This window comes from Candidatus Nitrotoga sp. M5 (assembly GCF_927904885.1).
In the GTDB taxonomy this organism is placed as follows: Bacteria; Pseudomonadota; Gammaproteobacteria; order Burkholderiales; family Gallionellaceae; genus Nitrotoga.
In genome coordinates this window covers 1-107,675 of the sequence record NZ_CAKMNW010000010.1, presented here as the reverse complement: position 1 = coordinate 107,675, position 107,675 = coordinate 1, and the positions used below count along the sequence as shown (strand labels likewise).

Sequence of the window (107,675 nt, the reverse complement as noted above, 5' to 3'; positions counted from 1 at the left end):
GTAACCCCACCCTTTGGCAAGACTTTACTGTCAGATTAAGTCTGAACTACTACACTTGAATTCACCTGTAACTGCACATTAAATTTACTCTGACCCCCGTTGCTTTCTCATCACCTTGCTAGCTTCTATTCCTCTCTAATACTTAATGTCATGGTGTCATTGGACTGTATAACATCAACTCTACGCAAAAAATTCTGGCCAAGCAATGCCATTTTGCTATGAATACCGACACTTACACTTAACCCATTAATGGCTAGTCCACCTGCTTCAACAATTTGGTCAGAAATAATTTCCCCCTGAACAATGCCGCCTGCTGTAGAAAAACTTGCCGGGATCCCGCTCGGCAGATTAGCGGAGTTTGCAAATTTTTTGCTGACAGAAACAATGCTCGCACCAGTATCAACCATAAAATCAACGAGATGACCATTAATTGAGCCTCGGACATAATAATGCCCATCCTTAGATCTTGGTATGACAATCTGACTAGAAGGTAAATTTTTAATAGCTACGACAACTTTAGGTTCCTGATGAACATCAAAATACATATATACCGCGCTAAATATAACGATCCACACTATCAATGCAGTAATATGTCCAATAGGAATACGGTTGCTCATTAGTAATTAGCTCTCGTTCATTAACGTAACTCAATGAATTAATATTTAGAATTCAGCGATAAAGAGTAAAAATTCCAGCGGAAGGGGTAAGAAGAACTTGGGGGCAGTCCTAAAATTACCAAATTTTATCGGTCTTCCTCAAACTTCCGTTCTGCGCGACTTACCGTCGTGTAATGTACCCTGAAATGGTCCCCCGATTTCTGCCATCGTATAAGCACCAGATAAGCAAACCCTGGGCTATCACCTGACCTCTAATTAGGGTGTGGCGCATCCGGAGAAGAGAAGCACGGGATGTATTAGTGCATCTGACAAATCGTGGAATAACGAATAAATTAGTCGTGATACACAGTCTCAAACAAAAACTCCCGCCGAACGCGGGAGTTTTCTCGATATTGAGGATTTGTTTAATTCAACAACAATGATTTTTGTATAGCCACTGCACACACTGTTATCAATGTGCCGGGCATAATACCTAAGGCCAATACCGCCAGTCCGTTAATAGAAATCAGCAGTCCGCTGTCAGGCTGGATAGCAATTGGGACATGGGATTCTGGAGCATCAAAGTACATGAGCTTGACGATACGCAGGTAATAAAATGCACCTATCAACGAAAATATTACAGCCATTACAGCAAGCGGAATGTGGCCGGCATTCACTACTGCTTGTAAAACAGAAAATTTTGCATAGAAGCCGGCCGTTGGTGGCACTCCTGCCATTGAAAACATTAATATGAGCATCATGAATGCGAGCCACGGGCTGCGTTGATTGAGCCCCTTAAAGTCATCGAGTTTGTCAGCCTCGAAACCTTCACGCGATAGCAGCATGATCATGCCGAAACCACCCAAGGTCATTAATACATAAATTACAACATAGAACATTGCTGAACTATAACCATCAATGCCGCCACTCAATATGCCGAGCAATAAAAATCCCACATGCGCAATAGTTGAGTAAGCCAGCATGCGCTTAAGATTAGTCTGCGCAATAGCGGTAATATTGCCAACAGCCATAGATAATATAGCGAGAATCACCAGCATACCGGACCAGTGCATCACCAGTGGCTGCAGGCCTTCCACTAAAATTCTCATAACGAAGGCGAATGCAGCTAACTTGGGTGCGGAGCCTATCAGCATGGTTACAGCGGTTGGTGCGCCATGGTATACGTCTGGCACCCACATGTGAAATGGAACTGCACCCAGCTTGAAAGCTAGCCCCGCTACCACAAATACCAAGCCGAATACCAGTAGCGCCTTATTCTCTACGCCTTGTGTGATGGCATCGGAAATTGCTGCAACTTCAAGCGTGCCAGTAGCGCCATATAACATGGACATACCATATAACAGTAAACCGGAAGCAAGTGCGCCTAGAATAAAGTATTTCATTGCTGCTTCAGTGGCAGTGGCGGAATCGCGTTGCAGCGCAACCATTGCGTAAAGGCTGAGTGACAGCAATTCCAGTCCCATATAGAGAGTAAGGAAGTGAGTGGCAGAAATCATCACCATCATGCCGAGCAGGGCAAACAATGTCAGCACCATGAACTCACCTGTGAAGAGTCCGCGCAATATCAAATAGCTGCGCGAATACACTAAGACCATGGATATGGTCAGGTAACTGAATAGTTTGAGTACATCGGACATTAAGTCGTCCACGAACATGTTGTTGAACAGGTGAACAACAACTGGTTCATGGGTCATCACGGTAATCAACGCGCAACCTAGAAGCGTCAGTTGTACCAATATGTAGGTCAGTGTCTTGTTCGGGCTAGTAACAAACAGATCCACGATCAGGATCGAACTCGCCATCACCAGCAGAAAAATTTCTGCGTAGGCGGAGGATAAGGTGGACAAGTAACTCATAAATTCCTCGGTTGATGATAGCTTATAACTTTGAGCGGGCAATATGTACCAGCAAGTCGTTCACGGATGTGTGCATAATTTCGGTGAATGGAAGTGGATATAGGCCCATAAACAGCACAGCTAGCGCTAATATAAAAAATATCAATTTCTCACGCAAAGTAATGTCGGTTAATTGCTCTACATGGTGGTTGATAACTGCGCCGAAGATCACGCGTTTAACCATCCACAATGTGTAGGCCGCACCTAATATCAGTATGCTAGCGGCAGCGAAGGCGTACCAGAAATTGACTTTGACAGCACCCATTATCACCATGAATTCACCGACAAAACCGCTGGTGCCGGGTAATCCGACATTTGCCATGGCAAACAGTATAAAGAATGCTGCGAACACTGGCATTTTGTTGGCCACGCCGCCATAGTCGGCAATATTGCGTGTATGCATACGGTCGTACAAAACACCGATACAGAGAAATAGCGCACCTGATATAAAGCCATGCGAAATCATCTGTACTAGCGCGCCCTCCATACCGTAAGCATTAAAAATAAAGAAACCCATCGTAACAAAACCCATGTGCGAAATAGAGGAATACGCAACAAGTTTTTTCATGTCGGTTTGGGCTAATGCAACCAAGCTAATATATACCACTGCGATTAGCGATAATGCAATCATCATTCCAGCTAGATAGTGACTGGCATCCGGCGTGATAGGCATGGAGAAGCGAATAAAGCCATACGCTCCAACTTTCAGCATGATCGCGGCCAACACCACAGAGCCGCCAGTAGGTGCTTCTACGTGTGCATCAGGCAGCCAGGTGTGAACCGGGAACATTGGTACCTTTACAGCGAATGCCATAAAGAAAGCTATAAATACCAGTATTTGTGCCGTCATTGGGATAGGCATCTGGTGGTAATCGAGTATCGAGAAGCTGCCACCGGACTGGTTGTACAGATATAGCAGTGCAATCAGCATCAGCACCGAACCTAAAAAGGTGTACAGAAAAAACTTGACCGCCGCATAAACGCGATTAGCGCCACCCCATATGCCAATAATGATGAACATCGGGATCAGCATAGCTTCCCAGAATACATAGAACAGTATCGCGTCGAGCGAGGCGAACACGCCATTGATTAAACCGGACATTATGAGGAATGCAGCCAGATATTGCGCTACGCGCTTCTCGATTACCTTCCAGCCAGCGATCACAACTAGTGGAGTAAAGAAACTATTAAGAATGATGAACAACACCGAAATGCCGTCTACACCGAGGTGATAGCGTATGTTGAAGTGGGTAATCCAGTCTCGTAGTTCAACGAACTGCATGGCACTGGTCATCTTGTCGAAGCCAACATACAGCGGGATAGTAACCAGGAAGCCAAGGATTGATCCAATAAGCGCGATGACCCGCGCTAACGATGCATTGCGATCGTTGCCAGTGGCTAGAACCAGTAGGCCGAAAATAATGGGCAGCCAGATAGCAACGCTTAATAGGGGAAATCCAAAAATCATGCTTATTCCTTCAGTTTCTCTCTGTGCGTATTATTCGAACCACGTGCGTATCGAAAGCAGCAGAAATACTCCGATAATCATGTAAAACGCATAGTGGTAAATGTAACCGGTCTGAATACGGCGTAACACGTTGGAGAACATGCCGACCAAGCGCGATGTTCCGTTTACCATTAGGCCATCAATCAACTTTATATCGCCAAATTTCCATAAACAGCGGCTTGCCATACGTGCACCGGACGCAAAGAACCAATCATTGAAACGATCGAAATAGTATTTGTTGTCAAGCACTGTATAGATGAAACTAAATTTACGCTTGATCATCTCAGGAATGCTAGGCATTTTCAGGTAAAAAATCCACGCCGTCACTACACCGGCTACTGCAAGCCAGAATGGTAAAGCAGTGAGGCCATGCATAGTCATGGCCCAAGCACCGTGAAACTCGTGCTTCAGTTCTTCCATGGAAGTATGTAACTCATGGTTGATATAAATTGCACCTTTGAAATAGTCGCCAAACAACATAGGTTCGACAGTAAGGTAACCAATGACCATAGATGGGATCGCCAGTAACACCAATGGCATCCAGACTACCCATGATGTTTCGCGAGGCTTTTGACCCGGAGCTAATCCATGATGGTGATCATCCTGAGCGTCATGAGTGTCAGCATGCTCGTCTTGAGGTGTGTTTTTAGAGCCATGTGCAGCTGCATGAGCTTTACCGAAATGCTCTTCGCCATGAAACACCAGGAAATACAAGCGGAACGAATAGAAGGCCGTAACGAAAACACCTGCCATCACTGCAAAATAGGCAAAGCCAGATCCGGGAAGATGCGACAACTCTACGGCTTCGATGATGCTGTCCTTGGAATAGAAACCGGATAGGAGTGGCGTACCAATTAACGCCAGTGAACCGATAAGAAAGGTGAGCCAAGTGATCGGCATATACTTTCGCAAGCCTCCCATCTGGCGGATGTCCTGAACATGATGCATGGCGATAATCACTGAACCAGCGGCGAGGAAAAGCAACGCCTTGAAAAATGCGTGGGTCATTAGATGGAAAATTGCCACTGAATAAGCAGAAGCCCCAAGTGCTACTGTCATATAGCCTAATTGTGAAAGCGTGGAATAGGCAACCACTCTCTTGATATCGTTCTGGATAATGCCGAGGAAGCCCATGAATAGCGCAGTAATAGCGCCTATCACCATAACAAAGGATAAGGCTGCATCGGATAGTTCAAACAGCGGCGACATGCGCGCCACCATAAATATGCCGGCGGTTACCATAGTCGCAGCGTGGATTAGTGCGGAAATCGGGGTTGGACCCTCCATCGAGTCAGGTAGCCAAACGTGCAGGGGGAACTGCGCCGATTTACCCATTGCGCCAATGAACAACAGGATGCAGATAGCGGTAATTACATTCCATGACACACCGGGGATTGGGGCTATGTCGTTGACGAAGAGGTGCGAACTGGCAAACACTGCAGCATAATCTAATGTGCCAAACACCATCAGCACTAATCCAATACCGAGTAAAAAACCGAAATCCCCAACACGGTTAACTAAGAAAGCTTTAAGGTTTGCGTATGTCGCAGTAGGGCGCGTGTACCAAAAGCCAATCAACAAATAGGATACCAAGCCCACCGCTTCCCAGCCAAAAAACAGCTGGAGGAAATTGTTGGCCATCACCAGCATCAGCATGGAGAAAGTAAATAACGATATATAACTGAAGAAGCGTTGATAACCAGCGTCTTCTGACATGTAACCTATAGTATAGATATGTACCATCAGAGACACGAAAGTCACGACCAGCATCATCATCACGCTCAGACGGTCAATCAGAAAACCAATTTCGAATCGAGTATCACCCGAGGTCATCCATTGATAAACTGTTCCGTTGAATGTATGACCGGCCATGACATCTTGAAAAATTACCAGTGAGGCAACGAAAGATGTAGCCACCAGCAGGATGGTAGTGCGATGCGTCCATGTTCGACCCAGTAGCTTGCCAAACAATCCGGCAATTATCGCGCCAACCAGAGGAGCCATAGGAACCAGCAAATACAGATTTTCCATAGTACTCATTTGCGTTGTTAACCTTTCAAGCTGCCGAGATCATCCACGTTAATGGTACGCAGATTACGAAATAACACTATCAGAATCGCTAGACCGATAGCCGATTCAGCGGCAGCCACTGTGAGGATAAAGAACACGAATATTTGCCCGGATATATCATTCAGATAATGTGAAAAGGCGATAAAATTTGTGTTTACCGCAAGCAGCATCAATTCAATGGACATCAATAGAACAATTATATTCTTGCGGTTCAGAAAAATGCCCACCACGCCAATGGCAAACAAGATCGCTCCAAACACTAAATAATGTGACAAATTCAAGTTCAACATATGCTTTCCTTATTGAAGCTTCATGTAAGCATGGCAGATGCCGTACACGGACTATCAGGCATCCAAGGCGGTTAAATTCAACACAACCCTTTGTAAAAAAAAGACTCATGCCTCTGCAGCGATTATGCAGAGGTCTATTTCTCCCACTACTGTGCGCTATCCTCTTTACCTTCTCCCTCAACCGATATAATGCGAAGTCGGTCTGCTTTTTTCACCAGTACCTGCTTATTCGGTTCCTGTGATTTAGAATCTTTACGACGACGTAACGTCAGCGCGATGGCAGCTACAATCGCCACCAACAGAAGCACCGCGGCCAGTTCAAATGGGTAAACATAGTCAGTGTAAATCAAACGTCCCAGTTCTTTGGTGTTGCTGTAATCGGCAGCGTGTTGGATTACTGGTGCACCAGTTTCAGACGTCTGCCGGCTGCCCAGAACCCATATCATTTGAAAAACCATGATGGCAGCCAGTGCCGCGCCAAATGGGAACCAGCTCCAGAAACCTACGCGTAACCGTTCTAAATTGATATCCAGCATCATTACAACAAACAAAAAAAGCACCATAACCGCGCCGACATATACCAGAACAAGGGTAATTGCCAAGAACTCTGCTTCGAGTAATATCCAGATGCCAGCCGAGCTACAAAAAGCCAATACTAAGAACAGTACCGCATGTACCGGGTTGCATGCAGTAATGACGCGCAACGCGGCAAACACGGTAATCGCGGCAAACATATAAAAAACTAATGTATCAAAACTCATCAACATATTCTCAAACCTTTAACTGTGTTTGGTACCATGAAGGTCACCTATATTAAGTCAACGAAATAAGTATTCCTGCTGACGACAAACAAATTCGACGCAGGCTTCAGCAGTATTTTTAAATAACGAGCTGGATACACATCCCACAGAAACGACAGATATTTATAGGTGCTCTTAACGGTATTTTGCGTCTGATGCTCTATCCTTGGCGATTTGCGCTTCATGTTTCTCGCCCACTGCCAGCAGCATTGGCTTGGTGTAGTACAAATCGCTGCGCTTCTCACCGTGGTACTCCAGAATTCGCGTTTCTACAATAGCATCCACGGGGCAAGATTCTTCGCATAGTCCGCAAAAAATACACTTGACCAAATCGATGTCATAACGTGTAGTCCGGCGTGTACCATCAGCGCGCTCTTCGGTTTCAATATGGATAGCCAGCGCCGGACATACTGCTTCGCATAATTTGCAGCCAATACAGCGTTCTTCACCATTAGCATAGCGACGTTGCGCATGCAGGCCACGAAAACGAAAGCCTTGCGGCGTTTTTTCTTCAGGAAATTGCACAGTTATCTTACGCGCGAAAAAATGCCGTCCGGTCAAGGCCATGCCTTTCAGTAACTCCACAAGCAAGAATGTTTTAAAGAAATTTGTAATTTTTTCCATTGATTTATATCCTTGGCTGTTACCACACCCAATAGGGAGTTTGCATCCAACCACCAATGATCACTACCCAGACCAGCGTGAGAGGAATAAAGACCTTCCAACCTAAACGCATCAACTGGTCATAGCGATATCGTGGGAAAGTGGCACGGAACCATAAAAACAGAAACAGAATAAAGGACGTTTTGGCAAGGAGCCAGAATATTCCCGGTAGTAAATTAAATGGTGCAATGTCAAATGGAGGCAGCCAACCGCCAAGGAACATAATTGAGGTAAGTATGGCAATTAAAATCATGTTGGCGTATTCAGCCAAGAAAAAGAGCGCAAACGTCATACCGGAATACTCTACGTGGAAACCGGCCACAATTTCAGACTCACCTTCAGCCATGTCAAAGGGCGCACGATTGGTTTCCGCTACACCTGAAATAAAATACACCACGAACATCGGGAACAAGGGAATGAAATACCAGCCGAATAGCCCCGTACTGCTTTGTTGACCGAGTACAATGTCGCCCAAATTCATGCTCTGCGAAACCATTAGCACGCATACCAAAGCAAAACCCATAGGTAGTTCGTAGGACACGGTCTGTGCTGCTGAGCGCAATGCACCGATAAAGGCATATTTAGAGTTAGACGCCCATCCCGCGATGATTATGCCGTAGACGCCAAGTGATGTCATGGCCAGGATATAGAGCAGACCAGCATTGATGTCCGTCAACACTATGCCTTCGGAGAAGGGAATCACTGCCCAAGCCGCCAAAGCAGGTATCAGTGCAAGGACGGGCGCGATTACGAACAGAAATTTGTTCGATTTAGACGGAATGATGATTTCTTTGAATAGGAGCTTTAGACCATCAGCAAGCGGTTGCAGCAGTCCAAAATAACCGACCCGGTTAGGACCGATTCTCACCTGCATGTAGCCGATCACCTTGCGTTCTGCCAGGGTCAGGTATGCTACTGTCAGCATGATGGGTACGACGATAACCAGAATTTTGACCAACGTCCAGATTGGCAGCCAAGCCACTCCAAGCAGATTCTCTAAGTATTGCAGCAGTTCCGTCATGCGCGCTCCACCATAATAGATCCGAACATTGCGCCCAGTTCAGCCGTGACAACATGGCCCGCAGCCACGCGCACAACACCATGCGGTAGACTATTATCAGCGGTTATAGATAGCCGCGCACTACCATTCCCTTGTGTTAATTTGACTGTTTCACCAGATTGCAGGTTGAGCTTCTGTAGCTCCACGCTATGCATCAGCGCACATGGAGTGACGGCATCTCGAGTCTTTTGTAGCGAAGTGGCGCGACGGACAATGGCGTCACTGGAATAAATCGGCACATCGCTAACGCGCTGTAAACCAGCGACATCCCCAGATGCAGCTTGCGCTGACACGCCATGCAAGATATTGCTAAGTTTGGCAGGCAGGTCTGTGCCGACCAGCATTTCATCTCGAACAGCTTCACTGTTGTTGTAATCAAAACCTGGTATATCAAGCATGTTTCCCAAGACGCGGAGTACTTTCCATGCTGGCCTTGCTTCGCCTAAGGGCTGAACTGTGCCTTTGAAGCTCTGCGCACGTCCTTCAGAGCTGACAAAAGTGCCTGATGTTTCAGTAAATGGGGTTATTGGTAAATACACATCGGCGTATTTGATAGCATGGTGTTTATAAGCACTCATCGCCACAACCATATCTGCGGCACCCATCGCAGCTAATGCTTGCTGCGGGTTCTGCATATCTAGTTCCGCTTCGACATTCAGCAGAATATAAGCCTTGCGCTGCTCGTCAAGCATTGCGGAAGCATTCATACCCTGCACTTCAGCACCGGAGAATGGAACTGCTTGTGCCAAATATCCGCCCACGCTGTTGGCTGCTTCGCCGAAGAAACCAAATTTTCCTCCACAGAGCGCGGCAATGTGCTGCGCCAACAGTTGCAGTTGTGATGCTTGAGGATGCTGCTGTGCGAAGTTGCCGAGCAGAACAGCAACATGCTCACCGCTGGCAAGACTGTCAGCCATAGCCTGTGCGGTAGCTGACGGTGTTACTGATTGCACAATCTGTTGCACGCTAATGTCCAGAGTAGCTTGCTTGGCTGTAGCTAAGGCCTTTAACACTTGCGCCAAGACTGTGCTCATCTCAGTCGGTAGGACAATCTCCTTGTTCGCTATTGGCATCAGCAGATCATCATCGGCAGCATGTACCAGATTTACCTGCGCCCCGTCCTTTGTAGCCTGACGCACACGTGATGCCATTAGCGGATGGTCTTTGCGCAAAAAACTGCCCACTAGTAGGAAACGGTCAACATGATTGATATCCGCCACTGCCATACCTAGCCAAGGTGCGCCAGACTGCTTGCTGTCGGCACTAAAATCAGATTGCCGCAGACGGAAATCAACGTTATGACTGCCCAAGCCGCGCGTCAGCTTCTGCAATAAATAAAGCTCTTCAAGAGTGGAGTTGGGTGTGGCTAACGCACCTATGTATTCTGCTCCAGCTTCTTGAGTTATTTGACGCAGACCGTTAGCTACATATTCAAGAGCGACTTGCCATTCTACTTCCAGCCATTTTCCGCCCTGCTTGATCATCGGTTTAGTCAGTCGTTCAGCTGAGTTCAATCCTTCGTAGCTAAAACGATCCTTATCAGACAGCCAGCATTCATTGATTTCTTCATTCTCTAGTGGCAAAACACGCATCACACGGTTGTTTTTAACCTGTACCGCCAAGTTGGAACCCAGACTGTCATGCGGACTAATAGATTTACGACGCGATAGTTCCCATGTTCGGGCACTATAGCGGAATGGTTTGCTGGTGAGCGCGCCGACTGGACAGAGATCTATCATATTTCCAGACAATTCAGAATCTACTGTCTCGGACATGAAAGCCATAATTTCCGCGTGTTCACCTCGAAAAGCTTGTCCCAGCTCTGTAGCGCCACCAATTTCGATGCCGAAACGCACACAACGGGTACAGTTAATGCAGCGGCTCATCTCTTCTGCAGCCACTAATGGGCCGATATCTTTTTGCAATACGACGCGTTTCTTTTCGTTGTAACGTGAGGCACTACCACCATAGCCAACCGCTAAATCCTGTAGCTCGCATTCCCCGCCTTGATCACATATGGGGCAATCCAGCGGATGATTGATCAGCAAGAATTCCATTACGCCTTTTTGCGCTTTTACAGCTTGTTCGGATGCAGTAAAAACTTTCATACCTTCGGCTGCTGGTGTTGCGCAAGCGGGCAGCGGCTTAGGCGCCTTTTCTATCTGCACCAAACACATGCGGCAATTAGCCGCGATGGATAATTTCTTATGGTAACAAAAATGGGGGATATCAATTCCCAACCGATGCGCCGCTTCTATTACAGAGCATCCGTTTTCCACATTGATGTGCTTGCCGTCAATTTCAATGTTGATCATTGCTTACCTCACCGTCAGTCGTGCACCAAGCAACGCTTGTGCTCGATGTGATATTCAAACTCGCTACGGAAATGCTTAAGAAAGCCCTGCACTGGCCATGCGGCTGCTTCACCAAGTGCACAAATTGTGCGACCGGCAATGTTCTCGCATAGGTCAAGCAATAAATCCAAGTCCTCCGGACGCCCTTCCCCTTTTTCGATACGGTGAATGATTCGGTATAACCAGCCAGTGCCTTCACGACACGGCGTGCATTGGCCACATGACTCTTCAAAATAAAAATAGGACAAACGTTCCAGTGCGCGCACCATGCAGGTATTGTCATCCATGATGATAATTGCACCGGTACCCAGCATAGAACCTGCTTTAGCGATGGAATCATAGTCCATATCAAGGTCCATCATAATCTCGCCAGGTAAAACTGGCATGGAAGATCCACCGGGTATGCAGGCTTTTAGTTTGCGGCCGCCGCGCATACCACCGGCCATTTCCAACAATGTTTTGAACGGCGTTCCAAGAGGAACTTCAAAGTTTCCAGGTTTGTTGACGTGGCCGGAAATGGAAAATAATTTAATTCCACCATTATTTGGTCTGCCCAGTTCCAGGAAGTTTTGCCCGCCGTTATTAATTATGTAAGGAATGCTGGCGAAGGTCTCGGTGTTATTAATGTTAGTTGGTTTGCCATATAAACCAAAACTTGCGGGAAATGGTGGCTTGAAACGCGGCTGACCTTTTTTTCCTTCGATTGATTCCAGCAATGCAGTTTCTTCGCCACAAATGTAGGCACCATAGCCCAGATGATTATGCAGCTCGAAATTGAAGTCGCTGCCGAGTATATTGTTACCCATATAGCCCATTGCACGCGCTTCCTCACCAGCCGCTTCCATGCGTTCATAGGCCTCAAAAATCTCGCCATGCACATAGTTGTAACCTACCTTAATTCCCATAGCATAGGCAGCGATAGCCATGCCTTCTATGAGAATGTGCGGGTTGAAACGCATAATATCTCTGTCCTTGAAGGTGCCCGGTTCACCTTCATCAGAATTGCACACCAGATATTTATCTCCCTGGTAGTTGCGCGGCATAAAGCTCCATTTCAGGCCAGTAGGGAAACCGGCGCCTCCGCGACCGCGCAAGCCGGAACTCTTGACTTCGGCGATGATAGCCTCGGACGTCATCTTTTCCGTCAATATTTTGCGCAGCGCTTGATAGCCACCCACTTTGAGGTAATTTTCCAGAGTCCATGGCTGGTCGAAATGCATAGTACCAAGAAGAATGGAAGTGCTCATTCTTTATCCAATTCCGCCAAGATTTGATCGATTTTTTCTTTGGTGAGATTTCCGCATGTCTTTTTGTTGTTGATCATAAATAGTGGCGCCTCATCACAGACGTTCTGACATTCGCCTTCGAGCAGACCAAATTTACCGTCAGCTGTTACTTCGCCAACTTCGATATCGAGCTTACTCTTAATATAATTCAATGTTTCAGTAGCTCCCACCAATTGGCAAGACAGATTGGTACATACCGTAAGCGTGTGCCGCCCCATAGGCTTGAGGTTATACATGTTATAAAAAGTCGCTACCTCGTATACACTTATCTGTGGCATGCAGAGATAGGATGCAACATCGGCCATATCCTCGGTGCTGATCCAACCCTTTTCATCTTGAACGAAACGTAACGCAGCCATTACGGCAGACTGCTTCCGATCGGGCGGATATTTCTTCAGCTCATGGTCTGTTTTTGCTCGAACTTGCTCGGATAACATCAAGAAACCTCTAAAAATGCCGTTGTCGCAAAAGCGAGAACTTTGCTTTTTGATGGGGCGTTCACAGGAAAGGAAAAATTAAAATAATTAGTGGTATTCATCAGCGGTCGACCTCACCAAAAACTATATCCTGCGTACCAATAATAGCCACTACATCAGCAATCATATGGCCACGTGCCATTTCATCCAGCGCAGCGATATGTGCAAAACCGGGAGCTCGAATTTTCAAACGATATGGCTTGTTCGCCCCATCGGAAATAATGTATATACCGAATTCACCTTTAGGATGCTCTACTGCCGCATAAGCCTCGCCGGATGGAATATGCATACCTTCAGTAAACAGCTTGAAATGGTGGATGAGCTCTTCCATATTTTGCTTCATCGACTCGCGATTTGGAGGTGCGACCTTGAAATTATTTACGATTACTGGACCGGGGTTCTGACGCAACCAGCTAATACATTGCTTGATAATACGATTTGACTGGCGCATCTCCTCTACACGCACTAGATATCGATCATAACAATCACCTTCGACTCCCACAGGAATATCGAAATCTAAACGGTTATATACTTCGTAAGGTTGTTTTTTTCGCAAATCCCAAGCAATACCGGAACCGCGTAGCATGGCGCCGCTGAAGCCCAGCGCTAGCGCGCGTTCCGGGGTGACCACACCGATTCCGACGGTACGTTGTTTCCAGATTCGGTTGTCGGTCAGTAAAGTCTCGTATTCATCCACACAGGTTGGAAAGCGAGTTATAAAATCTTCCATAAAGTCAAGTAATGAGCCTTCGCGGTTCTCATTCATTTTCTTTACAGCTTTGGCATTATGAACCTTGGATGCCTGATACATAGGCATAGAATCAGGTAAATCTCGATACACTCCGCCTGGCCGGTAATACGCTGCATGCAACCGCGCACCCGATACTGCCTCGTAAACATCCATCAAATCTTCGCGTTCACGGAAAGCATATAAAAACACGGTCATTGCGCCAATATCCAGCGCATGCGCTCCAAGCCACAGCAGATGATTCATAATTCGGGTGATTTCATCGAACATTACCCGAATATACTGAGCTCTCAGTGGAACTTCGAGAGCAAGCAGTTTTTCGATGGCCATGACGTAGGCATGCTCGTTGCACATCATCGACACGTAGTCGAGACGATCCATATAAGGTAGCGATTGCAGATACGTCTTATGCTCAGCCAGTTTCTCTGTACCGCGATGAAGCAAGCCAATATGTGGATCAGCGCGCTCAATTACTTCACCGTCTAGCTCCAGAACCAAGCGCAACACGCCATGTGCGGATGGGTGCTGCGGCCCAAAGTTCATGGTGTAATTTTTTATTTCAGCCATGGTAAAAGCCTTCGCCCATGTTGCCCAAGAAAGCAGAGGTCTGCATAATTCTTGGTAATGTGGTTATTGGTGTGCCCAAGTCGCTGTTGTTCAAGGCTCTGACTTTCATTTCACCCCCCCGTAATTGTTTTCACGAATGATACGGGGAACAAGTTCACGCGGTTCAATCACCACCGGTTGATAAATCACGCGCTGTTGTTCTGGGTCATAGCGCATTTCAACGTGACCTGACAATGGAAAATCTTTGCGGAAAGGGTTGCCAACAAATCCGTAATCGGTGAGAAGGCGACGTAAATCTGGATGACCTGTAAACACAATGCCATACAAATCGAATGCCTCGCGCTCATACCAGTTGGCACATGGCCAGATATTCACCACTGATCCCAGTATAGGCAGGTCATTGTCTGTAGCAAATACGCGCACACGTAAGCGGACGTTATGAGTTATCGATAACAGATGATAAACCACGGCAAATCGAGACGGATACGCTTCTGGAACAAAATCGGATTTTAGATACGCGCCGCCTTCGCAGACGTCACTTCCATAAGTAAAGTAATCCACCCCGCACAAATCCATCATTTGTTCGAAACATAAATCAGGATCGTCTCGCAAGCGCGTCAAAATTTCCAACATGTCAATGGCATTAATGACTAAGGTTAGCTCGCTCAGCGTATTTTCCAGACTAACTATTTGGTTAGTGAAAATCGAATTCAATTTATCAGTCAAGACGTTTAAATTAGCAGCCATGTTTTACACCAGTGTTGTGTGCATCAAATTAACGATGGTGTTTTGAGTTCGCGAATATCTAAAGCATGAACTGTCCGCACACTCCATAATGACAAACAGACTCTCATTTGAACGGGAACCAATAGCATCGTGACTTTTATCATATCTATTACACATAAGCTTAACGTGCAATTGTGTTAGTTCGTTTGATTTTGTTTTGCAATTGGATGATGCCATACAACAGTGCTTCAGCTGTCGGAGGGCAACCTGGTACGTATATATCTACAGGCACAATACGGTCGCAGCCTCGGACAACCGAATAGGAGTAATGGTAGTAGCCACCGCCATTAGCGCATGACCCCATAGAGATTACCCAACGTGGTTCTGCCATCTGGTCGTACACCTTGCGAAGCGCTGGCGCCATTTTATTGCACAGTGTACCTGCCACTATCATTACGTCAGACTGGCGCGGGCTGGGGCGGAACGTTATACCAAAGCGATCCAGATCATAACGCGAAGCGCCTGCCTGCATCATTTCTACCGCGCAGCATGCCAAGCCGAAAGTCATTGGCCACAAAGAACCAGTGCGTGCGTAATTGATTAGGACATCCAATGACGTGGTAACGATGCCCTTTTCCAGAACTCCTTCTATTCCCATTCCAAAGCGCCCTTTTTCCACTCGTAAATAAATCCGACTACGAGGATAGCCAAGAAAACTAACATAGAAACGTAACCAAACATGCCGATTTCCTTCAGTACCACTGCCCAAGGAAACATGAACGCGATCTCTAGATCGAACAAGATAAACAGGATAGCAACGAGATAATAACGCACGTCGAATTTCATTCGCGCGTCTTCAAATGCCCCAAAGCCACACTCGTAAGGCGCGAGCTTTGCGTTGTCTGGACGATTAGGCGCAGCTAGCCAGCCTAACAGCAAAGGCGCTACACCCATCGCAAGCGCAACGAGTATGAATAACAAGATCGGAAAATAGTTTTCCAACATCTGAGCCTCTCCCCCATACATTTGACGTCATACAAATTTGACGCACGGAATGCATTTCTAGCTTAGTTAACCAGAGCTCAGAAATGAGTATTTGGTGCCGATGAGCAGACTCGAACTGCTACAGCTTTCGCCACTAGCCCCTCAAGCTAGCGTGTCTACCAATTTCACCACATCGGCATAATTTTATTATTTTGGTATTTCTTGCGACTTCGTACCAGTTGTGTCTTCAGGTTTTAAAGCGGGCGTAGCTAGCGGCTGCACCGACTCTGACACCTCATGCTTATCCATTACGCCTTGAGATTGCGTTGGATTAGCGTAGATATATGTTAACGACATGCTGGTAATAAAAAATATCCCCGCAGCTACCCCCGTACTACGACTAAGGAAATTGGCTGAACCGCTTGAACCAAAAACACTTCCAGCTGAACCTGTGCCAAAGGCAGCGCCCATGTCCGCCCCTTTGCCATGCTGCACCAGTACAAGACCAACCAGTACTATCGCAGCTAAAACATGTACAGCCCAAACAAAACTTTCCACGTACTACTCCAAAATATCGAAATTTATTTTTGCCCAGCGTTGCAAATAGCCAGGAAATCTTCAGCAACTAGTGATGCACCACCAATTAACCCGCCATCAATATCTGGCATGCTGAACAGTTCGGCTGCGTTGGTGGGATTAACACTACCACCGTAAAGTATACACAATGCTTGACCAAACTCCTCATCAAAACCAGCAATATTTTTGCGTATGAAAGCATGTACCTCTTGTGCCTGTTCTGGTGTGGCAGTCTTACCCGTACCTATAGCCCAGACGGGCTCATAGGCAATGACCGAAGTACGGAACGACTGCTCACCTAGCAGCTTGCTAACTTCAGCCAGCTGTTCCGTCACTACTGCCTCTGTGATCCCGGTTTCACGCTGCTCCAACGTTTCACCAACACAGATGATGGGCAGCAACCCTGCCTTTTGAACTGAAGCGAATTTTTCCGCTACCAGCTGGCTACTTTCACCAAACAAATTTCGTCGCTCGGAATGTCCAACGATCACGTAATCGCAGTTAAAGTCACTCAACATGGAAACCGACACCTCACCAGTGTAGGCTCCTTTATTAGCTTGGTGCACATTCTGCGCACCTAATTTTATGGACGTGCCATGTAGCAGTGACTGCGTTTGTGCCAAGTACGGGAAAGGCACACATACTGCGCAATCTACCCCCGGCATTTTTGCTACGCCATTTGCCACTTCTTTCAACAAAGTCTCATTGTTGGCCAGCGCCCCATTCATCTTCCAATTTCCGACAATGAATTTGCGTTGCATTTTAACTGAGCCTTTCAAAACAACGAAAGGCGGCTATGCTACCCGTGAAAATACAAACGGTCAATCGCACTCCCGACGCGTCATTTGTGCTGCATTAAATTTCTTTGGGCTATCAGCCATAAACTGTTTTGTTGTCAATCTGTTATAAGAATGGAGGATTCCGCCTATTGTTTGTGCTGATTGACACAGGGAGCAGAGGTGTATTTTTTTCGCAAATGTTACGGAGACTCTCTTTCAACTGGCTTGCACAAGTCTTATCGAGTAATACATCTTGTCAGCCAAGCTAATCCTGGGTGCTAATAATGCAGAATCAGTGAATGCATCTGTTCAGACAGCCGTATTTGACATGCTCCAACCTCATGGGGGCCATGACGCATAGTTCTGATTCGACTCCGACTCGCACCTTTTATTTTGGTCAAAATTCATATGATATGATTCTCGACACAAAAGCTATTGTTGATACATTTATTTACCCGATCAAGTGCGCTACGGCGATTATTTCCACGATAGCAGTTCGAGTTGTCTGTGATGTTGGCGTAAAAATGTGCCTATCATTTGTATCAAGGTCGATGTGCACGACGCTCACGAAGCCAGCTGTTCGCACCCCGCCTGATTTGTGATACCGTGCCCGCCACGAGCACTCCGAACTACAGTCTACCGCAGGACAACGGTGCTTGAACGCACTGCAGTTAGCTAAAAACTTTTGGAAATTTTGCCACGTTGTTCGCGACTACTGCGCGCTAATTACATAATTATAAAAACTGATTTTTTGTGAAAGTTTAACGATGGATTATGTCTCTATCCACTTTATCGTCACGCCGGTATCGTATATGTTAAGTCCTCTGCAATGTTGGGTTTTTATTTCATTCGGCCCGGCTGGATTTTAGTTAACCATGCCGCCTTGTCTAGTGTGCGCAACGCGCGTGCGATTACGATTTGATCGCATTGCGCGCTGCCGCTTATGGCTTCTACCACCAACTCCGCACTAAGGCACAGCCGCAGTGCACTGATCGGCACGCCGTCCAATATGCCGCAGGCAACTGGCTGACCTAACTGGCAGCGCAGCATGGCGATATCCGCAGGAATATCCACTGTGACATCATCCCTTAACAGTGCCTTATGCACGGCTTGTGTTTCATCACGGTGCAAAGGTTGCCGAAGATTGGTGGCAGTGTGATACAGCAAAAAAGGAAAAATGGTCGGGATTTCGTCCCAGCTGCCGCTTGGTACCAATGGCTGGCGGTCAAGTTTAGGCGTCGGTAACGCTTCAAACGCGGGATCGGTTCTCAAACGCTGTTGCACGGCAGCACAAAATGCCTGAAGGAAGTTACGTACTGCTGTCGAGGGTAGCTGATGAAATGTGCGCATGGTTTCTAACGCGGCTTCCCAGCGTAGCAGCAATCCCAAGGGGGGTGTTGCTTCGATGTTCAGTGCTAATAGTGGTGTTGCGGCAGGTGTACACAACACCGCAGAGAATGCTGGTCCGCCCATGAATTTTGATCCGGTCAGTGCTACGAAACAGCCTTGTTGCAGGTAAGCGCACAGGGTTTTCGAGCTTAACCGAAACTGGCAGGCATCCACCAGTACCTGAAGTTGAGGAAAGTTTTGACGCATGTCGAGTAGTGCTGCCGTACTCGGTGCAATCAGCCCGGTTTTGCTTTGGTCTACAGCCACCAGTAGTGCCGGTAATTTTTTTGCTTGCGTTGCGATTACGTAAGCCAGCATTTCAGCGTCTATTTGGACGTTTGTTTTTGCCTTGCCCGATAAGTCGCGCAACGGTACCTCGACTACGTCAACATTGGTAACTCTGCTGAGTGCAGCTTGCACACCTCTACCGGTTTCTGAGGCTTCAACAGATATCACCAGCAGTTTCTGCCCATTTTGTGCAACTATCCGCGCGGCGATCAGTGCATGCAAATCTGTCCCAGAAGCAGCGAATTCCAGATGCACACTGGGTTGTTTTTTCAGTCCGTATAAGGTGATTATCTCATTGCGCAAGCGCTGCCATTCTTGTATTAAAGTGTCTGGCGCTTCTGCCAGCCGGTTGCGCAAGCGTTCGGCCGCGGCTAAACTCGCCAGCGAAATCACCGATGCAGTGGAAGAGCCAAATGCTGCTATCGCTGGGTCTGGATTCAGGCCGCAGCCATAGCGGTTGACGCCCGATATCGGGTCGAGCGCAATTCGAGCGTCACCATCAGCAACCAACAGTTGTTCGGTGCTGGGTAGAAGTGCTGATGTTGCCACGCTTTCAGCCCACCCGATGATCCTTAGCCGCATGTCGTTCTAGCATCTGGCGGAAAGCCGCAAATACTTTCTGCATCTGTGGTTTTTTGTAGGGGTATAAATCTATCGGATCCATGTCATGCACCACCATGCCCACGTCCACCTCAAACGCCAGTAATTTTCCATTCGGTGTTTCAGCGCAATCAATTCCGAAATAAGCCAGCCCGACTTGGTCGGCCAGTGCCTGGAATGTCTCGGCATGGCGGCGCGCAAATCCTTCGTCAAAATCAGCCATAAAACTGGCTTCTTCGGCGCGTTTTTGTGCGCTGTCCTCCATGCCAGCATTCAGATAATGGATCATCCAGTCGTCTGAGATGGCTAGATGGCAGGCATAAGGCTTTCCGTCTACTAACATGATACGGTATTTGCGGTATTGCCCGTCAGCACTGCGGTAATCCACAAAAGGCGCTAGATAGAACATCGCCTCTGTTTGTGTATTCAAATAAGTAATGATGTCCGCGGCTGACTCACATTTGACCAGCGAATGCCCAGCATGAGAGTCCACTGGGCGCAGAATAATGGGGAAAATAGCGCTTTCCAGCAGGCAATTTAGTGAAGTTTCGCCACGCGCTAATTGCTCCAGCCCTGTCCGCTCAATCCGCACGGTTTGCGGCATGATCAGGCCGGGCAAAGATTTCAGCCATGCCCAAGCACCATCGCGCGACATGCGGCGAATGGCAGCGGGGGCGTTAACCACAGGGCGCGGCCACTCGACAAGTATTTTTTCCATGTGTTGCAGTAGAGGATCATTGTATTCCGACTGGTTGACAGCGCAAAACAGTAAGTCATGTTCTGGAATCCATTTCGGCGAAGCCAAGCCAAGGCTAATGTAAAGAATGTAAACATCCACATCGGACCCTTCCAGCAGGCAATCCAGAGGCGCATTTGCCATCAGGTTACCCGGCCCCATAATGACCAGTATTCGCAAACCCGATGCTTCGCACGAGGTAGGTAAATGGTACAGCTGCTGCATTTGCAAAGCCTGCGCTTGTACACCCATTGCCAAGTCGTGCTGCATCATCAGTTGCAGTACAATGGACAAATCCAGCATGGAATTGGCGTCATCAGCATGGGCCGTGGCGCGCGCTATCAACTCTTTTTTTAGAGGCATCAAATCGGCACCGGATAACGCCATTCGCATTAGTGGCGCTAGCCCCAGCAATGGCGGATGCGGGGGTGATGTACCAAAAGGCAACGAGATTTTCTGGGTCATAATGTATGTAGTTCAAGTAAAGGTTTTGCCAAAATCCAATGTGGCTGTCACCAGTGCATCGATATCCTTAGCTTGAGTTCGGTGGTTGACAATTGCAGCGCGAATCGCAACCACGCCGCGCACCGTGGTGGTCGAAGGCGCTACGATACCAGATTCCTGCAATGCCACCACGATGTCTGCGTTAACCCGATCGGCGTTTTTACAGCGATAGCGAAAACAAACAATATTCAGCGTCACTGGCGCCAGCAGCTCCAACTCCGCTTCTCTTTTGATATGCTGCTCAAGCTGGCGGGCTAGTGTACAAGTATGGGAAATTACCGTACCCAAATGTGCCGCGCCATATACCTTGAGTGCAAACCATACCTTAAGTGCACGAAAGCCGCGCGACAAATCAGTACCAAAGTCGCACGGCCAGGGCGAACCAGCCGCCATGCCGCGTGTAGCGCGCTTGAGATAGGCCGCTGGAGCGGAAAAAGTTGCCTCATGTCGCACGCCATCGCGTACCAGAATAAACCCCGCATCGTAAGGTGCCTGCCCCCATTTGTGAAAATCGAACGCGATCGAATCAGCCTGCTCAATGCCTGCCAGCAGCGGGGCAATGTCCGGCGCCAGCATGGCCAGCGCGGCATACGCGCCATCCACATGCAGCCAAAGCCTTTCGCGACGGGCAACCTCAGCCAATGCGATCAATGGGTCAATTGCGCCCACATCTACCGTGCCCGCCGAAGCTGCGATAAAAAATGGTGTATATCCCTGCTGCCGATCTGCGGCAATGGCGTACTCCAGCGCTTTCACATCCATGCGGTGTAAATCATCCACGTCAATCATGCGCAACGCCGCTGTGCCCAACCCGGCAACATCCATGGCTTGGGCAATGGAACAGTGCGCGCCGGTTGAAGTGTATGCCACCAATCGTCGTCTATCGCTTGTTAGTCCGTTACGGCGCATCTCGATGCCCAGCGCAGTCGCGCGCGCCACCAGCACACCGATCAGATTGGCCTGCGAAGTGCCGGTAACAAACAATCCGCTTGCCCCAAGCGGAAAACCAAACAAATCGCGCACCCATGCCGTCACTTGGCGTTCCACTTCAAGCGGAATCTGGTCACGACCGCCCAGATTGGCATTCAACCCAGCCGCCAGCATTTCTGCCAGCATTCCCACCGGGTTGCCGCCTCCATGCACCCACCCCATAAAACCGGGATGTGTGTTGCCCACGGTATAAGGCAACACTTGTTGCATGAATAGTTCATGTACCTCTGGCAACGACATCGGTGTTGTTAACAATGGCGTATTAAACGCGGCACGTACCTCATCTGGAATCGGCTGCCATACTGGACGTTCGCGCGTTTTTTCCAGATAATCCAGCATGTCGTCGAGCATACGATGTGCATCTGCCCGAAAAGCTTTCCAGTCAGCGGGATCCAGTGTGTTGTCTTGGGTATTTATGGGGAGCCTCTATCGGGTTTATCGAGATAAGTTTGGTTACAGCCCGGGATCACATATGATCGCTAAACATCTGACCATTCGCTTAATATACCAAGGGATGAAAGCAACAGATAGTGTTGCCCTGTTCGATGACGGTAGCAGACACAGAGAAAGTTGGTGCGGGTGAACCTTTGATCCGAAGACAACGCAGTTGGGCTGAATTAAATGGAGCCGCATCACAGGTTTGAGGTGTACAGTTGCGTTAGCAACATGCTGATGCAGAGTGGGACGCATAAGGCTGGGTTCTCGTTGCGACTGAAGAAATAAGCATATTCGTGCCTGCCGCCAGGCCAAATGTGTGTGAGGTGTTAAGATTTGTTTTATGCAGTTCTACTGGGCTTCTTTCGGGAGGCAAACAAACGTTATAAATCAGCTTTTTCGGCTGTCCCGCTCTAATGCAGGTTGCGGGACAATCTGACCGAAGCTGTATATTGCCTGAAATATATAAACTTCATTGAGACTCAATATGATTGACTTTATAGTCTTGAGAGAAAAATCTGGATATCAACACTTGCCCTTTTTGATTTATGTGATTTATTCAACAATGCGCATTTCCATGCGCTCACCTTTCACTTAGTTGTTAAGTTCACTCGGGAGCAAAGCAAACAGCAGTTATCTTATGGCCATCAGGATCACGCAGATAAGATGCATAAGCATTTGGAGCAAAGCTACGTGGACCAGGCGCACCTTCATCAATGCCGCCGTTGGCCAAACCGGCTTCATGGAACTTATGTACCGCATCCCGGCTAGCTGCTGCAAATCCAACAGTTCCACCATTTGCACTAGAGGCAGACTCACCATTTGATGGTGTGAGGATCACAAGTTCAAAAGATTCTTTACCGTACATCGTGGCTGTATCGTGAAGTTTGCCAAGATTGTTGATACCTAGTGTGCCTAATACAGCATCGTAAAAATTAACCGCTGCATCATAATTATTAGTACCTAATGTAACGTGAGTAAAAATTGTCATTTCAGCTTTCTAAATTAAAATTAATTTTTAAGTGAGTTAATTACAGGAAATTGTTAGCTACCCGAAGAATGCTTTGTTTGACCGATTTAAAGCTCCGAAACGCAATTGGTTCAGAGGTCAATTTAGATCAGATCGGGCTACCTGACCGTCTATAATTGCTAAGCAATGCATCAATCGTCCTTGTCCAGTTCTGCATCCCATCCCATGCTACGTGCGGTCGTGATGGCGTGCGCATACAAGCTCGCATGTTTCTCACGCAGATTTTCTGGTAGTCGGCTGGGCAGGTGTGCGTAGGGGTCCCAGGCGGCATAAACTTGTTCGTATAAATTTTGCATTCTTGCAGAATCCCAGCCTGCACAGGTTTCTGTTTCGGGCAAAATACCGAATACCCAGGCATCACGCACAATGCGTCCTAAATGGGTCAATCCGCCCTGTGCGTCATTGTCAACGCCGACATAAAGTTGTAGTGTCATCTTGTAAGTCCTGCATAAAGTGCGGGTAATTTTTCCGGAAGCCGTTCTACATGGTCTAACACGATGTAATTTTTGGCTCCAAAAATCCGGGAAACGTATTGATCTGCTTTGGGGTCGAGTGAAATGCAGAAAGTGGTCACGCCGGAACGAGCCGCTTCCTCCACGGCTTTTTTGGCATCGAAACGTAAGTACTGTGGATCACGCACATCTATGTCTGCCGGCTCGCCGTCGGTAATCAAAAGCAATAATTTTTTGGTAGATTTCTGCAATTTCAGATAATGCCCAGCATGGCGTATGGCGGCTCCCATGCGCGTGGAAAACTGCCCCTTCATACCCGCCAAACGTGATTTCGGGATGTCATTATAAGTTTGATCGAAATCTTTGAAGCGAGAATACTCCACTTTGTGGCGCCCGTCCGAGAAAAAACCGTGAATCGCGAATGGGTCACCAATTTTGTTGATCGCGTCTGCGAGCAACACGGTGGCCTGTCGTTGCAAATCAAGAATGCTGTATTCTTGCCCAGCCACTTTCTCGTTGGTCGACTCGGATAAGTCCAGCAAAACCATCACCGAAATGTCGCGCACCTTACGCACTGAGCGCATCATGATGCGTTGATCAGGTTGCTGCCCCATGCGAATATCGATCATAGCCCGAATAGCGGCATTTACATCAAGCTCGTCACCATCTTCCAGCTTGCGAATACGAGTAACACCCTGCGGTTGCAGCGCATCCAGCAGAAACTTCAAGCGGTTTGTAGTCCTCTTGTGTTGCAAGGTGATGTCGTCAATCAACTGCAAGTCGCCAGCCTTCGGCCGCTTTTCCTGCAGGGTAACCCAGGAAGGACGTTCAAGCTGTATCTGGTAGTCCCATTCTGAGTAATGATAAGGCTCGGACAGAGGCGCTTTGCCTTCCAGTTCGTTGAAAGATTTACCCATGTCTTCGTAGGGGAATAGCTCCGTGTCCAGAACCCAAATTTCTTCCGCATCGTCACCGGCGTTTTCGACTTCGACTTCATTGGCAAGCTCAACTGCGCTGACATATTTGCGAACCTGCTTGGTAGTATTATATCCAGCCGCCATTGCCTTATCGAGATCAAACTCCTCGAATTCCCATATATAACGATTGTCGTCACGGTAAGGCGTAGTGAGTATATCGCTGCGGGGAGCAAAGCCAATATGTCTGGCCATGAACTCATGCGCTAGTTGTATCCCTATATCCCATGAGATCAGGTTTGTGTTGAGGCGCTCTGTAGCCATTTTGAATAATATACGCCCTTGGATTATCCAGGGATCATTGTCAGAATAACTATCGTCAAGCAGAGCGCGTGCCAGACGATTAAGCAAATCTCCTGCAGTGCTGCCCTGATCGGCAGTAATAATGTGGAATTTCGCCCACAAATGCTTGAGACCGGGGAACTTGCGCACAGCCAGTGTTTCAACACGTGCGTCCTCAATCACGCTGATAACCGCCATCTGCCAGGAATTAAGCGACTCGGTTGAAATTGGTTCGTTGGTATAGACAATGTGAGCAGCACAATGAGCAGCGGCAGCGCGATAAACTTCCAAGCCAGGTAATTTAGTTTCGCCCACGACGAAATCATCATAAGCATCCGGTATATGCAGAAGATAGCCCTCGATAAAAGGCCGGTAGCCTTCCCTTGACTCGAAGTCTCCGGAAGTGGGTCTCATGAAGAAGTCGCGTGCCCACAATGCGCGTAGATACATGTTGATGCGACGTTGAACATCAATAAACAGCGTACCCTTTCGTTCCTTTTGCAGCATGGCCAGGGATTCTTTAGACGCCAAACTGAAATAGCTAGCCTGCTCTGGATAATTGGTGCGGTAAGCATGTGCGCCCCACAGTGCCCAGCGACGTAAACCGCCCAAAGTAAGCTGACTAAACAGCATTTCCAGGTTTTCGAGCATCGGCCGCATACTGCGCGGTGCTTGAGACACCAAAGTATTAAGGAATTGCAGGTAGGAACGGAACAAGGCTTCATCGCCGAGACGGTTGGCCGCTGTAGGTGCCGTGCTGAGAACCAGCTCGATTACTCCGCCAGAGGTTTTGGAGGCCATCGCCAGCGCATTTTGCACTAGATCCGGTATGGTATCCTCGCCGATCTCCTTGGCTACCAGCGGCGCATGGTCGATCCAGGTGGCAATCAGGTTGTCGCCTTTGCCCAGGCTCTTCAGAGCGGAAGCACCCTTGAGGTAATTATCCAGACCACGTGCGCTAAAAACCTTGGTGGCTTCGTGCCACGAAGAGTGCAGGTTCTCCAGCAATTGAGGAGAGAGTGAGTCAAGCAATTCCTGATAGTCTTTAAGTCTGATTGACATGGTTACTCCACCAGTAAAGACATTAATATGTAACTCGCGAAGCGATTCGTATGCTTCCTCACCCACTGGGAAAAGGTAGATGTGAGGGAAACAGCGGGCACACCGAGTTTTATCATCGGGGGCGGTATCTTTGCCATGCCCGTTAGAGTCGGAGCGGAATCAAAAGAATGTAGTCACCGCAGCATCCAGCGCATCGCGCATGTCGGGATCATCGGTGATTGGTCTTACCAGCGCTACACGGCAAGCCTTGACAGGATCGACGCCAGTGGCGATAAGGCTGCCTGCATAAATCAACATACGAGTCGAGATCCCTTCGTCCAGCCCGTGCCCTTTCAGATTGCGTGCGCGCTCGGCGATAGAAACCAGCTTGCCGGCAACTTCGGAAGTAACGCTTGTTTCATGAGAAACTATCTCGGTTTCAATGTTGTGGTCGGGATAGTTGAAGTCGAGGCCACCGAAACGTTGCTTGGTTGATTGCTTCAGATCCTTCATCAAACTTTGATAGCCAGGATTGTAGGAAATTACCAACTGGAAATCAGAGTGAGCATGCAACAGTTCACCTTTTTTTTCTAGCGGCAGAACGCGGCGATTGTCGGTCAACGGGTGGATTACTACTGTTGTATCCTGACGCGCCTCAACTACTTCGTCGAGATAGCAAATTGCACCATGGCGTGAGGCGATGGCTAGAGGGCCATCTTGCCAGTGGGTGCCGTTTGCATCGAGTAGAAAGCGTCCAACCAGATCAGATGCGGTCATATCTTCATTGCAGGCTACCGTGATCAGGGGCTTACCCAGTTTCCATGCCATGTGTTCAACAAAGCGAGTTTTGCCGCAGCCGGTAGGGCCTTTCAGCATCATTGGCATGCGCACTGAATATGCAGCCTCATACAGCTCTATCTCGTCAGAGACGGGACGATAGTAAGGCACTTGTTTAATCCTGTATTGCTCGATGATGTCGCTCATTTCAGTTCCCGTCTTTTTAATCGTTTTTAACCCAGGGGAGCAAATGCCCGCTTATGGGCAGTCACTTGCGTCCATGTGCTAAATGGCACTTCTAAAAATCAAACTTTTGTCACAATACTGCGTTACTCGAAAAAAATTATCGTTTACAAATAAACCATATGCTGCGCTCAAATTTTTTACTCGCGCCTTGTCTTGCCTAGAAAGTTGAATTTTTAAAAACGCTTTAAATAGTAATTTTGGCGAGGCAAAAAAATTTCCTGCCGTCTGCAAAATAGCAAGCAGGCGGCAGGAAAAATATTATTTTATACAGTTTTGCCGCGGAAAATTACCATGGCTGCACCTTGTGACTGGTTGAGGTTGTTGTAACCAACCAGACGCACGTGGTTATTGGGGTTTGCTTTGCGGCAAGCTTCGGCTTCAGCCAGCACCTTGGACACATCGGTTTCACCAAACATTGGTAATTTCCACATATACCAATAATAGTCCATTAAAAATTCTGGCTCGGTATGCTCTATCGCAGGGTTCCACCCTTTGGAAATCAGGTACTGCACCTGTTTTTTGATTTCATCTTCAGTCATAGCAGGCAAGTAGGAGAATGTTTCGAACTTGCGACTAGCCGGATCGCTTAGACGCGATTTGTAATCCATTACTTCACTCATGATTTACTCCTTATTATTTAGTTATAGGGCAGACCGCAGCCCGCCACTATTAGTAGTTAGATTACTTATGAGCCACGTCCAGCTTATCAACGGTGTCGAACTCAAATTTGATTTCTTTCCAAGTTTCCATGGCGATCTTCAGTTCCGGGCTGCTTGCTGCGGCCTTTGTCAAGATAGCTTTACCTTCCTTCTCGACATCAGTACCCTCGTTACGCGCTGCTACGCAAGCTTCCAGAGCTACGCGATTGGCTGCGGCACCTGCAGCGTTACCCCATGGGTGCCCCAGCGTTCCACCACCAAACTGTAGTACGGAATCATCTCCGAAGATGCCAACCAGTGCTGGCATGTGCCAGACATGGATACCGCCAGAGGCAACTGGGAGCACGCCCGGCATGGAACCCCAGTCTTGATCGAAGAACAGGCCGCGACTGCGGTCTTCCTTGATAAATTCGTCGCGCATGGTATCGATCCAGCCGAGTGTGGCGTCACGATCGCCTTCCAGCTTTCCTACAACGGTACCGGAGTGCAGGTGGTCACCACCGGAAAGACGCAGAACCTTGGTCAGCACGCGGAAGTGAATACCATGGTGCGGGTTACGGTCGAGAACGGCGTGCATGGCACGATGGATATGCAACAGCATGCCATTCTTGCGACACCAGTTGGCCAAGCCTGTGTTAGCCGTCAGGCCGCCGGTAAGGTAGTCGTGCATAATGATCGGTGCGCCGATTTCCTTGGCGAACTCAGCACGCTCGTACATCATTTCGGGCGTAGGAGCCGTTACATTCAAGTAGTGTCCTTTACGCTCTCCAGTCTCGCGTTCAGCTTTCAATGTCGCGTTTTGAACAAACTCAAAACGATCGCGCCAACGCATGAATGGCTGGCTATTAACGTTTTCGTCATCCTTGGTGAAGTCCAGGCCACCGCGCAAGCATTCGTAAACGGCACGACCGTAATTCTTGGCAGACAGACCCAGCTTGGGTTTAATAGTGCAACCCAGCAATGGACGGCCATATTTGTTCATCTTGTCGCGCTCGACTTGAATACCTTGAGGCGGGCCTCCGCAGGTTTTTACATAAGCTATCGGGAAGCGAACATCTTCCAGACGCAGGGCACGCAGTGCTTTAAATCCAAACACGTTTCCTACCAAGGAAGTCAGCACGTTGACCACAGAGCCTTCTTCGAACAGATCAATCGGATAGGCCACAAAAGCAAAGAAACAGGTATCATCACCAGGAACGTCTTCAATGCGATAAGCGCGACCTTTGTAGTAATCCAGATCAGTCAGCAGATCGGTCCATACTGTGGTCCAGGTTCCAGTGGAAGACTCGGCGGCAACAGCAGCGGCCAATTCTTCACGGGGCACCCCGGGTTGCGGAGTGATTTTAAAGCAGGCCAGGAGGTCGGTATCCAGAGGGGTGTATTCTGGCGTCCAGTATGTTTGCCTATATTCTTTCACACCGGCGTTGTAGGTCTTGACTGCCATTGTAGGCTCCTTGATTTCAAGTTAAACGTATACCGATCCTTTTGGAACGGCTTCTAGCTCATTTGAGCGTAGTAGAACTATAACGTGAGCTCGATCATAAATAACAATTGTAATTTTTAATATTAATGATAGATTAATGTCTATGATAAACAACGTGAACATGAAACACGCAACATTGCGCCAGCTGCAGGTGTTTGAGGCGGTTGCGCGCAATTTGAGCTTTACTCGCGCTGCGGACGAATTGCATCTTACGCAGCCTACCGTATCTATTCAGATCAAACAGTTAACAAATATTGTAGGTCTTCCGTTGTTAGAGCAAATCGGAAAACGGATTTTTTTGACTGATTTGGGTAAAGAATTGCTGACTGTGTGTCGTGATACTTTCGAGGGTCTGTCGCAATTTGAGATGCTGATATCGGACAGGAAAGGCATGAAAGCGGGAAAATTACGGTTGGCGGCAGTTACCACTGCCAAATATTTCATCCCGCGCTTTCTTGGATCATTTTACAAACGCTATCCTGGCATTGAAGTTTCCCTGAATGTCACCAACAGAGAAATGATATTGCATCGACTGGAAAACAACGAAGATGATTTATATATCCTGGGACAGCCGCCTGAGCACATAGAGGTGCATGCCGATTCTTTTATGGAAAATCCGTTGGTAGTTCTGGCACCGTACGATCACCCTTTGTCAGGAAAGAAGAATATTCCATTGTCTCGCTTGGCAGAAGAGCCCTTCTTGATGCGTGAGCTGGGATCGGGTACCCGGCTTGCCCTCGAGCGGTTTTTTAACGAGCAGGGGTTGGCGCTAAAAATTAGGATGGAGTTAGGCAGCAGTGCAGCCATCAAACTGGCAGTGTCGGGCGGATTAGGTATAGCTGTGCTGTCAGCGCATACGCTGGCGCTGGAACGAAACAGCAAAGAACTCTCCATATTGGATGTAGTAGGATTCCCCATCAGGCGACAATGGTATGCCGTGTATCCTGCCGAAAAAAGGTTGTCGGTGGTTGGTGGCGCTTTTTTGGACTTTTTGAAGCAGGCAAGCCGAGCAGAAGCGAACCGCTACCTGACCGGTATTCCAGGATTTTTACCAATGGGTGAGAATGAAGCCGGTTCTGTCGAAAAAACCAAGCCTCATTGCTTGTAAATGGGTTGTCTAGTCATGTTTTTAAAATATATATTTTAAAAACAGCGTTCATGAATAAAGACCAACTAAAAAAATTAGAAGCCGACTTATGGAGTGCCGCCGACAAGTTGCGTGCCAATTCCGACCTGAAATCCAGCGAATACGCCACCCCGGGGCTTGGGCTGATCTTCCTTAAGTTTGCCGACAATAACTACCGGCGCTTTGAAGCGGATATTCATGCCGGGTACACGAAGCTCAAAGGTTCGCGGCGCGAGAAGAAAGTTTCCGACATCGCCATTGAAAAGTGCGGGTTTTATCTGCCCGACCACGCGTGCTATGAACACCTGCTGAACCTGCCGGAAGAAAAGAACATCGCCAGAGCGCTGAAGGAGGCGATGAAGGTCATTGAGGAACACAAGCCCGATCTTGAGGGCGTGCTGCCCAAGGACGAATATGCCGCGTTGACACGCACAGACAAGACCATCCCGCAGCAGTTGCCGCGCACCTTTGCCGATATTCCCGCCAATGCCACCGGTGATTTATTTGGACAGATTTACGAATACTTTCTTTCCGAATTCGCGCGCAGCGAAGGCCGGAAGTGCGGTAAGTTCTTCACGCCCCGCTCCGCGTGGTACGTCTGATGGTCGAGATCATCGAGCCGCACGGCAGCAAAGTGTTCGACGAAATCGCTGCTGCATCGTTTGCTGGCAGAACAACCCAAGGTGTTGGTGCAGGACTGGTACAAGGATACGCAAACCCAGAAGATGGTGCGCTCCGCCGTTGAGAAAGTTCTGGATAGTAATTTGCCAGAAAGTTATGACCGCGTGCTGTTCCGGGAGAAATGTGACAGCGTGTTTTACCTGATGCTCGATTATGCGAGCCATGGCAGGAAGTGGGCGGCTTAAGTTTGTTATGCGACCTTAAGTTTATTTTCGACTTAGATAAAACTTTCTGGGTGAAGATGGTAACGGCAGAAAAGCGTATCGCCGATTACTACATCATGACCGGTTTGTACCGGTCAACTCTAGCAATCTGTCGGACTTAGAGATTCAAAAAGCCAATTCAAAGTCCAGATTGCTTAAAAAGCATTAAAATCAAGTTAAGTTTACCCAACTTATGCTATTTGCACGCTATTGTTTCTATTGTCCTGTTTCTGGCCGTGGTGCGGCTAAGTGTTTTGTATTCCACGTCAAACAAACTGAATTTATCTGTTAAACGCGTTTATAAACAGGCGTGACTTGGCATCTAGAGTCTCCAGACATTAAACCCGGCTGCGCGCAGGGCGGTCTGGTCGAAATGAGATTTAATATCAACAAAACAACCATTTGAAATAATTTTTTCCTGGAAGTCGGCAAGAGGTCTGGCAAGAAATTCACGGTGTGAAACTGCGGCAATAAGTGCATCTGCGCGTGGCAGATTTTCCCAAGTTACAAGTTCCAAGCCGTACTCGTGAAGAGCATCTTGGGCGGTTGCGACAGGGTCATGAATATGAACTTCTACGCCGTAGGATCGGAGTTCGTGAATGATGTCCATGACCTTCGAATTCCTAAGGTCAGGACAATTTTCCTTGAAGGTTACTCCAAGTATATTCACTTTGGAGCCTTTTACATTGAGGTCGGCTCGAATCATTTCCTTCACGGTTTTTTCCGCAATAAATTTCGCCATTCCATCATTTATTCGGCGCCCCGCCAGTATTACTTGGGGATGATAACCAATCATATCTGCTTTGTGGGTAAGGTAGTAGGGGTCTACGCCAATGCAATGTACCAACTAGTCCAGGACGGAACGGGAGAAAATTCCATTTTGTGCCGGCGGCCTGCAGTACCTGTAGCGTGTCAATTTCAAGCTTATCGAAAATGATGGCTAATTCGTTAATTAATGCAATATTCAGGTCACGTTGAGTGTTTTCGATCACTTTTGCTGCTTCTGCGACTTTAATGCTGAATGCTCTGTGTACACCGGCACTGATGATGGTTTCGTAAAGTTTAGCAACTTTTTCCAAAGTGTCTTCATCATCTCCTGATACAATTTTTATAATGGAAGTAAGGGTGCGTTCTTTATCGCCAGGATTGATTCTTTCAGGAGAATATCCAATGTGGAAATCTTTTTTCCATTTCATTCCAGAATTTTTCTCCAGAACTGGGATGCATATTTCCTCAGTCGCGCCAGGGTAAACCGTAGATTCATAAATAATGATTGCACCGCGCTTCATATGTTTGCCAACTGTTTCGCTGGCACCAACAAGCGGGGAAAAGTCCGGCTGATGGGCACAATCTATGGGCGTTGGAACTGCGATTACAATATAGTCGGCAAGAGATAATGTGGATGGGTCGGAACTGACAGTAAGATGCGTGGCCGACTGCAGGTTTTCGGATGACAATTCTCCTGTTGGATCGATGTGCCGTTTGTAGCTCTCGATTTTGGTGGTAGAGAGGTCGAACCCGATGGTTCGCTGCTTTTTTCCAAACTCTACAGCTAGCGGTAAACCCACATATCCAAGACCAACTACAGCAACAACGTCCATATTAAACTCACTTTGCTATTATCATGATATTTTGAATCTAGCAGATATGCTGAGAAGCTTCAATCTTATTTTCGTTTTATAAGTTGATTAATATCCCTAATGTTCTTGCTGAAAAAGTCGATATGATGTGAGCATGGCTTAATAATATAAGCAAATTTTTTGGAGTAAATTAATGCTGTTTAGAATTTCCAATCACTATGTCTCCAGAATAGTGTCCATTCTGATTTTTGTTGAAGCCCTTGTTTTTATAGCCTCCGTCTATCTTGGGGCGACTATCCGGTTCTTTGATAGCAGTTTTTTTGATAGTAACTTTCCATCATTTGTAAAAATGGAGAATTTTTTTCTGACGGCATTTGTATTTGCATTAGTGATGGTATTCAGTATGAGTGCTTTTGGTATGTATAAGCATAATTACAGCGAGGGTATCAGATATACCTTACTCAGGCTCATGCCTTCCTTTGCCTTGGGCTTCGGTGTTTTAACTTTTTTATTTTATATCGTGCCGGATATTTATATTGGCCGCGGTATTTTAGGTCTTGTAATTGTTATCGCTGCGTTTCTAATTTTATTTGTGAGGGTTGTTTTTGTTCAATTATTCAAATTGAAGTATTTAGAGTCACGTATTATTTTTATAGGGTGCGGTTCGCTGGCAAAGGAATGTCATGATCTGGCTATGAATAATGTTAGCTATCATAAATATAATATTGTTGGCTGTGTCCAGTTGCCGGGTGAAGAAAATCGTATTTTATCGTCTACTATTTTTCCGTCTGGCAATTCATTGATAAGTTTGGCAAACAAATATAACGCGAATGAGATCATTGTTGCGGCAAATAATCGGCGAGGTGAAAGTTTCCCTATTCAGGATTTATTGGTATGCAAATTAAATGGAATTAAGGTGACCGATGCAGCAACTTTTTTTGAGCGTGAGGCATGCCAGATCAGAGTGGATTCTCTTCAACCAAGTTGGCTAGTTTTTGGTGGCGGGTTTGACCAGAGTTTCCTGCGTTCCTTTATAAAAAGAATTTTCGATTTATTCGCCAGTACTATTATATTGATTGTTTCGTTACCGGTGATGTTGCTTACAGCGTTGTGCATTTATTTAGAAGACCGAACTCCGATCTTTTATCAACAAGAACGAGTTGGCATGGATGGCCTTCCTTTTATGGTGCTGAAATTTCGTAGTATGCGAAATGATGCTGAGAAAGGGATGTCGCCTCAATGGGCGGCTGCCAATGACTCACGTACGACAAAAGTTGGAAGTATCATTCGTAAACTTAGAATCGATGAGCTTCCGCAAATTTTAAACGTTTTCAAAGGGGAAATGAGTTTCGTTGGGCCACGCCCGGAAAGGCCTTTTTTTGTAAAGCAGCTCTGCGAAGAAGTACCTTATTACAACGTGAGGCATAGTATTAAACCGGGAATAACGGGCTTGGCTCAAGTACGCTACCAGTATGGGGCTTCAGTTGAAGACTCTATTCAAAAGCTCCAATACGATTTGTACTATGTGAAAAACAACAGCTTGTTTCTGGATGTGCTTATATTGATCGATACCTTCCAGGTTGTTATATTGGGCAAAGGCAGCAGATAATCCAATGGAATGTTTTAAATGCTGACAAGCATCACTGCATATAGCTATGGTATAGCCGCCGTAGCATTTTTTATGCTAGTTGTACTATTGTTGACCCGCTGGCGTGCTCGTACTTTCGGGACAGCGTTGACAGTTGCTTGCGTACTGAGCGCGTTTTGGGCCGTATCGATTACTTATCAGGCCGCTAGTGGAATTTCCTTACCGCGGCTGACAGATATTCTGGAAATTTTGCGAAATGCAGGGTGGACTATCTTTCTGCTCATGTTGTTGGGGCCTTTCCAACAAACAAATTCTTTACCTCCTTTTAAATTTAAACTTAAACGCTATGTGGCTGGCATCATAGCTTTTTATTGTTTGCTTTTGCTTGTAAATATTTATACCTACTGGAATCCTGAACCTCTTCAAGGCGGGACAGATTTTATGACGGATATCGTTGGCCGTGTAGTAATGGCGGTTACGGGCATGCTTCTGGTGGAACAACTTTACCGGAACACCCCTGCTAAGGGGCGGTGGGGAATAAAGTTCGCTTGTTTTGGAATCGGAGGGATGTTTGTCTACGATTTTTATTTATATAGCGAAGCAATGTTGTTCAGGCAAGTGAATATGGAAATTTGGACTGCCAGAGGAGCAGTCAACGCCTTGATTGTTCCCTTGGTGGCCGTGTCGGCAGCACGAAATCCGCAGTGGTCATTAGGGATCTCGGTGTCGCGCCGTATTTTGTTTCATTCGGCTACACTGCTAGGTACTGCTCTGTATTTGCTGGCTATGTCTGCTGCCGGCTATTACCTGCGATTTTTCGGGGGGAGCTGGGGCGCATTCATGCAAGTGACTTTTTTGTTCGGTGCTGTGGCTTTGCTCGTGGGCATACTATTCTCAGGCGTTTTTCGATCTTGGCTCAAAGTATTCATCAGTAAGCATTTCTATAATTACAATTACGACTATCGTGAGGAATGGTTAGGTTTTACGCGCACACTTTCTGAACATGGTCATGGACTAGGCGAACGTACTATCCAAGCGGTAGCAGCACTTGTGGAAAGTCCAGGAGGTGCACTGTTCATTAGCCGGGAATCCGGCAATTGCGAACTTGCAGCTCACTGGAATATGAGTTTGCCGAATGAATCTGAGTCGGCAAATAGTTCCCTTTGCCAATTTCTGGAAGGCAAGCAGTGGCTGATTGACCTGCAGGAGTACGAGTCAAATCCTGAAAAATACGGCGAGATTTTTATTCCTCAATGGTTGCGAGAGGTTTCTAAAGGTTGGCTGATAGTTCCTTTGATTCTGCTAGGGAAATTGTTTGGCTTTATGATTCTGATGCAGCCCAGAAGTAAAGTTAATTTAAATTGGGAAGTGATTGATCTGCTCAAAATTGCTGGTAGTCAAGCGGCGAGTTATCTTGCTCAACAGGAATCGGCTAATGCTCTCATGGTTGCACGTCAATTTGAATCATTCAATCGCATGTCTACTTTTATAGTGCATGATTTAAAAAATTTAGTTTCCCAGTTATCGTTATTACTTTCCAATGCCGAAAAGCATAAGCATAACCCAGAGTTTCAGAAAGATATGCTTGACACGTTGGATTACTCTGTCCAGAAAATGAAGCTGCTGTTGCATAAATTGAGCAGAGGGTCTTCCATTGAATCTCCTGCCTCGCTTTTAATTGACAAGTTATTAAGTCATACCTTGGCGTTAAAGTCTGCCTTTGAGCCTAAGCCCGAACTTGAGGTGCTAGATCCTGACCTGATGGTGATCGCTAATTGGGATCGCCTTGAAAGAGTCATTGGCCACATTATTCAGAATGCTGTTGAAGCCACACCCAAAGACGGCAAAGTAACAATCCGTATTTCGAAGCTGGATGCTTTTGTGGTCGTCGAAATCGAAGATACTGGTCATGGCATGAGCGAAGAGTTTATTCATGAACGACTATTTAAGCCTTTTGAGTCTACAAAATCGGCAGGTATGGGAATCGGAATGTTTGAGAGTCGTGAGTATATCCATGAGCTGGGTGGTCGAATTGAAGTTTCCAGTCGACCATCTGCTGGTACGACTTTCCGAGTATTCTTGCCATTTCATGGGTATGTTGATCACAGCAAGGACGTCACGTTACGGGAGGAATAATTTATGAGTCAAAATAAAAAAAAGCTGCTTGTTATTGAAGATGATCCCGGCTTGCAAAAACAATTACGCTGGAATTTTGATGCTTATGAAGTTCTGCTTGCGGGAGATCGAGAAAGTGCCTTGGCACAAGTCAGACGACATGAACCCGCAGTTATTACCATGGATCTTGGTCTTCCTCCCGATCCCGATGGTGCTTCAGAAGGGTTGGCCATCCTGCAACAGATTCTTGCGCTTGCTCCTGACACCAAACTGATCGTGCTCTCTGGGAATCAAGACCATGCCAATGCTGTGAAAGCGATAGGTATGGGGGCATATGATTTTCATCAGAAACCGTTTGATTCAGAGATACTGGGGTTAGTGGTTGAACGTGCATTTTATTTGCACGCTCTACAACAGGAGAACCGCAGGATTTTACAGATTCAGGCGGACTCCCCTTTGTCGAGTATCATTAGTCGGGATCCTGGTATGTTAAAGGTATGTCGTAGCATCGAGAAAGTGGCGCCATCCTCTGCCTCGGTCATGCTGTTGGGTGATAGTGGAACAGGCAAAGAACTGTTGGCAAAAGCGCTACACCAGTTGAGTCCGCGGCAGGAGAAGCGTTTCATGGCTATCAACTGCGCTGCAATTCCGGAAAATCTTCTGGAGAGCGAGTTGTTTGGTTACGAAAAGGGAGCGTTTACCGGAGCCGCCAAACAGACGTTAGGTAAAATTGAGCTTGCAGATGGAGGCACTTTTTTTCTTGATGAAGTAGGGGATATGCCCATGCCTCTACAAGCAAAACTTCTCCGTTTTTTGCAAGAGAGGGTAATCGAGAGAGTAGGGGGGCGTCAGGAAATTCCTGTTGATGTACGGATTATCTGCGCAACACATCGTAATCTGAAGGAGCTGAGCGTTGCAGAACGCTTCCGCGAAGACCTCTATTACCGTTTAAGCGAGATTACAGTCACTATTCCCTCACTGCGGGAACGTGTGGGTGATGCCGCATTGTTGGCGCACCATTTTAAAAACAAATTCTGTGTTAATGAAGGGCGTTCTTCTTTAAGCTTTAGCCAGGAAGCGCTGGCTATGATAGAAGAATATGATTGGCCAGGTAATGTACGTGAAATGGAAAACTGCATCAAGCGTGCAGTTATCATGGCTGAAGGCTCTCAAATAAATATAGAAGATATTGGTTTGTCGACTTCACCCAAAGCAAAGGAGTTTATTAATTTGAGACAGGTACGTGATAACGCTGAATACAATGCCGTAGTGACCGCTCTGGCGAGAGTCGATGGCAATATGGTCAAGGCAGCCGAATTGCTCGGTGTCAGCCGCCCCACACTCTACGATGTAATAAATCGCCATGGTATTGTAAGCAAAGCTTGAGAAGAGCTGCGGATATATCTAAACACTTAATTTATGATTTGAGTTTGCGCTACATCGATTATCCGAAGATCATAATTTGTTTCAGGGGGTGATTTTTTGAGGGACACGCCTGCATGCCACTAAGTTAAGCCATTATGCATGGTGTTTTTCCTGTGCAGAGCCACTTTTATTGCATGTCGTGGAGCGATTAGTTGTCAAGTGCCGTCTGTTTATAAACGCACTTTCCAAACGTAAATTTCACCTATTCATACGGATGGCAGACGGCAGTTCAATACTTGAAATTGCCAAAAATTTTTCCATCAGTCCCAAAATTGTTGGTGTTCGTCATACCAGCATCGTGAGAAACTGCAAATTGCAGCACTCTGCCCAGTTTATTCAATTGGCTATTCATTGTTACATCACTCAATTGTAACGATTGCCACCTGTCAGAATTATCCAGCAGATTAATAATGTTGATAGATATTGATAGTAATGAGTAAATATTGAAATAAATTGTAGCCAAAACAAATTGGGTAGAATGATGAGGGAGGGCAGGCTGCTAAAGTCTACTCTGTCCGTACATGCAAGCTGTTTATTGCGTCATGCTTGCCCGAGACACGTTCGTGGCACCTCCCTTCGGTGTCTTAATATGCAAGCTGGTGCATTTGTGATTTGGCGTGCTCATAATTCAACATCGGTAACAACTCGTTTACTTGAAAAATGATTGACGTTAAAGCCGGTATTTACCGTCCTGTTTGCTTAGACCTAAAAAATTAACACATGAAAAATATTACGAAAGCAATGCAGCAGAAAATTGACCAGATGGTTGCCTGGATTATTAAGCCTCAAACGAATGTTGAAACTGATAAGCCTTATTTAAAAGAGCGTGAAGGAATTCTTGCGTTGCATTTTGATGCCTTATACGTACAAAGCGGGATGTGTATTGAAGAACCAGACACGCTGCACTTTAGTTACACCAGAATTATGATGAGTTTTTTGTTGTTTGAGCAATCACCCAAGCATATCGCAATGATAGGGTTAGGCGGTGGTTCACTGGCTAAGTATTGCTACCGCTATTTACCCGAGACAAAAATTACGGTTATCGAAATTAATCAAGATGTGATTGCACTGCGAAATGAATTTGCAATACCTGCAGACGATACACGTTTTAAAGTGTTGCTGGGCGATGGGGCCGAGTGGGTTACAGATTCAGCCAATCAGCCGAATGTACTGATGATTGATGGATATGATGCGGCTGGATTATCCGTTCAATTAAGCAGTCAACAGTTTTATGATGATTGCTTTGCATCTTTGGCTGACAACGGCATTATGGTAGTCAACTTGTGGAGCAGCTACGCTTGCCACGATGAATACCTGGCGCGAATCCACAACAGTTTTGCCAGTCGCCTAGTGGTTGTTGAAACGGAGGACAGATACAACAAAGTCGTCTTCGCCGTGAAAAATATTGAGTTCCCACCCCCCGCATCCACAATAAGGCACCATGCAAAATTACTTTGCTCGTCGCACCCGTTGAATTTTCAAGCGAAATCAAACAAGTTAATTAGTGCTCTGCCAGCCGTCACTTTCTGACTCGCATTTTAGGTGGTTACGCGCCTCATCGGGAGACAAAATGAATATTTCGGCGAGTCCAAGTGAGCTTAAAAAGCGTAACGAAAATTGAGCTGAACGAGGGTGATTTTGCAAGCTTTTACCTTGCGGCGAAATATCTGCTTACCCACTTGACGATTTCGCAGGTTAGTTGTTGTGCTATTGCAAAAAAAGTGGCGAGATAATCACCGATCAGCTAAATTTTCAGCCGATTTCCTTTAAGTCCGTCAGGCTGCGAGTCTGTGAATATGTGTTTAGCGCCAATTTTCATCGATGTGGAATTTTGGTGCCTCGCCTCGTTCTTGAGCAAGGCTGGTGTAATCGGTATAGCCTTTTGCACAGCCGCCATAGAAGGTGCTCTGATCTGCAGCATTGAGATGTGCGTGGGTACGAAAGCGTTCCGGCAGGTCTGGATTGGCCAGAAACTTTCGGCCAAAGGCGATCAAGTCTGCTTTGCCCTGTTGCAGCCAGGTTTCGGCTGTGTCGTAATTAAAGCCGCCGGCCAGAATCAGGGTGCCACAGAATTTTTTCCGCATCAGTTTCAGAATCCGCAGTGCGGCTGGATCGGGAGCCGCGTTTTTTTCAAGCGCGGCCGTGGCCGGGTTGACAAGATGCAGGTAGGCGATCTGATAATTGTTTAATTTTTCGGCGATATAACCGAAGGTTGTTTCCGGATCGTCATCACTTATGTCGTTGAAAGTGCCAAGCGGCGATAAACGCACACCGACACGATCTGCCCCCCAAATTTCAATAACCGCCTCAACTATTTCCAGAAGCAGCCGCGCCCGATTTGCGACTGAGCCACCATATTCATCGTTGCGCCGATTGGTGTGAGAGTTAATAAATTGATCGAGTAAATAACCGTTGGCGCTATGAATCTCCACGCCATCAAAGCCCGAAATTAGCGCATTTTTGGACGCGCGCACATATTGACGGACGATATAGGGTATCTCATCGATCTGTAAAGCTCGCGGGGTTACGAACGGTACCATTTTGCCCTGGCCTTTTTCATTCCCAATGAATGCCTCTCCGTTAGGCTTAATGGCCGACGGAGCGACTGGGAGCATGTTGTCGGGTTGCAGCGCTGGATGGGAAATACGTCCGACATGCCATAGCTGCATAAAGAATAAACCACCGGCCTCATGCACTGTGTCTGTAACATTTCGCCAGCCCTTTATTTGTTCACGACTGTGGATTCCCGGTGTCCAAGCGTAACCCTGACCCTGCATTGAAACTTGGGTCGCTTCGCTAACGATGAGTGCTGCCGAGGCCCGTTGTGCGTAATAAAGTGCATTGAGAGGGGAGGGGACATTGCCCGGCTGGAGGGCGCGTGAACGCGTTAGTGGTGCCATGACGATCCGGTAAGGCAGCGTATAGCGACCCAGCTGGACAGGCTGAAACAGACGTTCTGCAGGCATTGTTTGTGTAGTGGATGTGTTGGATAGTGTCATGATTGCCTCCGGTCAGAATAAGTCGTACGTCCTCACAATATATTAAACTGTGACATCAGATGTTGTGAGGTGGAGAAGGAGGTGGAAACATTACTTTTCTCGACGATTGCTTCACTAGAAAGCTAATCAAAAATTATTACACAAAAATAATCCCTGCTTCAATTTGAGTAGAGCATGATTTGAGAGTGATCAGAAAGTAGCAGCTGTATAAGATAAATAAGAAAACTGCTTGCTTTGGTTAAATATTTTGCAGGCGGAGCAGCTGTCATTGTTGGGCTAGACGACACAGGCCGTAGCTCACGAAAGTTCAGGAGGATAATGATGTGCGAAAAGGCAGGCTTTGCTTGCTCATCGTTTAAGATGAAATTTATATTTTATAATTTAGCATGCTACAGCGTCTAAGGCTAAACGAAAATGATAAACCAACATGAACTAGCGGCCAATATTAATGCAAGCGTAACCACCGCTCTCGATGAAGATCTGCGCGATGGTGATCTCACCGCACAACTAATTCCTCGCCATACAGAAGCGCAGGCTACTGTAATAACGCGCCAAGATGCAGTGTTATGTGGCACAGCTTGGTTTAATGCGTGTTTCAAAGCTATGGATAAAAATTGCATCATTCATTGGCTTGCGCAGGATGGTGATGTCGTAACAGCGAAGCAAACGATGTGTAAGATACGCGGGGATGCACGTGCAATGCTGACTGCCGAACGGTGCGCGCTTAACTTTTTGCAGACACTTTCTGCTACTGCCACGCAAACGCGGCACTATGTCGAAGCAGTGCAAGGAACGCACGCAAAAATTCTGGATACACGCAAGACGCTGCCTGGTCTTCGCTTAGCGCAGAAATATGCAGTAAAAATGGGGGGCGGACATAATCAGCGGATTGGTTTATTTGATGGCGTGCTGATTAAGGAGAATCACATCTTGGCTGCAGGTGGTATTCGTCCTGCGTTGGAACAAACTTTCCGTATTGCGCCTGGGAGTATAAGCATCCAAATTGAAGTAGAAAATATGGAACAGCTGAATGAAGCGCTAGAGGCAGGTGCCAAGTTAATTTTGCTCGATAATTTCGATCTTGATAGTTTGCGTGCTGCTGTTAAATTCACAGACGGACGAGCTGAGCTGGAAGCCTCCGGCGGTATTACTCTGGATAAAATACGTGCTATCGCAGAGACCGGCGTAGAACGCATTTCTATTGGTGGCCTGACTAAAGATATACATGCTATAGATTTATCGATGCGGTTTGAAATTTAACCTATCGTTCCCCATGTTGGGAGCAATCAGAACTGAGAAAAATTTATGAGCGAATCCATAAATATCGTCTGTCCGAATTGCGATGCAGTAAACCGTATTCTTTCTGCTAAGTTAAGCAGCCAGCCGAACTGCGGCAAATGCAAACATGCTCTGTTTAACTCGCATCCGATTGAGCTGAGCAGCAGCAACTTCGAGAAGCACATCACACGAAATGATATCCCGGTTCTGGTGGATTTCTGGGCACCATGGTGTGGTCCCTGCCGCATGATGGCGCCCGCCTTTATTCAGGCAGCTGAGAAACTCGAACCAGTAATACGTTTAGCTAAACTAAACACAGAAGAAGCACAGGAACTGGGTGCGCGCTATAACATCCGCAGCATTCCCACTCTGGCAATCTTCAAACATGGAAACGAGGTGGCAAGGCAGGCGGGCGCTATGGATGTGGCCGGTATTGTGTCATGGGCTCGTGCTAACCTGCGACGCTAAACAAATGCTTTACCTTTGGTTGTTTCGTTTGTCGACCATCGACGGGCAAGTTTGGTCACTGAAAGTCCAGAACGAAATTCAGGCTGAACATCATCGTGGCTCTGGCCATGCGTTGGTAGTGAGGAGCGGAAACCGAAATGATTCAAAGAACGTTGAGCTACCATATGCACTGACAATGATGTAAAGCACACGTTGTGCAGGACCTGGGAGATATTCAATGATGCCCGACAGTAGTTTGCCGGGCAAAGTGGGGAAGATAATCCGATACTTTATGTTTGGTTCACCCTGATGCTATATGAGCCTGTACCTTGAGTCTTGTTATAGTGTCGAACTTGGGCAAAATATTGTCCTGGAATGAGTTCAACTGCAATTTTTGAATTTAGCCCAAATCCGCCATCGTCGTCTTCGGTGATAAGGCTCGTCTGACTGTTGGGACCGAATAACTTCATCACCACATCGGTCTGACCGCCCGTTTGTATGATATGACGACCGCACTTTTTTACGGTAAATTTGAACACGTCTTCTTCACCAGGCACGCCGATAGAGGTTGATACAGGTGCTGCATTGACGCCCAATTCGATCGCTTGAACCGCAGCGTGCGGATAGGCTTGTTCACTGGCGATGAAAGCTCGGTCCAGCGCTGACAACACGTTATTCTGTTTAGTGCCGTGGCCGCTTTTGACCCAAGTGTCTGGAAAGAAGTAAAGCATGATCGAATCGGGATCGAATTCCGTCCCCTTGATTTGATTAACCGCATACTTGTCCAATACATTGTGCCGAATTTGATCCTGGGTCCAGTTATTCGGTGGGCCGCTTAGGTCACGGAGAACGACTTCCTCGTTCCATTCAATGCCCCCAGATGGATTTTGATGTTCGTGTGCCAGGCCGATTGTATGGCCAAACTCATGGGCGGCAGTGCCACCATCGAGGAATCCAAGGTTCATCGTGGGCTGATCACGCGGGATAGATAGACAATCTGTGCCGATATAGGACCACGCTCCATCTGAGGAATTAAAGGCAATGCGAATCTCTGCGTCAGGCGCGTTGGTAAACTCGAATTTCAGATTCGCATGCGGAAGCCACCATAGAGCTTGTTCTTTGGCGATTGCTTGCTGTGCATCTGTCCCGCCCATGAATCGAACGCGTAGTGTCGATCCATTAATCCACATTTTTCTAAAAACGAAGACCGCCTGCACTGGCCCCGTGCCGAGCCTGATTGTCTGTTGTGGACGGGCAAGATCGAGTGGCAGAAGCCTGTCGTGACAAATTTTTAAATTCTCTTTCATGGCGATCTCCTTGTAAGTAAAAGCTGAATTTTCAATCAATGTTCATACCATTCTGACGCATCCTCGGGTAACGAAGTTTCGCAAGCAGCTTAAATCAAACTCTCGTATTTATCTGAAGTTGCACTTCCAGCAAGTTCACAATGGTAGGTCGACACTTAAAAAGAGTAAATAAGTAAATTGTTTATTTTTTGAATAGGAGAGAAAAGCATAAAATATGTTCGAATAAAAACTATAATAGTTTTTGATGTTACTACGATTTAAGTAGGTATTTGAACAGTTGCCATAGAGAATCGATGATGATTGAAGACGTGCTCAATATACATTCATGCGCCATCCCATAAGCACGCAAATGGGCGGCTAAAGTGGCATTTGATATTAAGGCAATAACTTGACTACAGGTAGGTTAGCGCAGCCCGGCGCAGATGACTAAAGTCCCCTTGCAAGCGCCAGGCTAAACGCGCAACACCAGCAGGGAGGAGCTTGCTATAGTTATTCCTACTTGCTGAATTTGCAAGGCGAAAGCTGACCGGCTAAAGCCGATGCTTTAAATTTTGCAATTGAAATTAAGGTGAAAATATTGTTGCCGTAAGTAGCAGGTTAAGAGTGACGCGAAGCGCAAGAATTTTAGTGGTAAGTCCGAAGGCAAGGTAGCACTTCAAGCGATCCGTGGCATCAAGATGGTGAATCAAATTAGGTAGGGATTAGGGAGCGTCTCATGCAGATTCGCATGTGGAAAGAAGGAGCTACAAGAGCAGAGGGCCAGTCTGTTGGATGCCAAGCGCGGGTCGGAACCTGCCTATCCGCTTGCCAGCCCAGAGCGGCTGTATTCTGGAATTGGCCGCTTGAAGATGGAGTTGGACTGACTAAAAAAATCTGGGGGCCGCCAATAAAGAAACGCAGGCAATGGGCCAGCACCGTTGAAGCACTGGCCCTGATTGATGTTAAACATATCCGAAATCCGTTTTACGTAAGCCGCAAAATATAGACTTACCCTTTGTTTCTTGGGCGCAAGATCAACTGCAAGCGGGTGTAGAAGTTGACGAACATGATGGGGCTTGCCAATATGGCACTGGGACCAAATACCAGCCGCCCACACACGCAACGCAAGCTTCGTTCTCCTGTTAAGAGGAGTGGTGTAAACCGTCCCAATCAGGTATGGAGTGCGGGCACCACGACTATCCACTTGGTCACAGGCCTGTGTATTGATGGTCGTGATTGCCGGTGCCCGCGTAAATTACTGTCGTGGCGGTTATCGGATACACTGGATAGTGCGTTCTGTGTGGACTGCCTTGAACAGGCATTACATGCATATGGAACAATCGAGATATTCAACATCGATCAGGATTGTCAGTTCACCAGCGAATCCATAGAGAAACTGTCCTCACTCCGCTAATTCGCTGTTGCTGCAAATCACGGAGTTCTGCTACCGCTTGAGTTGAGTGGCTGCTGTCTGCTAAATGATTTCGTAGCATCGGCACGACGTATCATTTGAAGGGCTGGGTGGTTTGAAATTCATGATCTTCTTGCTGAAAAAATTAACACATTTTAAATGGCTCTAATGAGGAAATGGGTCAAGTTACTAGATTAATAATTTATTTGTATGCTTCTTCAGCTGCAGTCGTTATTTCGATATTTTTGCTCATCAAAATTTATCCTGTGACTTGATTAATTTCTTTCTATTTTTTTATATATCAGTTGGTTTGGATAATTTAGCAATGGATGCATTTTTAAGAGAGAGCGAGCATATGCGAAATTGCGTAAAATGGGAGGATGCAGTAGCCATTTTTACGGCCCATCTAAATCATGCGGGCATCACCATAAGAGTGTTCGTATAAATTTGCCGATTGCCCAATCAGGAGAAATATTATTATGGCCAAGCCGCTTATAACCAGCAAACCTTTGCCAAAAATTGCAGAACTGCCCGTCTTGGGCATGGATGCTGGAAGCATAATTAAAGATTTTCGCCGTTATTTCAGTCATACGTTGGGTCGGGACAAGTTGAGTGAGTCAGCTTATTACGTCTATACATCTCTCTCGTTTGCGCTGCGGGACCGGCTGGTGGAGCGCTGGAAAAAGACTCAACAAGCTTATGACGAGCAGAACTGTAAACGCACTTACTACTTGTCTCTGGAGTTTCTGATGGGCAGGGCGCTGGGCAATGCCATGCTGAATCTTGAAGTAGAGCCGTCAATCGCCGGTGCGTTGAAGAAGCTGGGTTTGGAGCTGGAGGAAATCATCGATCAGGAACACGATGCCGGTTTGGGAAATGGTGGCTTAGGACGACTGGCCGCGTGCTTTCTGGATAGTTGCGCCACTTTGCAATTGCCGGTGAGAGGCTATGGACTTCGTTACGAATATGGGATGTTCCGCCAGAAAATCGACAATGGCTACCAACTGGAAGAACCGGATCACTGGTTGCGTAACGGCAACCCTTGGGAAATTGAGCGTCCAGAACATAGCGTGTTAGTTAAGTTTGGTGGCAAAACCGAGCATCACAAGCAGCCAGATGGAACGATGCGTGTCTATTGGAAATTTACCAATGATGTGATGGCGGTGCCTTACGATGTTCCCGTTCCTGGTTATCACAATGGCACGGTCAACACGTTACGCTTGTGGAAATCCACCGCTACCGAAGTGTTCGATCTGGATGAGTTTAATAAAGGCAGTTATGCCGATGCGGTTGAAGCAAAAAATACCGCCGAGCACATCACTATGGTGCTGTATCCAAATGATAGTAGCGAGAACGGTAAGGAACTGCGTCTACGCCAGCAATATTTTCTGGCCTCGTCCAGCTTGCAAGATGTTTTGCGTTCATGGGTGAAAAAACACGGCAATGACTTCAGCGGGTTTGCCGACAAAAATTTTTTTCAGCTGAATGACACACATCCCACGTGTGCGGTGCCGGAACTGATGCGCTTGCTGATGGACGAACACGGCCTGGATTGGGATGCGGCCTGGAGTATCACCACACGGACGGTCGCTTATACCAACCACACCTTGCTGCCGGAGGCGTTGGAGCGTTGGCAGGTCAACCTGTTCGGACGTTTGTTGCCTAGGTTGTTGGAGATTATTCACGAGATCAACGCTCGCTTTATCGCGATGGTGGCGCAGCGCTGGCCTGGTGACATCGATCGGCAAATACGTATGTCGATTATCGAAGAAGGGCAAGATCAATATATCCGTATGGCTTATATGGCCGTTGTGGCAAGCGTGTCAGTGAACGGTGTGGCGGAATTGCACTCGCGTTTATTGACTCAGCATTTGTTCCGTGATTTCTATGAGCTGTGGCCGGAAAAGTTCAACAACAAAACCAATGGTGTGACTTCCCGCCGTTGGTTAGTGTCGAGCAATCCAGCCCTGAGCAACTTGATTACGCGCACCATTGGAGATGACTGGATTACCGAAATGACCAGGCTGAAAGAGCTGGTGCCACATGCCGACAACGCAGCATTCCGCGCAGAGTGGCGAGAAATCAAGCAAGCCAACAAGGTGCGTTTGGCAGAGATGGTGCAACGCGATTGCGGCATTACTTTTGACACGAACGCCCTGTTCGACGTGCAGGTGAAACGCATTCATGAGTACAAGCGGCAGTTGCTCAACGTTCTGCATGTCATCCATCTGTATGACCGCATCAAACGCGGCGATACGATGGATTGGACACCGCGGTGTGTGCTTATTGGCGGCAAGGCTGCGCCTGGCTACATGATGGCCAAGCGCACCATCAAGCTGGTTAACGCAGTGGCTCAGATGGTTAATAACGACCCGGATGCGGCTGGCTTATTGAAGTTGGCCTTCCTGCCGAATTATCGGGTATCGGCGATGGAAGTTATCTGTGCCGGAACCGACTTGTCAGAGCAGATATCCACCGCAGGCAAAGAAGCCTCTGGGACGGGCAACATGAAGTTTATGATGAACGGTGCGTTGACAGTAGGTACACTGGATGGCGCAAACATCGAGATTCGCGAAGAGGCAGGAGATGAAAACTTCTTTCTGTTTGGCCTTACAGCCGAAGAAGTGGAAGCAACCAGAGGGCACTATGATCCAAGCGCAATTGTCGCTTCGGATGATGACCTGCGCCGGGTGATGCACTTGCTTGAAAGTAGACACTTCAACTTGTTCGAGCCAGGCATTTTCGATCTGATTATTCAATCCATCACTAGCCCTGGCGATCCGTGGCTGACAGCGGCGGATTTCCGCAGCTATATCGATGCGCAGCAGAAAGTAGCAACGGCTTACCGTGACACGGAGCGGTGGACACGCATGAGCATAATAAACACGGCGACCAGCGGTAAATTTTCCAGCGACCGTACCATTTTGGATTACAACCGCGATATTTGGCATTTGCCGCAAATTGCGGCGAAACCTGTGAACGGAAAATAATTGAACTGACTAAAAAATTAACCATGCCAATTGACAATTAAAACCTAAATCAGCGGTACCTTTAGGCGCCACCGTAAGGAATGCCACAACACATTTGTGATGACTCAGAAATGGCATGAATTCGGTCGCTGGAGCCTTTGGCGTACGGTATAAATTTCCAAACTGTACGAACACAGAGTCAGAAATGATTTTGGTGGTAATTCTCTCTTGTTTGGGTGGCATCAAAGGAAAATACTACCTCTCGCCTAGTGGCGAACTACTGCCCAATAGATAAATGGAGGCTGCTTGAGAGGCTCCCCCAAGCCACTGGTTGAACTGCCGATGTATAGCAGATTTATATTGATTCAATCCCGAGGTAAATTTTGTCTAGCTTTTGAACAGAAACAACATCTGTCCTACTTCCAGAAATGTTTTTTTAGGGTTGAATTTTTAGGCTAAGTTGCAGTTAGCTGTTGAATTTTAATTTTTAAATATGTAAATATGACTGTTCAGCATAGGCATGCAGAACAGTCATATGTTTATCATACTTCGATTCATGTGCGAACTCGAACTTCCCGTCTTCAGGACACTGACCTCGGATCAAAAGCAGAATGATTTGATCCGCCTGTTACTCGAATTTGCTGCGTTAGTGTCAGAATTGGAAGCTTAGTTATCCGAGGATAGGAAATTGAATTTTTAGAGGCGCCCTCAAGAACTGCATGGTAGATTCTTGCGCGTTACCATGCCGTCCTGGACGAAGGTAGTGCATCTGTTGGGAACAAAACGAGAAAGGCTATGGCACGAGCGCATCAAACAAACCCTAGCAATCAAGCTGCTGAGTCAAAAACGTGAACATGTGGTCGAGGTGCTGTGCTCTGTAATTGACTTTCGTGTACCTTTCACAAGCAATCTGGGTGAATGTGCGATCCGAATATCTGAATTGAAACATATAATCACCGGCTGCTTCAGCACTCTCAAGGGCAGAGAAATTCTGCCTTATCCATCCTTACCCCAATACTATGCATAAGCTGGGCCACAACACGTTCGAATTGCTTTGCCACACCTTCATAGGATTCCACTTCATACGGCTTAATGCTAAGTTGCCACTTTAAAGTTTGCTAAATGGTTATTAATCATATAGTTATATGTGCTTGTGATTAACGAAAAATCATTCATAATTCAATGGTTATCAAAAATAAACAGATAACTACGATATAGCCTATTTTTAGTAGGGTAGGGATGAAGCTAGCTAACTAAAAATGTTTCTCATCTCTACTGCTTGCTCGGAGGGAATCTTATGAAACTGTCTAAATATTTTGCGCTCTCCTTGACTCTATCAAGCTTGGGTGCCCAAGCTGCGGCCCCATCGATCTTGGATCAGTGGCATCAGGGCCTGAGCGGTGCCAAGCTCACCGCTTACGACGGTTCGGTCACTCGTAATAACAGCACTTTGACAGTGATCCGTTTTTGCCACGACGGTCGCTACCATTACACTAAAGAGGGCGGTTGGTATGTGCCTGGTACGGCTGGTGGCGCCTCCAAAAATCATATTTCAGGTCAATGGAATGTCCAGCAACAGGGCTTTCAAACCTTATTGGTTTACCAGACTGACGGTGGAGAACAGGGTGCCTTTCCCATCTACCTTCAGAACAACGGGCGTGTGAACATCGGCGGATCGGCCTATGCCGTTGAGAAAGGTAATGCAGGCTGCTAGGATTGACAGCGAGATGTTTCCTTCAAGATCCGAGGAGTACCTGAACTGGCTATCTGGGAATGGCTGATTACGCCTTTGCGGACATTTAAGAATGGGTAGAAATTACTCCACTTCGCACTTTACGGACATATGCAGGAAGGAAGGGCAGAGTCGAAAGCCACTAAGTTAAGCCCATTTAGTAAAGTAAAAAGCTGAAAATTTATGATTTAAATGGCATAAATTACTATACAAAATACAATGCTTTTAATATCTGGTTGCCACCTCCAGTCACTTCGTAAAGCACCTTCAACGGAGCAGAAAAGCAACAAAAATAGAGGATTCGGCAGGACAAATATCGCTGTTAGTGGTGCGTGACCGCCACGAGGAAACAGCTAATTTGTTTTGCCAGGCGTTAATGCGCAACAGATCGAACCTGTACCTCAGCCTTGCTGAATAAGGACGTGATGCAATGCACCGATGGCGCAGCTGCGTACGGTAATCGTCAAACATGTAGGGCTCGTTCACCGTCAAGCCAATGTATCGTAGGCCAGCGGGTAATAGGCGGTATCTATCACATTCAAAACGTCAACGGCTACGACAGCCGGCCCTACAATGGATAGAGTTTCATGGCGTTACAACTCGGTATCTCTCAAGCTATCTGGGCTGGTACAGAATGATTGATAGTCTTGGCCAAACCGTCACACCGACAGCTTGATTTATCCCATCACTTGGAAGAGAAAGGCAGTTTCAACAGCTAATTACGACATAGCTACTTTTCTATGCCTTCCTCAATTTGTATCGGTGGCAAAGACCGGACGTGCTTTGAATGACAACTTCGCTACTGCGGCCGTCCACCTTTCGCGCTGAAGCTGATCGGCAAAATCGACGTGCTCAGCACTCTATTGAATGCGCAGTGCCATCGTTACTTCGGCTTGTTGGCAAACAATTTGCCGATGTGTGCGGCTGTCGCGGCCATGGAGCCGCTGCCGGTGGATGTGAACCACTTGTGGAAGCACCCTTATACAAATAACAACAAAGCTAGTTATGAGATCAATTCCAGGCGTTGTTCAAACAGAGCGTCCAGATTCAGAATGGGAACTTTTTCGTTTGCCAGCTGGAAACAGGAGTGGGCGATAGATGCCCATGCGAGCGAATCCTGAGGTAGCAGACATGCCGCATCGTCACTAACGTTCACCATGCGGAAATAGGCGGATAGCCCTAGAGCGCCCCATCGTTGCTCGCCGTTTGATCGGGTAAAGTACGTGACAACTAGCGCAAGACGAACTATCTCTGGAGAGCGTTGACCTATGAGCGGTGCCAGCTCCACGAATGGAATGGCGCGACCCTGCCATATACAAAGCGAATGACAGTAATCTGGAGCCAGTGGTACAGATACAAGGCTTGGTGACAGTATGAGTTCAGCTACTTCGTGCAGACCGATTGCTGCGTGGCGGCCACTCGAAAACTCGAACAAAACGGCGTTATCTCTTGTGTTCATGCATGCTCTCCGAGGATTTGATGTGACACCACAATGCACTGACATCACAACAGAATGCAATACGCTCCTCTATCTGTATGTAAGCTTGGATCGGCGATTTGGAAACGCTCATGCATGTGGGTAAAGAATTCAGTTTAGAGTCTTGAATAGGGAGCGATTGTACCGAATCCACAGTAATGCCGAAGCGGTGCTCATTTGTCTGCAGCACAACAATATAGTGACACCGTGTATCGATCTCGTTTGCCACGACTAAGTGTGCAGTCAGAGAATGTACTTCGCACGTATCCCTTTCAATGACTTCGCTCGCTTTCACTTCAGCATCTCCACCTCGTAATATGCTCATATTCTCAAGGGAGACAATCGCGTGTTGGTCGATTAGCAGATTCAGGCCGTCAAAAAAAATCAACGCGTACCCAGCTGCTGCGGCGTTCATTGCGTTCCGCCGATCATGCTATGGATGTGCCCAAGAAGGTTGGTGTCGGTGTAGGGCTTGGTCATGTATGCACTAACCCCCGCTAGCTCTGCCTGCTTACGATGTTTATCCATAGAGCGAGAGGTGATCATAATTACCGGCAGTTCGCGAGTGTCGGAGCGCGCGCGCAGGTGTGAGGTGAATTCGAGCCCATTCATATTAGGCATTTCGAGATCAGTGAGTATTATGCTGGGCATGAAATCTTTTAGGAGTGCGATCGCTTCTAACCCATCTTTCGCTGCTTTCACGTTATATCCTGCGTTGCTTACGAGTTGTACTAGCGATTTACGCATGCTAAGTGAATCGTCAACAACGAGAATGTTACGTCGCGTCGTTGCTTCAGTTTTGCTTAAGGTAATTGAGGTTGCAGTTTCGATCAGTTGCGGCATGGGAAGGCGCAGCAATTCGGCTAAATCAAGCAGAGGAGCGACAGTGCCATCACCCAAAATCGCGATACCGCCAACGCCATTAATCTTCTTTGCATACCGGCCCGGATCTTTGAGGATCAGGTCACGGCCGTCAACGATGCGGTCGACTAACACCGCATGAATATCAAGGTCGACGTGAACAAGTAATACGGATTTCGAATTCATGATTTCTGACGTCATCACGCCGTTGTCATACCCGATCAGTGCACTCAGAGCCTTTACCGGATAAGTGCGTTTTTGATAGCGCAGGTTTATCTCGCTGCCTATTGATATGAATTCTCCTGTGGCGGGAGGTAACGCTTGGTCCAGCGCGGAGCTTGGCACCGCAAAAATCTGGCTGGAGGATTCTATGAGTAACGCGTGCTGGACAACGAGCGAGGCTTGGAAGCGAAGCAGAAACTCGCACCCTTTCCCAATCTCGGATCGTACTTCGATCATTCCCTTCATGGCAATAAGCCGGTCACGCACTACATCGAGTCCGACACCACGTCCTGATATTTCATTTGCGTGTTCTTGGGTTGAAAAATCGGGAAGCAGGATGAAGCGTGATAGCTCTTCCTGTGAGACATCCTGACCTGACTGAATCAGGCCACGTTCGATCGCCTTGTGTAGAATCGCGTTGTAGTTGAGTCCGCGACCGTCGTCTCGGCAACGCACAGTGACTGTTTGGCCACGCCGGGAGAATATAAGATGGATTGTGGACACCTCTGGCTTTCCGACGCGCGTACGTTCATCGGGTGTCTCAATGCCATGATCAATAGCGTTTCGCAAGATATGAAGTAACGGGTCGACGAGGTTGTTTAACATATCTCCGTCGATCAGGATGTCTTCTCCTTCGATTACTAGCTTTGCTTTTTTTCCTGTTTGTTGCGAAGTTTGGAGAACGTTGCGGTGTAGGCGAGGGGAGAGGTTTCCCACTGGACTCATACGAGTGGTCATAGCCAAATACTGAAGTTCCCGCTGTATACGTTGCGTTTGCTGAAGTACGGCACCCATCTGGGCCACATTATCCTCAATGCGTATACTGAACTCTCGAGTGTCGGCGACTTCTTCTGTCAGCGCATGGGTGTTGCTTTGAAGCTCAGTGTACTGTTCCATTTCAAGTGCATCGAATATTTGATCGCCGTGAGATATTTGAGTGTCGCGCAGGTTCGCGAAGCCGCGGATGTCAATCAAGTTTTCAAGTTCAAAAATACGCTGTTGTACCTTGAGATTCTGACGTAATAATCCGTTGGTGTTTTGCTGGGTCTGCTTCACTTGTTCGGTAAGTTGCCCAATCTTCACAGATAGCTCGCCGGATAGACGAAAAAGTTCATCCATGGTCGCAACCGGGACACGTATCATTGGAGGGACAGGAGCCTGGTTGGTTACATCGCTGATGCTAGCTTTTTCTTCCCTTAGGGTTTTAGTCTGTATTTGGGGCGTTGCGTTGAGATGGGAAGTTTCAGTCAAAAGTGGAAGCGTTGTGTTGAGATCGGTGATTCCTGGTTGAATTGCAACCGTTGCTTCGAGGTCATTGATTTCAGTCGGTGCTTGGAGCAATGTGTCGAGATCTGCAAGCGAAGACGGGGTGGCATCGATTTCACCCTCAATATTTCCAGAGTGAATCCGGCTCGCCCAATCGAGAACAGACTGTAATATTTCCTTTGCCTGCATCTGCGTGGGAGCATCTTCTATCCCGAGCAAGGAGCCTATCATTTGTTCCAGGCAAGCTGTTGCATCGAGGAGTACATTGGTAAGCGCCAGAGGGGGGCGTGTCTGGTTATGCTCAAACCATTCAAGGATGTCCTCAGTGTGGTGCCCGAGCGTCGCGATACCCTGGATGCCGACGATGCTTGCCGAACCTTTTAGCGAGTGTGCAATGCGCTTTGCTGCGGCCATATCCTCGTCCGTAGCTTCGCCGTTCACAATGTTGCGGATGTAGGTGGAAAGCTCTGCTGCCTGTGTCGGCGCTTCGTGCAGCAAAGCTTCGTACACGCCCCGATCCACATCGGCCGGTAGGGCAAGAGAGATGTCTTTATCAGTCGCTACGCGGGGACGCTCCAGCTCGTCAGTTTCGGCGCGCAAATAAGCCGCTAACACAGGTTCGGTGGTGAGCGCGATTATGAGTTCGAGGTTGCCATTGGCGTCCACGGGCGCAGGACAGGGGGGCTTGGAAAAGTGTTCTGCCAAGCGCTCTGCAGACTCGAAGCTAGTGATGTCAGCGAGGTAAGCGAGCACAAGTTCGGGCCAAAGATCGAAAAAGGTTTGCGCTGCGCCGCGCTCTGCCGCGTTAAGCTCAACAATGACTACCAGGCATTCCTGAACATGAACGCAACAAGACTCCAATCCGCAAAGTCCGAGCATTTCACAGGTTGAAGTCGTGCGTTTAACCTGTTCAACATACTGATCGAAAGCGTATCCGAATGAGGGATCCTCGGGGGCAACTGAACAGATCGTTGCGATCCAGCTGTCAAGATCGGTACTCACTTCTTCGATTTCAATTAGTAGCGCTTCGATGAAATCGCTCATTTGCATAATGTTTCGTCCTCAGCTCGAAGCATGACGGCACAAGCGTGCCGCTATGATTGCACGCTTAAACAACCGCTTGGAGTTTGGACATGACGCTCGTCCGTTCTGGCGTGATCGACAACCCAAGAGCATGTGCGCTAGGCAATTTGAATACACCTACCGTTTTCACCAATTGTTCGGCAGATCTCGAGAGCAGGTTAGTTTCGGCCGTCTGGATTGTGATCTGTTCTCCAGTCTTCTCTGCACTACGGACAATATCTTCGACCCTGTTTTGCAGAATTTCTGCGCTCTTTATCTGCACCTCCAGACTGGCAGCTATCTGCAGTACTAAATCAACTAAATTATCGGTCGCCTTCTGTGTTTCCGACATTTGAACGCCAGCCTTTTCTGCGAACTCAGTTCCTTGAACAACTTGAGAGATGGTCTTGTTCACCGTATTGATCGTGTCGTTCGTCTCGATCTGAATATTATTCACTAGCGTACCAATTTGCGCTGTAGCGTTACGAGATGACTCAGCAAGTCGTTGCACTTCCTCAGCTACTACTGCGAAACCACGGCCCGCGTCTCCTGCAACTGCGGCCTGTACGCTCGCGTTCAACGCCAGTACGTGTGTGCGCTCTGAGATTGTATTGATCAAATTCACGATGCCGCTAATTTCCTGAGAACGTTCACCAAGGCGTTTAATTCGTTTCTCGGTTTCGGCAATCATTTCACGGATTGAGTTCATGCCATTCATAGTTCCGGTCACCGCATTAAGCGCAGAGAGGGTTGAACGGGTAGCATCACCGGACGCAATGTTGGATTTCGCAGTGAGTTGTGCCACATTGTTCATAGCTTTGGTTGAAGTGGCGAGCTCGCAGATCATTTCCTCCACGCCTTTTCGCTCAATTTCAGCTGTCAATTGGACTTGATTGGCCTGCCCTTTCAATTTGACTGAGGACGATTCCACCTGGCTGGCGATTTGCATTACTCGATAAAGCACTTTGCTTGTTTCTTCAGTGTGCTGATTTACTGCATCAGATACCGTACCCACGATGTCTTGTGTAACAGGCGCCTTGGCGGTGAGGTTTTTCTCCGAGAGTTTTTGCATGGTTTGCAGGAGCGAGATAACCGAGTCGTTGAGCGCTTCGGTTGCAGCCTCAGCTTTACGTTGCGCTGTCATGCGTTCTTCTAGCAGTTGATTAACCATCCGTCCCAAATCACCAAGCTCGTCCTTCGCCTGGATCGAACGTAGTGCTGAGATATCTCCGCCACGCACTTTTTCAATCGATAGTTGCAATAAACGCACTGTGTCGGTGACATTTCGTGTGATCAGTAAGGCGAGAAGCGCTGCAAACATGATGAAGGCGAGAGCCACGCCAGAAAGCGTTAATGAACGGTTGAGCAGATTTGTAACTTTGAGCTGCAACTCGTCATTCAATGCCTCCATCGCAATATCAATCAACTTGAACTGATCGTTGATGCTAGTAGTGAATTGCTTAATATACTCCGTGGAGCTGAATTGAAGCCGCTGCGAATTGCTGATTTCTGAGGCGGCCAGATCGGCAAGGTGCTTGATCTGTTCTTCAGCGACTTGATCTCTTTTCGCAATTTTATCTTTAATTCGCGCCTCTTTGGCCTGTGCTTTATCTAACTGATTAATTGCTTGATTGGTTTTGGTGGTCAATACTGAAATTAGAGTTGCCATGGTTGCACGATCGATTAAGGTGAGTGCTTCTTTATCTAGTTCGGCACCCAACTTTTGAGCGATGGCTAAGCGCTCGGCTTCCACGAGCCGGGCGGCTCCAAAAGCCCGCATCTGTCCTAGTGTTTCAGCTACTCGAGGTAAATCTGCTAGTGTGGCTTGAATCAGGAAGTGTGTCGCAGCATCTGATTCGAATGAGAGTTTGAAATGATCCATAAGAAGATCAAGCAGGGCCAGTTCACTATTGACCAGTGCAGAGTGGTCAGCAAACGATTTGCGCGAATCTACACCCTGGCTGGTGGTTTCGGCCGCAATTCGTGTCCAATCGGTCTTTATCTTGTTCCATGTTTCAACCTGTTTGGTATTGTTGCTATTTTGCATGTAGGGATCGAAGGTACCGATTGCCCGGGCAACCTCCGTTTCCTGAGCGGCGCGATCAGCAGCTAAGGAGATATTTCCGCCGATGAAAGCGGCGGCCAAGCCGCGATGTTGCTGGGTTTTCTGAATCACCTTAAGTAACTTTGCTGCGGGTTCAATTCCGCTAGCCTCGAGCTTGGCGGTTTGAATGGCGGCGGCGGTCTGCGCCCAGAACAAATAGGCGGGCACTCCGACTGCAGGTAGCGCGACAATACCCAGAAGCAGGAATTTTTGCCACAGCTTCATCCGAGTAAGGAAGGTAATGTTCAGCCTGTTTTTCATTATGTTTCTCCAGTCGGGTCGTAAGTTGTGGGTGTGTACGTGTCAGTCTGAGATTCTGTGTGCCATCATTTCAAATAAGCGGACATGGTCGAGCTCGAGCCATACCTGGATTTCTTCTGCATAGGCGTTCGATATGTATTCGCGGATTGCCTCTGGGAACGCTGGAAGAGGAGCACGATTTGAAGCGCTGAAACGCTTGCGGTTTGGAATACCGTTTATCACAATGGCGGCGACGGCATCTCCGCGACCAAGAACGAGGAGCATTGTTTTCGATTTGGTGTCGCATGTGCCGCCGACGAACGACGCTAGGTCAAACACCGGCACCAGATTGCCGTGCAGGTTTATCAGGCCGAGTAACCAGCGGCCAGTGTTCGGCAGGCGAAAAACAGGTGGCAATTCTGAAATTTCGTTTACATGTGATTGTGGCACCAGAAACTTAATGTTGTTGACTTCAAAGCCTATCCATTCCTGGGCTGTGGTGAGGGGCGTTCTGTGCAGTTGATTGAGTCTGATGTTCATGAGTGCCCCTGCTGTGGGTGCAGGCTGCAGTGCCACGCTCGGTGCTAGCAGAAAATCAGCAGAGTCGGTCTCGTTTTGCATAGCTGTCTCATATAGAATGGATCAGTAAGAAAGTTTATAAACGTGGATATAAGGGGGTCATAATGTGATGACGAGCCTGACGATATCATCGGATGTATAAGGTTTAACTACATATCCGCTACCTCCCTGCATTAGCCCCCACACTTTGTCTGCTTTCTGATCCTTGCTGGTAACAAATACGACAGGGATATCTTTGGTCATGGGATTTTTTTTCAAAGCGCGGGTCGTGGCAAAACCATCCATATCCGGCATGTTTACGTCCATAAAGATCAAGTCCGGCTTCTCGGATTTGGTCATTTCGATCGCATCCTTGCCGTTGGTGGCGGTGACGACAAAGCGTCCTGTGCCCATAACAATTTTTTGAATATTGACAAGATCAGTATGTGAATCGTCTACGCAAAGAACTTTCTTGATTGTCATGGTTGTTTTTCCTTTAATGGGCTTGAGTTAAATATAATGCGGTAAGGGTTAGACATTTGTTGATAGGTATTTGCTGATTACTGCGTAGAGGCGATTTTCGTTGATTGGTTTAGTGAGGTAAGTATCGCAGCCAGACATGGTTGCTCGGATCTTATCGAAAGTTGAATCTTTACTCGAGAGCATTACTACAGCAGTTTTTGCGGCATCTTTCTTGGACTTGATAAGCTTGCAAACCTGATAGCCATTGATTCCTGGCATCACGACATCTAGAAAAACGCAGGTGTAGTACTTTGTTCCGGTGAGACCAACCGCCTGCTCCCCTGTCTCGGCGAAATCGACATTGAAACCAAATGGCGCGAGTTTTACGCGCATGAATTCACGCACGGTTATACTATCGTCGCAGACTAAAACCCAATTAAATGGGCGATCCGGCGGGCGCTTGGGTGTCAAGCTGTGATTTGCAGATACTGCCTTCAGCGATGCTGTATTTAATATTTTTTGAGGAACCATCGATGAATCTGGGGATGGTTGGGTAGGTATTGCGGTCATCGGTTGAGTTTTCGCGAAGGACGCTGCTATTCGAGTTGCAGGCTCTGGTTTGGCCATATGGCTTGGCGTGTTAATTCCTACAGCGAGGTCGAATGCTTTAAATAGTTTGGTCCATTGAAGTGGTCGTGGCAGAGTTGTGCACGAGATTCCGTGATCGGTATCGCCGACCAGGATCGCAGGCCGAGTGTTTATGGTATTTTTTTGACGAAAATTCGCTATCGCACTCGCGTCTTCAGCATCAACGAGAAAAACATCCGGAGCCGAACTCATTGTCTGCATAAACTCGACAAATTTAGGTGTGCGACGCGCGGATAAACTGAAAATACTTTTTAATATAATTCGTTCAGTCTGGCTGAAGCCATGGACATCGACGGTATATTGTGGTTTTGCCGGAGGCGTAGTTGTGGATGCTTCCATCATCATAGATTTCCGATCAAACCTGATGAAATTAAATATTCAACAACCGCGTCGGCACTGTCAAAGCGTGCTGCGGCCGATTTAGCCATCATGCGATTCAGGATAGGTTGAAAGCGCTCAAGGCCTACGGGAAAAATGGGTACTGGGAGGTTGACGTGTTGGTAAAGAATCGCCTCTACGGAGCTTCCTTTGTATGGTGGCCATCCTGTCAACATTTCGTAAAACATGGATCCCGTGCTGTACAGATCCGTCCGTTCATCGACTGCTAGATCCAACGCCTGTTCAGGTGCGATGTAGAACGGCGAGCCCATGATTTCACCAGGGCGAGTAGGTAACCTGCTCGCGTCGGAATGTTCCGCAATTCCAAAATCGGCGAGTGCGAGTGAGCCGTCACTGCGAATCATCACATTATCGGGCTTCATGTCGCAATGAATGATACCCATTGCGTGAATTGCGGAAAGTCCACCCAGAATTTGCAGCAATGAGGCGATTGCGACTTGAGGCGTGGGATGTTCTGCAATAAGACTCCGTAAATCTCCGCCGGGAAAAAACTCCATGGAGATATAAGCATGGGTAGAAGTGAAACCCTGATGATAGATGCGTGCGATATTGGGGTGATCAATTTGCGATATCAGTGCGAATTCATGCAGAAAACGCTGCAAGGTGTTGTCGCTGTCGTTGTCGATCGCTGTCGTTGGAATAAGTTTTAGCACTTGCTGAGTATGAGTGACGATTTCCTCTGCGAGAAAAACGGCAGACATTCCACCCTGTCCCAGCTTCCGTAGTAAGCGATACCCTTCCACTTCGATCGATTCATTTTGAGGCGTTGCCTCGAATTTATTTTCGGCGCTTGCAAAATTATTTTGAATAGAGCCTGTCTGCTTTCGTGCTAATTCGAGTGTTGCCGTATTTACTGCTACAGATTTGCCCAGCTTCTCGTAGAAAGCGCTATCAGTGTGAACGCTTGCAGTGCGCGGGTAGAATCCTATAACCTCTGTGGCCTGAATTGGTAACGTTTTTCCCTTCATGTTTACTGTGCTGGCACGACCGAACCGAAAACGGTCGCCAGCTATATTTGCGCAGCCGCGGCTCGTCGCTATGCTCCAACCGAGGACTTTGGTCATCGTTTGCAAACGTGCAGCAATATTTACCGTATCGCCGATTACGGTGGTTACGATTGCGGTGCTACTGCCCATATTGCAGATAATCACGTTACCTGAATGTATACCTACACCAACGGCGAAATCAGGGAATTCCCGATCTGGGAAGCGTTGTGCGATCCAATCACGGAAGGAGGTGGCGGCGAGTACTATCAAGAGCGCTACTTTAATTGCCCGCTCGGCGTGATCGGCTGGTTGTTCCTCTCTGGAATCAAACATTGCTACCATTCCATCGTCGAGGAATCTCACCACCCACCCACGCTGCTGACGGACTGGCTCATACGCGCGATCAAAGAATGTATTCAAAAATTCAATAAGTTCTTCGGCGTGAAGCTGGTCCGCGAACATAGTGAAGTTACGAATATCGACGAAGAGCACTGAACCACTGACCGTTACCTGGGCCGCAGGAGTGAGAATGCCGTTGTTTGACAGATCACCACCTCGAAAGCTGGCATTGGCGCACTGATTTGTTCGATATATCAGTGGACTATCGCAGATCGGAGCAAATTCGGTGGTATCTTCAGTTATTATTTTATGCATGGTTTGAGTCTGCTTCAGATGCTGGGAAACGGCATCAGGCAACACGATTGGACTTATTCCTGATGATGTAATCATTTGTCTACACCAAAATATAAGCGCTTGTGGATAGATGAGAAAAACTCAAAACTGTTGGTGACTAAGTTCATGGTCTGCATTCTTAATGCTTGAGTGATCATGGCAATGCCGTTTCGATTTGCCGTATGCTGCAAGGCACTATGAGCCGCTACTAGTGGATATTAGCGGAGTAATTTATGAAAACTTTAGTTCAACTTAGAGCTTGTTTATTGACCATTAATTGGTAAAGGCACCAGCTTTAGCTGGTGCCTTTACGGTTTCAACACTATAAGTTTCATAATTATGTTCACTGAATATTGTTTTTGCGGTGTTCACTACGGTTTTCTCACTAGGGGACGTTAAGTTGTTCGGTGAGCAAAAAACGTGGCGGCACTTTGAGTCTGCATTGAGATGTTTATCCATAATTCAATTAGCGGTTGATATTGCGTGATGAGCTGTAAGAAATGTTACGTTAAGATAGTGGTGGTACTGCAAATTGAGAATGCATGTCGCTGGGGTCTCACTCAGTCCGAAAGTTTGGTATGGGTAATCATCGGTAAGTCATTGGTGAAGCAAGTGGGAGAGCGGTATCATGAAGACATCGGAATAATTGGTAAGATTGCCTGAGTGCGACAAGTTTGCGTAAATAAAATAGTGTGTTCCTATTATTTAGGACACATTGCATTACAGTTTTGCGACTATATGAATAGTATTTGTCGGCATGAATTGACTCGAGTATTGACATATTGTCACGCTTAGAATTTTGAATATATATAGCTACCCTAATATGGATATTGAACAGGCGTTAGAAATCGTTAGTCAGACTCACCCAGGTGTTGCGCGAACGCAAAACGAAGATAGCGTGGTTTATGACGAATCGTGTGGGTTAGCGGTGTTAGCCGATGGTATGGGTGGGCACAATGCTGGTGAAATTGCTAGCAGCATTACAGTTTCACTGATAACGACCGAAATAAAACATAGCCTGAAAAACATGCGCCCTGAAGACCGTGGTGAAGGTGGTGAAGATGTTGGAGTGATGCTGTTGCGAGAAAAATTGCAAAAAGCTAACACTGCTATTTACAATGCGTCGCTGAGCCAGCCGCAATGCGCTGGCATGGGTACAACGGTGGTGGCTGGGCTGTTTTACGATAACCGTTTAGCGGTTGCCCATGTAGGTGATTCACGTATGTACCGACTGCGCGGTGAAATATTTGAGCCAATTACTCGTGATCATTCGCTGTTGCAGGAGCAAATCGACAAGGGCATGCTAAGTCCAAAAAATGCGCGTTTATCCAAGAATAAAAATCTGATTACGCGCGCGGTCGGTGTAGATCCAGTGGTCGAGGCGGAAATTCATGTTCATGCGGTACAAGTGGGCGATATTTATCTACTATGCTCGGACGGTTTGAACGATATGGTCGAAGACGATGAGATCGGTGCAGCGTTGCAGATGCTGCGAGCCAATCTACCGTTGCTGGCGAGACAGTTGATTGAAATGGCAAACGATAATGGCGGGCGTGACAATGTTTCAGTGATACTTATTAAAATTAACAGTGAGTTTGCCGTGCCGCGCGGCTGGCTCTCGAAAATGCTGTCCTGGTTCAAGCGTTAAATAAGGGAGGGGGATGATATGGCGGCAAAACTGATATTAAGCATGAATGGCGGGGTGTTACGGGAATATGCTCTGGATAAGGAGCGCATGACGATAGGGCGTAAACCGCATTGCGACATCGTTATCGATAACCTTGCTGTTAGCGGTGAGCACGCTGCGATAGTCACGATACTGAATGATTCCTTTCTGGAAGATTTAGATAGCACCAATGGGACCTCGGTAAATGGAACGGCAATTAAGAGGCATTTTTTGCAAAATAATGATGTGATCGAAATTGGAAAATATATACTTAAGTATCTGAACGATCAAAAGATTCAGTCTACTGCGGCAGATTTTGAGAAAACAATGGTATTTCGTAAGTCTGCACGTATCGCCACCCCCTCGCTGAAAGCTGATCCGTATGAGATGACAGGAAAGGTAATGTCTACGGAGCAGCCACAATTAGCACTCGCCGAGAAAGTATCTGATTCGCAACAAAAAATTGGTGTAATACAAATACTGATTGGACCTAATGCAGGAAAAGAGCTTGAATTAGTGAAGAGCCTGACTACCGTAGGAAAAGCTGGATTGCAAGTCGTAGTCTTTACGCGTCGTCCGAGTGGTTATTTCATCACCCATGTGGAAGGTGCCAGTTATCCCAACCGTAATGGCAAGCCGCTGGACGATCAACCGTGCCAGCTTAATGAGCATGACATTATTGAGTTGGCAGGCGTCAAAATGGAGTTTTATCTCAAAAGTTGAGGGCCTGTTTCAGTGTAGTCTTTATGTGGCACAAGCCGCTAAACTAAACTATTCCATTATTGAACCCACTTTCTTCAATTCATGGCACCGCTAAAAACCAATTGTCATCACAATACTGCGCAACTTGAAGAATAATCACTTACATCTCAACTGTACGCTGCATTAAATTTTTTAAATCACGCCTTACCTTGCCCGGGAAATTGAATGTTTAGAGGTGCATGGGAGAGTTTAGCTAAATGCTGCTATCTTGATAGTAACTAAGTAACGCAACCTCACCATGCAGCAAGCCTCATTTGAAGTTATCAGGGAGAAGTGGATGGATAATTCACCAGAACTACGGATAGAACGACGGGCAAATGCTAGTTATATTGAGGCACAACTGGCATTCACAAAAAATCTTAATGCCGTTATAAGCAATATTCATAATCACGTCATAAGCAAGATTGATGCTGCATACGATTTCGATGAAATTATGCTGGAAGTTAGCAAGGATATCTGCACGATATTCAATGCTGATCGGATCACTATTTATTCGCTGGATAAAGACAAGTCTACGCTGATCTCAAAAATAAAAACTGGGGCAAATTCATTCAAGGGCCTCAAGCTGCGCATTACTGAGCAGAGTCTTGCTGGTTATGTGGCGCTAAATAAAAAAATACTTAATCTCTCGGATGTATACGACGCGAACGAGCTAGCTTCGCATAGTGTCAATCTCCGATTCCTGCAAGACGTGGATCAGCGCACGGGATATCGAACCAAGCAAGCCCTTGTGGTGCCTATACTCGACCCAGATAGCATAAATTTGGCGGGTGTCATTCAGGTCCTCAATAATAAAATAGACCAACCTTTTTCGAGGATGCAAGTAGATGGGATATTGGAGCTAGCGCAGAGCTTGGCAGTGGCGCTGCGCCAGAGTCAGCAGCCTACTGCTAAAACCAAGTACGATTATTTGGTTTATGACGCAGTGTTATCTGCCGACGAATTAGATCTGGCACTGTCCACAGCACGGCGCAAAAAAGTTGGCATTGAGGATGTATTGCTTGACGAATTTCAAGTTAAGCCGGCCTCGCTTGGTAATGCACTCGAACTCTTCTTCGGTGTGTCTTATGAACCGTTCAAGCCTGATCGCATCAGGCCGACCGAGTTACTCAAAAATCTAAAACGGGAGTATGTAGAAAGCAGCCAGTGGGTGCCGATAGATGAGATTAAAGAAGGATTGGTGATACTTACCACTGATCCGGAGCGGATACAAACCTCACGCGTGGTGAACAACGTTTTTTCGAAGAGCCGACTGGTTTTCAGGGTTTGTTCTCAGCGGGAGTTTACTGCAACTCTCAACTTGCTCTTTGGCGGAGGAGGTGGGGTTGGTGGTAAACCCGGTAGCTTGGAGGTGGACAACACTTCAATGGATGAGATGCTGTCCGCTATGGGAGGAGATGAAGAAGAGTTAGATGAGATTAACCAGGAGGAGGTCAGCGAGGCAGCAGACAATGAGCTTGTCAAGCTGGTTAACAAAATCATTATAGATGCTCACAGAATGGGCGCTTCCGACATCCATATCGAACCCTCTCCAGGCAGAGGCAAAACCGTGATTCGTTTGCGCAAGGATGGCTCTCTACTACCCTATATCGAAGTGCCAGCGTCATTCCGTAACTCACTTGTTACGCGTATAAAAATAATGTGCGACCTTGATATTTCAGAGAAGCGTAAGCCACAGGACGGTAAGATTAAATTCAATAAATATGGCCCTTTAGATATTGAGCTGCGAGTTGCTACTATTCCCTCTCAGGGCGGCATGGAAGACATCGTGATGCGTATTTTGGCTGCCGGTGAGCCGATCAGGCTCAACGAACTGGGCCTGTCAGCACGTAACTATGAAACCTTGAAAACGGTGATCAGCAAACCTTACGGCTTGTTTTTTGTATGCGGCCCGACCGGATCCGGTAAAACGACTACGTTACATTCCGTGCTTGGCCATATTAATAAGCCTGAGACGAAAATCTGGACTGCAGAAGATCCAGTAGAAATTACACAAAAGGGTCTGCGACAGGTACAGATTAACAAAAAGGCTGGTATGGATTTCGCCACCATCATGCGGGCTTTTTTGCGCGCCGACCCAGACGTAATCATGGTGGGCGAAATGCGCGACAAGGAAACGGTTTCCATCGGCATAGAAGCCTCTCTTACCGGTCATTTGGTGTTCGCCACACTGCACACCAATAGCGCGCCGGAGTCCGTCGTACGATTATTGGATATGGGCATGGATCCATTTAATTTTGCAGATGCACTGCTTGGTGTTCTGGCGCAACGCTTGGCCAAACGTTTGTGCAATAAATGCAAAAAACCTCATACCGCCACTCAAGATGAGCTCAAATTATTACTAGCTGAATATTCGACAGAGCTTATGGATTGTGCATCCTGGAAAAAGGATGTCAATACTGCTTACAAGGCACTGTATGCTGAATGGGTCAAACTGTTCGCTGATGAAATGGGGAGATTTACCTTGTTTGAACCGGTTGGCTGTGAGTATTGCTCCGGCACAGGCTATCGCGGACGGGTAGGGTTGCATGAGTTGATGGTGGGCACTGACCTGATAAAAAAGAATATTCAGGAACACGCCCGAGTCACGGAAATGTACGCCAACGCACTCAACGATGGTATGCGCACCTTGAGGCAAGATGGCATTGAAAAAGTTTTATCCGGTATCACCGATATACATCAGGTGCGTGTCGTCTGCATGAAGTAATAGCTGTTTAAAAAATTATCTTCTTTCATTAGATTAACTCACAAATTTAGTGCTGATAAAGCTCTGATTAGTCAAGGGGCTGATAGTAGATTGCTTGATTTTTGTGACATTGTTACTTATGTATAAACCAGAGTGACGCAAACCGTCACTTACCTGACGTAAATTGGCATTTCCCATCAATGCGAAGTATTAACGTCACTTTCGAGAATGCCCGCAAACCCAGCCCAGTCAGGAAAAGCTGAAATAATTTTGACTTGGCATGAATCATGCTTATTGTAAGCTGCACACCCTGTGTACCGAATATTCAACTCTTAAAGGAGTCTCAGTAATGAAACAAATGCAAAAAGGTTTTACCCTGATTGAATTAATGATCGTGGTCGCGATAATCGGCATTCTGGCTGCGGTAGCGATTCCGGCCTATCAGGATTACGTAGTTAAAGCAAAGCTTTCAAAAGTCGCATCTGCTGTGGATCCAATTAAGCTGGCTATTGCCATGTTTGCCCAGGAAAATGGTTCTGCACCTGCTGGTGCTAGTGCTTGGAGCTCCCTTGGGTTGGGTACCGGTCCAACACCTACCTTAGAGGTTGCAAGTTATGCTGTGACGGCTGGAACGGGTGCGATCGTAGCTACTCTCTGCGCTTCTTGTATTAAGGCGACAACAATCGATGGAAAAACAATTACTTGGACTCCAACATTTGGAGGGACAGCTACAACGTGGGCACTTCAATCAAGTAGCACTGATCCAGTTCTAACGAACGTCATTTCAAAGTGGTAGTGCCATGAAATAAAATAACATTTTCTCTCACCAAGATTTTAAATGGTAGCGTTGATGGTTTTATGAAGGCCCGCGTTCTGCAATGGATCGCGGGTTTTTTTTCGTAAATGGTTGACATTACATCGGTGTGCTCAATGAATTTTTTTAACAAATTTCTTTACCCACTTGACCAAATCAAAGCGCTGATTTTGGTGATGGTGGTTATTGCGGTGTATGTCCCATTTTTGAATAATCCCCTGATATTCGATGATGTTCCATTTTTTGATGCAACTATAGATCATTACGCCAATACGCTGTTTCGATTTGATTTACGCTGGTTTCCCTATACGACGTTTGGTTTTACCTGGGTATTTTTCGGAGAGGATCCCCTTGTTTTTCGTATACAGAATTTATTGCTGCATAGTGTAAATGTGTTGTTGCTATTGCTGGTGTTGCGGATGTGGATCAAGCTATTTATCACTGATGTGGAAAAAGAACATATCGTGAATTGGGGCGCATGGTTGGGGGCGCTGATATTCGCATGTCACCCGCTCGCGGTTTATGGAGTAGGCTATCTGATACAGCGCAGCATTCTGATGGCGACATTATTCACATTGGTAATGCAATTAGCCTATCTTCGCGGCCTGCTGGAGGGTGATAAACGCTTTATGGTGTTAGCTGTTATGGCATATTTTCTGGCATTATTCAGCAAGGAACACAGCTTGATGGCTCCGGCCATTTTACTACCTTTAACAATGGCGATTCGTGCCCAGAATAAACTTTCGTTACGTGTCCTGCTGACGACTTGGCTAGGATTCGCATTGGTTGGGCTGTTTGTGGTGTTGCGTATAAAAGGTATATTTGGTGTGCCTTATGAGAAGGATGCCGCAGCATTATTTGGGGAACAAGCGCTGCTTCAGGGAACTTCATCACTGCACTTGTTAAGCGTATTGACACAGGCGGGGCTTTTTTTCAAATACTGCTTGTTAATGCTTGTGCCAAATCCCGCGTGGATGTCGCTGGATATGCGCGAGCCATTTATACTCACCTGGAAAGAGTGGACTAGTTGGATCGGTCTGCTTGCGTTTGTTGCTTATGGAGCATTTGCGCTGGTTATTTTGCTGCGCGGTGGACGTGGTGCTTTGTTGGGATTGGCATTGTTATATCCGTGGTGCTACTTTTTGGTGGAGTTTTCAAGCATACGCGTTCAGGAAATTTTTGTGCTGTATCGCAGCTATTTATGGTTGCCTGGCTATATGTTGTTATTGCCTTTAATGCTTAGTTCACTTCCCAGCAGAAAAATCATGTTGGTCGGCGCATTAGTGGTATTACTATTAGCGCCGCTGGCATGGAATCGATTATGGGTGTTTGCAGATAATTACCGTCTGTGGGATGACGCAGTGGGCTTGCTACAGGGTGAAGACCGCCTCGGTTCCCATCGCACCTATTACATTCGCGGACATGCTTCGGCTGCGGTTAAAAATTGGGATGCGGCCATTGCCGATTATAAAAAATCGCTATCAATTAACTCAACCTATCCAGAGGTAAATATTGCTTTGGCTTCTGCATATTCAAATTTAGGACAGAATCTGAAAGCGCTTGCAGAATTTGATAAAGCGATTGCTGGTAACCCGGAAATCGCCAGTGCTTATTATGGTAAAAGCTTCGTTTTAAAAAATTTACGTGACATGGCGGGATCAATACAGCAAATGAAAAAAAGCTGCCAGTTAGGGCTACAACAAGCTTGCGTTATCGTGGCAGTGAGTCAGCAGCAGCAACAAAAAATTATTTCACCATAAGCAATAGCTTTTCACGCCGAATAACCTGTCAATTATTTTTTGCATGCGCCGCCGCGATCTCCTTGAACTGTTTCAGTTCACTTTCAATGATCGATAACTCGTGAAAATCCGTTCCTGATTTCTTGGCCAATTCCAGTTGTTCAATTGCACTGTGCAAGTTGCCACGCAGAATGTAAGTGTAGGCCAGCATGTGGTGCTCTTTTTGTCGCTTGCCCAAGGCCGCGTAATTACGCGCCAGTAGTTCATGCAGACGTAGGTCATTGGGATGCGTCATGATTTGTTCGTTGAGCAGTTTGAGCGCATCTTCAAATCGCTTGGTTTCCATCAGCAGCTCGGCATAGTCATAGACTAGTGCTCGGTGCTGGGGAAAGCTTTGAGTAGTGCTGCGGTAGAATGCAACTATGCCGTCGTTATTCTTGCTTGCACGTCTGATTTGTCCTGCCAGCGTTGCGATCATCGGGTTTCGCGATGTCAGAGTTTCCAACGGGGCAAATTCCTGCGTGGCGCGTGCGACTTGTCCGGAGCGCAACAGTGCCATTGCCAAACCGTAACGTTTGGCGGTTTGATTACCATATTTTTGTTCCCCAAGTGCGCTTTGGAAGAAATTGACTGCTTCCTGTGTATTTTTCTGCATGGCCCGCAGTTTGGCGCGCACTAGCTGGAAGTTGAGGCTGTCGGCAACCAGACGATAGGGAATTTGTTGTACGCGGTTCGCGACATCGGCGATGCGGTCACTTGTGACTGGGTGAGTACGTAAGTACGATGGCGCGTTGTTGTCTAGCAGACGTGTGGATTTTTGCAGGCGTTCGAAAAAGATAGGCATGGCGTAAGGATCGAAGCCTGCTTTTTGCAGCGTGGTGAGGCCGATGCGGTCCGCTTCTTTTTCATGCGTGCGGGTAAAGTTCAGTTGCCGTTGGATGGAGCTGGCCTGCATTCCGACCATCGCCGCCTGAGAGGCTTGCGGGTTACTGCGCGCAGCCAGGATGGCCACTGCAAGGGCAGCTATGGCGGTGATTGAGTCAACTTTCTGGCCTGCTACCATACGTGCCAGGTGATGCTGGGTGACGTGGGCGATTTCGTGGCCAAGTACTGATGCGAGTTCGGATTCGCTTTGTGACATGAGTATCAGCCCAGTGTTTACGCCAATGAAGCCGCCGGGCAACGCAAAAGCGTTAATGCTGTTGTCGTTGATGGCAAAGAACTCAAATTCCTGTCCTGGTTCGTTGCTGTTGGCAACCAGTTGATATCCAATCTGGTTAAGGTAATCATTGATTTCAGCATCATCAAGATAGTCTTTATCGGAGCGGATTTCAAACATACTTTGTACGCCGATTTGTCGCTCCTGTTGCGGTGACATAGCCTCCTGCGATGTGTCGCCCAAGTCGGGCAAGCCGTCAGCGCGGCACAACAGCGACCATGTATAGAGCACGATGTATAACAAATTTTTCATGACAATATGATACCTGCTTTGCCCAGTGGTTCCCAAGCTTGAAGTGCAGAGTTTAAGATCAAGTTAGGATGGAGTGCCTGTGATTATTTATTAGCAAGGTATAATGAACATCAGCATTGGCTTTATGTAATTTGTTGTGGATTATCCTTCGATAAATATAAAGATATACAACAAGAAATAATCAGCTAAAAAATCGTTCATCCTTTGACTTGCTCTCAATGAACAGATTTTTTATTGTTCAATTGATCAATGTGATTGCGAAATATTGAAAATCGTCATCATATCCAAGCGGCAGTAAAACTGTTCGCTTCTTACACCTTGCATTGTGCATGCGGAGCTTGCTTAGTTCAGGATAGACGGATTGACTTTTCCTACAAGGGGTTGAACGTTGATTGCCCACTCTGAGTTTACATAAAGCTTTTTATAACATGCATTTTTTCAATAATTATTGCGAGAGTCCTTTTAAACATTGAAAAAATATTTAATTGAAACGACTATGAACATAAACAAAACAGAATTGCACTCTAAGATAAATGAGAGTTTTACGTATGCTTCAGATTTTACCTCAGCGCCGGGATTTGCTGAGTCGGTCAAAGTGCAGAGTGGTGTTACGTATCGGGCGCAAGTAAGTGCGTTACCAGTGACATGAGCACAATAGAATTCGATGTCGAATTGGATGCTCGTCAGTTGAGCTGTCCTTTGCCTATTTTGCGTACCAAAAAAATGCTGTCGCAGATGCAGGGTGGGCAGGTACTGAAAGTGGTTGCTACAGACAAAAAATCACCGGATGACTTCACTGATTTTTGCAAACAAACTGGGAATGATTTGCTGTCTGTAGCACAGCAGGGTGACGAATTCATCTTTTACGTGCTTCGCCGGCAGGTTTAACCAAGTTTGTCGAGTTGCGCCTGTAATTGGGTCAATGTAATAGTGAAGTCGTCCATACGCCTGCGTTCTTGTTCTACCACTTTTTGCGGGGCGCGCGCAACGAAACTGGTATTACCGAGCTTGCCTTTTGCCTTGGAAATTTCACCTGCAAGGCGAGCAATTTCCTTGTCCAGGCGTTCACACTCTGCTTCCACATCAATTTCGATTTCCAGCATCAACTTGAAGTTGCCGACAATGGCGACTGGCGCATCGGTGTTAGGTAACTCATGAGCCAGGCTAACCCCGCTTAGCTTGCCCAGTGCTTGCAAGTAAGGCGCGAAGTTGCGCAAAATAGCTGCGTCGCCACTCACAATCAATGGCACTCTCTGTGCCGGGGACAAATTCATCTCGCTGCGCAGCTTGCGGCAAGAAGTGACCATTTCCTGTAGCAGGCTGATTTGTTGAATGGAAATTTTGTCAATTAGCTTGGAGTTGGCTTGGGGATAGGGTTGCAGCATAATGCTGTCGCCCTGTTTTCCAGCTAGGGGCGCAACTTTCTGCCACAACTCTTCAGAGATGAAAGGGATGATAGGGTGTGCCAGGCGCAGTATGGTTTCCAGAGCGCGCACCAGTGTGCGTCGCGTAGCGCGATGCCGTGCGGCATTTGAAGCCACTTTTTCTGCTTCAAGAGAGGGGGCGGATTGAGGGTTGAGTTGCACCTTGGCTAATTCCAGATACCAATCACAGTAGGTGTCCCACACTAATTCATGCAGCGTGCGAGCCGCCATGTCGAAGCGGTAGTGGTCGAAGTGATCCGCCATTTCTGCTTCTGCCTGTTGCAAACGACCGATCAACCATTTGTCTGCCGCACTGTATTTTACCGGTAATGATTCATCCAGTCCGACATCCTGGTCTTCGCAATTCATTAGTACGAAACGCGTGGCATTCCATAGTTTGTTACAGAAATTTCGGTAACCTTCACAGCGTTGCAGGTCAAATTTTATGTCGCGTCCATGCGAAGCAAGGCTGGCGAAGGTGAAGCGCATTGCATCTGTACCAAAGGCTGGTATGCCGTCCGGAAAATGTTTGCGTGTCTGTTTTTCGATACTTTCTGCCTGCTTGGGGTTCATCAGATTTTGAGTTCGTTTGGCCACCAAATCTTCAAGCGAGATTCCTTCAATGAGATCTAGAGGGTCTAGCACATTCCCCTTGGACTTGCTCATTTTTTGTCCCTCAGCGTCACGGATCAGGCCATGCACATACACTTCGCGAAATGGCACTTTGTCAGTGAAGTGTAGCGACATCATCACCATACGCGCCACCCAAAAGAATATGATGTCGAAGCCGGTAACCAGGACCGAGGTCGGCAGGAAAGTTTTAAGTTCTTGAGTGTTGTGTGGCCAGCCCAGTGTTGAAAACGGCCACAATGCGGAGGAGAACCAAGTATCGAGCACGTCTTCGTCCTGGCGCAGTTTTGCATTGCCCGCTTGCTTGCGGGCGTCCTCTTCGTTGCGCGCGACAAATATATTACCCTGGTCGTCATGCCAAGCTGGGATGCGATGTCCCCACCACAGTTGTCGTGAGATGCACCAGTCCTGAATGTTGGTTAGCCACTGATTGTAGGTGTTGGTCCAGTTCTCCGGCACGAATTTAATTTCGCCATCCGCTACCGCTTTCAGACCGCGCTGCGCTAAGCCCTCCATTTTTACGAACCACTGGTCAGTGAGCATCGGTTCAATTACCGCATGGCTACGGTCTCCGCGTGGCACCATCAGTTTGTGCGGCTTGGTATCTACAAGCAGTTTTTGAGTGGATAAATCGGAAAGGATTTTCTTGCGTGCGTCGAAACGATCCAGCCCTTGATAGACGGCAGGAGCATGTTCGTTAATTTTAGCATCCAGTGTAAATATGTTAATCGGTGTAAGGCTGTGCCGCTGTCCTACTATGTAGTCGTTGAAATCATGCGCGGGCGTGATTTTTACACAGCCAGTGCCGAACGCTGGATCGACATATTCATCGGCAATAATGGGAATAGTGCGGTTGCACAGCGGCAGTTGCAGTCGCTTGCCGATCAGGTGCTGGTAACGCGTATCTTCAGGATGCACTGCCACAGCAACGTCGCCAAGCAGCGTTTCAGGGCGTGTGGTGGCGACAATTAACGCGCCCACACCGGATTCCAGTGGGTAAGCGATATGCCACATGAAACCGTCTTCTTCCTGTGATACTACTTCCAGATCGGACACTGCTGTACCCAGTACCGGGTCCCAGTTCACTAATCGCTTACCACGATAGATTAAACCTTGCTCATAGAGTTTGACGAATACTTCGGTAACAGCTTCGGACAGACCTTCGTCCATGGTAAATCGTTCTCGCGACCAATCACATGAAGTGCCGAGGCGGCGCATCTGACGTGTGATAGTAGAGCCGGACTCCTCCTTCCATTCCCACACGCGCTCAATAAATTTTTCGCGGCCAAGGTCGTGGCGTTTAATTTTTTTTGCGTCCAGCTGACGTTCTACCACGATTTGTGTGGCAATCCCGGCGTGGTCAGTGCCAGGCTGCCATAACGTGTTGTCTCCACGCATGCGGTGATAGCGAGTGAGCGCGTCCATAAGTGTGTTCTGGAAGGCGTGTCCCATGTGCAGAGTGCCGGTCACATTGGGTGGCGGCAGCATGATGGCGTAAGCAGGCTTGTTGCTTTCTAACTTAGCCTGAAAATAACCAGCGTTTTCCCAAATTGGGTACCAACGCGCCTCGATTGTTTGCGGTTCAAAGCTTTTTGTGAGTTCCATGTTGATAGTATTTGATTTAAGTCTGTCAGTTGCAGTGGCAATGGGCGTGATTATAACGGATGGAGGTGATACTGGCGGTGTGGATATGTGTGCTTGGATTAAATCTGGCAGATTTGATTTAGCTTGGTTCCAGGCATCCTGCCACATCGCATCGAATTGAGGTGAAAGTTTTGCACGCAGCAGCGTTTCCAGTTGTGGTGCGATTTGCATCGCGAGATCCTGATACTGTGCATCGGATAAGTTAGCAATTTCCTTTTTTTCTGTTATGAGCACCGAAGGTTCTTCAGCTACGACTTCTGTCAGGGTGGGAATTTCTGGGGCGTCAGTATCGACGACATCTGTCAGTACAGGAAGCTTGCTTAATTCATTTGATAGGTCGGACGAATAGCTCATGGGTAAATAAACTTACAATAAATTTCTTGAGGCCTGCTGTGTGACAGATGCTCTCAAGTCTGGATTTTCAGAAGCCCCCTCATGCTCAATATTAGGGTTGCTTACTCAGATCGAAGTGGCGCATTTCATAGCCGCGGTCTCGATAAAAGCTGAAGCGTTCACGGCCCAAGCGTGCATCGTCTGTATCTTGGCTGACGATCTCGAGTACGCGTTCGAAGCGACTGAAAAATGGCAGACATAAGGTGTGCAGACTTATTAACACTTCATTATGTGGGAATTTTTCGCCGCGATGGTCGACCACAACCGGCATCTCAGTGGTGGTCGACTCATCATTGCGGCAGTGCGGCATAAAGGCAGTGACGGGATACTGCCATAGCAGTTTATCCAACGTCTCGGCGGTGTCTTCGTCTGGGGTGTGCAAGAGCACACGCAGCCCATTTTGCATAGCCTTGTGACTAAGCTGGCAAGCAGTGCGCAGTTTGTCGTCTACACCGGTGTAAAAATCTACCTTGGTCATTTAATGAAGTTACAATTTATAGCGATGATGTAAAAATAATATTTAGGGCCGATGAGTTATGTGGGATTTTATACTTGTCCTTCAGGAAAAGAATAATACCCCCAGCTAACCTGATTTTCTCACCTTGACCTAAACAGTTATGGGTACCTCTACAAATCCAATTGTTGTCGCAATACTGTGTTACTCATTAAAAATCTATCGCTTACATATCAAGCATATGCCACGCTCAAATTTCTTACTCGCGCTTTGTCTTGTACAGAAACTTGAATTTTAGAGGCGCGCTTACGAATCAATTATTAATCTGGCTGGACACAATTGATCAAATATTGTGCCAGTAGTGTCACGGGACGTCCGGTCGCGCCTTTTTCTTTGCCTGATTTCCATGCGGTACCGGCAATATCCAGATGCGCCCAACGATAGTCCTTGGTGAATCGTGACAGGAAGCAGGCAGCGGTGATGCTACCGCCTGCACGTCCGCCGATATTCTGGATGTCAGCAAAATTGCTATCCAATTGTGGTTGGTACTCATCCCACAACGGCATGTGCCAAGCACGATCATATGTTTGTTCGCCTGCTGCCAGCAGTTCCTGAGCTAAAGTATCCTGATTGCTGTAAAGCCCGCTGGCAACATGGCCTAAAGCGATGACGCACGCACCGGTAAGGGTGGCTATGTCAATGACTGATGTTGGCTCAAACTTGGCCGCATAGGTAAGGGCATCGCACAGGATGAGACGACCTTCCGCGTCGGTATTTAGAATTTCGATGGTCTGTCCAGACATGCTGGTGACGATGTCGCCCGGTTTGGTGGCGGAACCGCTCGGCATATTTTCGCAGGTGGGGATAATGCCGACTACGTTTAGCTTGAGTCCAATTTCAGCAATGGCTTGTAGGGTACCTAATACGCTGGCTGCGCCGCACATGTCGTATTTCATCTCATCCATCTCGGCACCCGGCTTGAGCGATATGCCGCCAGTGTCAAAAGTAACGCCTTTGCCGACCAGCACGACGGGTTTTTGTTTTTTGTCGGCACCACGATATTCCAAGGTGATCAACTTGGCTGGTTCATCGCTGCCTCGAGTCACAGACAATAGCGAACCCATGCCAAGTTTTTGCATGTCCTTTTCTTCTAATACGGTAACTTTGAGCGATTTGTGCGACTTGGCTAAATTCAAGGCTTGTTGAGCCAGATAGCTTGGGGTACATATATTGCCCGGCAGATTTCCCAAGTCCTTGGTCAGCTTCATGCCTTGCCCGACGGCAGCGGCCTGAGTGATAGAAGCATTCTGTTTAGCGGTTGGTTTGCCGGAGAGCAATCCAAACTGGATTTTGCATAGCGTATGTTTATTTTTTTCTGCCTTGCTCTTGAGGTGGTCAAAACGATAAGTCGTGTCGAATGCGGCGAGCACTGCTTGACTGATGCACCAAGCACTATCGCGGTTTGTCAACGGTAATTCAGGCAGATAGCACACTGCATCTTTGGAGCCGGTGGCAAATAGTGTGCGCATTGCGGAACGGATGCTGTCGAGGTATTGGCGTGCGGTAAACTCATCACGTTTACCTAGTCCGACTAGTAACACTCGTTCGCTCAGAATGTTGGGCACATTATGCAGTAATAGTGTAGAACCGACTTTACCACTCATGTCGCCTTGCGCGAAGATGCCGCTAAGCATGTTATTGGCAGCCTTATCTATTTTTTGCGCTGCGTCTGTTAGATTGCCATCCACAAATATACCCACCATCAGGCAACCGCTACGCTGTTTTTCCGGGCTGCCTAGTTTTATGCTAAATTCCACCTGTATCTCCTTAATGATTTTTGTTGCACACACAATGCCGGATTATCCGCAGATTCCAAAGAAAAAGTCAAAGTCGCCACGCTTTAAGTTGTTGCGTAGCAACATTTTTCATAGAGAGCTCATACGCGAATCCGCTAGCATGGGGCTGTTAGTGTTTGCCATTCTACTCGGTATTGTCGTATTTACTCAGTTGGTTCGCTTGCTTGGTCAATCTGTTAGCGGTTCTCTAGCAGTAGACGGAGTGCTGGCATTGTTGGGCTTCAGCGCATTGAATTACCTGCCAGCTCTACTTTCCCTAAGCTTGTTCCTATCTGTGTTGTTGACGTTGACACGTAGCTACCGTGACAACGAGATGGTGGTGTGGTTCAGCTCTGGTATAGGGTTGACACGCTGGATACGCCCAGTTATGTGGTATGCATTGCCAGTGGTGTGCTTGATTGCGCTGCTAAGTCTAGTGTTGTCACCGTGGGCTAAGTCTCAAGTGGAAGAATTAATACGCAGACTGGATAGTCGCGATGACGTAACTGCCGCAACGCCCGGAACATTCCGCGAGTCCAAGCAGTCTGACCGTGTGTTCTTTATTGAAAACGTGGATGTTGGCAAAAATCGTGTAGGTAACATTTTTGTGCAATCGTTGCAGCACGGCAAGATTGGCACTATGGTGGCTAAGCAAGGCATGCAGGAAACTGCACCTAACGGTGATCGTTTTCTGGTATTGCTGAATGGTACGCGCTATGAAGGAGTGCCTGGGCAGCTGGATTTTAAAATTGTTGAGTTTGAGCGCTATGCGGTGCGCATTAAGGCTGTTGAAGCAAAGCAACGGCCACCTCCAGCCAATTCATTGTCTACTTTACAGTTACTACAAGACCTGAATAGTTGGAATATGTCCGAACTGGGGGGGCGGGTCAGCTTGCCGCTCGGTGCGCTGATCTTGTCACTGCTGGCAATTCCGTTAAGTTTTGTCAATCCGCGTGCCGGACGTTCACTCAACCTCATTATGGCATTGGTGATTTACATGCTCTATAACAACCTTATTAGTGTTACTCACTCATTGGTGGGACAGAGCAAGATTGATCCCATGATTGGCTTTTGGAGTGTTCATGTACTGATGTTTATATTGATGGTGTTACTGTTCTATCGACGTTTGTCGGTATTTTCGTTGCGACGATTGACGCGACGATGAGGCTGCTGACACGTTGTCTCGCACGTGAGATTTACGCCAGTGTTGCACTTGTGTTGACAGGCTTGTTGATGTTGTTTTCATTTTTTGACCTGATACATGAACTGGATGTGCTGGGTAGTGGCAATTATCATATAGGTTATGCATTGCTGTTCGTACTCTTGTCAGTTCCTGGCCGAATCTATGAGTTGTTCCCAGTGAGCGTACTTATTGGCGCAATTTTTGCGTTAGCGCAAATGGCTGCGAATTCAGAATTGACCATCTATCGTTCGTCCGGTGTATCACTGCAGCAGATGCTGTTAGCTTTGTTCAAAATAGGTTTGCCGCTCGTTCTGTTGACTTTTCTGTGTGGTGAGATGATTGCACCTTTTAGCGAACGTATGGCGCAGGAACTAAGACTGAAAGCACAGAACGCTGAAGTGTCGCTTAGAGAATTTCGCTCTGGCGTATGGGTTAAGGATGAGCGCAGTTTTGTAAATATTAAAAATGTACTTCCAGACATAACATTGTTGAATATTAATATTTATGAATTTGATGAGAGTTACCATTTGCGCGCGATAACCGCAGCAAAACGTGCTGCTTATGTAGAAAAAAACCGGTGGCAACTGGAAGGCGTGACGCAGACCCTGTTCAATAAACATGGTACGACAGTAAACCATCAGCCAAGTATGGAATGGCGCTCAGCACTTAACTTGGGAATTTTAAGAGCATTGCTGGAGGGGCCCGGACAAATGTCAGCGTTGAATCTTTATCAATATATCCAGCACCTTCGCGACAACCGTCAGAAGACCGCGTCTTATGAAATTGCTATGTGGAACAAGATGGTATATCCATTCGCGATACTGGTGATGCTGCTAATGGCCTTGCCATTTACTTCACATCAGCGGCGTGAGGGCGGCATAAGCGCTAAAATATTCTTGGGTATTATATTGGGATTAACTTTTCACTTTGCGGGCAAGCTAGTCACCAGTTTGGGCGCACTCAATGAGTGGCAGCCCATACTGAGTGCTGTGGCGATGCCGTTACTTTTTCTACTATTGGCGACGGGTACGCTTTGGTGGACTGAAAGACGTTAGGGTCGCTTTATCAATCTACTACTCAGATGGATTGGTGAATTGTTGAGCGATGCTAGCAGGCATATAACTGCTTTCATTGTCTACTATGCATATAAATTATCTCTTTTGATGTTCGTGTGACTAATTGAATTAATCCATTGCAGAATGGGCAGAAATTGATTTAATTTAATAAAGCCGCAATGAAGGCGGCGCAAGACTCTAATGTATGGAAGTCGAGCGTCTTTAAAACTGATTGCCGTCGTTCTGAATTATTAAAGTTAACCAAATATCACTAAAGCTGACAAACTTTGCGATAGAGACTCAAAATCCGAAAATAATTCGTGTTGCCGCATGTGGAAAGGTTTCATGGTTTGCTTGTTTCATCCCTAGTCCAATTTGTACTTTTGCATGCTTCGCTATTTGGACATGAAGTTGAGGCATGACAAGTGTTATATCAGGTCGATTTGGACGAGATTCCCAATTAACCTCCAGTCCCACCATTAAATTACTTGAATAAGAATAAAAAAGGGTGCTATTCACTAGCTCTTCAATATGACCCTCCGACCGAACATCGGTAGAACGAAGGCCTAACATATTAAGCGTACTCCATTGTTCATTGAACTGGTAACCTGCTATATAGAGTAGATTATTTTCAAGCTCTTTGCTATGTCGATAGTACTCCCCATAGTATTGCCAGCCATGGATAAATTTGCTTGTGTTGAGAAAATCAAACGTACCCTGTAATGCAAGTTTGTAAGCATCTATGGTAAAGTCTTCAGTAGGCAATTCAAATTCAATGCCATATCCATCGGCATAAGCATATTCGAACTCAGGATTCATTAAAGTAGCTTTGTGCTCATCATCATATTGAAACATGGTGTTGAGCTCGAATTCGTTTTTCTTCGCGCCCAGCGGTAGAACAAGGTCAAACACCATAGGTTCTGGAAGACGGGGAGAGTTGTGGAATTTTGATCGTTCAGATGCGCCGACAACACTTGGTACAAAGATGAGTAGAAGAAAGTAGACTTGAATTATTTGAATGTTCAATTATGTTCTCAGTTCAATTTTTGAATTTAGATAGATACAACTAAAAATATTTGTACAAATCAAGCTTAAATAGTTCATGAACGAAGAAGTTAATTGACCTGTTGCCCCAATCATTTGTACTCCAAAAAATTATGTCAGAGGCGAAGAATAACTTTATTCCCCTGACAATGTAATACAATTCAGAAATTATCTTAAAGTGTGATAGAAATCAAAATGCCGCGCGCTTATAGAGACTTAAAGTACGGATAGGGGGTTGATGATATGAAAATTATACTAGCATTGTTGTTCGCATTTTCTGTGCATACAGTAGCAATTGCTGATACTTTTGAGTTGACTGTATATTTCAATCTAGAAGTCTCAGAGGATCACGGCATTGTCAAATGTCGACAGGGTGGGAACCAACTCAGTACTGAGTACCATGTAATGGTTTTAAAAAATAAACCAAAGTATACAATTTTTGGAAATCTAGATTTAGATAATGATGTTATAGGGGATGTTGGGGGGAGGTTTACTTGTGACAGAGGAGAGTTTACCCTAGCAAAGTCAATCGATGTCGATAAAGATTCGGTTAATCTTTTTATTTACTTAGTTGAGAAATATATTATTAAAGATAATATATTTCATATTACAACAATTGAATTGTCCGACGATCATGATTCCTTTACAGAGTATGAATTTATTAACGAAGCAGGCCAAGTTATTAAAAAAATAGTATATAGAGATGACGATGACGATGACGATGACGATGACGATGACGATGACGATGACGCGGTTATAGATGACAGTAATCTCATTTATCGAATTGAGGTAAAGAGAAAGTAGCGTACAAGTGACAATTTACTGAACGGTTTTGTTACAAATAAATAGTCAAAGCACTAGAGCCAAACAAAGCGGGGGTATTTATATTTAATATTTACCATCTGCAGGCTTTGGTAAAGTGTTAATTTTGCGTTTGCGCCGATTTGAGGAACAGCTTGCGGGCGCTTTATAAATACAGCTAAAGCGGGCCAAGCCCGGTTTAGCGCAAGCTATCCGGGTTTTTTTGTACAAGGGAGTAAGTTATGTCGGAACAATCCAGCCAAACGGAACATTCTTATCAGCTTGAAACACTTGCAGTTCATGCGGGAACAAAGCGCAGCCAGTTTAATGAACATAGCGAAGCCATGTTTCTTTCGTCCAGTTTTGTTTTTGATAGCGCGGCCCAAGCCGCTGCACGCTTCATAGGAGCAGAGCCGGGCAATATTTATTCTCGTTTTACTAATCCTACCGTTACCATGTTTGAAGAACGTTTAGCCGCGCTCGAAAACGCAGAACAATGTGTGGCTACTGCGTCAGGTATGTCGGCTATTTTGTCGTGCTGCATGGGTTTGCTAAAAAGTGGGGATCACATCGTTGCTTCACGCAGTATATTCGGTTCGACGGTAAATTTGTTCGGTAACATTTTTACACGATTTGGAGTGGACACTACCTTTGTTTCTGCCACCGATGTGAACGAGTGGACTGATGCGGTACGACCTAACACACGGCTATTTTTTCTGGAGACGCCGTCCAATCCGCTTACCGAAATATCCGATATTTCAGGCATTGTGGCAGTGGCGAAGCAGCATGGTCTGTTGCTGGTGGTAGATAATTGTTTTTGCACCCCCGTTCTACAACGCCCGCTGGAATTAGGCGCGGATATTGTGATTCATTCCGCCACCAAGTATCTTGATGGACAAGGTCGTATGCTAGGCGGTGCAGTGTTGGGCAGCAAGAAACTAATGGAGCCTATATATCAATTTCTGCGTACGGCGGGACCGACCATGAGCGCATTCAATGCATGGGTATTCCTGAAAGGAATGGAGACGCTGAAGATTCGAATGGAAGCGCACAGTGCTAATGCGTTGTCCGTAGCGCAGTGGCTGGAGACGCAAGCTAATGTGTCGCGCGTGTATTATCCAGGTCTGCCATCGCATCCACAACATCAATTGGCGATGAAACAGCAGCGTACTGGTGGCGGTATCGTATCGTTCGAAGTGAAGGGTGGCAGAGAGGAGGCGTGGCATCTAATCGACAGCACGCGTATGATTTCTATCACAGCTAACTTGGGTGACACCAAGACCACTTTAACTCACCCAGCCACCACCACACATGCCCGAATAACGCAAGAAGCTAGAGACGCAGCTGGTATTACAGAGGGTTTGTTGCGCATTGCGGTCGGGTTGGAAGCTGTGAGTGACATTCAGGCCGATCTGGCACGCGGGCTGCAAAAATAACAAGTTGCCATCTTTAGGATTTTCCATCTGATTGATGGGCAACTTGTCGTGAGATTTATCCAGAAAGGGGAATGAAGTGCCGATGAAATCATGCTTGTGAGCCGTGAAGTTGAAAATATGGCAATACAAATCGGTAGTGCGCTAAAGTCGTATGGTTATATGTTGGCCACAGCCGAATCATGCACAGGCGGTGCGGTGGCAACTGCTGTTACTGATATTGCGGGTAGTTCCGAATGGTTTGAGCGCGGTTTTGTTACATATTCAAATGAGGCCAAGCGTGAGATGCTGGGCGTAGCCCAAGAAACTCTGACAAGTTATGGCGCGGTAAGCGAGGCCGTAGTGCGCGAAATGGTAACGGGCACCTTGTACCATAGTCATGCGCAGATAGCATTAGCTGTCAGCGGTATTGCCGGGCCAGCGGGTGGTATGCCGGACAAACCTGTAGGTACAGTGTGGTTTGCTTGGGGGGTCAAGGGAGGGCAGTGCATTGTGCGCCTGCATCATTTTTCAGGTGATCGTGCAGAAATTCGAATGCAGTCGGTATGCATAGCATTTCAAGGGGTATTAGAACTGCTGAATCAGGTAACGGAAGTAGCTTAAACGCGACTGTAAAATATCAAGTTTCTACGCAAGGTAAGCCGAGTAGAAACTAACGCATTATATGATTGATATGTAAGCGATAATTTTTTAATGCTGTATTGTGACGAAGCGGGGTAAGTAGGCAATCCGCAAAGCGGCTGCTCGCAAAATTGGAATTTTAGAGGTGCTTAAGATTGTATCGATTATGGTCGACACAATAGACCCTGAGAATATTTTAAAGACAGGTAATTTGCGACATTCTTAATGTCATCGTAAAAATCCATTGCACATTTAGCAACTAGCCTAGCCGTAATCTTTCTGGTTAAGGTTCATATGGCTTATGCCATAATCATGTATCATTTTTGAAGGGAAAAAGTTGCATGGATGATAATAAAAGCAAGGCGCTCGCGGCGGCGCTGAGTCAAATTGAAAAACAATTTGGCAAAGGCGCTATCATGCGTATGGGCGAGCATGACATTGCGCGCGACATTCAAGTGGTTTCTACTGGATCTTTAGGGTTGGATATCGCGCTGGGTGTGGGTGGCCTGCCGCGAGGTCGTGTAATCGAAATTTATGGACCGGAATCGTCCGGTAAGACCACGCTCACATTGCAAGTGATCGCCGAAATGCAAAAATTGGGTGGCACGGCCGCATTTGTTGATGCAGAACATGCGCTTGATCCGCAATACGCGCAAAAACTGGGCGTGCACGTCAGTGAACTGCTTATTTCCCAACCAGATAATGGTGAGCAAGCGTTGGAGATTGCCGATATGTTGGTGCGTTCGGCTGCGGTGGATGTCGTAGTGGTTGATTCTGTGGCAGCATTGACCCCTAAGGCAGAAATTGAAGGAGATATGGGCGAGCCGCAAATGGGTTTGCAGGCACGCTTGATGTCACAGGCATTGCGTAAACTGACGGCTAACATCAAGCGTTCCAATACGACGGTGATTTTTATTAATCAAATACGGATGAAAATCGGTGTGATGTTTGGTAGCCCTGAAACCACTACCGGCGGCAATGCTCTAAAATTCTATGCTTCAGTTCGGCTGGATATTCGTCGCGTCGGTGCGATTAAGAAGGGCGACGAGGTGATCGGTTCAGAAACTCGTGTGAAAGTGGTCAAAAATAAAGTGGCTCCGCCGTTTAAACAGGCAGAATTCGATATTTTGTATGGCGCAGGTATTTCTCGTGAAGGCGAAGTAGTCGAGCTGGGAGTGTTTCACAAGCTGGTTGATAAAGCTGGCGCTTGGTACAGCTACAAAGGTGAAAAGATTGGCCAGGGAAAAGATAATGCGCGTGAATATCTGAAAGAGCATCCTGAAATTTCAATTGAAATTGAGAACAAAATCCGCGCGCTGGCTGGTGTAGCTGCGCTCAATGATAGAGCGGAAAGTGGTGTCAAAGAAACCTGAGTTAAGTTTGCACACTCGCGCTATGAAATACTTGGTGCGACGTGAACACAGCCGTGCCGAACTTCATGCTAAGTTACAACGTTATGCCACACCAGACGACAATGTGGATAACGTTTTGGATGACTTGGCGGCGCGCGGTTGGCTATCCGATTTCCGAGCAGCTGAGCAGTTAGTTCGCTTACGCCGTAAACGCTTCGGCATGCAACGCATCGCATATGAGCTTCGCCAGAAAGGTATAGGCGAAGATCTGATTAACGATGCATTACCACAAATGAGAGATACAGAATTAGAAGCAGCTCGTAGCATCTGGCAAAGAAAATTCGGAATTGTTCCTGAGGATGCAAAGGAAATAGCCAAGCAGGTACGTTTTATGCAATCGCGCGGCTTTATGACAGATGTAATTTTTAGGGTGTTACGGGGTGTAGGCGATGGAGGATAGCAAGAGTTACCAGAGTTAAAGGTTCTGTAACCAGAGTGGGTACAGATCATTGTTATATTTAATTAATAGTCTTAGATGCTTTGTTAATACCGCTCCCTGACTGCTTGACCAAGGGCTACAGAGCCCAGTTCAATGTGCCATCTCTAGTAGCAACCTAATATCCTGTACTAATAGATTTACATTCTGATTATAGGGAGAAAGCAATACGAACTTGCCTTTTGTTCCAATTAGGTAGGTGCCATCAGAATGATCCAGTGCATAACTGTTTTTTTCGACTCGCTTTTCATAATTGACGCCAAAGGTCTTTGCGACCTGCGCAGTAGCTTGGGTATCGCCATATAAGCCCAAAAAAGATGGATGAAAAAATGGAACATATTCAGCCAATAGTTTTGGTGTGTCGCGTTCAGGATCCAATGTGACAAATAGCACTTGTACCTTTTCTGCATCCTTGTCAAGTAGGCGCATCACTTGTGCTAAGTCAGCTAGCGTGGTTGGGCAAATGTCTGGGCAGTGGGTATAACCAAAAAACATCACCACCACCTTGTCTTTAAAATCAGATAACCTGCGTATTTTGCCGTTAGGGTCAGTGAGCTGGAAGTCTACGGGTTTTTCTGCATACCGCCAACTGACATCAATAGCGTTGAAAGGAATAGGCGGCTGAGATTTTTCGCAGCTGACTAACAGCGTCATAAATAATAGTAAAAATAGGGTACGCATTTATTTCTCCTTGGCGATGAGGAAGCGGCCGATATCTAATTTTGTATGCGCCGACAGGCGCATAATATTCAATTATTGACAGTTTTTATTGCAGTAATACTGGTGGCTACAGAGACTTGTTATATGGTTCAGCTCAATATTGAAAAAACAGTGGGCAAGTTATCAAACAGTTATCTAAACTATATTAGCGCGCACGCTTCCCCATGCTGGTCTGTAGCCCTGACAGCGAAAGTATTTCTAATGACCTATTGCGCACATTAATCAGTTTGCTTTCTTGTAGGTGTGAGAGTGCGCGGCTGACGGTTTCCAGTTTTAATCCTAGGTAGCTGCCGATTTCTTGACGAGTCATTCGCAATTGGAATGATGTGGGCGAATAACCGCGCACTGCAAAACGCTGCGATAGGTTGAGCAAGAAAGCAGCTAAGCGTTCCTCAGCACGCATTGATCCAAGCAGTAGCATAATGTTTTGATCGCGCACGATCTCGCGGCTAAGAATACGGTGAAGGTGCCTTTGCAAAGGGGGAAGTTCGCGACTGAGGTCCTCCAGACGACCAAAGGGAATTTCACATACCTCACTGTCTTCAAGTGCGACGGCATCGCAAGTGTGCGTATCGCTATTAATGCCATCCATGCCGATGATCTCCCCAGCCATCTGAAAACCGGTGACTTGTTCTCGCCCATCTTCATTAAGTATCTGTGTTTTAAAAAAACCAGTACGGATCGCATACAACGCCTGAAATTTGTCCCCGCTCCGGTATAAAATGCTGCCATGTCGGTAAACCCCCTTGCGGGTAATTAAATCATCCAAGCGTGTTATTTCGATATTGCTCAAATTAACAGGTAGGCATAATTCGCGCAGATTACAAGTCGAGCATGCAGTTTTCAATGAATTGTTGGGGGCAGGTTTGTGCATGGCGTAAGTTTTATAGTGGGGTATTCAACTAAATGCGACAGAAAAGCGTTGGTGTCCTAGATTTAATTAAAAATAGTTGGTTAGCGAATGCGTATTACACTGTAGCATGATTAAATAATATTTTGTAGTGCTATGTTTTTAATGGCTAAGTTAATTTTTCAGGGTTTGACTTGAATGCCATTATTTTTATAATAGTATTCCGGTATGTGGTATTTAAACTGTAATATAGGAAAAAATACATATGAGTGAAAATTATATGTATATTTTGACATATATCAAGCATCTTATGGAGAATTGCCAACTTATACAGTGAATTGTTATGGGTGTACTGTTAATAAATGTGGCTCTATGTGCTTCGTAATGGGTAACCTTTCGATAACTGCTTAGATGAGCGACAAGAAATAATTAGCTAAAAATTTGCTTGCCTGACAGCCTGTCAGGTTTGTTGAAGTATGCTCAGCTTGATTTTTGAGGATAATTGAAGTGTTTTTAGTGTATATTCGCTGCTGTGCCGACGGCAGCTATGAAGCTGACCGTACCAGTAATCATGAAAGCCGCATCAGCTACTGACAAGCTGGAAAATGCGAACTGTTATAGAGCAATACGCCGTTCGGTGGAGTTGGTTTAGGCGCAGAAATGTGTCCACAGGAAGTGAAGATGTCTTGTCAGCTGAGGCAAAAATGCTTGTGCTGCAAGCAGTAACAAGTCGTAATGCGCAACGATTGGAAGGAAGTTTTCCGCTGGCGAAGAATCAATCCGCTCATTCTTCGACTGGCGCGGGACGAACGGGTTCATCCCTTTCTGCTAGAGATTAAAAAGTTTATGCCTGAGTCAATATCAATATAACTGACATTAATAATTGATTTTAATGTCGGAAATTTTTACATTGTAATTAAAATATTTAGTAGAGCAATAAGGTGCTAAAAAATTAACAATGTAATCTATTGGTTATTAATATAATGTTGTTTACATATTGTATTCGGCATGAATTTTGCTTAATCCATTGTTAAGGATTCTATCAGCTTCCTCATTGCTACATGACATTAAATTATTGAGTTGTGGTAGCAAATGAAATGCAGGATGTAACGTTAATGGAAGGATAATTTGATGACTATCAATTTGGATAAAAATGATGAGCTGGAAAAACAGCAGTTATCTCAGGATGCCGCTGATCAAATAAAATTTTCAGGCGAATCTCGTAGACGCTTTGCTACGTCTGGTTTAGCTGCGTCAGGTATAATTCTAACGCTCGCTAGCCGACCCGTATTGGGTCAAACAGCATTTTGCTTGTCACCATCTGGTTTTATATCTGGTAATACCAGCCAGCATGGTGCTTGCCCCGCACCCCCTCCCCCGGTGCTACTTCCTCCAGATCCAAACGAACAATTTATATCCGCGTTCCCGTTAAGTCAGTCGGATACTCCATATAAAAATAGGCTGTTGTCAGATATGTTGGAAACTCCTTGGCCGGATCCTAAACTTGAAAGTGTTACCGCTCCTGTACAGTCGGTGCAGAAAAATCAATTAGGCGCCGCGAGCTACATGGCGGCGTTAGGCGCTTCATCAGGTTCAAAATTTAAGAAGGGCACGGGCACAAGTACTCAAACGTCGCCGACTGTAGCTTCTGTAATTGCACCTCCAAACCCTTCTTTTCAGACACAAGAACTATTAAAACATCTTGTAATAGCTTTATTCCGTGCAAGAAACGGCGCTACTCCTTATTTGTCTGTATCAACTATTCAATCGATGTTCTATGAATGGCAAGCAAGTGGTACTTTTGCCCCAACTGCTGGTGTAACTTGGAATGCAGCACAAATCATTGAGTATTTGCAGTTAACTCAAAGCTGATTTATCGCAACAACCAGCTTTGGCCCTGTTTTCCCCTTAAAAATACTGATCAAAATGAAATGGCAAGTTATTTCCGATCAAGAAGTGAACTGCTGCTCATGGGGCAATGAGTGGGTGTTTTATAATAAGCTTTCGGGAGATACCCATCTACTGGGTTCGACGGCTGTTCAAATATTGTTAGAGTTACGAAAATCGCCATTAAAAGCACAATTGTTGACTGAAGCGCTTGCCCCACGACTACAAGTAAAAAAAGTAACGCATGAGGAGTTTTTATTTCAAATTGAACATCTCCTCGGTGAGCTTAATACGCTTGGACTGATAGAGTTTAGCTAATTTTGAATGTTTCTGCATTAACGCCATCTGAACTTAAATTCCGCCTTAAAAAATCGGGGATATTTCTTCGAACCGGTTCTTTCATTACACATTTGCAAACTTCGATCCCTGGAGTGTCTGAAAGTGTCGGATTACTTTACGCCGATTATCCCTTGGCTGAACAGGCCGATTTTGCGGATTTCCACGTTAGCCTAACTCGCCCACGCAACCTGAGACGATGGTTCAAGCCACAGGCGTTATTTTCATTTGATGGAAACACTATATTTAAACCTTTGCCGCTCGATCAGGCTTTTCCCATGTTGGAGTGGGGGCTGAATTGGTGCGTATCTAATCATGTAAATCACTGTTTGATTGTTCATGCGGCGGTGGTGGAAAAAGGTGGTTATGCGGTACTTTTGCCCGCTCCTCCTGGCTCGGGCAAAAGTACCCTTTGCGCAGCATTGGTAAACCGCGGATGGAGATTACTGTCTGATGAACTTGCTTTGGTTCGTGTTGGTGATGGAAAACTCATCCCGCTTCCGCGCCCTGTAAGCTTAAAAAACGAGTCGATCGAGATCATCAGGCGTTATGAGCCCAGTGCGATTTTCAGTCGTAAGGTGGATGATACGTTAAAGGGTACGGTTGCTCATATGAAAGCATCGTCTGATAGCGTAGCTCGCGCGTCAGAGGTCGTACAAGTTGCGTGGGTTATTTTTCCAAAGTATCAGGCGGGTTCTACAGCGTGTTTGGAGACATTGCCTCAAGCTCATGCTTTTATGCGGGTTGCGGATAATTCTTTTAATTACAGCCTGCTTGGACTCAACGGCTTTAGAACTATGGCACGTTTGATTGATGGATCTCTGTGCTATGATTTTACGTACAGCAAACTGGATGATGCTATTGAAATATTTGGTGCGTTAACGCCCCAAGCTTCTAGTAAATAATCACCTGTGTGTGGGTGTAGGATACTTGTCATTACGCTGCCTCAGACTTCCTTCTCAAGGATGTGATATGGGTTTCTGGCCCTCTCGAGCTAAGATTGGATTAGGCAATGGCAAACAAATTATCACATAATATTTGACAGACATACCAAATGTGATTCCTGATTACTTAATCATACAAGCTCTTAGAGAGCCCGACGCATTGGTTTCCTTAAGTCTGCCAGACTGGGATTTACTTATACGCCAAGCACGCCGCGCCAATCTGTTGGCACGCATATGCATTTTACTTGACGAGCGCGGCTTACTCGAGCAAGTACCCCAAAAACCCCGCGAACATCTGAAATGGTCACGCGTAATCTCTGAAAAACATGTTCAAGCTGTTCACTGGGAGGTAACGCAAATTCGACAAGCTTTGGCGAAAGCGGGGGTGCCGGTCGTTCTCCTCAAGGGTGCTGCCTATGTCATGGCAAAATTGCCGCCCGCAAAGGGAAGACTTTTCTCTGATATCGATATCATCGTACCTAAAGCGAGCCTCAATGCCGTAGAAGCCACCTTGATGCTGCATGGTTGGGCTGCGACGCATCACGATGCCTATGACCAGCGTTACTATCGTACATGGATGCATGAATTGCCGCCTATGCAGCATATTAAACGAATGACGGTCATCGACGTGCATCATGCGATATTGCCGGAAACGGCAGCGCTTCATCCTGATTCGGTGAAGCTCCGAACAGCAGCACAGTTAATTGAAGGCTACGACGATTTAAAGGTATTTGCCCCGGCCGATATGGTGCTCCACAGTGCTGTACACCTTTTCCATAATGATCAACTGGATCAGGGACTGCGGGATTTGGTTGATATTGATAGTTTGTTACGCCATTTCAGCAGCTTGCCAGCGTTCTGGCCAAGTCTATCTGTGCGAGCACATGAACTGGAGTTAACACGACCGCTTTTTTACGCCTTACGTTATACTGTAAATATTTTAAATACTCCTGTTCCCTCAGACATGATTAAAGTTGCCCAAAGTGGTCGCCCTAACCCGTTAACTTTAATTATTACAGATCAACTTTTTGAACGCGCGCTCATGCCAGTCCACAAGAGCTGCTCCGATTGGTTGACCGGTGCAGCAAGGCAAATGCTTTATATACGTGCAACCTGGTTACGCATGCCTCGCTTGCTTCTTGCACGTCATCTTTTCCATAAGGCATTCATTTCACCTAAGTCTGAATAATTGTTCCGTAACTCTGCTGATTATTTTGCGGTATAAAATGATTATTTGTTTATGTGCTTGGATCAGAGAAAGCTTGGCTACTTAACTGTTAAACATAGTATAGATTAAGGATGATCTCACAATGGCTGATGTGGAAACTCCGCTGATTAAGCTTCAGGACCTGTCCAATTTCTTAGAAAATGGCAACCTTAATGACAGTTATGCGCAACTCGCTGAAATGACGGCAAAAATATTGAGCGCCACCAATTGCTCAATCATGCTGCTGAATGATGGCGAACCCGACAATTTGCTTATGAGTGTGTGCGCTAGCTACGGTCCCATGCCGACTGAAGCTTATAAAGAATCGATAGGGAAGGGCGAGGGAATTGCTGGTCATGTGATTGCAACTGGGCAGGCATTGTTGATTGATGATATTAGCCAGTCGAAATTCGCCAAACTGGCTCGACGTGCAAATGAACCGGGTAAAAGTTTGATATTATCGCCAATCACAATTAGTGGGCACATTGTAGGTGTAGTTAACGTAAGTGGTCACCTGTGCGAGATTGCATTCAGTCTGGTTGACTTGAACCTCCTTAAAGTGGTTGCTTTATTCATTGGTAAATCGATCCAAACTATCCAATTACAGAGCATTTTAAATTCACGCTTTGCACAACTTGCGTTGGCCCGAGAAGCCCAAAATAATATAGGCGCATCTTTGGGGAATGTGTTTCACAATCCAGATCAAGTGGCGAAAATATTTGCAAAATCTTTTTACAAAGAAATGGCCCGTGGAGGATTCAGCTCAAATCAAATTATCGGCGCGGCTTCTGAAATTATTAGCCAGTTGAGCGATAATTTACAACAACACAGTAAGCGTATGGAACGAAAATTAGAAAAATAGACAGATGATATGCCTGTATTGCAGCAAGCTGATTTTAAAAGAAAGTCGTAGCTATTTTAGGGGTTATAACCCGAATCCGAATTAATTTAGTAGAAGTCAGTAGAGTCCGGCAATTTTGAAAAATGTTGATAATAAATTGATTGTTAATTGTGTGTTTAGGGGTGTCGCCGACTTGAACGTGATTTTTTGGGGCGTTGGGATTGTCTACCCGAGATTTCCTGTCATGTATTCAGGCAAAACCGAATAAAATAAATCTGAATTCAAACCGCTAAAAAAGAAAAAGCGTGAAGGCTACCGGCAGCGCAATCCCGATTGAAGGCAAGTTTGGGCAAGGCAAGAATGGTTATAAGCTGAATTACGTCCGGGCAAAAACAGAACACACTAGTGAAGCATTGACCAATAGCATCTTTCTGGTAATGAACCTGAAGGTGTTGTTGAAGGTTTTTATTTGCCTTCGTGCGCGCGGCTATAAATATTGCTTTTTAATTGTTAGAGGCTGCTTTAATTTATTTCAAAGCCTTAGTAAGGATGTAGTGATCAAGTAATTACGTGAACTAGTCTCAATCTGATCTGAGCTGATTTATTGTTCGTGTCCTCGCCTTGACTGCGCTACGCCTGGCAACCGATAACATACGCAGTGCTTCAGCTACACCCGACTGTGACTTTGGGAATGCTGTTGCGTTACCAGAAAGTACTGTTCGTGCTGCACTTTCAGCGTCAGTCGGATCTGACTTACCTTGAAGTCTACGCTTAGCACGATCAGGACGATTTATTTCCCATACCTCAATACCCTCCTCGCGCAATAGACGGGTAAGACCAGCGCCATATGTTCCTGTTCCTTCAACACCTGCACGTCGTATATTTCCGAGAGAACGTGCCCATGTTAGCAATTTTAGATAACCTGCTCTATTAGTCGATATGGAGGTATGTGTACCTATCACTTTACCCTGGTGGTTAATGACTACACCAACATGTTTATCTAAATGGGTATCAGCGCCAAGCATAACTTCATTTTGAATCAATGTGCCGTCCATATTTTATACTCCTCAGTCAAGATTGGCGCATTACCAACCCCACTTACCGGACAGGATACTTACGGTGCAATTCAACGCTCCTATTAGGTCACATGTAATGGGCCCGGCAACGCTCGGGGAATGCCTAGGCCAGATCGACAGGTCAACGCAAAGGCACTACTTCGCCAATCCCAACACGGGTCAGATCAAATCAGGCATTCCAAACCATATTAAACTGAGTATCCCAACAATTACCTTTGCGACTCATGCTACAAATGATGCCATTTTGTTTCAACAAGGCCTGGTATTCGTTGCTGGCGTATTGACTACCTCGGTCTGAATGCAATATCAGTCCAACCGTTGTTTGCCTCTGTCCAATCGCCATCTGCAACGCCTGACAGACCAAGGCCGCTAGCATCGTGGGACTCATCGCCCAGCCGATGATCTTGCGTGAATATAAATCCATCACCGATGCCAAATACAGCCAACCTGTTTTGGTACGGATGTAAGTAATATCAGATGCCCAAGCCTGATTCAATTTCGGGGGATTGAATTGACGATTCAGCAAGTTCTCTGCCACGGGTAGATCGTGTTTACTGTCGGTGGTGCTCACAAACTTCTTCTTCCAAACCGGATTTAAACCCGCTTCACGCATTAAGCGACGCACTTTAGTATCAACCCATAACAATGTGCTGCGCCTTTAGCTCGTCAACGATACAACGACTGCCATAGCAGCGTTGATTCGTCACGAAAGCGGCTTTAACCTGCACACTGGCGACACAAATAGCTGGCTTCTCGATGCGTCAATTGGCGGTGTAATATCCCGAGCGGCTGATTTGTAATATGCGACATGCTTGGCTGATGGCCTTCTGTTGCCATTGCTTAATGAGGTTGTAGATCATCTCAATTCGCGGGCAAAGAAGGTCAATGCATTTTTAATAGTTCATTGTCAGCGTGCAGTTGGCGGATCTCGGTCTCCAGTTGGCGGATGCGTTGCTGCTCGACAGTGACAGGCTTACCGATACTGGGTTTACCTAGTTGCTCAGCCCGATATTGTTCAATCCAGCGGCTCACCGCTGTACGGCCTATGCTCATGTCTTTTACAATTTGCGTGATACTCAGTCCTTGATCAACTACCATGCGTGCAACTTCTAATTTAAATGCGGCTTCGTAATGCTTGCGGTGCTTGCTCATTGCGATTCCTCTCTAGCTGAATAATAATCCTATCGAGGTGTGCGTTTCTATTAGACCACTACAGGATTAGGCAACTGCCGCATTGTCTGCTGACTTTCAGAGGTGACTCTACCTATGTGGTGAGCGCCCGGGTAAGCTCGGTCGAGGTTCCGAAAACACAGTCACCATCGTTGCAGCTGTGCAGATCACAGTGGACGGCTAGTCGGTCGTATATCAGGCAGCAACCGACGCTACTCAACCGAACTGACATATCTCAATCTTCGAGAGACTTCCCTGCAGAAGATGCATAAATTCAAACAGACAGTTTGACTATTCTCAATCATATGTCGATAATTTTTACACATGTGCTTTATGTGTTCGTTGATAATTATGAAATAAAAATGTCGCATTATTTCAGACTAAGCATTAGTGGTGTCCACTATTGAAAACTAATGGAATTTATTTTCATCAATGTGTGCATATAGTGGAGCATTAAATGCTATGATTTTTTTATCATGCGTTCTATGAATAGGATTTAGCGGAGTCTTCCACGGTTTGCCCATTTTGGGTGGATGGCGGTCATGGCCTCAGCCCACCTTCTTTAGCAGGTGGTAGTTGAGTAATAAATACTATTAATAATTTCATTGATTTTATTGAATTTATACATTTAATGCTCAATCTGGCATTATTAATTAGTATTTAGAATTTTTTACAGAGGGTTGCTCTTAAGTTATGAAATTGAAACTAATTAGAGGCGCTGACTATGAATCAGACAAGAATCGATGCTACGATTGAGCCGGACAAGATGTGTTTGAGCTGATTTGTATGTAAGCTACACAATGCGCTACCTTCAACTTCAAGTTCACTTGGCCGAATCACATAGTATGAACTGCCAGTTCTCGACTTTCAGATACTTCACTCTTGAAAATGCATAGACCAAAACGATCTGACCTCAGATTTGCAGTTGAATGTCGAAAATTTTTACATGTGCACTTCATAGGCATTATTTTTCCCCGTGTTAAATTTTTATTATTATGATTAATAAGCTTTATTTTTAAGTGGTACGTATTTTGCTTTAAGTAGAGTGAGGCTTTTAATGATTTTTGGGCCGAAGTACCCGAATATTTTAATTACAACTTTTAAGAAGGAGAATTTAAATGATGAACAGTAAGCTGAAACACTATGCGATTAGTGCTGCAGTTGTTGCAGCCTTTACTTGCAGTTCAGTGGCGAGTGCCTTAACACTCACTAATGCTGACGGTAATCATAACACTTGGGGTGGGTTTGACTGGGCCTCAAATGGTACAGCCGTTGTTGATGGTTTTAACTCAGGGGCATTAACTGGGCTGACCACTACTTTTGACTTGACGTACTATGCTAAAGCCAGCAATGTCCTTGATATTAACGGTCTCAATATTCCGATGTTGGGTATATTTCTGGATACCTATGAATATACTATTGAAGCCAAAATTAATGAGACTGGTACGTGTACAGCAGATAATGGTGTAATTTGCACAGCGTCTACTTTTGCTGTTAACTCTGGCACATTCTCTATTTGGTATGACACCACTCCCGATGTAAATATGGTAACTGGAGCGGGCATTACCGATGGTATAGAGATAATCACCGGTTCGATATTGGCCCAGCCAGGCGGTGGATTTGACATCCTTAATGGCGGACTTGCTACCCTTCAGGCGGTAATTACAAATACAAATAATACTTATATTAATCCAGATTTGGCTACGTCAACAGCAACAACCTCTTTGCAACTGGGCGCAAGTCAAACTGGATGGGTTACTCCCAATCCTAGTATGCCTGATGTTGGCGGCGGCACTCAACTTTTGCCAGCAGGCCATATAGCACTGCAAGCTGACGGTAATCAAAACTTTATAGCAAGCACAGTGCCTGAGCCTGGATCTTTGGCTTTGCTGGGCTTAGGTCTGACTGGATTGTCGTTAGTGCGCCGTCGTAAGAAAGCTTAAGCGCGATAGCGATTCGTATCTCGAAAGGGCCAGGTTTAAACCTGGCCTTTTTTGTTATATGCGCTTAGTCGTCATTACGGTCAAAACTTGCTTTTGGTAAATCGTAGGCTCGGCTTAATTCATATAGTCGTACCCTCCAATAAAGTAGTTGGCAATGCATCACAATGTAATAGTGATAAAGCCAAGCTGCGGACTGATAATTGCTTATCTAAGACGCTTAGCCGGCACCCCTCCCCAGACTTCTCCAGGGCCGATTCGGGTGTCTTTCAGCACGACGGCTCCGGCCGAGACGATGGCATCGTCGCCAATGATGACGCCACACATGACGATAGCGGTAGCGCCGATTGTGACGTTGTTGCCGATTCGTATGCGGGATAGCGTGAAGTGGCGCCCTTCGATGGCATGGCAAAAAAGTACGGCATCGTGGCCAATAATGCAGTTGGCACCCAGCTCGGTCAATGGCGGATCTAGCAGGGTGCCGGCACTATAGGTGTTGGCACCCATCCGGGCGCCAAGCGCTTGATAAATTAACCGCATCAACGGCACCGGTATAAAATGAGTGCGGATTAAACTATTGAAAAGCATGAGGTAGAAAAGGATATTGACTTGGGCAGCGAATTCATCACGCGATCCTTCATCCAAGCTGCCTTCAACTAATGGCATGAAATGCAGAAAAAGTCGATACATGACAAAGGCGTATAAATAGATGATTACGACTGCTCCTCCCACCATAGCAATTCCTCGAAAATCACCGAGCGATAACGATCCAAGTAACCCGTAAGTGGTAGTTACGCCAAGCACCAGAATGGTGCCGAGAAGCAGAAAAAACAACGCGACTTGCGGCAGGGTGATTTTACGCATAATTACTCTCCTGATTGGACTTTGCTAACCCAAAACTTCAGATATGAATGTTCGAAAGCGTTGCCCAGCATCAACTTGTCTGAATTGCTCACCTGTTTGCTCGGCTGTCCGAGCGTAAGTGGGGTTGCTAAGCAGGGTATGGACGGCATCTTTCAGTTGACCAGGTTGAACATTCGCGGCACGCAGACTTATACCTGCTCCCAATCGTTCAATGGCAACCATGTTCAATAGTTGATCCATATTGGAGCACAGACCAATGATCGGCAGCCCGCTGGTAAGTGCCTGATAGGTGGTTAGGCTGCCGCCGTTACAGATTATTACTTTCGAGCGACGGGTTGCGATGTCTAAGGGCAGGTAGTCGATAATGTACGCATTGGCTGGCGTATCGGCCAGCGCGACTTTCCCAGCTGTGGCGACGATAACTGTAAGCGGTAGTCGCGATAAGGCGGTGAGCACCATCGGCAGAAGGTCGGCCTGCCCAGAGCTACCCAAAGTCAGTAATACTACCGGCCTGTCTTCGGGCAGGCTGCTCCACCACTGTGGCAGCGGTGTTTTGGCGGTCCAGAGCACTGGGCCGAGATAGCGATGGTGGGCTGGCAAATTGCGAGTTGGCACAACTTCGGAGGTGTCCGCATATAGAACATGATCGCCCCAAGTATAGGCATTTTTAATATCCAGCCCCAGAGACGGTAGCCCATAGCGGCGACGCAGCTGGTTCAGTGGACGTGCATGCAAGGCAAAGGCGATGGGTCTCGCGGCATCGAACAATTTTTGCGCAAGTCTGATCCCCAGAATTCTGGTTATAGGCAGATCCGGTACTGGATAATTGGTGTCTGCAAACGGGCTCCAGTAAGCATTAACCACTGCGGCATAAGGAATATGGCGCAATGGGGCACTCACCGCCAAAGACAGTCTGAAGTCTCCGACAACTAAATCGGGTTTGACGCTGTCGAGTAACTTTAAATCGTCTTCAACGTAATTGGTGAGCGTCTCAACACTATATAGCGGCTTGCCCTTGTTAAGGGCTTGCTCGAATTCGGCGGATGGAATGGATCGAATGGGATGAAACTCACAGTCAAAATTTTTTTCCAAATTAATATAACGAGGATCAGAGGCGATAACAACTTCATAGGTAGAAGGATCTAGCGCCCTCGCCAGGGTCACAATCCTCGCGAAATGCGCAAGAGTGACCGCTTCAGCAACAAGGAGAACGACAGGTTTGCTTCGAATTTTCATTGCACTCACGCCCAAGAAAGTAATACCATAACACGGGAATTATTATGCGCCATGACTTATTGGATTTTAAATGGGAGGTACTGGATGGGCGGCACCGAAACTATAATCCAGCTGTCATTGCAAGGCATGAAGTACTGTCAATGCAATGTATCAATCAGCGAAACACATTGTACCCTATGCGGATTTTGTGCTTCCAATGTGTTGTGCGCTTTCTGCTGATGCGTCCTGCACGGTTGATTCCGCTCCTACAATGATGCTATTCCGTTATATTGATGGATTGCTCTGTAGTCAACTCAGACACATGGGAGTAATATGGCTAATTTGTTGATCGCCGCGCGCAATCTGGCCCGCAATCGGCGGCGAGCGCTGGCAGCCTTGCTTATGGTAGCTGTTGGTGTAATTGCACTAGTGCTTGCTGACGGCTTTATTCAGTGGGTTTTCTGGGGTATGCGAGAAGGCACCATCCAGTCCGAATTAGGCCATATTCAGGTTATGCGACCAGGATATCTCCATGCGGGTGCAGCCAATCCTTATGCTTATATTTTGCCGGAAAACTCGCCGCAGCGCAGCGAGATCGAGTCCGCTCCAGGTGTCAAGTTAGTGGCGCCGCGGCTGGCGGTGACGGGACTCATCAGCCACGGTGAGACAACCGTCGCATTTGTGGCAGTAGGTGTCGACCCAAAAAAACAAAAGGAAGCGGAGTTGAGTCAGGCCGTGCGTATTGTAGAAGGTCGGAATCTCAATGATGCGGCTGCAAAAGAGGTGGTTCTGGGGCGTGGTCTGGCGCGTAACCTTGATGTAAAACCGGGTGATACCGTGGCGCTGCTTGCGACCGCTTCAGGTGGTGGTATCAACGCCGCCGAGATGAAAGTTGCCGGAGTGTTTGTCAGTCCCAACCAGGCTTTCGATGATTCCGCTCTGAATCTGCCCATCAGTCAGGCGCAATCACTGCTTCGCGTTAGCGGTGCCCACGTTTGGCTAATACTACTTAATGAGACTGATCGCACGGATGATTTTCTCGCGCAGTTCCGCAGCCGCTTCCCTGCATCGGCGCATAAGTTGGAGTTTGTGCCCTGGTATCAGCAAGCAGATTTTTACAACAAGACGGTGGCGCTATTTTCGCAGCAAATGAACGTGTTGCGGCTGATTATTGGCTTCATTATCGTGCTCAGCATTTCCAATATGCTTGTGATGAATGTGCTTGAACGTACTGGTGAAATTGGCACGCTGCTAGCCATCGGATTCAAGCGAAAAAAAATCCTTCAAATGTTCGCTATTGAGGGACTTTTGCTCGGGCTGGTCGGTGCATCCATGGGACTAATTGTAGGTTACGGGCTTGCCGAATTGATCTCCTCAATTGGTATACCTATGCCGCCACCCCCCGGCATGGAAGAAGGGTACACTGGCAAAATTCGGATTACCCTGAACGTAATGGTGACTGCGTTTCTGATTGCGTTTATTACTACTGCACTGGCGGGTTTATACCCGGCATGGAAAGCCTCGCGCCTGCAAATTATTAACGCGTTGCGGCATAATATTTGAGGATATGCGGAAGCCATGTTAAAGCTCGCCTTTCGCAATATCTTCCGCAATCGTTTGCGTACTGCGCTGACGTTGGCGGCAATTATCACTGGGGTGGTCTCCATTATCATCAGTGGTGGTTTTGTCGAGGATGTGTTTGTGCAGTTGCGCGAGTCGACAATACATTCGCGTATTGGGCATGTGCAAGTTTTGAGGAGCGGCTATCTCGAGTATGGTCGGCGTGACCCAGCGCGATATATGATAACGCGTCCGAAGGAGGTAGTGGACGTGGTACGTACTATTCCGAATGTTCAGGCCATCATGGCACGTGTGAACTTTTCCGGATTAGCTAACAACGGTCGCGCAGATTTGCCCATCATTGGCGAAGGCATCGAGCCGGACAAGGAAGCGAAGTTGGGAACCGCCACTACAATCGTTGCCGGCCGGTCGCTGCGGATTGCGGACGCATTTGGTGTGGTTGTTGGAGAGGGTGTTGCCGCTGCTCTTGATTTGCGTCCTGGCAGCTTCGTGACATTGATGGTGAATACATCTGAAGGCGCTCTGAATATGCTCGAGTATGAGGTCGTGGGCGTGTTCCGTACATTCTCTAAGGAATATGACGATCGAGCCGTACGAATTTCGTTACCAGCCGCAAAGGAGTTGTTGTTCACCCAGTCGGTACATAGCGCTGTCGTGTTGCTGGACGATACTACTGTAACTGACACGGTGACAGCGATCGCCAGATCCAAGTTAGAACCGCTTGGCTATGTCGTAAAGCCTTGGCATGAGTTGGCCGATTTTTATCAAAAAACTGAGGCATTGTATCGGCGCCAATTCGGGGCGTTGCAGGCTATTATTCTTGTTATGCTGATTTTAAGTGTGGCCAGTACCATCAATATGGTGGTTTATGAGCGCACTGGCGAATTCGGAACTTTACTTGCCTTAGGGCAGCGTCGGCACCAAATTTTCAAATTGATACTGCTTGAAAATGGGCTGCTGGGTTTGCTCGGCAGCGTGCTCGGCGTAGTCATTGGAGTCGTGCTTGCAGGCATTATTTCGGGCATCGGCATTGCCATGCCGCCACCGCCCGGCTCGAGCTCTGGCTATACTGCTACAATTGTACTGGTACCGAGGGTGCTTGTGGCAGCAGCCCTGATTGGCGTGCTGGCGGCGGTTATGGCTGCCGTGCTCCCAGCTCGTCGCGCCTCACGCTTGCCGGTAGTTGATGCACTGCGCCATAATATTTGAGGGAGGTGAAATGCAGTATCAGCGACTGAGCTTTTTCAGATAGTCCTTGGAGAATATTTTGTCTGGCAGGTCGCGTATAACCATGTCGCGATATTCAAGAGCTGAACGACGACCATGACGCAGACTGTCTTCTATGATTAGTTGGGTTGGTCGCAGATCACCACCCAGCGCACGATACGCTTGGTAATGGCCGGTTTTTAGTAGTCGGCCTGAGAGCGCATAGAATTCAGCTTTATAGGGGCGATTGTTTTTTTCGTTTATCCAGAAGAGCACCTTGCTATACGTGACCCCACGATCGACTGCATCTAGTTGCAGAACGCGGTAGGAAACGCCGTCAATATTCTCCGTGCGCAGGAGCTTGGGTTCGTAATCACCCACGAAATTGGCGCGAGCTAAGTCACCATTCGCAACTTGGCCAGTCAGTTTCTGTGAAAGCGGCAAACGAATCGGTTGAGACAGGTTGGGCAGAAAGGCCCATAGGTCACGATCCCGCATCAGTAGTATCTGACCGCGGTCCACCGCAGGGGCCGTGGTCTGAACTAGGGTCTGGTTGTTGCCTTTAGAGAGTATCCGGTAAACACGTACATCTTCATCGGTGCCGGGTTCTGTTGTCGTGATAGTCACGTCAACCTGGAAGCCTTCGTCAGGAAAACGAATACGGTCTGCTTGCGATAGGATTTCACGTGCAAAATTGTTGTTACTTGTTTTGTCAGCAGCCACTGTAGTTGTGCAAATCGACAATAACATCGTAATCAGGAAGGTGCGCCAGAAAGCTTTGAGTTGGTGGCGCTTGATGTGAACGTTGAGCAAAGTCATGAATTGCAGATAAGGATAAAGTATAGACATAGTGTATGAAGTGATCCGTCAATCCAAACCAGATTATTAAAGACTGTAGAATATCATACGATAAAGTTAAAGATAGGGGCATGTTTTTGTCAAGCAAGAAGTAAGAATCTGCTTTTTTTGGCTCTATTTGATTCGTGGCGTATAACCTTTCGTTAAATACAAGATGAACATCAAGAAATAGTTAATTAAAAATTAAATTAACTTTGATCAACTCTCAAGAAACAGTAATTATATTTTTTGAAAATTTATAACAAGGGCAACTGGCATCATGCATAAGCTGCAACAGCCTGTGGCGAAAGCGTCAAGCCGAGTTCTTGTATACTCAGATGACGGTTCAATGGCGATTGCTTAACTGGCTTTTTATCCGAAAACGACGCTAATTCACCATAGCACTGTTTCTTGCCAACGACTTTCGGGCGAATATCATAACTCAGTACGGATGTACTTTTAAAAATCCGTTCGTCCTGAGCTGGTCGAAGTATTGACGGATTGCTAGCAGCCTGTCGAACTTAATGAATCGTAGCAAAAATTGAGCTAAGCGGTGAAATATACACCGCTTAGCTCAATTTTCAGCCGATTTCCTTTAAGTCTGACAGGCTGCTAGACTTAAGGTTAAATGAAATATTTGGGTTGGTTATTCTCCGCTGTGCCGACGATAGCTATTACACTGCTCAACTTTCGGCTGGCTTAAGGCGAACGGATATATTTCTTCTGCGGGAGGTTAAAAGTTGATTGCTCACGCTACGTCACGTAGAGCCATGTTGTTTCATCACAAGTTTTGTGATTGGTTAGTCGGTAGGCGGTGTTGTGGCAGTTTTTTGATAAACAGGATCGACAGGCGCTACATAATATTCAATCTCCAGCACTGATTACAAGTTTGGCAGCGCTGCGGAATGCGAAATACAATTGACGCACCTTCGTGTCAGTTCCAGACATTGCCTGAGTTGACGGTCATTATTATCTTGGAAGTTTTGGAAGCAGTAGTGGTGTCTTGCTGAATGGAGGAAAAATGAAACATAATCAACGATATGGCGATGATATTGCTGTTAACTGTACGCAACCGGAGCTTGTTCCCGATAGTGAAAATGCTGTTGAATCCGTGCCGATAATTGTTGAGGTTCGATCAGTAGATAAGGAATATTATTTAGGCAAGCAATCAGTTAATGCATTACTTAACATATCGCTCATTATCCATAAAGGCGAATTCATGGCACTGGCAGGGCCGTCAGGGAGCGGCAAGTCGACCCTGCTCAATCTGATTGGTTGTATTGACACTCCGACCTCGGGAAGCATTCTGATCGAAGGGCTGGATATAAGTGGTAAAACGCCAGATGAACTGGCTGATCTTCGATTGAATACACTAGGATTTGTCTTTCAGACCTTTAATCTGTTGCCGGTACTTTCAGCTTGGGAAAATGTTGAATATCCTTTATTGCAACAACGAGATGTAGATAAAAAAACACGACAGGATCGCGTGCGGCATTACCTGAATATGGTTGGACTAGAGCCTTATGCGCACCACCGCCCTAATGAGTTGAGTGGCGGCCAACGTCAACGAGTCGCGATTGCACGCGCCCTTGCCACCCGTCCAAGCATAATTCTTGCAGATGAACCGACTGCCAACCTGGATCACAAGACAGGTGAAGGTATCCTCAGATTGATGAAAGACATTAATCAGAATGAGGGCACAACTTTTGTTTTTTCCACTCACGACGCACGGGTCATGGAGATGGCCGGTCGGGTGATTAAACTGGCCGATGGTCAGTTGGTAGTATAGGAATACCTTATGAGAAGGAATGTTTACCCCAAAAAAAGTCAGCGAGTTTATCGGCCAAGATTTTTCAGTGCTTTGCTGCTAGTCCTGTTGTTAAACGTTGCACCGGCAGACGGAGCAGAAGGCAAAGAAAATAACGTGAGTGCGCAATCTTTCGACGACCTTTTTAACTTCTCTGCTCCCAGCCCCGAGGAACCCGTTTCGGAGAATGTACTGGCTAGCATCGTTCTGCCTGTTGCGCAAGTGACCGAGAAATCTGACCTACCCTTTAACCTGCGACTGACCGGTTTTTATCAAAATAAGCTTGCTTATACCTACGCCGACAATCAGCATTGGTCCAGGTTCAACAACATTCTTGACCTTGCTACTCAGGGCCGCACGGAGGGTGGGATGGCGTGGAAATTGGGCGGGCGTATCAATTATGACCCGATCTATGATCTCACCGACTTTTATCCTCAAGCGGTGCGCAAAGATCAGCGATTCGAGGCCATGATTCGTGAGGCTTACACGGATATTTCTACTGGGAACTGGGACTTTCGTTTAGGAAGGCAGCATATTATCTGGGGAGAGATGGTTGGGTTATTTTTTGCCGATGTGGTCTCGGCCAAGGATTTACGCCAGCATGTACTACAAGATTTCGATATTATCCGTATTCCACAGTGGGCTGCACGGGCTGAGTATTTTAAGGGGGATTTTCATGCTGAAGGGGTATGGATACCTTACATGAGCTACGATGATATAGGAAAGCCTGGGTCCGAGTTTTACCCGTTTAATCCGCTTCCCATTCCCGGCGTTAAGACGATCATTGCTTCAGAAAAAAAGCCCACTGGCCTGAATGACATGGCTTATGGCACGCGCTTGTCCTATCTTAAGAGCGGGTGGGACATCTCCGGTTTTTATTACACTGCCAACGATCCAGCGGCGGCCTTTGCGCGTCAGGCTTCACTGCTGCCTACCCCCGTTATCACCTTTCAGCCCATTCACGATCGTATTCACCAGATAGGTGGCACATTAAGTAAGGATCTTGGGCCGATGGTGCTCAAGGCTGAGGCAATATACACCAGAGGCAAGCAGTTCAGTACGATAAACGCGGCTGATGTGGATGGTCTAGTTAAGCAAAATATTTTTGATTACGTAGCGGGCTTAGAATGGAATTTTCCGCAGGAAACGCGATTTAACACTCAAATATTTCAGCGTTTTTTTCAAAATTATGATTCAGGAATTATGCCACGCAAAACCGAAAGTGGAATTTCATTGTTGCTTACTACCCATGCGCTCCACCCTAAACTCGAACCTAAAATGCTGCTGGTCAGAAGCTTGAACCGCAACGACTGGTTCGCCCAACTTAAACTTACCTACGAGCTAGATGGTAATTGGCGGCTGGCAACAGGAGCCGATATCTTTTCAGGGCATCATACTGGTCTGTTCGGGCAGTTCGACAACAAAGATCGGGTTTATACAGAGGCGCGATACAGCTTTTGACTTTATTTCGCGCTAACCAACTGTCCAACTGACAGGCGCAAGGATCGGCTGGTTGCCGAACGCCCGTTGCCGATTCGCCCTAGAAATACAGCCTGGCCTACTGCGTCGTTCTGCAGCAACCGGGAAAGCCGAGCGCCCAGGTTTGCCGCTGTTTCCGTGGCGCCGGGTAGGCGGCTAAATGCCCTCTCTTCACGCACATAGCGGCTAAATATAAGTGGAGTCATTTCGGGCTGTAATTGAAGGCTCAGACTTGTGGCTGTTAGCCAGAAGCGCTGAACCGCTCGGCCTGCAGCCACGTAATCGTCGATCGTCTCAGGCGCTTTGTGCGCCAGAAGGACGAAATGGGCGGCACAAAAAAGACCAGGCAGCAAGTCCATTTCAAGCCGCGGCACCAAGTGTCCGGCCAAGTAAGTGTTAAAAAAATCAACACGTCGCCAACTCGCCATGATCCAGTTCATCAACTTTAGGGTCATTTTGTCCACCCCTAAGGCCTGATCGGGTACTTTGTCCTCGCTGTATCGGGCGTTCCACTGGATGATGTCACGGTGGACGAGATAGGCCTCCGGCAGTGTGAGTCTGAGCTTAGCGTTGTCAAACATCAATTTAGCTAATTGCCAGCGTTGTGTTCCACCTTCGAACCAATGCACCGTGTAAAATTTTCCCACAGCAATTTGCAGGGCCAGTTTCTGCGATGCGTTGAGGGGGGTGGTACGCATGGGCCGACGCTGGACAGTACGTTGTTTTATGTAGGGTAATAAGGTGTCTAGCGGTAAGTGGCTGTCTGGGATTAATTTCACGAAGTAGTTAGGATGGGTATCCGGTGAGTCAGGAATGCGCCTGAATTCTGCCATCAGACCATGGGCGCTCGCGGCTATGGCGAGGGTCTCGAGTAGCGCCCCCAAGGCAATTTGACTGGGATGCCCATCAAGGTCATAGATACAATGATCGCGGGTATCGAACGCATGGATGATCAGATGATGCTCGTCGAGGATTTCAAAGCGCCATGGCTGAGTGTTATCACCGGAGGGCGCCCAGCGAGCGAATTCAAGAATATCCGCGATGGGCTGAGGTGTGGGTTGCATTTATAGTCCAAGTTTGCGTTTTGCGATGGCGATGGCGAGACGCTGCAAAGGGTTGCGGTTGCCGCCGGGTCGCCAAGTTAGCTCTAGTTTATTGCGATAGGCATCGAAGTGGTAGCCTTTGGGCGCTGCCCGAACCGGTCCGCGCCCAAAGAGGATTTTAAGTGCTTCAGTCGCCGCGACGCCAGCGCAAAGCTGGCAGGCCATTATGGTGGACGGGCCTTTGCGATTAGCCAGGTCGACCGTTGATGGGTCAGCTAGGTAGTCCATTTGCAAGCGAGCGGGTGCTAGCCCCAGGAGAAAACGCAAAGGTTTTTCCGACTCGGGACAGTCGTCCAGGCGGAAGTAATCCTTAAAGCTCATGCCCCCAGGTAGAAAATTGAGTACTGCAGTACCCATCCCCAACGGGGCAGCTGTAATGGCTGGTATACCTTTCGCGGCACACTGGGCAAATGTTTGTTGGCGAGCCTGAAAAGCAAAAAAATCCAGCCCGTCGACGTAGAGATCGACTCCTTCCAGAAAGGCATCGAGATTGTTCTCCGTTACACCTTGGGTAAACCCGATGATGTCAAGTTCTGGATTAATGTCACGCGCTTGCTGGATCATGATATCTAGCTTGGGCTGGCCCAAGGTACTGACAGCAGCTCCAGTCTGGCGATTAAAATTAACGAGATCAAAGGTATCAAAATCGGCCAGATTAAATTTGCCTATACCCAACCGGCAAAGAGTTAATAGGTGTACCCCTCCGACCCCTCCCATACCCGCTATCGCTACCCTTTTGTGGCGGAGTTGATTCTGCTCATGCCGCGTTAGCCAGCCGATATTGCGGGAAAAGGCCTGCTCGTATTCAAATGTGCTCATAGTGGTGAGGCAGGGCCATATCCATCTCTCAATAAACGTTGGGTGATCCCCAGTTCATCTTTGTGGGGAAAGAAATAAGGGTAAATCGACCTAGTAGTTTTTGCGTCCGGCCCGAGGCCACCATATTTTTTAATTTGTTCAAGCATATAGGACATTTTTAGCGTCAATAGCACAGCCGGGGCATTAACGCGAGGGCACGTTCTCTCTGGGCCAAGTTGTTTAAAACCCATCATGCGCTCATAAAATATCACATGTCGAGGGTTGACCTCAATTAAAGTATCAGTGCAATGATGAATATTGCTTGCATATATATAGGCAACATGAAGCAACGCCGGCATTACTCTTTTGGATTTTAAATTCTGGTCAATCGCCAAGCGTGTGATATCGAACAGTTTACAACCCTGGCTACGTAGTAGCTCTACTTCAGGATGGTAAAGTTCATCAGCTGCTAAACCTTGGGGGGGGGAATCCAGACCTATGGTGAGGGTACCCACTAAGTCATCATGATAGTGGGTCACCAAGGTAATCTTGTTGGGGTCTGTTAAAGAGTCAGTGTCATAACCACGCCAACTGTACATCTTCTTGATCAGCAGACTGGCGGCTTCACGTATTCCTTGCGAATTAGCTAATCGGATTTGAAATTGTTGCTGAGCGAAGGGGATCTCTTTGATAGTCTCGGATGTTAATTTGGGAATTAACACATCTTGTAAGGGGTGTGGAGGAAACGTAATGAGGGCTTGATCCTCCTGATCCATAGAATTTGGCTGAGCAATCATTGGTAAAAAACCTCACTAGTTATGTTATTTAAATTAAAAATGATCATAAATTTACTACAGGCTAGTCATAATATTTTTCAGCAATGTGGTTAATGATTTTTATGCAAAGCATTTGTAAAGTACATATCGGTTAATTTGACGGATTATTTAATGTTATTTTGTCTCCATTTGGAGACAAAATAACATATTGATTTTATATATAACATATAAAAATACACTTATATTTGTCTCTAAATTAAGACACTTCTATGATTGTCGTCATTAGCTGTTTAATGTTATGCAACTGATTGAATATATTGAAAAAATGATGAATTTTGTGTTTTTCACTACCATATATTCCTAATTTCTGGACAAAAAGTATCTTCTGGTTTCAACAGCTAACGATTAAAGACCTAATTTAAGTAAAAAATATTAGATTTCAATATTGATTGCT

Annotated in this window: 93 protein-coding genes, 1 tRNA gene and 1 pseudogene; 41 read left to right on the top strand and 54 right to left on the bottom strand. The window is 46.8% G+C overall.

What is annotated here, in order from left to right; translation table 11 throughout:
* Window positions 1-125: 125 nt before the first annotated feature.
* The 27 genes from MJ770_RS04340 to MJ770_RS04210 form a co-directional block, all read right to left on the bottom strand.
* Complete coding sequence (locus MJ770_RS04340; protein ID WP_239250375.1) at window positions 126-617, bottom strand: retropepsin-like aspartic protease family protein; 492 nt, start codon at window positions 615-617, stop codon at window positions 126-128.
* A gap of 404 nt (window positions 618-1,021) precedes the next feature.
* On the bottom strand, window positions 1,022-2,473 hold the full coding sequence (gene nuoN / locus MJ770_RS04335; protein ID WP_239250374.1) for an NADH-quinone oxidoreductase subunit NuoN: 1,452 nt from the start codon (window positions 2,471-2,473) through the stop codon (window positions 1,022-1,024).
* A 22-nt stretch (window positions 2,474-2,495) separates the two neighbouring features.
* The gene (locus MJ770_RS04330) at window positions 2,496-3,980 is read right to left on the bottom strand and encodes an NADH-quinone oxidoreductase subunit M (protein ID WP_239250373.1); all 1,485 of its coding nucleotides are present in this window, start codon (window positions 3,978-3,980) and stop codon (window positions 2,496-2,498) included.
* 30 nt (window positions 3,981-4,010) lie between these two features.
* Entirely contained in the window at window positions 4,011-6,059 is a 2,049-nt protein-coding gene (gene nuoL, locus MJ770_RS04325) for an NADH-quinone oxidoreductase subunit L (RefSeq protein WP_239250372.1), read from the bottom strand.
* Between the two features lie 8 nt (window positions 6,060-6,067).
* Window positions 6,068-6,379: an NADH-quinone oxidoreductase subunit NuoK gene (gene nuoK, locus MJ770_RS04320; RefSeq protein ID WP_239234882.1), complete on the bottom strand. Its 312-nt coding sequence runs from the start codon at window positions 6,377-6,379 to the stop codon at window positions 6,068-6,070.
* Between the two features lie 146 nt (window positions 6,380-6,525).
* Complete coding sequence (locus tag MJ770_RS04315) at window positions 6,526-7,140, bottom strand: NADH-quinone oxidoreductase subunit J (protein ID WP_239250371.1); 615 nt, start codon at window positions 7,138-7,140, stop codon at window positions 6,526-6,528.
* A 174-nt stretch (window positions 7,141-7,314) separates the two neighbouring features.
* Window positions 7,315-7,803, bottom strand: a complete 489-nt coding sequence (gene nuoI, locus MJ770_RS04310; RefSeq protein ID WP_239250370.1) for an NADH-quinone oxidoreductase subunit NuoI — start codon at window positions 7,801-7,803, stop codon at window positions 7,315-7,317.
* Between the two features lie 19 nt (window positions 7,804-7,822).
* Window positions 7,823-8,863, bottom strand: coding sequence for an NADH-quinone oxidoreductase subunit NuoH (nuoH, locus tag MJ770_RS04305; protein ID WP_239250369.1), 1,041 nt, complete (start codon window positions 8,861-8,863; stop codon window positions 7,823-7,825).
* On the bottom strand, window positions 8,860-11,217 hold the full coding sequence (nuoG, locus tag MJ770_RS04300; protein WP_239250368.1) for an NADH-quinone oxidoreductase subunit NuoG: 2,358 nt from the start codon (window positions 11,215-11,217) through the stop codon (window positions 8,860-8,862). Before nuoG ends, nuoH begins: the two co-directional genes overlap by 4 nt.
* 14 nt (window positions 11,218-11,231) lie before the next feature.
* A complete protein-coding gene (gene nuoF / locus MJ770_RS04295; RefSeq protein WP_239250367.1) occupies window positions 11,232-12,503 on the bottom strand; it encodes an NADH-quinone oxidoreductase subunit NuoF in 1,272 nt (423 codons plus the stop codon).
* On the bottom strand, window positions 12,500-12,979 hold the full coding sequence (gene nuoE / locus MJ770_RS04290) for an NADH-quinone oxidoreductase subunit NuoE (RefSeq protein WP_239250366.1): 480 nt from the start codon (window positions 12,977-12,979) through the stop codon (window positions 12,500-12,502). The genes nuoF and nuoE overlap by 4 nt, the downstream gene beginning before the upstream one ends.
* A gap of 100 nt (window positions 12,980-13,079) precedes the next feature.
* Entirely contained in the window at window positions 13,080-14,333 is a 1,254-nt protein-coding gene (locus MJ770_RS04285; protein ID WP_239250365.1) for an NADH-quinone oxidoreductase subunit D, read from the bottom strand.
* Between the two features lie 105 nt (window positions 14,334-14,438).
* Complete coding sequence (locus MJ770_RS04280) at window positions 14,439-15,080, bottom strand: NADH-quinone oxidoreductase subunit C (protein ID WP_239250364.1); 642 nt, start codon at window positions 15,078-15,080, stop codon at window positions 14,439-14,441.
* Between the two features lie 160 nt (window positions 15,081-15,240).
* On the bottom strand, window positions 15,241-15,717 hold the full coding sequence (locus MJ770_RS04275; RefSeq protein WP_239250363.1) for a NuoB/complex I 20 kDa subunit family protein: 477 nt from the start codon (window positions 15,715-15,717) through the stop codon (window positions 15,241-15,243).
* Window positions 15,708-16,064, bottom strand: a complete 357-nt coding sequence (locus tag MJ770_RS04270; RefSeq protein ID WP_239250362.1) for an NADH-quinone oxidoreductase subunit A — start codon at window positions 16,062-16,064, stop codon at window positions 15,708-15,710. The genes MJ770_RS04275 and MJ770_RS04270 overlap by 10 nt, the downstream gene beginning before the upstream one ends.
* A 92-nt stretch (window positions 16,065-16,156) precedes the next feature.
* Window positions 16,157-16,241, bottom strand: a tRNA-Leu gene (locus MJ770_RS04265).
* A 9-nt stretch (window positions 16,242-16,250) separates the two neighbouring features.
* The gene (gene secG, locus MJ770_RS04260) at window positions 16,251-16,601 is read right to left on the bottom strand and encodes a preprotein translocase subunit SecG (protein WP_239250361.1); all 351 of its coding nucleotides are present in this window, start codon (window positions 16,599-16,601) and stop codon (window positions 16,251-16,253) included.
* A 23-nt stretch (window positions 16,602-16,624) separates the two neighbouring features.
* Entirely contained in the window at window positions 16,625-17,380 is a 756-nt protein-coding gene (tpiA, locus tag MJ770_RS04255; protein ID WP_239250360.1) for a triose-phosphate isomerase, read from the bottom strand.
* Window positions 17,381-18,238: 858 nt separating this feature from the next.
* Window positions 18,239-19,624 carry a hypothetical protein gene (locus MJ770_RS04250; RefSeq protein ID WP_239250359.1) on the bottom strand — a complete coding sequence of 462 codons (1,386 nt, stop codon included), beginning with the start codon at window positions 19,622-19,624 and terminating at the stop codon, window positions 18,239-18,241.
* Between the two features lie 4 nt (window positions 19,625-19,628).
* A complete protein-coding gene (locus MJ770_RS04245) occupies window positions 19,629-20,876 on the bottom strand; it encodes an ATP-grasp domain-containing protein (RefSeq protein ID WP_239250358.1) in 1,248 nt (415 codons plus the stop codon).
* Window positions 20,877-20,888: 12 nt separating this feature from the next.
* Window positions 20,889-22,256 (bottom strand): pyridoxal phosphate-dependent decarboxylase family protein, encoded by a 1,368-nt coding sequence (locus MJ770_RS04240; RefSeq protein WP_239250357.1) that lies wholly within the window; start codon window positions 22,254-22,256, stop codon window positions 20,889-20,891.
* Window positions 22,257-22,947: 691 nt separating this feature from the next.
* Window positions 22,948-23,331 carry a VOC family protein gene (locus MJ770_RS04235; protein WP_239250356.1) on the bottom strand — a complete coding sequence of 128 codons (384 nt, stop codon included), beginning with the start codon at window positions 23,329-23,331 and terminating at the stop codon, window positions 22,948-22,950.
* A 170-nt stretch (window positions 23,332-23,501) separates the two neighbouring features.
* Window positions 23,502-23,804: a hypothetical protein gene (locus tag MJ770_RS04230; protein ID WP_239250355.1), complete on the bottom strand. Its 303-nt coding sequence runs from the start codon at window positions 23,802-23,804 to the stop codon at window positions 23,502-23,504.
* Complete coding sequence (locus tag MJ770_RS04225; RefSeq protein WP_239250354.1) at window positions 23,801-26,140, bottom strand: nitric oxide reductase activation protein NorD; 2,340 nt, start codon at window positions 26,138-26,140, stop codon at window positions 23,801-23,803. Before MJ770_RS04225 ends, MJ770_RS04230 begins: the two co-directional genes overlap by 4 nt.
* A 159-nt stretch (window positions 26,141-26,299) precedes the next feature.
* Entirely contained in the window at window positions 26,300-27,103 is an 804-nt protein-coding gene (locus MJ770_RS04220; RefSeq protein WP_239250353.1) for a CbbQ/NirQ/NorQ/GpvN family protein, read from the bottom strand.
* Between the two features lie 302 nt (window positions 27,104-27,405).
* Window positions 27,406-27,762, bottom strand: a complete 357-nt coding sequence (locus tag MJ770_RS04215) for a ribulose bisphosphate carboxylase small subunit (protein WP_239250352.1) — start codon at window positions 27,760-27,762, stop codon at window positions 27,406-27,408.
* Between the two features lie 61 nt (window positions 27,763-27,823).
* Window positions 27,824-29,245 (bottom strand): form I ribulose bisphosphate carboxylase large subunit, encoded by a 1,422-nt coding sequence (locus tag MJ770_RS04210; protein ID WP_239250351.1) that lies wholly within the window; start codon window positions 29,243-29,245, stop codon window positions 27,824-27,826.
* 136 nt (window positions 29,246-29,381) lie between these two features.
* On the opposite strand from MJ770_RS04210, the gene MJ770_RS04205 reads away from it, so the two are divergent.
* From MJ770_RS04205 to MJ770_RS04195, 3 genes are read left to right on the top strand one after another with little or no spacing between them, the layout of a single operon-like run.
* On the top strand, window positions 29,382-30,392 hold the full coding sequence (locus MJ770_RS04205; RefSeq protein ID WP_445083122.1) for a LysR substrate-binding domain-containing protein: 1,011 nt from the start codon (window positions 29,382-29,384) through the stop codon (window positions 30,390-30,392).
* Window positions 30,393-30,442: 50 nt separating this feature from the next.
* Window positions 30,443-31,012: a type I restriction-modification system subunit M N-terminal domain-containing protein gene (locus MJ770_RS04200; RefSeq protein ID WP_239250350.1), complete on the top strand. Its 570-nt coding sequence runs from the start codon at window positions 30,443-30,445 to the stop codon at window positions 31,010-31,012.
* Between the two features lie 60 nt (window positions 31,013-31,072).
* Window positions 31,073-31,276, top strand: a complete 204-nt coding sequence (locus MJ770_RS04195; RefSeq protein ID WP_239250349.1) for a hypothetical protein — start codon at window positions 31,073-31,075, stop codon at window positions 31,274-31,276.
* 340 nt (window positions 31,277-31,616) lie between these two features.
* Here MJ770_RS04195 and MJ770_RS04190 read toward each other — a convergent pair.
* Window positions 31,617-32,895: pseudogene (locus tag MJ770_RS04190) on the bottom strand (nucleotide sugar dehydrogenase).
* 172 nt (window positions 32,896-33,067) lie between these two features.
* On the opposite strand from MJ770_RS04190, the gene MJ770_RS04185 reads away from it, so the two are divergent.
* The 4 genes from MJ770_RS04185 to MJ770_RS04170 all read left to right on the top strand — a co-directional run bounded on the left by MJ770_RS04185 (window position 33,068) and on the right by MJ770_RS04170 (window position 39,532).
* Window positions 33,068-34,483, top strand: a complete 1,416-nt coding sequence (locus tag MJ770_RS04185; RefSeq protein WP_239250348.1) for a TIGR03013 family XrtA/PEP-CTERM system glycosyltransferase — start codon at window positions 33,068-33,070, stop codon at window positions 34,481-34,483.
* An 18-nt stretch (window positions 34,484-34,501) separates the two neighbouring features.
* Window positions 34,502-36,598: an XrtA/PEP-CTERM system histidine kinase PrsK gene (gene prsK, locus MJ770_RS04180; RefSeq protein WP_239250347.1), complete on the top strand. Its 2,097-nt coding sequence runs from the start codon at window positions 34,502-34,504 to the stop codon at window positions 36,596-36,598.
* Window positions 36,599-36,601: 3 nt separating this feature from the next.
* Window positions 36,602-37,963: a PEP-CTERM-box response regulator transcription factor gene (gene prsR, locus MJ770_RS04175; RefSeq protein ID WP_239250346.1), complete on the top strand. Its 1,362-nt coding sequence runs from the start codon at window positions 36,602-36,604 to the stop codon at window positions 37,961-37,963.
* 759 nt (window positions 37,964-38,722) lie between these two features.
* Complete coding sequence (locus MJ770_RS04170; RefSeq protein WP_239250345.1) at window positions 38,723-39,532, top strand: transferase; 810 nt, start codon at window positions 38,723-38,725, stop codon at window positions 39,530-39,532.
* Window positions 39,533-39,804: 272 nt separating this feature from the next.
* Here the strand turns inward: MJ770_RS04170 and MJ770_RS04165 are convergent, their stop codons facing one another.
* On the bottom strand, window positions 39,805-41,001 hold the full coding sequence (locus tag MJ770_RS04165) for an alkene reductase (protein ID WP_305855775.1): 1,197 nt from the start codon (window positions 40,999-41,001) through the stop codon (window positions 39,805-39,807).
* A gap of 414 nt (window positions 41,002-41,415) precedes the next feature.
* Between MJ770_RS04165 and nadC the strand changes: the two genes are divergently transcribed.
* Together nadC and trxC are read left to right on the top strand one after the other, a co-directional pair.
* Window positions 41,416-42,261 (top strand): carboxylating nicotinate-nucleotide diphosphorylase, encoded by an 846-nt coding sequence (gene nadC, locus MJ770_RS04160; RefSeq protein WP_239250344.1) that lies wholly within the window; start codon window positions 41,416-41,418, stop codon window positions 42,259-42,261.
* A gap of 45 nt (window positions 42,262-42,306) precedes the next feature.
* Complete coding sequence (gene trxC, locus MJ770_RS04155) at window positions 42,307-42,747, top strand: thioredoxin TrxC (RefSeq protein WP_239250343.1); 441 nt, start codon at window positions 42,307-42,309, stop codon at window positions 42,745-42,747.
* Window positions 42,748-43,016: 269 nt separating this feature from the next.
* On the opposite strand, the gene MJ770_RS04150 is transcribed toward trxC, so the two are convergent.
* Window positions 43,017-44,033, bottom strand: coding sequence for a M12 family metallopeptidase (locus tag MJ770_RS04150; RefSeq protein WP_239250342.1), 1,017 nt, complete (start codon window positions 44,031-44,033; stop codon window positions 43,017-43,019).
* A 715-nt stretch (window positions 44,034-44,748) separates the two neighbouring features.
* On the opposite strand from MJ770_RS04150, the gene MJ770_RS04145 reads away from it, so the two are divergent.
* The 7 genes from MJ770_RS04145 to MJ770_RS04115 all read left to right on the top strand — a co-directional run bounded on the left by MJ770_RS04145 (window position 44,749) and on the right by MJ770_RS04115 (window position 51,115).
* Entirely contained in the window at window positions 44,749-45,018 is a 270-nt protein-coding gene (locus MJ770_RS04145) for a hypothetical protein (RefSeq protein WP_239250341.1), read from the top strand.
* 60 nt (window positions 45,019-45,078) lie between these two features.
* Window positions 45,079-45,426, top strand: coding sequence for a hypothetical protein (locus tag MJ770_RS04140; protein ID WP_239250340.1), 348 nt, complete (start codon window positions 45,079-45,081; stop codon window positions 45,424-45,426).
* Between the two features lie 476 nt (window positions 45,427-45,902).
* Complete coding sequence (locus MJ770_RS04135; protein ID WP_239250339.1) at window positions 45,903-48,413, top strand: glycogen/starch/alpha-glucan phosphorylase; 2,511 nt, start codon at window positions 45,903-45,905, stop codon at window positions 48,411-48,413.
* Between the two features lie 514 nt (window positions 48,414-48,927).
* Window positions 48,928-49,062 (top strand): hypothetical protein, encoded by a 135-nt coding sequence (locus MJ770_RS15380; RefSeq protein ID WP_256448792.1) that lies wholly within the window; start codon window positions 48,928-48,930, stop codon window positions 49,060-49,062.
* Between the two features lie 60 nt (window positions 49,063-49,122).
* A complete protein-coding gene (locus MJ770_RS04130) occupies window positions 49,123-49,419 on the top strand; it encodes a hypothetical protein (RefSeq protein WP_239250338.1) in 297 nt (98 codons plus the stop codon).
* Between the two features lie 270 nt (window positions 49,420-49,689).
* Window positions 49,690-50,106, top strand: a complete 417-nt coding sequence (locus MJ770_RS04125) for a hypothetical protein (RefSeq protein ID WP_239250337.1) — start codon at window positions 49,690-49,692, stop codon at window positions 50,104-50,106.
* Window positions 50,107-50,911: 805 nt separating this feature from the next.
* Complete coding sequence (locus MJ770_RS04115) at window positions 50,912-51,115, top strand: hypothetical protein (RefSeq protein WP_239250336.1); 204 nt, start codon at window positions 50,912-50,914, stop codon at window positions 51,113-51,115.
* Window positions 51,116-51,127: 12 nt separating this feature from the next.
* Here the strand turns inward: MJ770_RS04115 and MJ770_RS04110 are convergent, their stop codons facing one another.
* From MJ770_RS04110 to MJ770_RS04075, 8 genes are all read right to left on the bottom strand, one after another.
* The gene (locus MJ770_RS04110; RefSeq protein ID WP_239250335.1) at window positions 51,128-51,583 is read right to left on the bottom strand and encodes a chemotaxis protein CheW; all 456 of its coding nucleotides are present in this window, start codon (window positions 51,581-51,583) and stop codon (window positions 51,128-51,130) included.
* Complete coding sequence (locus tag MJ770_RS04105; RefSeq protein ID WP_239250334.1) at window positions 51,567-52,016, bottom strand: hypothetical protein; 450 nt, start codon at window positions 52,014-52,016, stop codon at window positions 51,567-51,569. Before MJ770_RS04105 ends, MJ770_RS04110 begins: the two co-directional genes overlap by 17 nt.
* Window positions 52,013-54,994, bottom strand: a complete 2,982-nt coding sequence (locus MJ770_RS04100) for a hybrid sensor histidine kinase/response regulator (RefSeq protein ID WP_239250333.1) — start codon at window positions 54,992-54,994, stop codon at window positions 52,013-52,015. The genes MJ770_RS04105 and MJ770_RS04100 overlap by 4 nt, the downstream gene beginning before the upstream one ends.
* Window positions 54,995-55,058: 64 nt before the next feature.
* Complete coding sequence (locus MJ770_RS04095) at window positions 55,059-57,377, bottom strand: methyl-accepting chemotaxis protein (protein ID WP_239250332.1); 2,319 nt, start codon at window positions 57,375-57,377, stop codon at window positions 55,059-55,061.
* Window positions 57,378-57,419: 42 nt separating this feature from the next.
* Window positions 57,420-57,977, bottom strand: coding sequence for a chemotaxis protein CheW (locus MJ770_RS04090; RefSeq protein WP_239250331.1), 558 nt, complete (start codon window positions 57,975-57,977; stop codon window positions 57,420-57,422).
* A 57-nt stretch (window positions 57,978-58,034) separates the two neighbouring features.
* Window positions 58,035-58,397 (bottom strand): response regulator, encoded by a 363-nt coding sequence (locus MJ770_RS04085; RefSeq protein ID WP_239250330.1) that lies wholly within the window; start codon window positions 58,395-58,397, stop codon window positions 58,035-58,037.
* A 48-nt stretch (window positions 58,398-58,445) separates the two neighbouring features.
* Window positions 58,446-59,369, bottom strand: a complete 924-nt coding sequence (locus tag MJ770_RS04080) for a response regulator (RefSeq protein ID WP_239250329.1) — start codon at window positions 59,367-59,369, stop codon at window positions 58,446-58,448.
* Window positions 59,366-61,138, bottom strand: coding sequence for a protein kinase domain-containing protein (locus MJ770_RS04075; protein WP_239250328.1), 1,773 nt, complete (start codon window positions 61,136-61,138; stop codon window positions 59,366-59,368). The genes MJ770_RS04080 and MJ770_RS04075 overlap by 4 nt, the downstream gene beginning before the upstream one ends.
* Before the next feature lie 429 nt (window positions 61,139-61,567).
* On the opposite strand from MJ770_RS04075, the gene MJ770_RS04070 reads away from it, so the two are divergent.
* From MJ770_RS04070 to MJ770_RS04040, 6 genes are all read left to right on the top strand, one after another.
* Complete coding sequence (locus tag MJ770_RS04070; protein ID WP_239250327.1) at window positions 61,568-61,744, top strand: hypothetical protein; 177 nt, start codon at window positions 61,568-61,570, stop codon at window positions 61,742-61,744.
* A 160-nt stretch (window positions 61,745-61,904) separates the two neighbouring features.
* Window positions 61,905-62,729 carry a Stp1/IreP family PP2C-type Ser/Thr phosphatase gene (locus tag MJ770_RS04065; protein ID WP_239250326.1) on the top strand — a complete coding sequence of 275 codons (825 nt, stop codon included), beginning with the start codon at window positions 61,905-61,907 and terminating at the stop codon, window positions 62,727-62,729.
* Window positions 62,730-62,747: 18 nt separating this feature from the next.
* Window positions 62,748-63,470 carry an FHA domain-containing protein gene (locus MJ770_RS04060; RefSeq protein WP_239250325.1) on the top strand — a complete coding sequence of 241 codons (723 nt, stop codon included), beginning with the start codon at window positions 62,748-62,750 and terminating at the stop codon, window positions 63,468-63,470.
* Between the two features lie 316 nt (window positions 63,471-63,786).
* Window positions 63,787-66,216, top strand: coding sequence for a GspE/PulE family protein (locus tag MJ770_RS04055; protein WP_239250324.1), 2,430 nt, complete (start codon window positions 63,787-63,789; stop codon window positions 66,214-66,216).
* Window positions 66,217-66,544: 328 nt separating this feature from the next.
* On the top strand, window positions 66,545-66,991 hold the full coding sequence (locus MJ770_RS04045; RefSeq protein WP_305855774.1) for a pilin: 447 nt from the start codon (window positions 66,545-66,547) through the stop codon (window positions 66,989-66,991).
* 134 nt (window positions 66,992-67,125) lie between these two features.
* A complete protein-coding gene (locus tag MJ770_RS04040; protein ID WP_239250323.1) occupies window positions 67,126-68,769 on the top strand; it encodes a tetratricopeptide repeat protein in 1,644 nt (547 codons plus the stop codon).
* Window positions 68,770-68,797: 28 nt separating this feature from the next.
* Here the strand turns inward: MJ770_RS04040 and MJ770_RS04035 are convergent, their stop codons facing one another.
* A complete protein-coding gene (locus tag MJ770_RS04035; RefSeq protein WP_239250322.1) occupies window positions 68,798-70,219 on the bottom strand; it encodes a M48 family metalloprotease in 1,422 nt (473 codons plus the stop codon).
* A 645-nt stretch (window positions 70,220-70,864) separates the two neighbouring features.
* On the opposite strand from MJ770_RS04035, the gene MJ770_RS04030 reads away from it, so the two are divergent.
* The gene (locus MJ770_RS04030) at window positions 70,865-71,107 is read left to right on the top strand and encodes a sulfurtransferase TusA family protein (protein WP_445083121.1); all 243 of its coding nucleotides are present in this window, start codon (window positions 70,865-70,867) and stop codon (window positions 71,105-71,107) included.
* Here MJ770_RS04030 and MJ770_RS04025 read toward each other — a convergent pair.
* The 3 genes from MJ770_RS04025 to MJ770_RS04015 all read right to left on the bottom strand — a co-directional run bounded on the left by MJ770_RS04025 (window position 71,104) and on the right by MJ770_RS04015 (window position 76,581).
* Window positions 71,104-73,878, bottom strand: coding sequence for a valine--tRNA ligase (locus MJ770_RS04025; protein WP_239250376.1), 2,775 nt, complete (start codon window positions 73,876-73,878; stop codon window positions 71,104-71,106). The two genes, MJ770_RS04030 and MJ770_RS04025, sit on opposite strands and share 4 nt — an antisense overlap.
* A 484-nt stretch (window positions 73,879-74,362) precedes the next feature.
* Entirely contained in the window at window positions 74,363-74,788 is a 426-nt protein-coding gene (locus tag MJ770_RS04020; protein WP_239250321.1) for a DNA polymerase III subunit chi, read from the bottom strand.
* A 296-nt stretch (window positions 74,789-75,084) separates the two neighbouring features.
* Window positions 75,085-76,581: a leucyl aminopeptidase gene (locus MJ770_RS04015; RefSeq protein WP_239250320.1), complete on the bottom strand. Its 1,497-nt coding sequence runs from the start codon at window positions 76,579-76,581 to the stop codon at window positions 75,085-75,087.
* A gap of 13 nt (window positions 76,582-76,594) precedes the next feature.
* Here MJ770_RS04015 and lptF point away from each other — a divergent pair, with 13 nt between their 5' ends.
* Both lptF and lptG read left to right on the top strand, forming a co-directional pair.
* Window positions 76,595-77,764 carry an LPS export ABC transporter permease LptF gene (gene lptF / locus MJ770_RS04010; RefSeq protein WP_239250319.1) on the top strand — a complete coding sequence of 390 codons (1,170 nt, stop codon included), beginning with the start codon at window positions 76,595-76,597 and terminating at the stop codon, window positions 77,762-77,764.
* Complete coding sequence (gene lptG / locus MJ770_RS04005) at window positions 77,761-78,837, top strand: LPS export ABC transporter permease LptG (RefSeq protein ID WP_239250318.1); 1,077 nt, start codon at window positions 77,761-77,763, stop codon at window positions 78,835-78,837. Before lptF ends, lptG begins: the two co-directional genes overlap by 4 nt.
* Before the next feature lie 300 nt (window positions 78,838-79,137).
* Here the strand turns inward: lptG and MJ770_RS04000 are convergent, their stop codons facing one another.
* Window positions 79,138-79,863, bottom strand: coding sequence for a hypothetical protein (locus tag MJ770_RS04000; protein WP_239250317.1), 726 nt, complete (start codon window positions 79,861-79,863; stop codon window positions 79,138-79,140).
* 261 nt (window positions 79,864-80,124) lie between these two features.
* On the opposite strand from MJ770_RS04000, the gene MJ770_RS03995 reads away from it, so the two are divergent.
* The 5 genes from MJ770_RS03995 (at window position 80,125) to recX (ending at window position 84,548) form a co-directional block, all read left to right on the top strand.
* Window positions 80,125-80,685, top strand: a complete 561-nt coding sequence (locus MJ770_RS03995; protein WP_239250316.1) for a hypothetical protein — start codon at window positions 80,125-80,127, stop codon at window positions 80,683-80,685.
* Window positions 80,686-80,924: 239 nt separating this feature from the next.
* On the top strand, window positions 80,925-82,118 hold the full coding sequence (locus MJ770_RS03990; RefSeq protein WP_239250315.1) for an O-succinylhomoserine sulfhydrylase: 1,194 nt from the start codon (window positions 80,925-80,927) through the stop codon (window positions 82,116-82,118).
* A 90-nt stretch (window positions 82,119-82,208) separates the two neighbouring features.
* Entirely contained in the window at window positions 82,209-82,718 is a 510-nt protein-coding gene (pncC, locus tag MJ770_RS03985) for a nicotinamide-nucleotide amidase (protein WP_239250314.1), read from the top strand.
* A 359-nt stretch (window positions 82,719-83,077) separates the two neighbouring features.
* Entirely contained in the window at window positions 83,078-84,109 is a 1,032-nt protein-coding gene (recA, locus tag MJ770_RS03980; protein ID WP_239250313.1) for a recombinase RecA, read from the top strand.
* Window positions 84,093-84,548, top strand: a complete 456-nt coding sequence (gene recX, locus MJ770_RS03975) for a recombination regulator RecX (RefSeq protein ID WP_239250312.1) — start codon at window positions 84,093-84,095, stop codon at window positions 84,546-84,548. Before recA ends, recX begins: the two co-directional genes overlap by 17 nt.
* A gap of 129 nt (window positions 84,549-84,677) precedes the next feature.
* Here the strand turns inward: recX and MJ770_RS03970 are convergent, their stop codons facing one another.
* Both MJ770_RS03970 and fnr read right to left on the bottom strand, forming a co-directional pair.
* Window positions 84,678-85,265 (bottom strand): SCO family protein, encoded by a 588-nt coding sequence (locus MJ770_RS03970; protein WP_239250311.1) that lies wholly within the window; start codon window positions 85,263-85,265, stop codon window positions 84,678-84,680.
* A 184-nt stretch (window positions 85,266-85,449) separates the two neighbouring features.
* Entirely contained in the window at window positions 85,450-86,178 is a 729-nt protein-coding gene (fnr, locus tag MJ770_RS03965; protein ID WP_239250310.1) for a fumarate/nitrate reduction transcriptional regulator Fnr, read from the bottom strand.
* 638 nt (window positions 86,179-86,816) lie between these two features.
* Between fnr and MJ770_RS03960 the strand changes: the two genes are divergently transcribed.
* The 6 genes from MJ770_RS03960 to MJ770_RS03935 all read left to right on the top strand — a co-directional run bounded on the left by MJ770_RS03960 (window position 86,817) and on the right by MJ770_RS03935 (window position 91,390).
* Window positions 86,817-86,993, top strand: coding sequence for a hypothetical protein (locus MJ770_RS03960; protein WP_239250309.1), 177 nt, complete (start codon window positions 86,817-86,819; stop codon window positions 86,991-86,993).
* Between the two features lie 292 nt (window positions 86,994-87,285).
* Window positions 87,286-88,026 carry a hypothetical protein gene (locus MJ770_RS03955; RefSeq protein ID WP_239250308.1) on the top strand — a complete coding sequence of 247 codons (741 nt, stop codon included), beginning with the start codon at window positions 87,286-87,288 and terminating at the stop codon, window positions 88,024-88,026.
* A 54-nt stretch (window positions 88,027-88,080) separates the two neighbouring features.
* Window positions 88,081-88,359, top strand: coding sequence for an HPr-rel-A system PqqD family peptide chaperone (locus MJ770_RS03950; RefSeq protein WP_239250307.1), 279 nt, complete (start codon window positions 88,081-88,083; stop codon window positions 88,357-88,359).
* Window positions 88,360-88,361: 2 nt separating this feature from the next.
* Window positions 88,362-89,282, top strand: coding sequence for an HprK-related kinase A (locus MJ770_RS03945; protein WP_239250306.1), 921 nt, complete (start codon window positions 88,362-88,364; stop codon window positions 89,280-89,282).
* Between the two features lie 199 nt (window positions 89,283-89,481).
* On the top strand, window positions 89,482-90,510 hold the full coding sequence (locus tag MJ770_RS03940) for a nucleotidyltransferase domain-containing protein (RefSeq protein WP_239250305.1): 1,029 nt from the start codon (window positions 89,482-89,484) through the stop codon (window positions 90,508-90,510).
* 121 nt (window positions 90,511-90,631) lie between these two features.
* Window positions 90,632-91,390, top strand: a complete 759-nt coding sequence (locus MJ770_RS03935; RefSeq protein ID WP_239250304.1) for a GAF domain-containing protein — start codon at window positions 90,632-90,634, stop codon at window positions 91,388-91,390.
* Between the two features lie 560 nt (window positions 91,391-91,950).
* Here MJ770_RS03935 and MJ770_RS03925 read toward each other — a convergent pair.
* The 3 genes from MJ770_RS03925 to MJ770_RS03915 all read right to left on the bottom strand — a co-directional run bounded on the left by MJ770_RS03925 (window position 91,951) and on the right by MJ770_RS03915 (window position 93,597).
* On the bottom strand, window positions 91,951-92,424 hold the full coding sequence (locus tag MJ770_RS03925; protein ID WP_239250303.1) for an IS110 family transposase: 474 nt from the start codon (window positions 92,422-92,424) through the stop codon (window positions 91,951-91,953).
* Window positions 92,425-92,614: 190 nt separating this feature from the next.
* Entirely contained in the window at window positions 92,615-93,091 is a 477-nt protein-coding gene (locus MJ770_RS03920) for an IS3 family transposase (RefSeq protein ID WP_239250302.1), read from the bottom strand.
* 236 nt (window positions 93,092-93,327) lie between these two features.
* On the bottom strand, window positions 93,328-93,597 hold the full coding sequence (locus MJ770_RS03915) for a transposase (RefSeq protein ID WP_239250301.1): 270 nt from the start codon (window positions 93,595-93,597) through the stop codon (window positions 93,328-93,330).
* A gap of 1,136 nt (window positions 93,598-94,733) precedes the next feature.
* Here MJ770_RS03915 and pepA point away from each other — a divergent pair.
* Window positions 94,734-95,558 (top strand): flocculation-associated PEP-CTERM protein PepA, encoded by an 825-nt coding sequence (gene pepA, locus MJ770_RS03910; protein ID WP_239250300.1) that lies wholly within the window; start codon window positions 94,734-94,736, stop codon window positions 95,556-95,558.
* A 204-nt stretch (window positions 95,559-95,762) separates the two neighbouring features.
* Here pepA and MJ770_RS03905 read toward each other — a convergent pair whose 3' ends face one another.
* Both MJ770_RS03905 and MJ770_RS03900 read right to left on the bottom strand, forming a co-directional pair.
* A complete protein-coding gene (locus MJ770_RS03905) occupies window positions 95,763-96,419 on the bottom strand; it encodes an acyltransferase (protein WP_239250299.1) in 657 nt (218 codons plus the stop codon).
* Between the two features lie 24 nt (window positions 96,420-96,443).
* The gene (locus tag MJ770_RS03900) at window positions 96,444-97,655 is read right to left on the bottom strand and encodes a glycosyltransferase (protein ID WP_239250298.1); all 1,212 of its coding nucleotides are present in this window, start codon (window positions 97,653-97,655) and stop codon (window positions 96,444-96,446) included.
* Window positions 97,656-97,967: 312 nt separating this feature from the next.
* On the opposite strand from MJ770_RS03900, the gene MJ770_RS03895 reads away from it, so the two are divergent.
* Both MJ770_RS03895 and MJ770_RS03890 read left to right on the top strand, forming a co-directional pair.
* Window positions 97,968-99,197: an ABC transporter permease gene (locus MJ770_RS03895; RefSeq protein WP_239250297.1), complete on the top strand. Its 1,230-nt coding sequence runs from the start codon at window positions 97,968-97,970 to the stop codon at window positions 99,195-99,197.
* Between the two features lie 15 nt (window positions 99,198-99,212).
* Window positions 99,213-100,424, top strand: coding sequence for an ABC transporter permease (locus tag MJ770_RS03890; RefSeq protein WP_239250296.1), 1,212 nt, complete (start codon window positions 99,213-99,215; stop codon window positions 100,422-100,424).
* Window positions 100,425-100,442: 18 nt separating this feature from the next.
* Here the strand turns inward: MJ770_RS03890 and MJ770_RS03885 are convergent, their stop codons facing one another.
* Window positions 100,443-101,270, bottom strand: coding sequence for an outer membrane lipoprotein-sorting protein (locus tag MJ770_RS03885; protein ID WP_239250295.1), 828 nt, complete (start codon window positions 101,268-101,270; stop codon window positions 100,443-100,445).
* A gap of 1,009 nt (window positions 101,271-102,279) precedes the next feature.
* Between MJ770_RS03885 and MJ770_RS03880 the strand changes: the two genes are divergently transcribed.
* Both MJ770_RS03880 and MJ770_RS03875 read left to right on the top strand, forming a co-directional pair.
* Entirely contained in the window at window positions 102,280-103,047 is a 768-nt protein-coding gene (locus MJ770_RS03880) for an ABC transporter ATP-binding protein (protein WP_239250294.1), read from the top strand.
* A 9-nt stretch (window positions 103,048-103,056) separates the two neighbouring features.
* Window positions 103,057-104,526 carry a DUF1302 family protein gene (locus MJ770_RS03875; protein WP_239250293.1) on the top strand — a complete coding sequence of 490 codons (1,470 nt, stop codon included), beginning with the start codon at window positions 103,057-103,059 and terminating at the stop codon, window positions 104,524-104,526.
* Between the two features lie 2 nt (window positions 104,527-104,528).
* Here MJ770_RS03875 and MJ770_RS03870 read toward each other — a convergent pair whose 3' ends face one another.
* The 3 genes from MJ770_RS03870 to MJ770_RS03860 are packed head-to-tail and all read right to left on the bottom strand — an operon-like array spanning window position 104,529 to window position 107,242.
* Window positions 104,529-105,608, bottom strand: coding sequence for a molybdopterin biosynthesis protein MoeY (locus tag MJ770_RS03870; RefSeq protein WP_239250292.1), 1,080 nt, complete (start codon window positions 105,606-105,608; stop codon window positions 104,529-104,531).
* On the bottom strand, window positions 105,609-106,466 hold the full coding sequence (locus MJ770_RS03865) for a ThiF family adenylyltransferase (protein ID WP_239250291.1): 858 nt from the start codon (window positions 106,464-106,466) through the stop codon (window positions 105,609-105,611).
* Window positions 106,463-107,242: an N-acyl amino acid synthase FeeM domain-containing protein gene (locus MJ770_RS03860; protein WP_239250290.1), complete on the bottom strand. Its 780-nt coding sequence runs from the start codon at window positions 107,240-107,242 to the stop codon at window positions 106,463-106,465. Before MJ770_RS03860 ends, MJ770_RS03865 begins: the two co-directional genes overlap by 4 nt.
* Between the last annotated feature and the right edge of the window lie 433 nt (window positions 107,243-107,675).

Excerpts from the sequence above, each read along its gene's own strand:
- MJ770_RS04060 (WP_239250325.1), top strand. The coding sequence starts at position 62,748 with ATGGCGGCAAAACTGATATTAAGCATGAATGGCGGGGTGTTACGGGAA.
- MJ770_RS04025 (WP_239250376.1), bottom strand. The coding sequence starts at position 73,878 with ATGGAACTCACAAAAAGCTTTGAACCGCAAACAATCGAGGCGCGTTGG.
- MJ770_RS04225 (WP_239250354.1), bottom strand. The coding sequence starts at position 26,140 with ATGTCAATCAGACTTAAAGACTATCAGGAATTGCTTGACTCACTCTCT.
- pepA (WP_239250300.1), top strand. The coding sequence starts at position 94,734 with ATGATGAACAGTAAGCTGAAACACTATGCGATTAGTGCTGCAGTTGTT.
- MJ770_RS04100 (WP_239250333.1), bottom strand. The coding sequence starts at position 54,994 with ATGAGCGATTTCATCGAAGCGCTACTAATTGAAATCGAAGAAGTGAGT.
- MJ770_RS04270 (WP_239250362.1), bottom strand. The coding sequence starts at position 16,064 with ATGTTGGAAAACTATTTTCCGATCTTGTTATTCATACTCGTTGCGCTT.
- MJ770_RS04210 (WP_239250351.1), bottom strand. The coding sequence starts at position 29,245 with ATGGCAGTCAAGACCTACAACGCCGGTGTGAAAGAATATAGGCAAACA.
- MJ770_RS04165 (WP_305855775.1), bottom strand. The coding sequence starts at position 41,001 with ATGACACTATCCAACACATCCACTACACAAACAATGCCTGCAGAACGT.
- MJ770_RS04280 (WP_239250364.1), bottom strand. The coding sequence starts at position 15,080 with ATGGCTGCTAATTTAAACGTCTTGACTGATAAATTGAATTCGATTTTC.
- MJ770_RS03995 (WP_239250316.1), top strand. The coding sequence starts at position 80,125 with ATGAAAATTATACTAGCATTGTTGTTCGCATTTTCTGTGCATACAGTA.
- MJ770_RS03955 (WP_239250308.1), top strand. The coding sequence starts at position 87,286 with ATGACTATCAATTTGGATAAAAATGATGAGCTGGAAAAACAGCAGTTA.
- MJ770_RS03915 (WP_239250301.1), bottom strand. The coding sequence starts at position 93,597 with ATGAGCAAGCACCGCAAGCATTACGAAGCCGCATTTAAATTAGAAGTT.
- MJ770_RS03880 (WP_239250294.1), top strand. The coding sequence starts at position 102,280 with ATGAAACATAATCAACGATATGGCGATGATATTGCTGTTAACTGTACG.
- MJ770_RS04090 (WP_239250331.1), bottom strand. The coding sequence starts at position 57,977 with ATGCAAAACGAGACCGACTCTGCTGATTTTCTGCTAGCACCGAGCGTG.
- MJ770_RS04095 (WP_239250332.1), bottom strand. The coding sequence starts at position 57,377 with ATGAAAAACAGGCTGAACATTACCTTCCTTACTCGGATGAAGCTGTGG.
- MJ770_RS04285 (WP_239250365.1), bottom strand. The coding sequence starts at position 14,333 with ATGGCTGAAATAAAAAATTACACCATGAACTTTGGGCCGCAGCACCCA.
- MJ770_RS04145 (WP_239250341.1), top strand. The coding sequence starts at position 44,749 with ATGCAGATTCGCATGTGGAAAGAAGGAGCTACAAGAGCAGAGGGCCAG.
- MJ770_RS03860 (WP_239250290.1), bottom strand. The coding sequence starts at position 107,242 with ATGATTGCTCAGCCAAATTCTATGGATCAGGAGGATCAAGCCCTCATT.
- MJ770_RS04105 (WP_239250334.1), bottom strand. The coding sequence starts at position 52,016 with ATGAACGCCGCAGCAGCTGGGTACGCGTTGATTTTTTTTGACGGCCTG.
- MJ770_RS04230 (WP_239250355.1), bottom strand. The coding sequence starts at position 23,804 with ATGACACTACAACTTTATGTCGGCGTTGACAATGACGCACAGGGCGGA.
- MJ770_RS03890 (WP_239250296.1), top strand. The coding sequence starts at position 99,213 with ATGTTAAAGCTCGCCTTTCGCAATATCTTCCGCAATCGTTTGCGTACT.
- MJ770_RS04055 (WP_239250324.1), top strand. The coding sequence starts at position 63,787 with ATGGATAATTCACCAGAACTACGGATAGAACGACGGGCAAATGCTAGT.
- MJ770_RS03905 (WP_239250299.1), bottom strand. The coding sequence starts at position 96,419 with ATGCGTAAAATCACCCTGCCGCAAGTCGCGTTGTTTTTTCTGCTTCTC.
- MJ770_RS04240 (WP_239250357.1), bottom strand. The coding sequence starts at position 22,256 with ATGCTCGACGACATGCTGGATTATCTGGAAAAAACGCGCGAACGTCCA.
- MJ770_RS04170 (WP_239250345.1), top strand. The coding sequence starts at position 38,723 with ATGAAAAATATTACGAAAGCAATGCAGCAGAAAATTGACCAGATGGTT.
- MJ770_RS04245 (WP_239250358.1), bottom strand. The coding sequence starts at position 20,876 with ATGACCCAGAAAATCTCGTTGCCTTTTGGTACATCACCCCCGCATCCG.
- MJ770_RS03870 (WP_239250292.1), bottom strand. The coding sequence starts at position 105,608 with ATGCAACCCACACCTCAGCCCATCGCGGATATTCTTGAATTCGCTCGC.
- trxC (WP_239250343.1), top strand. The coding sequence starts at position 42,307 with ATGAGCGAATCCATAAATATCGTCTGTCCGAATTGCGATGCAGTAAAC.
- MJ770_RS03925 (WP_239250303.1), bottom strand. The coding sequence starts at position 92,424 with ATGGACGGCACATTGATTCAAAATGAAGTTATGCTTGGCGCTGATACC.
- lptF (WP_239250319.1), top strand. The coding sequence starts at position 76,595 with ATGATTTTTGTTGCACACACAATGCCGGATTATCCGCAGATTCCAAAG.
- MJ770_RS03935 (WP_239250304.1), top strand. The coding sequence starts at position 90,632 with ATGGCTGATGTGGAAACTCCGCTGATTAAGCTTCAGGACCTGTCCAAT.
- MJ770_RS15380 (WP_256448792.1), top strand. The coding sequence starts at position 48,928 with ATGTTTATCATACTTCGATTCATGTGCGAACTCGAACTTCCCGTCTTC.
- MJ770_RS04140 (WP_239250340.1), top strand. The coding sequence starts at position 45,079 with ATGATGGGGCTTGCCAATATGGCACTGGGACCAAATACCAGCCGCCCA.
- MJ770_RS04040 (WP_239250323.1), top strand. The coding sequence starts at position 67,126 with ATGAATTTTTTTAACAAATTTCTTTACCCACTTGACCAAATCAAAGCG.
- nuoL (WP_239250372.1), bottom strand. The coding sequence starts at position 6,059 with ATGAGTACTATGGAAAATCTGTATTTGCTGGTTCCTATGGCTCCTCTG.
- nuoE (WP_239250366.1), bottom strand. The coding sequence starts at position 12,979 with ATGTTATCCGAGCAAGTTCGAGCAAAAACAGACCATGAGCTGAAGAAA.
- nuoN (WP_239250374.1), bottom strand. The coding sequence starts at position 2,473 with ATGAGTTACTTGTCCACCTTATCCTCCGCCTACGCAGAAATTTTTCTG.
- MJ770_RS04125 (WP_239250337.1), top strand. The coding sequence starts at position 49,690 with ATGAAACTGTCTAAATATTTTGCGCTCTCCTTGACTCTATCAAGCTTG.
- MJ770_RS04235 (WP_239250356.1), bottom strand. The coding sequence starts at position 23,331 with ATGACAATTTTTACTCACGTTACATTAGGTACTAATAATTATGATGCA.
- nuoF (WP_239250367.1), bottom strand. The coding sequence starts at position 12,503 with ATGAGCACTTCCATTCTTCTTGGTACTATGCATTTCGACCAGCCATGG.
- MJ770_RS04275 (WP_239250363.1), bottom strand. The coding sequence starts at position 15,717 with ATGGGAATAGAAGGAGTTCTGGAAAAGGGCATCGTTACCACGTCATTG.
- MJ770_RS04085 (WP_239250330.1), bottom strand. The coding sequence starts at position 58,397 with ATGACAATCAAGAAAGTTCTTTGCGTAGACGATTCACATACTGATCTT.
- MJ770_RS04080 (WP_239250329.1), bottom strand. The coding sequence starts at position 59,369 with ATGATGATGGAAGCATCCACAACTACGCCTCCGGCAAAACCACAATAT.
- tpiA (WP_239250360.1), bottom strand. The coding sequence starts at position 17,380 with ATGCAACGCAAATTCATTGTCGGAAATTGGAAGATGAATGGGGCGCTG.
- fnr (WP_239250310.1), bottom strand. The coding sequence starts at position 86,178 with ATGCACAAACCTGCCCCCAACAATTCATTGAAAACTGCATGCTCGACT.
- MJ770_RS03950 (WP_239250307.1), top strand. The coding sequence starts at position 88,081 with ATGAAATGGCAAGTTATTTCCGATCAAGAAGTGAACTGCTGCTCATGG.
- nuoI (WP_239250370.1), bottom strand. The coding sequence starts at position 7,803 with ATGGAAAAAATTACAAATTTCTTTAAAACATTCTTGCTTGTGGAGTTA.
- MJ770_RS04200 (WP_239250350.1), top strand. The coding sequence starts at position 30,443 with ATGAATAAAGACCAACTAAAAAAATTAGAAGCCGACTTATGGAGTGCC.
- MJ770_RS04065 (WP_239250326.1), top strand. The coding sequence starts at position 61,905 with ATGGATATTGAACAGGCGTTAGAAATCGTTAGTCAGACTCACCCAGGT.
- MJ770_RS04185 (WP_239250348.1), top strand. The coding sequence starts at position 33,068 with ATGCTGTTTAGAATTTCCAATCACTATGTCTCCAGAATAGTGTCCATT.
- MJ770_RS04075 (WP_239250328.1), bottom strand. The coding sequence starts at position 61,138 with ATGATTACATCATCAGGAATAAGTCCAATCGTGTTGCCTGATGCCGTT.
- MJ770_RS04220 (WP_239250353.1), bottom strand. The coding sequence starts at position 27,103 with ATGAGCGACATCATCGAGCAATACAGGATTAAACAAGTGCCTTACTAT.
- MJ770_RS04150 (WP_239250342.1), bottom strand. The coding sequence starts at position 44,033 with ATGAAAGAGAATTTAAAAATTTGTCACGACAGGCTTCTGCCACTCGAT.
- MJ770_RS03895 (WP_239250297.1), top strand. The coding sequence starts at position 97,968 with ATGGCTAATTTGTTGATCGCCGCGCGCAATCTGGCCCGCAATCGGCGG.
- MJ770_RS04045 (WP_305855774.1), top strand. The coding sequence starts at position 66,545 with ATGAAACAAATGCAAAAAGGTTTTACCCTGATTGAATTAATGATCGTG.
- MJ770_RS03900 (WP_239250298.1), bottom strand. The coding sequence starts at position 97,655 with ATGAAAATTCGAAGCAAACCTGTCGTTCTCCTTGTTGCTGAAGCGGTC.
- MJ770_RS04020 (WP_239250321.1), bottom strand. The coding sequence starts at position 74,788 with ATGACCAAGGTAGATTTTTACACCGGTGTAGACGACAAACTGCGCACT.
- MJ770_RS04070 (WP_239250327.1), top strand. The coding sequence starts at position 61,568 with ATGAGCTGTAAGAAATGTTACGTTAAGATAGTGGTGGTACTGCAAATT.
- MJ770_RS04205 (WP_445083122.1), top strand. The coding sequence starts at position 29,382 with ATGTCTATGATAAACAACGTGAACATGAAACACGCAACATTGCGCCAG.
- prsR (WP_239250346.1), top strand. The coding sequence starts at position 36,602 with ATGAGTCAAAATAAAAAAAAGCTGCTTGTTATTGAAGATGATCCCGGC.
- MJ770_RS04215 (WP_239250352.1), bottom strand. The coding sequence starts at position 27,762 with ATGAGTGAAGTAATGGATTACAAATCGCGTCTAAGCGATCCGGCTAGT.
- nadC (WP_239250344.1), top strand. The coding sequence starts at position 41,416 with ATGATAAACCAACATGAACTAGCGGCCAATATTAATGCAAGCGTAACC.
- MJ770_RS04030 (WP_445083121.1), top strand. The coding sequence starts at position 70,865 with ATGAGCACAATAGAATTCGATGTCGAATTGGATGCTCGTCAGTTGAGC.
- MJ770_RS03875 (WP_239250293.1), top strand. The coding sequence starts at position 103,057 with ATGAGAAGGAATGTTTACCCCAAAAAAAGTCAGCGAGTTTATCGGCCA.
- recA (WP_239250313.1), top strand. The coding sequence starts at position 83,078 with ATGGATGATAATAAAAGCAAGGCGCTCGCGGCGGCGCTGAGTCAAATT.
- MJ770_RS03970 (WP_239250311.1), bottom strand. The coding sequence starts at position 85,265 with ATGCGTACCCTATTTTTACTATTATTTATGACGCTGTTAGTCAGCTGC.
- MJ770_RS03885 (WP_239250295.1), bottom strand. The coding sequence starts at position 101,270 with ATGTCTATACTTTATCCTTATCTGCAATTCATGACTTTGCTCAACGTT.
- MJ770_RS04110 (WP_239250335.1), bottom strand. The coding sequence starts at position 51,583 with ATGAACACAAGAGATAACGCCGTTTTGTTCGAGTTTTCGAGTGGCCGC.
- MJ770_RS03990 (WP_239250315.1), top strand. The coding sequence starts at position 80,925 with ATGTCGGAACAATCCAGCCAAACGGAACATTCTTATCAGCTTGAAACA.
- nuoG (WP_239250368.1), bottom strand. The coding sequence starts at position 11,217 with ATGATCAACATTGAAATTGACGGCAAGCACATCAATGTGGAAAACGGA.
- MJ770_RS04135 (WP_239250339.1), top strand. The coding sequence starts at position 45,903 with ATGGCCAAGCCGCTTATAACCAGCAAACCTTTGCCAAAAATTGCAGAA.
- MJ770_RS03865 (WP_239250291.1), bottom strand. The coding sequence starts at position 106,466 with ATGAGCACATTTGAATACGAGCAGGCCTTTTCCCGCAATATCGGCTGG.
- pncC (WP_239250314.1), top strand. The coding sequence starts at position 82,209 with ATGCTTGTGAGCCGTGAAGTTGAAAATATGGCAATACAAATCGGTAGT.
- MJ770_RS04340 (WP_239250375.1), bottom strand. The coding sequence starts at position 617 with ATGAGCAACCGTATTCCTATTGGACATATTACTGCATTGATAGTGTGG.
- lptG (WP_239250318.1), top strand. The coding sequence starts at position 77,761 with ATGAGGCTGCTGACACGTTGTCTCGCACGTGAGATTTACGCCAGTGTT.
- MJ770_RS04035 (WP_239250322.1), bottom strand. The coding sequence starts at position 70,219 with ATGAAAAATTTGTTATACATCGTGCTCTATACATGGTCGCTGTTGTGC.
- MJ770_RS04315 (WP_239250371.1), bottom strand. The coding sequence starts at position 7,140 with ATGAGTTTTGATACATTAGTTTTTTATATGTTTGCCGCGATTACCGTG.
- MJ770_RS04115 (WP_239250336.1), top strand. The coding sequence starts at position 50,912 with ATGACAACTTCGCTACTGCGGCCGTCCACCTTTCGCGCTGAAGCTGAT.
- MJ770_RS04330 (WP_239250373.1), bottom strand. The coding sequence starts at position 3,980 with ATGATTTTTGGATTTCCCCTATTAAGCGTTGCTATCTGGCTGCCCATT.
- nuoH (WP_239250369.1), bottom strand. The coding sequence starts at position 8,863 with ATGACGGAACTGCTGCAATACTTAGAGAATCTGCTTGGAGTGGCTTGG.
- nuoK (WP_239234882.1), bottom strand. The coding sequence starts at position 6,379 with ATGTTGAACTTGAATTTGTCACATTATTTAGTGTTTGGAGCGATCTTG.
- prsK (WP_239250347.1), top strand. The coding sequence starts at position 34,502 with ATGCTGACAAGCATCACTGCATATAGCTATGGTATAGCCGCCGTAGCA.